The 115,343-nt window shown below is 37.6% G+C and carries 105 protein-coding genes and 4 pseudogenes (2 of these 109 running past the window's edge); 45 read left to right on the forward strand and 64 right to left on the reverse strand.

What is annotated here, in order from left to right; all coding sequences use genetic code 11:
* The 3 genes in view from nirD to RMA94_RS15525 are tightly spaced (at most 12 nt apart) and all read right to left on the reverse strand, a layout consistent with a single transcriptional unit that may run on beyond the window.
* Positions 1 to 970 carry the 5' portion of a nitrite reductase small subunit NirD gene (gene nirD, locus RMA94_RS15515; protein WP_005068836.1) on the reverse strand. 653 nt of this gene lie to the left of the window's left edge, so 970 of the gene's 1,623 nt are visible here — the first part of the coding sequence; its start codon is at positions 968 to 970; the stop codon falls past the left edge of the window.
* A gap of 12 nt (positions 971 to 982) precedes the next feature.
* On the reverse strand, positions 983 to 3,529 hold the full coding sequence (gene nirB, locus RMA94_RS15520; RefSeq protein ID WP_311083710.1) for a nitrite reductase large subunit NirB: 2,547 nt from the start codon (positions 3,527 to 3,529) through the stop codon (positions 983 to 985).
* An 11-nt stretch (positions 3,530 to 3,540) separates the two neighbouring features.
* Positions 3,541 to 3,810, reverse strand: coding sequence for a hypothetical protein (locus tag RMA94_RS15525; RefSeq protein ID WP_306308256.1), 270 nt, complete (start codon positions 3,808 to 3,810; stop codon positions 3,541 to 3,543).
* Positions 3,811 to 4,266: 456 nt separating this feature from the next.
* Between RMA94_RS15525 and RMA94_RS15530 the strand changes: the two genes are divergently transcribed.
* Both RMA94_RS15530 and RMA94_RS15535 read left to right on the forward strand, forming a co-directional pair.
* Entirely contained in the window at positions 4,267 to 4,857 is a 591-nt protein-coding gene (locus RMA94_RS15530; RefSeq protein ID WP_002115726.1) for an ANTAR domain-containing response regulator, read from the forward strand.
* Complete coding sequence (locus RMA94_RS15535; RefSeq protein ID WP_311083711.1) at positions 4,858 to 5,880, forward strand: ABC transporter substrate-binding protein; 1,023 nt, start codon at positions 4,858 to 4,860, stop codon at positions 5,878 to 5,880.
* 5 nt (positions 5,881 to 5,885) lie between these two features.
* Here RMA94_RS15535 and RMA94_RS15540 read toward each other — a convergent pair.
* Positions 5,886 to 6,001, reverse strand: a pseudogene (locus RMA94_RS15540) (hypothetical protein).
* 507 nt (positions 6,002 to 6,508) lie between these two features.
* Here RMA94_RS15540 and sbnA point away from each other — a divergent pair.
* From sbnA to accC, 11 genes are all read left to right on the forward strand, one after another.
* Complete coding sequence (gene sbnA / locus RMA94_RS15545) at positions 6,509 to 7,513, forward strand: 2,3-diaminopropionate biosynthesis protein SbnA (RefSeq protein ID WP_005068826.1); 1,005 nt, start codon at positions 6,509 to 6,511, stop codon at positions 7,511 to 7,513.
* Positions 7,514 to 7,534: 21 nt separating this feature from the next.
* On the forward strand, positions 7,535 to 8,548 hold the full coding sequence (gene sbnB, locus RMA94_RS15550) for a 2,3-diaminopropionate biosynthesis protein SbnB (protein WP_311083712.1): 1,014 nt from the start codon (positions 7,535 to 7,537) through the stop codon (positions 8,546 to 8,548).
* Positions 8,549 to 8,619: 71 nt separating this feature from the next.
* Entirely contained in the window at positions 8,620 to 10,260 is a 1,641-nt protein-coding gene (locus tag RMA94_RS15555) for an IucA/IucC family protein (protein WP_311084040.1), read from the forward strand.
* 3 nt (positions 10,261 to 10,263) lie between these two features.
* Entirely contained in the window at positions 10,264 to 11,469 is a 1,206-nt protein-coding gene (locus RMA94_RS15560) for an MFS transporter (protein WP_311083713.1), read from the forward strand.
* A complete protein-coding gene (locus RMA94_RS15565; protein ID WP_311083714.1) occupies positions 11,466 to 14,993 on the forward strand; it encodes an IucA/IucC family protein in 3,528 nt (1,175 codons plus the stop codon). The genes RMA94_RS15560 and RMA94_RS15565 overlap by 4 nt, the downstream gene beginning before the upstream one ends.
* On the forward strand, positions 14,986 to 15,759 hold the full coding sequence (locus tag RMA94_RS15570) for an aldolase/citrate lyase family protein (RefSeq protein WP_311083715.1): 774 nt from the start codon (positions 14,986 to 14,988) through the stop codon (positions 15,757 to 15,759). Before RMA94_RS15565 ends, RMA94_RS15570 begins: the two co-directional genes overlap by 8 nt.
* A 153-nt stretch (positions 15,760 to 15,912) precedes the next feature.
* Positions 15,913 to 18,162, forward strand: a complete 2,250-nt coding sequence (locus RMA94_RS15575; RefSeq protein WP_311083716.1) for a TonB-dependent receptor — start codon at positions 15,913 to 15,915, stop codon at positions 18,160 to 18,162.
* A gap of 266 nt (positions 18,163 to 18,428) precedes the next feature.
* Positions 18,429 to 19,754 carry a Y-family DNA polymerase gene (locus tag RMA94_RS15580; protein WP_311083717.1) on the forward strand — a complete coding sequence of 442 codons (1,326 nt, stop codon included), beginning with the start codon at positions 18,429 to 18,431 and terminating at the stop codon, positions 19,752 to 19,754.
* A gap of 235 nt (positions 19,755 to 19,989) precedes the next feature.
* Complete coding sequence (gene aroQ / locus RMA94_RS15585; RefSeq protein ID WP_078220979.1) at positions 19,990 to 20,445, forward strand: type II 3-dehydroquinate dehydratase; 456 nt, start codon at positions 19,990 to 19,992, stop codon at positions 20,443 to 20,445.
* Positions 20,446 to 20,462: 17 nt separating this feature from the next.
* The gene (gene accB, locus RMA94_RS15590) at positions 20,463 to 20,882 is read left to right on the forward strand and encodes an acetyl-CoA carboxylase biotin carboxyl carrier protein (protein ID WP_000354611.1); all 420 of its coding nucleotides are present in this window, start codon (positions 20,463 to 20,465) and stop codon (positions 20,880 to 20,882) included.
* 17 nt (positions 20,883 to 20,899) lie between these two features.
* The gene (accC, locus tag RMA94_RS15595; protein WP_002115704.1) at positions 20,900 to 22,267 is read left to right on the forward strand and encodes an acetyl-CoA carboxylase biotin carboxylase subunit; all 1,368 of its coding nucleotides are present in this window, start codon (positions 20,900 to 20,902) and stop codon (positions 22,265 to 22,267) included.
* 47 nt (positions 22,268 to 22,314) lie between these two features.
* Here accC and RMA94_RS15600 read toward each other — a convergent pair whose 3' ends face one another.
* From RMA94_RS15600 to RMA94_RS15625, 6 genes are all read right to left on the reverse strand, one after another.
* A complete protein-coding gene (locus tag RMA94_RS15600) occupies positions 22,315 to 22,818 on the reverse strand; it encodes a hypothetical protein (RefSeq protein ID WP_002115710.1) in 504 nt (167 codons plus the stop codon).
* Between the two features lie 155 nt (positions 22,819 to 22,973).
* Positions 22,974 to 24,140, reverse strand: coding sequence for an MFS transporter (locus tag RMA94_RS15605; protein ID WP_311083718.1), 1,167 nt, complete (start codon positions 24,138 to 24,140; stop codon positions 22,974 to 22,976).
* Positions 24,141 to 24,711: 571 nt separating this feature from the next.
* Entirely contained in the window at positions 24,712 to 25,740 is a 1,029-nt protein-coding gene (locus RMA94_RS15610; protein ID WP_311083719.1) for a spore coat U domain-containing protein, read from the reverse strand.
* A complete protein-coding gene (locus tag RMA94_RS15615; protein WP_311084041.1) occupies positions 25,731 to 28,139 on the reverse strand; it encodes a fimbria/pilus outer membrane usher protein in 2,409 nt (802 codons plus the stop codon). Before RMA94_RS15615 ends, RMA94_RS15610 begins: the two co-directional genes overlap by 10 nt.
* A gap of 40 nt (positions 28,140 to 28,179) precedes the next feature.
* The gene (locus RMA94_RS15620) at positions 28,180 to 28,887 is read right to left on the reverse strand and encodes a fimbria/pilus periplasmic chaperone (RefSeq protein WP_311083720.1); all 708 of its coding nucleotides are present in this window, start codon (positions 28,885 to 28,887) and stop codon (positions 28,180 to 28,182) included.
* An 82-nt stretch (positions 28,888 to 28,969) separates the two neighbouring features.
* Positions 28,970 to 29,500 carry a spore coat U domain-containing protein gene (locus RMA94_RS15625; protein WP_311083721.1) on the reverse strand — a complete coding sequence of 177 codons (531 nt, stop codon included), beginning with the start codon at positions 29,498 to 29,500 and terminating at the stop codon, positions 28,970 to 28,972.
* 683 nt (positions 29,501 to 30,183) lie between these two features.
* Here RMA94_RS15625 and RMA94_RS15630 point away from each other — a divergent pair.
* From RMA94_RS15630 to RMA94_RS15640, 3 genes are all read left to right on the forward strand, one after another.
* Positions 30,184 to 31,857 (forward strand): FMN-binding glutamate synthase family protein, encoded by a 1,674-nt coding sequence (locus RMA94_RS15630; RefSeq protein ID WP_311083722.1) that lies wholly within the window; start codon positions 30,184 to 30,186, stop codon positions 31,855 to 31,857.
* Positions 31,858 to 32,068: 211 nt separating this feature from the next.
* Complete coding sequence (locus tag RMA94_RS15635) at positions 32,069 to 33,124, forward strand: linear amide C-N hydrolase (RefSeq protein WP_017387349.1); 1,056 nt, start codon at positions 32,069 to 32,071, stop codon at positions 33,122 to 33,124.
* Positions 33,125 to 33,186: 62 nt separating this feature from the next.
* A complete protein-coding gene (locus tag RMA94_RS15640) occupies positions 33,187 to 33,681 on the forward strand; it encodes a hypothetical protein (RefSeq protein ID WP_017480925.1) in 495 nt (164 codons plus the stop codon).
* 56 nt (positions 33,682 to 33,737) lie between these two features.
* Here the strand turns inward: RMA94_RS15640 and RMA94_RS15645 are convergent, their stop codons facing one another.
* The 5 genes from RMA94_RS15645 to RMA94_RS15665 all read right to left on the reverse strand — a co-directional run bounded on the left by RMA94_RS15645 (position 33,738) and on the right by RMA94_RS15665 (position 37,937).
* On the reverse strand, positions 33,738 to 34,766 hold the full coding sequence (locus tag RMA94_RS15645) for an alpha/beta hydrolase (RefSeq protein ID WP_002115207.1): 1,029 nt from the start codon (positions 34,764 to 34,766) through the stop codon (positions 33,738 to 33,740).
* Complete coding sequence (locus tag RMA94_RS15650; RefSeq protein ID WP_002115205.1) at positions 34,766 to 35,890, reverse strand: YdcF family protein; 1,125 nt, start codon at positions 35,888 to 35,890, stop codon at positions 34,766 to 34,768. Before RMA94_RS15650 ends, RMA94_RS15645 begins: the two co-directional genes overlap by 1 nt.
* Before the next feature lie 4 nt (positions 35,891 to 35,894).
* Complete coding sequence (murB, locus tag RMA94_RS15655) at positions 35,895 to 36,929, reverse strand: UDP-N-acetylmuramate dehydrogenase (RefSeq protein ID WP_005073835.1); 1,035 nt, start codon at positions 36,927 to 36,929, stop codon at positions 35,895 to 35,897.
* Between the two features lie 19 nt (positions 36,930 to 36,948).
* Complete coding sequence (locus RMA94_RS15660; protein ID WP_002115216.1) at positions 36,949 to 37,452, reverse strand: low molecular weight protein-tyrosine-phosphatase; 504 nt, start codon at positions 37,450 to 37,452, stop codon at positions 36,949 to 36,951.
* Positions 37,453 to 37,709: 257 nt separating this feature from the next.
* Entirely contained in the window at positions 37,710 to 37,937 is a 228-nt protein-coding gene (locus tag RMA94_RS15665) for a 4-oxalocrotonate tautomerase family protein (RefSeq protein ID WP_005073831.1), read from the reverse strand.
* Between the two features lie 62 nt (positions 37,938 to 37,999).
* Here RMA94_RS15665 and RMA94_RS15670 point away from each other — a divergent pair, with 62 nt between their 5' ends.
* The gene (locus RMA94_RS15670; RefSeq protein WP_311083723.1) at positions 38,000 to 38,467 is read left to right on the forward strand and encodes a helix-turn-helix domain-containing protein; all 468 of its coding nucleotides are present in this window, start codon (positions 38,000 to 38,002) and stop codon (positions 38,465 to 38,467) included.
* Between the two features lie 181 nt (positions 38,468 to 38,648).
* On the opposite strand, the gene RMA94_RS15675 is transcribed toward RMA94_RS15670, so the two are convergent.
* Together RMA94_RS15675 and RMA94_RS15680 are read right to left on the reverse strand one after the other, a co-directional pair.
* Positions 38,649 to 38,879 (reverse strand): hypothetical protein, encoded by a 231-nt coding sequence (locus RMA94_RS15675; protein WP_005068773.1) that lies wholly within the window; start codon positions 38,877 to 38,879, stop codon positions 38,649 to 38,651.
* Between the two features lie 288 nt (positions 38,880 to 39,167).
* Positions 39,168 to 39,497: a YcgJ family protein gene (locus RMA94_RS15680; protein WP_311084042.1), complete on the reverse strand. Its 330-nt coding sequence runs from the start codon at positions 39,495 to 39,497 to the stop codon at positions 39,168 to 39,170.
* A 341-nt stretch (positions 39,498 to 39,838) separates the two neighbouring features.
* On the opposite strand from RMA94_RS15680, the gene RMA94_RS15685 reads away from it, so the two are divergent.
* Together RMA94_RS15685 and RMA94_RS15690 are read left to right on the forward strand one after the other, a co-directional pair.
* Entirely contained in the window at positions 39,839 to 40,996 is a 1,158-nt protein-coding gene (locus RMA94_RS15685) for an iron-containing alcohol dehydrogenase (protein ID WP_311083724.1), read from the forward strand.
* Complete coding sequence (locus RMA94_RS15690; protein WP_311083725.1) at positions 40,996 to 41,430, forward strand: thioesterase family protein; 435 nt, start codon at positions 40,996 to 40,998, stop codon at positions 41,428 to 41,430. Before RMA94_RS15685 ends, RMA94_RS15690 begins: the two co-directional genes overlap by 1 nt.
* A 49-nt stretch (positions 41,431 to 41,479) precedes the next feature.
* On the opposite strand, the gene RMA94_RS15695 is transcribed toward RMA94_RS15690, so the two are convergent.
* The 5 genes from RMA94_RS15695 to amvA all read right to left on the reverse strand — a co-directional run bounded on the left by RMA94_RS15695 (position 41,480) and on the right by amvA (position 50,428).
* The gene (locus tag RMA94_RS15695; RefSeq protein WP_311083726.1) at positions 41,480 to 43,708 is read right to left on the reverse strand and encodes a phosphocholine-specific phospholipase C; all 2,229 of its coding nucleotides are present in this window, start codon (positions 43,706 to 43,708) and stop codon (positions 41,480 to 41,482) included.
* A 324-nt stretch (positions 43,709 to 44,032) separates the two neighbouring features.
* Complete coding sequence (locus RMA94_RS15700) at positions 44,033 to 46,132, reverse strand: DNA polymerase III subunit gamma/tau (protein WP_311083727.1); 2,100 nt, start codon at positions 46,130 to 46,132, stop codon at positions 44,033 to 44,035.
* Between the two features lie 123 nt (positions 46,133 to 46,255).
* On the reverse strand, positions 46,256 to 46,888 hold the full coding sequence (gene cpaB, locus RMA94_RS15705; RefSeq protein ID WP_311083728.1) for a metalloprotease secretion chaperone CpaB: 633 nt from the start codon (positions 46,886 to 46,888) through the stop codon (positions 46,256 to 46,258).
* A gap of 21 nt (positions 46,889 to 46,909) precedes the next feature.
* Positions 46,910 to 48,691: a metalloendopeptidase CpaA gene (gene cpaA, locus RMA94_RS15710; RefSeq protein ID WP_311083729.1), complete on the reverse strand. Its 1,782-nt coding sequence runs from the start codon at positions 48,689 to 48,691 to the stop codon at positions 46,910 to 46,912.
* 258 nt (positions 48,692 to 48,949) lie between these two features.
* Positions 48,950 to 50,428 (reverse strand): multidrug efflux MFS transporter AmvA, encoded by a 1,479-nt coding sequence (amvA, locus tag RMA94_RS15715; protein WP_311083730.1) that lies wholly within the window; start codon positions 50,426 to 50,428, stop codon positions 48,950 to 48,952.
* 125 nt (positions 50,429 to 50,553) lie between these two features.
* On the opposite strand from amvA, the gene RMA94_RS15720 reads away from it, so the two are divergent.
* On the forward strand, positions 50,554 to 51,132 hold the full coding sequence (locus tag RMA94_RS15720) for a TetR family transcriptional regulator (protein ID WP_107880880.1): 579 nt from the start codon (positions 50,554 to 50,556) through the stop codon (positions 51,130 to 51,132).
* Positions 51,133 to 51,179: 47 nt separating this feature from the next.
* Here RMA94_RS15720 and RMA94_RS15725 read toward each other — a convergent pair whose 3' ends face one another.
* The 3 genes from RMA94_RS15725 to RMA94_RS15735 all read right to left on the reverse strand — a co-directional run bounded on the left by RMA94_RS15725 (position 51,180) and on the right by RMA94_RS15735 (position 54,831).
* Entirely contained in the window at positions 51,180 to 52,439 is a 1,260-nt protein-coding gene (locus RMA94_RS15725; RefSeq protein WP_311083731.1) for a serine hydrolase domain-containing protein, read from the reverse strand.
* A gap of 71 nt (positions 52,440 to 52,510) precedes the next feature.
* Positions 52,511 to 53,365, reverse strand: a complete 855-nt coding sequence (locus RMA94_RS15730; RefSeq protein WP_311083732.1) for a MaoC/PaaZ C-terminal domain-containing protein — start codon at positions 53,363 to 53,365, stop codon at positions 52,511 to 52,513.
* A gap of 74 nt (positions 53,366 to 53,439) precedes the next feature.
* On the reverse strand, positions 53,440 to 54,831 hold the full coding sequence (locus RMA94_RS15735) for a 3-oxoacyl-ACP reductase (RefSeq protein WP_311083733.1): 1,392 nt from the start codon (positions 54,829 to 54,831) through the stop codon (positions 53,440 to 53,442).
* A gap of 235 nt (positions 54,832 to 55,066) precedes the next feature.
* Between RMA94_RS15735 and RMA94_RS15740 the strand changes: the two genes are divergently transcribed.
* A complete protein-coding gene (locus RMA94_RS15740) occupies positions 55,067 to 56,635 on the forward strand; it encodes an acetyl-CoA C-acetyltransferase (RefSeq protein ID WP_311083734.1) in 1,569 nt (522 codons plus the stop codon).
* A gap of 67 nt (positions 56,636 to 56,702) precedes the next feature.
* On the opposite strand, the gene aceI is transcribed toward RMA94_RS15740, so the two are convergent.
* On the reverse strand, positions 56,703 to 57,137 hold the full coding sequence (gene aceI / locus RMA94_RS15745; RefSeq protein WP_311083735.1) for a chlorhexidine efflux PACE transporter AceI: 435 nt from the start codon (positions 57,135 to 57,137) through the stop codon (positions 56,703 to 56,705).
* A gap of 90 nt (positions 57,138 to 57,227) precedes the next feature.
* Here aceI and RMA94_RS15750 point away from each other — a divergent pair, with 90 nt between their 5' ends.
* The 3 genes from RMA94_RS15750 to leuE all read left to right on the forward strand — a co-directional run bounded on the left by RMA94_RS15750 (position 57,228) and on the right by leuE (position 59,965).
* Entirely contained in the window at positions 57,228 to 58,121 is an 894-nt protein-coding gene (locus tag RMA94_RS15750; protein ID WP_202744451.1) for a LysR family transcriptional regulator, read from the forward strand.
* Positions 58,122 to 58,251: 130 nt separating this feature from the next.
* Positions 58,252 to 59,241 (forward strand): transaldolase, encoded by a 990-nt coding sequence (gene tal, locus RMA94_RS15755; RefSeq protein WP_057077042.1) that lies wholly within the window; start codon positions 58,252 to 58,254, stop codon positions 59,239 to 59,241.
* A gap of 73 nt (positions 59,242 to 59,314) precedes the next feature.
* The gene (gene leuE, locus RMA94_RS15760) at positions 59,315 to 59,965 is read left to right on the forward strand and encodes a leucine efflux protein LeuE (RefSeq protein ID WP_016803130.1); all 651 of its coding nucleotides are present in this window, start codon (positions 59,315 to 59,317) and stop codon (positions 59,963 to 59,965) included.
* A 51-nt stretch (positions 59,966 to 60,016) separates the two neighbouring features.
* Here leuE and RMA94_RS15765 read toward each other — a convergent pair whose 3' ends face one another.
* Complete coding sequence (locus tag RMA94_RS15765; protein WP_002115169.1) at positions 60,017 to 60,490, reverse strand: Lrp/AsnC family transcriptional regulator; 474 nt, start codon at positions 60,488 to 60,490, stop codon at positions 60,017 to 60,019.
* A 186-nt stretch (positions 60,491 to 60,676) separates the two neighbouring features.
* Here RMA94_RS15765 and RMA94_RS15770 point away from each other — a divergent pair, with 186 nt between their 5' ends.
* Positions 60,677 to 61,852 (forward strand): benzoate/H(+) symporter BenE family transporter, encoded by a 1,176-nt coding sequence (locus RMA94_RS15770; RefSeq protein WP_311083736.1) that lies wholly within the window; start codon positions 60,677 to 60,679, stop codon positions 61,850 to 61,852.
* Between the two features lie 60 nt (positions 61,853 to 61,912).
* Here the strand turns inward: RMA94_RS15770 and RMA94_RS15775 are convergent, their stop codons facing one another.
* The 3 genes from RMA94_RS15775 to RMA94_RS15785 all read right to left on the reverse strand — a co-directional run bounded on the left by RMA94_RS15775 (position 61,913) and on the right by RMA94_RS15785 (position 63,199).
* On the reverse strand, positions 61,913 to 62,356 hold the full coding sequence (locus tag RMA94_RS15775; protein WP_119685977.1) for an RDD family protein: 444 nt from the start codon (positions 62,354 to 62,356) through the stop codon (positions 61,913 to 61,915).
* A 266-nt stretch (positions 62,357 to 62,622) separates the two neighbouring features.
* The gene (locus RMA94_RS15780; RefSeq protein ID WP_005068723.1) at positions 62,623 to 62,796 is read right to left on the reverse strand and encodes a hypothetical protein; all 174 of its coding nucleotides are present in this window, start codon (positions 62,794 to 62,796) and stop codon (positions 62,623 to 62,625) included.
* A gap of 175 nt (positions 62,797 to 62,971) precedes the next feature.
* Positions 62,972 to 63,199 carry a hypothetical protein gene (locus RMA94_RS15785; protein ID WP_002115208.1) on the reverse strand — a complete coding sequence of 76 codons (228 nt, stop codon included), beginning with the start codon at positions 63,197 to 63,199 and terminating at the stop codon, positions 62,972 to 62,974.
* Positions 63,200 to 63,489: 290 nt separating this feature from the next.
* Between RMA94_RS15785 and RMA94_RS15790 the strand changes: the two genes are divergently transcribed.
* On the forward strand, positions 63,490 to 63,933 hold the full coding sequence (locus RMA94_RS15790) for a universal stress protein (protein WP_002115225.1): 444 nt from the start codon (positions 63,490 to 63,492) through the stop codon (positions 63,931 to 63,933).
* A gap of 260 nt (positions 63,934 to 64,193) precedes the next feature.
* Positions 64,194 to 65,777, forward strand: coding sequence for an ATP-binding cassette domain-containing protein (locus RMA94_RS15795; RefSeq protein WP_311083737.1), 1,584 nt, complete (start codon positions 64,194 to 64,196; stop codon positions 65,775 to 65,777).
* Between the two features lie 68 nt (positions 65,778 to 65,845).
* On the opposite strand, the gene RMA94_RS15800 is transcribed toward RMA94_RS15795, so the two are convergent.
* Positions 65,846 to 66,274, reverse strand: coding sequence for a hypothetical protein (locus RMA94_RS15800; protein WP_057085748.1), 429 nt, complete (start codon positions 66,272 to 66,274; stop codon positions 65,846 to 65,848).
* 37 nt (positions 66,275 to 66,311) lie between these two features.
* Positions 66,312 to 66,428 (reverse strand): annotated as a pseudogene (locus RMA94_RS15805) (hypothetical protein).
* 54 nt (positions 66,429 to 66,482) lie between these two features.
* Between RMA94_RS15805 and RMA94_RS15810 the strand changes: the two are divergent.
* On the forward strand, positions 66,483 to 66,989 hold the full coding sequence (locus RMA94_RS15810; RefSeq protein ID WP_311083738.1) for an N-acetyltransferase: 507 nt from the start codon (positions 66,483 to 66,485) through the stop codon (positions 66,987 to 66,989).
* Between the two features lie 90 nt (positions 66,990 to 67,079).
* Here the strand turns inward: RMA94_RS15810 and RMA94_RS15815 are convergent, their stop codons facing one another.
* From RMA94_RS15815 to RMA94_RS15830, 4 genes are all read right to left on the reverse strand, one after another.
* Positions 67,080 to 67,442 (reverse strand): NirD/YgiW/YdeI family stress tolerance protein, encoded by a 363-nt coding sequence (locus RMA94_RS15815; RefSeq protein ID WP_057070421.1) that lies wholly within the window; start codon positions 67,440 to 67,442, stop codon positions 67,080 to 67,082.
* A 246-nt stretch (positions 67,443 to 67,688) separates the two neighbouring features.
* Positions 67,689 to 67,976, reverse strand: a complete 288-nt coding sequence (locus RMA94_RS15820; RefSeq protein WP_057070422.1) for a hypothetical protein — start codon at positions 67,974 to 67,976, stop codon at positions 67,689 to 67,691.
* 274 nt (positions 67,977 to 68,250) lie between these two features.
* On the reverse strand, positions 68,251 to 68,382 hold the full coding sequence (locus RMA94_RS15825; RefSeq protein ID WP_002114618.1) for a hypothetical protein: 132 nt from the start codon (positions 68,380 to 68,382) through the stop codon (positions 68,251 to 68,253).
* 190 nt (positions 68,383 to 68,572) lie between these two features.
* On the reverse strand, positions 68,573 to 69,442 hold the full coding sequence (locus RMA94_RS15830; protein ID WP_069036751.1) for a LysR family transcriptional regulator: 870 nt from the start codon (positions 69,440 to 69,442) through the stop codon (positions 68,573 to 68,575).
* Between the two features lie 223 nt (positions 69,443 to 69,665).
* Between RMA94_RS15830 and RMA94_RS15835 the strand changes: the two genes are divergently transcribed.
* A complete protein-coding gene (locus tag RMA94_RS15835; RefSeq protein WP_311083739.1) occupies positions 69,666 to 70,520 on the forward strand; it encodes a DMT family transporter in 855 nt (284 codons plus the stop codon).
* Between the two features lie 56 nt (positions 70,521 to 70,576).
* Here RMA94_RS15835 and RMA94_RS15840 read toward each other — a convergent pair whose 3' ends face one another.
* The 9 genes from RMA94_RS15840 to RMA94_RS15880 all read right to left on the reverse strand — a co-directional run bounded on the left by RMA94_RS15840 (position 70,577) and on the right by RMA94_RS15880 (position 76,299).
* Positions 70,577 to 70,840: a hypothetical protein gene (locus tag RMA94_RS15840; protein ID WP_311083740.1), complete on the reverse strand. Its 264-nt coding sequence runs from the start codon at positions 70,838 to 70,840 to the stop codon at positions 70,577 to 70,579.
* Between the two features lie 162 nt (positions 70,841 to 71,002).
* Positions 71,003 to 72,109, reverse strand: coding sequence for a minor capsid protein (locus RMA94_RS15845; protein WP_311083741.1), 1,107 nt, complete (start codon positions 72,107 to 72,109; stop codon positions 71,003 to 71,005).
* Between the two features lie 183 nt (positions 72,110 to 72,292).
* Complete coding sequence (locus RMA94_RS15850; RefSeq protein WP_311083742.1) at positions 72,293 to 72,535, reverse strand: hypothetical protein; 243 nt, start codon at positions 72,533 to 72,535, stop codon at positions 72,293 to 72,295.
* A gap of 570 nt (positions 72,536 to 73,105) precedes the next feature.
* The gene (locus RMA94_RS15855; RefSeq protein ID WP_202724235.1) at positions 73,106 to 73,678 is read right to left on the reverse strand and encodes a lysozyme; all 573 of its coding nucleotides are present in this window, start codon (positions 73,676 to 73,678) and stop codon (positions 73,106 to 73,108) included.
* A gap of 173 nt (positions 73,679 to 73,851) precedes the next feature.
* A complete protein-coding gene (locus tag RMA94_RS15860; RefSeq protein WP_311083743.1) occupies positions 73,852 to 74,052 on the reverse strand; it encodes a hypothetical protein in 201 nt (66 codons plus the stop codon).
* 186 nt (positions 74,053 to 74,238) lie between these two features.
* Positions 74,239 to 74,697 (reverse strand): hypothetical protein, encoded by a 459-nt coding sequence (locus RMA94_RS15865; protein WP_304594421.1) that lies wholly within the window; start codon positions 74,695 to 74,697, stop codon positions 74,239 to 74,241.
* A 307-nt stretch (positions 74,698 to 75,004) separates the two neighbouring features.
* Positions 75,005 to 75,274, reverse strand: coding sequence for a hypothetical protein (locus RMA94_RS15870; RefSeq protein WP_017386729.1), 270 nt, complete (start codon positions 75,272 to 75,274; stop codon positions 75,005 to 75,007).
* Between the two features lie 269 nt (positions 75,275 to 75,543).
* Positions 75,544 to 75,918, reverse strand: a complete 375-nt coding sequence (locus RMA94_RS15875; RefSeq protein ID WP_005068687.1) for a TonB C-terminal domain-containing protein — start codon at positions 75,916 to 75,918, stop codon at positions 75,544 to 75,546.
* Positions 75,919 to 76,068: 150 nt separating this feature from the next.
* Positions 76,069 to 76,299, reverse strand: coding sequence for a hypothetical protein (locus tag RMA94_RS15880; RefSeq protein WP_005068685.1), 231 nt, complete (start codon positions 76,297 to 76,299; stop codon positions 76,069 to 76,071).
* Positions 76,300 to 76,564: 265 nt separating this feature from the next.
* Here RMA94_RS15880 and RMA94_RS15885 point away from each other — a divergent pair.
* From RMA94_RS15885 to RMA94_RS15895, 3 genes and pseudogenes are all read left to right on the forward strand, one after another.
* A pseudogene (locus RMA94_RS15885) lies at positions 76,565 to 77,286 on the forward strand (type 1 glutamine amidotransferase).
* A 113-nt stretch (positions 77,287 to 77,399) separates the two neighbouring features.
* On the forward strand, positions 77,400 to 77,915 hold the full coding sequence (locus RMA94_RS15890; RefSeq protein ID WP_311083744.1) for a hypothetical protein: 516 nt from the start codon (positions 77,400 to 77,402) through the stop codon (positions 77,913 to 77,915).
* A 153-nt stretch (positions 77,916 to 78,068) separates the two neighbouring features.
* The gene (locus tag RMA94_RS15895; protein ID WP_311083745.1) at positions 78,069 to 80,258 is read left to right on the forward strand and encodes a TonB-dependent siderophore receptor; all 2,190 of its coding nucleotides are present in this window, start codon (positions 78,069 to 78,071) and stop codon (positions 80,256 to 80,258) included.
* A gap of 65 nt (positions 80,259 to 80,323) precedes the next feature.
* Here RMA94_RS15895 and RMA94_RS15900 read toward each other — a convergent pair.
* From RMA94_RS15900 to pepN, 10 genes and pseudogenes are all read right to left on the reverse strand, one after another.
* Positions 80,324 to 80,467: pseudogene (locus RMA94_RS15900) on the reverse strand (TetR family transcriptional regulator); the annotation flags it as partial.
* An 11-nt stretch (positions 80,468 to 80,478) separates the two neighbouring features.
* Positions 80,479 to 81,036 (reverse strand): chorismate mutase, encoded by a 558-nt coding sequence (locus RMA94_RS15905; RefSeq protein WP_311083746.1) that lies wholly within the window; start codon positions 81,034 to 81,036, stop codon positions 80,479 to 80,481.
* Between the two features lie 77 nt (positions 81,037 to 81,113).
* Positions 81,114 to 81,788, reverse strand: coding sequence for an SDR family NAD(P)-dependent oxidoreductase (locus RMA94_RS15910; RefSeq protein WP_311083747.1), 675 nt, complete (start codon positions 81,786 to 81,788; stop codon positions 81,114 to 81,116).
* A gap of 9 nt (positions 81,789 to 81,797) precedes the next feature.
* On the reverse strand, positions 81,798 to 82,559 hold the full coding sequence (locus RMA94_RS15915) for an SDR family NAD(P)-dependent oxidoreductase (protein ID WP_311083748.1): 762 nt from the start codon (positions 82,557 to 82,559) through the stop codon (positions 81,798 to 81,800).
* 7 nt (positions 82,560 to 82,566) lie between these two features.
* A complete protein-coding gene (locus tag RMA94_RS15920; RefSeq protein WP_032038219.1) occupies positions 82,567 to 83,253 on the reverse strand; it encodes a glutathione S-transferase family protein in 687 nt (228 codons plus the stop codon).
* 228 nt (positions 83,254 to 83,481) lie between these two features.
* Positions 83,482 to 84,501: a spore coat U domain-containing protein gene (locus tag RMA94_RS15925; RefSeq protein WP_017386760.1), complete on the reverse strand. Its 1,020-nt coding sequence runs from the start codon at positions 84,499 to 84,501 to the stop codon at positions 83,482 to 83,484.
* Complete coding sequence (locus RMA94_RS15930) at positions 84,492 to 86,951, reverse strand: fimbria/pilus outer membrane usher protein (protein WP_311083749.1); 2,460 nt, start codon at positions 86,949 to 86,951, stop codon at positions 84,492 to 84,494. Before RMA94_RS15930 ends, RMA94_RS15925 begins: the two co-directional genes overlap by 10 nt.
* Before the next feature lie 9 nt (positions 86,952 to 86,960).
* A complete protein-coding gene (locus RMA94_RS15935; RefSeq protein ID WP_311083750.1) occupies positions 86,961 to 87,665 on the reverse strand; it encodes a fimbria/pilus periplasmic chaperone in 705 nt (234 codons plus the stop codon).
* A gap of 73 nt (positions 87,666 to 87,738) precedes the next feature.
* A complete protein-coding gene (locus tag RMA94_RS15940) occupies positions 87,739 to 88,275 on the reverse strand; it encodes a spore coat U domain-containing protein (RefSeq protein ID WP_014207080.1) in 537 nt (178 codons plus the stop codon).
* A gap of 576 nt (positions 88,276 to 88,851) precedes the next feature.
* Positions 88,852 to 91,458 (reverse strand): aminopeptidase N, encoded by a 2,607-nt coding sequence (pepN, locus tag RMA94_RS15945; RefSeq protein WP_311083751.1) that lies wholly within the window; start codon positions 91,456 to 91,458, stop codon positions 88,852 to 88,854.
* A 318-nt stretch (positions 91,459 to 91,776) separates the two neighbouring features.
* Here pepN and RMA94_RS15950 point away from each other — a divergent pair, with 318 nt between their 5' ends.
* The 3 genes from RMA94_RS15950 (at position 91,777) to thiM (ending at position 94,206) form a co-directional block, all read left to right on the forward strand.
* On the forward strand, positions 91,777 to 92,034 hold the full coding sequence (locus tag RMA94_RS15950) for a hypothetical protein (protein WP_005068647.1): 258 nt from the start codon (positions 91,777 to 91,779) through the stop codon (positions 92,032 to 92,034).
* Between the two features lie 151 nt (positions 92,035 to 92,185).
* On the forward strand, positions 92,186 to 93,343 hold the full coding sequence (locus tag RMA94_RS15955) for a hypothetical protein (RefSeq protein ID WP_240281683.1): 1,158 nt from the start codon (positions 92,186 to 92,188) through the stop codon (positions 93,341 to 93,343).
* Positions 93,344 to 93,378: 35 nt separating this feature from the next.
* Positions 93,379 to 94,206 (forward strand): hydroxyethylthiazole kinase, encoded by an 828-nt coding sequence (gene thiM, locus RMA94_RS15960; protein WP_311083752.1) that lies wholly within the window; start codon positions 93,379 to 93,381, stop codon positions 94,204 to 94,206.
* A 121-nt stretch (positions 94,207 to 94,327) separates the two neighbouring features.
* On the opposite strand, the gene RMA94_RS15965 is transcribed toward thiM, so the two are convergent.
* Together RMA94_RS15965 and RMA94_RS15970 are read right to left on the reverse strand one after the other, a co-directional pair.
* Positions 94,328 to 94,687 (reverse strand): 5-carboxymethyl-2-hydroxymuconate Delta-isomerase, encoded by a 360-nt coding sequence (locus RMA94_RS15965; RefSeq protein ID WP_057062398.1) that lies wholly within the window; start codon positions 94,685 to 94,687, stop codon positions 94,328 to 94,330.
* A 43-nt stretch (positions 94,688 to 94,730) separates the two neighbouring features.
* On the reverse strand, positions 94,731 to 96,443 hold the full coding sequence (locus tag RMA94_RS15970; protein WP_005073697.1) for an AAA family ATPase: 1,713 nt from the start codon (positions 96,441 to 96,443) through the stop codon (positions 94,731 to 94,733).
* Positions 96,444 to 96,673: 230 nt separating this feature from the next.
* On the opposite strand from RMA94_RS15970, the gene RMA94_RS15975 reads away from it, so the two are divergent.
* Both RMA94_RS15975 and RMA94_RS15980 read left to right on the forward strand, forming a co-directional pair.
* Entirely contained in the window at positions 96,674 to 97,846 is a 1,173-nt protein-coding gene (locus tag RMA94_RS15975; protein ID WP_311083753.1) for an iron-containing alcohol dehydrogenase, read from the forward strand.
* Between the two features lie 196 nt (positions 97,847 to 98,042).
* Positions 98,043 to 99,011, forward strand: coding sequence for an alpha/beta hydrolase (locus tag RMA94_RS15980; protein ID WP_311083754.1), 969 nt, complete (start codon positions 98,043 to 98,045; stop codon positions 99,009 to 99,011).
* On the opposite strand, the gene RMA94_RS15985 is transcribed toward RMA94_RS15980, so the two are convergent.
* The gene (locus RMA94_RS15985) at positions 99,008 to 100,198 is read right to left on the reverse strand and encodes a helix-turn-helix domain-containing protein (RefSeq protein WP_002119349.1); all 1,191 of its coding nucleotides are present in this window, start codon (positions 100,196 to 100,198) and stop codon (positions 99,008 to 99,010) included. The two genes, RMA94_RS15980 and RMA94_RS15985, sit on opposite strands and share 4 nt — an antisense overlap.
* Positions 100,199 to 100,340: 142 nt before the next feature.
* On the opposite strand from RMA94_RS15985, the gene RMA94_RS15990 reads away from it, so the two are divergent.
* The 5 genes from RMA94_RS15990 (at position 100,341) to RMA94_RS16010 (ending at position 106,625) form a co-directional block, all read left to right on the forward strand.
* A complete protein-coding gene (locus RMA94_RS15990; RefSeq protein ID WP_017385402.1) occupies positions 100,341 to 101,852 on the forward strand; it encodes an aldehyde dehydrogenase family protein in 1,512 nt (503 codons plus the stop codon).
* A 221-nt stretch (positions 101,853 to 102,073) separates the two neighbouring features.
* The gene (eat, locus tag RMA94_RS15995) at positions 102,074 to 103,510 is read left to right on the forward strand and encodes an ethanolamine permease (RefSeq protein ID WP_262460900.1); all 1,437 of its coding nucleotides are present in this window, start codon (positions 102,074 to 102,076) and stop codon (positions 103,508 to 103,510) included.
* Between the two features lie 14 nt (positions 103,511 to 103,524).
* Positions 103,525 to 104,910, forward strand: a complete 1,386-nt coding sequence (locus RMA94_RS16000; protein ID WP_311083755.1) for an ethanolamine ammonia-lyase subunit EutB — start codon at positions 103,525 to 103,527, stop codon at positions 104,908 to 104,910.
* 10 nt (positions 104,911 to 104,920) lie between these two features.
* Positions 104,921 to 105,736 (forward strand): ethanolamine ammonia-lyase subunit EutC, encoded by an 816-nt coding sequence (gene eutC / locus RMA94_RS16005; protein WP_311083756.1) that lies wholly within the window; start codon positions 104,921 to 104,923, stop codon positions 105,734 to 105,736.
* A 166-nt stretch (positions 105,737 to 105,902) separates the two neighbouring features.
* Positions 105,903 to 106,625 (forward strand): glutamine amidotransferase, encoded by a 723-nt coding sequence (locus RMA94_RS16010; RefSeq protein ID WP_270906470.1) that lies wholly within the window; start codon positions 105,903 to 105,905, stop codon positions 106,623 to 106,625.
* A gap of 489 nt (positions 106,626 to 107,114) precedes the next feature.
* Here the strand turns inward: RMA94_RS16010 and RMA94_RS16015 are convergent, their stop codons facing one another.
* The gene (locus RMA94_RS16015; RefSeq protein WP_311083757.1) at positions 107,115 to 108,842 is read right to left on the reverse strand and encodes a glutamine--tRNA ligase/YqeY domain fusion protein; all 1,728 of its coding nucleotides are present in this window, start codon (positions 108,840 to 108,842) and stop codon (positions 107,115 to 107,117) included.
* A gap of 167 nt (positions 108,843 to 109,009) precedes the next feature.
* On the opposite strand from RMA94_RS16015, the gene RMA94_RS16020 reads away from it, so the two are divergent.
* Together RMA94_RS16020 and RMA94_RS16025 are read left to right on the forward strand one after the other, a co-directional pair.
* On the forward strand, positions 109,010 to 109,519 hold the full coding sequence (locus RMA94_RS16020; RefSeq protein WP_002122280.1) for a peptidylprolyl isomerase: 510 nt from the start codon (positions 109,010 to 109,012) through the stop codon (positions 109,517 to 109,519).
* 15 nt (positions 109,520 to 109,534) lie between these two features.
* Positions 109,535 to 110,254, forward strand: a complete 720-nt coding sequence (locus RMA94_RS16025) for a UDP-2,3-diacylglucosamine diphosphatase (RefSeq protein ID WP_068562737.1) — start codon at positions 109,535 to 109,537, stop codon at positions 110,252 to 110,254.
* A gap of 7 nt (positions 110,255 to 110,261) precedes the next feature.
* On the opposite strand, the gene RMA94_RS16030 is transcribed toward RMA94_RS16025, so the two are convergent.
* Positions 110,262 to 110,492: a hypothetical protein gene (locus RMA94_RS16030; RefSeq protein ID WP_311083758.1), complete on the reverse strand. Its 231-nt coding sequence runs from the start codon at positions 110,490 to 110,492 to the stop codon at positions 110,262 to 110,264.
* A gap of 137 nt (positions 110,493 to 110,629) precedes the next feature.
* Between RMA94_RS16030 and nfsB the strand changes: the two genes are divergently transcribed.
* Entirely contained in the window at positions 110,630 to 111,283 is a 654-nt protein-coding gene (gene nfsB, locus RMA94_RS16035; protein ID WP_311083759.1) for an oxygen-insensitive NAD(P)H nitroreductase, read from the forward strand.
* Between the two features lie 39 nt (positions 111,284 to 111,322).
* Here the strand turns inward: nfsB and RMA94_RS16040 are convergent, their stop codons facing one another.
* The 4 genes from RMA94_RS16040 to mutL form a co-directional block, all read right to left on the reverse strand.
* Entirely contained in the window at positions 111,323 to 112,180 is an 858-nt protein-coding gene (locus RMA94_RS16040) for a DMT family transporter (RefSeq protein ID WP_311083760.1), read from the reverse strand.
* A gap of 142 nt (positions 112,181 to 112,322) precedes the next feature.
* The gene (gene hfq / locus RMA94_RS16045; RefSeq protein WP_002122267.1) at positions 112,323 to 112,835 is read right to left on the reverse strand and encodes an RNA chaperone Hfq; all 513 of its coding nucleotides are present in this window, start codon (positions 112,833 to 112,835) and stop codon (positions 112,323 to 112,325) included.
* A gap of 93 nt (positions 112,836 to 112,928) precedes the next feature.
* Positions 112,929 to 113,873 carry a tRNA (adenosine(37)-N6)-dimethylallyltransferase MiaA gene (gene miaA / locus RMA94_RS16050; RefSeq protein WP_311083761.1) on the reverse strand — a complete coding sequence of 315 codons (945 nt, stop codon included), beginning with the start codon at positions 113,871 to 113,873 and terminating at the stop codon, positions 112,929 to 112,931.
* Positions 113,874 to 113,879: 6 nt separating this feature from the next.
* A protein-coding gene (gene mutL, locus RMA94_RS16055; protein WP_311083762.1) for a DNA mismatch repair endonuclease MutL crosses the window boundary here: on the reverse strand, positions 113,880 to 115,343 show its 3' portion. It continues 486 nt past the right edge of the window; only the last 1,464 of its 1,950 coding nucleotides appear in the window; its start codon lies off the right edge, out of view; it ends in the stop codon at positions 113,880 to 113,882.

Raw genomic sequence — 115,343 nt, forward strand, 5'->3', positions numbered from 1 at the left:
ACTGACTTGCACGCCCATCAAGTTGACGTTCCATAATACGGTCCATCAAATGCAAGACTGTGACATTCATACCGCGTTGTTTTAAACCATACGCCGCTTCTAAACCGAGTAAACCGCCACCAATCACCACTGCATTGGTTTTTGAACCGCAGTATTCAATCATGGTGTTGACATCATAAATATCGCGGAAAGTTAACACACCCTTTAAGTCGACACCCTGAACTGGTGGAATAAATGGTGCCGAGCCTGTTGCCAGAATCAAACGATCATAATCAACTGTCTGACCTTTTTCGGTGTAAACCACTTTACGCGGACGATCAATTTTTACGGCTTTATCACCGGCAATAAATTTTATACCTTTATCGTCGTACCACTTCGGTGGATGCAACATAATGTCTTCAATGGTTTTTTCACCCGATAAAACCGGAGACAACATAATACGGTTATAGTTCCCCCATGGTTCTTCACCAATCACCGTAACTTCATAACGATCTGGCGCCATATCAAGTAAATCTTCCAGACAACGCATCCCTGCCAAACCATTCCCGATCAGCACCAGTTTAAGTTTGTCTTGTGATACACCTGTATTGGTAATATAAGTTTTTTGCGGCACCGCGTTGACCCAGACACGGCCATCAACAATTTTGCTCGGATAAACTGCCAATTTTTGGTCTTTATCTTCTAAACAACGGCCCGTAGCTAAACTGAAATGTTGTTTATAGATTGGAGATGCAACGACGCGTTCGCCTTGTAAATCACCAATAATCCCACGGCTCATCACATTCGCTTGGCTAAACGGATCTTTATTACTCAGCACGTAAACACGTTTTTCATGCCCTACACGGAAGATTGCAACCGCTTGACCGCCCACTAGCGCTCCTGCACCAGTGTTTGGGGTTAAATCATCGAGTGCACAAACGTCAATCCATTGATCATCAGGAAGCATATTTTTGTCTTGTACAATATTCATATAAGTTCTCCTTTATGCTTCAACCATTGGAATGCGGTCTTCTGAACGTTCAGCTTCGGTTAATGGACGGATTTGACCACGTTCAGTTGTAAATTGAATGTGTGGATCGGCCTGTTCATTTGCTCCTGCATTGATATACGTTTGGAAGCGTTTACGAACTTCAGGATTTTCCACCGCAGTACGCCATTCGTCTTGATATGTGCCAATGATGTGTTCCATACGGCGTTCAAGCTCGGCAGCCAAACCAAGTGAATCATCCACAACTACAGATTTAAGGTAATCTAGGCCACCTTCCATGTTGTCGCGCCATACACTGGTACGTTGTAAACGGTCTGCTGTTTGGATGTAGAACATATAGAAACGGTCGATGTAACGGATGAGCGTTGCTTTATCAAGGTCAGATGCAAGTAATTCAGCATGACGTGGTTTCATACCACCGTTACCACAGACATAAAGGTTCCACCCTTTTTCGGTCGCGATAATACCAACGTCTTTACCTTGTGCTTCTGCGCACTCACGAGTACAGCCAGACACTGCCATTTTTAATTTATGCGGTGAACGTAAACCTTTGTAGCGGTTTTCAAGTTCAATCGCTAAACCAACGGAGTTGTCTACCCCGTAACGGCACCATGTACTACCCACACAAGATTTCACGGTACGCAATGATTTACCGTAAGCATGACCAGACTCGAAACCAGCAGCATTTAACTCTTCCCAAATGAATGGAAGCTCGTGAACTTGCGCACCGAACATGTCAACACGTTGACCGCCAGTAATTTTGGTGTACAAGTTATATTTCTTCGCAATTTGACCAATCGCGATTAAACCATCTGGAGTCACTTCACCACCAGCCATACGCGGTACAACCGAGTAAGAACCGTCTTTTTGGATGTTACCCAAATAGTAGTCATTACTGTCTTGTAAGCCTGCATGACTTGGCTCAAGTACGAAATCGTTCCAGCAAGATGCCAAAATATTTGCGGCAGCAGGTTTACAGATATCGCACCCTAGACCATGACCATGTTGATGAATCAAATCATCGAATGTCTTAATTTCATTGACACGAACCAAGTGATACAACTCTTGACGCGAGTACGGGAAGTGTTCGCAAATGTGGTTATTTACAGTCACACCTTGACGTTGCAACTCTGACTTCAACACTTGTGTCACTAATGGTGCACAGCCACCACATGCTGTTGCTGCTTTGGTGCATTTCTTTAATGCACCTAAAGAGGTCGAACCATCGCTAATTGCTTGGCAGATGTCTGCTTTTGAGACGTTGTTACACGAACAAATGGTCGCGCTGTCTGGAAGCAAATCTACACCGCTACCACCAGACTTACCTGCTGATTGTTCAAAGCCCGGCATAATCAAGCTTTCAGGTACTTCCGGTAAAGCCAGACCGTTTAACATCATTTGTAAAAGGTCGTTGTACTCTTTCGCATCGCCCACCAAAACCGCGCCCAGCAATTTGGTTTTATCTGCATTTACAACAATCTTTTTATAAACCAGTGCATGCTCATCTGCATAGAAATAGCTTAATGCACCCGGAGTCATGGCATGTGCATCACCTACAGAGGCAACGTCCACACCCATCAACTTCAACTTGGTGCTCATGTCTGCACCGGCGAAGCAATGACACTCTTCATCTAAAATGTGTTTTGCTGCAATACGTGCCATGTCATAGCCCGGTGCAACCAAACCGTAAATCTTGTTTTGCCAAAGCGCACATTCACCAATGGCATAAATGTTTTGATCTGAAGTTTGGCAGTAATCATTAATCACAATACCGCCACGCTCACCAATCGCGAGTCCACTATTACGTGCAAGCTCATCACGCGGACGAATCCCCGCAGAGAATAAAATGACATCGGCTTCAAGCTCGCTACCATCTGCAAATTTCATTACATGTGTAGTGCTGTTGCCACATTCGATAGATTGTGTCGCTTTTTGTGTATGAACTTTTACACCAAGGTCTTCAATTTTACGGCGTAAAACTTTACCGCCCAAGTCATCAATTTGAACTGCCATTAAACGTGGTGCAAATTCAACAACATGTGTTTCTAAATCTAAATCACGTAAAGCTTTTGCAGCTTCAAGTCCAAGTAAACCACCACCAATGACTACGCCTGTTTTTGCCTTAAGACTCGCTGCACGAATCGCGTCTAAGTCTTCAATCGTACGGTAAACAAAGCAGTTTTCACGGTCATTACCCGGAATTGGTGGAACGAATGCATACGAACCAGTTGCCAACACCAATTTGTCATAGCTGATGACATCACCATGATTGGTTGTGACTGTTTGTGCAGCTGTATCAATTGCAGTTGCTTTTGTATTTAGGCGTAAGTCAATGCCATGAGCATCAGCAAAGTCAAAACGTGCTAAAGATAAATCTTTTGCTGATTTCCCAGAGAAATATTCTGTCAAATGTACACGGTCATAGGCGATACGAGGTTCTTCCGCGAGAATCGTGATTTCCAGTTCATCATCTGCTTTTTCTAAAATGGCTTCGATGAATTTGTGGCCCACCATACCATGACCAATCATTACCAATTTCATAGTGTTTCTCCTCAAATCACGTTGCTTTTAAGCTGCGTTATTGCGTTCTCAAATAGACGTTGTTTTTTTGCCTTGTGTTCTACCGAGAAGCGAATCAATCTCACAAAGCATGTAGCTGCTTGGAATCCATTTTTCCCACTCGTTAATGACACCCAGTGCACAGCAAAGTCATAAAAAGAAATAAAAAAAGCGAGCCCCCTCATAGAGAAGGCTCGCATCGCTGGAACTGAAAAATTAGATAATTCAGATGTAACTTTTTTATGCAATAAAAATAAAGACATGGCCTTCACTCCGACTGAACGTAAATTCTTTGTGTGCACAGTTGCACTCACAAATTCGATCAGAACGGACATCGTTGGCCGTCTTTAAAACTTATGGTCGTCTTCGACCTGTAATTAAGTAAGCATTTTGCATGCCAATTCTTATATAAATTTAATTTAAAAATTTTTTATTTTTAATTTCAAATAGATATAATTTCGCCAGCTATCTTATAAAAATAATGTCTTATTCTATTTGCCCCATCGCTGTACACTTAAATAGTTGAAATAAAAATATGTCTTGCCACAAAATGAATCGTATTTTTGCACCAAGACTGACCACATTCATTCTTTAGCTTGCTGAAATGCCACTTAAACTGGATTTTTTGTTTAGTTTTGGATGGCACTAATCTTGCTTAAAACCTGATAACAAAAAACGCGTCGAATTGGCGCATTTTCTTAGCCTGATTTTCTGAACTTATGCCAAAACTCAAAATAGCCCTTATTGATGATGATCATGCGCGAGCAGACTATATAAGAAAAAGTCTGCTTGAAAATGATTTTGAAGTGGTCGCTTGCCTTACTTTGGACCATTTAAATATTTTTCGTCTCGAGCATTTACAAGCCGATGTGATCTTGCTCGATATGGATCATCCTCATCGTGACATTATTGAAAGTTGTGTGAGTAGCTATGACCTACCGACTGTCTTGTTCACTAAAAATTCAGATAAAGACACCATCAAACAAGCCATTGATGCAGGAGTAACGGCTTATATCGTAGATGGCATAGACCCTGCCCGTTTACATACCATTTTAGAAATCTCGATTGAGCAATATAAAAAGCACAAAAAACTCGAAGGTGATTTAAAAGAGGCTCAAACCAAACTGGCTGACCGTAAAGATGTTGAAAAGGCCAAAGTGTTACTCATGCAACTCCACGGGCTGCCTGAAGATACAGCTTTCCAACTTCTCAGAAAAAATGCCATGAGTCACCGTATAACGATTGGAGAAATGGCACGGCGGTTACTTGATGCCCAAAAATTACTCAACAATCAACTAAAGGATGAATAAATGAGCACATTAGAAAAGACTCAATTACAACTCGGCTATATTCCTTTGCTTGATTGTCTTGCATTGCTTTGGGCAAAACAAAGAGGCTTCTTTGAAGAGGTGGGTTTAGATGTCACTTTAGTTAAAGAAGCATCTTGGGCAAGTCTTCGAGACCGTCTTGCTTTTGGTCTATTAGATGCAGCGCATTGCTTATCTGCAATGTTACCTGCAGCGGCTGTAGGCACAGATCAAATTGGCACGCCACTGCAAACATCACTCGTTTTAAGTGAAAACCGTGCTTTCATTAGCTTAAGCCAAAAACTTACTCATCAACTTACAATTCAAAAAAATGATACGGCCCAAGTAACAGCCCAAAAAGTGGCAGATTATCTCGAACAAGGTCACTCCATTTCTTTAGCGCATGTATTTAAGCATTCTATTCACCATTATTGTTTAAGAGAGTGGCTCGCTTTAGCAAACCCTGAACTTGCTCAATCTATCCAGCTCAAAACATTACCGCCACCTTATATGGTTGAAGCATTAGACAAACATGTGATTGATGGTTTTTGCGTCGGAGAACCTTGGAATACTCAAGGCGAACTTCTGGGATTAAGTAAAATGATTTGCTCAAGTCAAAACATTATTTCACCTGTGGCTGACAAGGTTCTAGCCGTAACTCAAGAATGGGCTGAACAGCATCCACAAACACTGGTTGCACTCACCACGGCAATTATGAAAGCCCAACAAGAATTGAGTGAGTTAGACGATTTTGCTCCAATTTTAAAATTATTAGTCGAGTTTGGAATTGTGCGCTTCCATTGTTCAGAAGAAGTACATGTCGACAAATACTATATGATTCAGGATATTGTCCGTCATTTAGTAAAAGAAAGTGCACTTCCAAAAGTTGAAGACTTTTATTGGCTGCTCGAGCAAATGCAAAAATGGGATGAACTTCAACTCGACCAAGCACAAATCACAAGCTTGGGTGCTCAATGCATTAATCTCGAGGCTTATGAACAAGCTAAACAACGCTATCGTTCATAACTTTTCTACTCATCAAATCGCCATAAAAAAAGCTGTCTTTTATGACAAAGACAGCTTGAAAGACCCATAAGACAAAATGCGAAACACGCATTACTATATTTTCTAGGCTCAACTGATCCATTGAAAATATAACGCTTATGGAAATGATCATATCTATCTAAACGTATCATTTTCAGACATTTTCATATCAATAACTGCCACTTGATCAATTTCAGTTCATTATTCAAAGCATCTTAAGTCAGTCTTTAAACACCTCTCTCTTTTTCAAGCCTTAAATTTACCCATACTCACTACAGAATAGTGATGCATCAATTACGCGGGTGAGGTCATAAATTTCATTTTATTTCTTCAAAATAATTTCTCGCATCTGTCTTAATTAAATTAATTTTTTTAGCTCTAAAGTAATTTATTGCCTATGTCATTATATTTAAAAAGATTTATTTATTAATCCTTTTGTAAAACTTAAATATTACGATTCAAATAATTAGATAAAAAAAATTAGTGAAAAATCCTCTAAGTCCATCCTGTTTTCAGTTACAAACCGCAACAATCATGGCACAAATGGTAATAATAATTAAATTAATAATCATTATCATTCACACCACATAAAAACCTGAGAAGATCTACCATGATCCATGAAAATATTCTCGACTGCATAGGTAAAACGCCACTACTACAATTATCAAGGCTATTCACGCATCAATCGATCTCAGTGATTGCGAAAATGGAATTGTTAAACCCAGGAGGAAGTATTAAAGACCGTCCGGCATTATTCATGCTACAGGAAGGCCTGAAATCTGGAGTGATTAATAAAGATAGTCACATTGTTGAAAGCTCATCAGGGAACTTAGCGATTGCGCTTGCAATGGCTTGCAAAATATATGGATTAAAATTTACTGCCGTTATTGACCCGAAAATAGCCTCAGCAAACTTACAAATGTTGAAGCTCTACAAGGCCAATATCGAAATGGTCTCTGAAAAAGATCAAAACGGCGGTTATTTAAAAACCAGAATCGACACTGTAAAACGACTCTGCCAACAGCTTCCAAATGCTGTTTGGATTAATCAGTATGCCAACCCAAATAACTGGAAAAGCCATTATTTTGGAGAAGCAGAAGAAATCCTAAATCAAATTGATCGCAAGATTGATTACCTCGTGATTGGGGCAAGTACCTCTGGCACGATTATGGGCGTATCTCGTCGCCTTAAAGAAAGATTTCCAGAATTAAAAGTGATCGCAGTCGATATCGTCGGCTCTGTGTTGTTCGGTGGTACATCTGGTCCACGTGAAATTCCTGGGATTGGTGCAAGTACTGTCCCACCGCTACTCTCCCCCGATGAAATTGATGATGTCATTTATGTAGATGACTATGAGTCGGCACTCGGTTGCCGAGAACTTCTTGAGCATGAAGGAATCTTTGCTGGCGGTTCAAGTGGCTCATCAATTTCAGCCATCAAAAAACTGATTCCAACCATTCCTGATGGATCGTGCGTCTTAACACTGTTGCCCGATCGTGGCGATCGTTATCTCGATCTGGTTTATGAAGATGAATGGTTCGAAATGATCAAAAAGCGTCACTTCAATCGAAACTTACGACGCCAAGAAAACCTTACTTTACAAAATGTTGTTTAACCTTCTCCTTAGGAAATATTCATGAGCAATTTGGCTACCCTTCGCTATTTAAGTCAATCAGATTTATTAAATCTTGGCGCAAATCATAGTAATTCATTTATTGAAGCAATTACTGAAGGTTTAACCCTGCATGCAAATAAACAGTTTGTTCAACCTTTAAAACCTTATCTTCGCTGGCAAGGTGCAGACCATATTGCCGACCGTATTATCGCAATGCCTTGTTATTTAGGCGGCAACGACCCGATTGCTGGAATCAAATGGATTGGTTCAAGACAACATAACCCTAAAAAATTCAATATTCCGCGTGCCAGCGCACTGATTGTTTTAAATGACTCAGAAACAAATTATCCAGTTGCGGTGATGGAAGGCAGTCTCATCAGTACCATGCGAACTGCGGCAATTACTGGTGTTTCGATTAAATATCTAGCGAAAAAAGACTTTTCAGACATTACCGTGATTGGCTGCGGACCAATTGCTCAAATGCAGATTAAAACTGTGCTTGAACAATATGCTCAAGTGAAAAAAATCCATTTATTTGATGTAAACCCTGAAGCAGCTGAAAAACTCAAAGCGTTGTTCTTATCGGAATATCCACATCTAGAAATTGAAATTCATGACAGCGCTAAGTCTGCGATTCAACAAGCCGATGTCCTCATTACCTGCACAGTTTCAGATAAACCTTACATTCCATTTGAATGGCTTAAAAAAGGCTGCTTTGTTTCAAATATTTCAATTATGGATATCGAGCCTGAAGTCTTCTTAAAAGTCGACAAAGTGATTGTAGATGACTGGGACCAATCAAACCGAGAAAAGAAAGTCATCAATGTACTGGTTGAAGATGGCTTATTCAGCCGTGAAAAACTACATGCTGAACTTGGCGACATCATTATTGGTCATAAAAACGGCCGCGAACACGAAGATGAAATCATTTTGCTCAACCCAATGGGCATGGCGATTGACGATATTGTCTGCGCTAAATGGTTCTTCAATGCTGCACAAGAACAAAACGTTGGCACGGTTCTACCGCTTTTATAAGAATAGGAATAACTAAAATGTTAGATCGGATTTACACAGCACAACTACAAAAAACGATAGACGCACTCTACATGGAGAATTATGGAGATTTTAAAGATCATATTTCCTATAAAAAGCCTTATCTGGCAATTACTCTCAATGATGAGTTGGAACTCTATTTCAGCTGTTTAAAAGTAGATGGTGTAAATCCTTTCTATGTTACCCAACCCGAAGTTTTTCTTCATAACGTGTTGAGCAATACAACTTCTAAAATTTCTATTTCTGAAGTTTTTAACTATTTAACCCAAGCAACTTGGTGGCCATCTCCACACCATCAAAAAGCGATTAATTATTGGCTAGATAACTTAGTAACGGCTGAAAGAATTCCTCAAATTTTGCAGTCAGCACTTTCATTTTCTTCGCCTTTGATTACTAGTGAATTGCTATCGTTGGTAGCTGATCGTCCATTTCATCCGTTCGCTCACTCAAAAGGTGAACTTGCACCACTCACAACTCAAAAAGAAATTGAGGTGCACTGGTGGGCATTTAAGAAAGATGACGTGATTAATAATATGAAGTCGATTCCTCACAAAGAGCTTCTGTTATCAGAAGTTGAGGAAAGTCTTATTGCTGACAAAATGGCTCAGCTTTCAGATGATTACTTAGCCCTGCCTTTGTTAGAGACGCAACATCGCTATTTAAAGTTTGAAGAAAATAAGTACGACGGTATTGACCTAAACCATTTCACCACAATTGGTTTACCGACTTCTTCTTTAAGAACTCTTATTCACAACACAAACCCGACTCTGCATTTAAAACTTTCAACCAATGCCAAAACATTAGGTGCAATCCGCTCTATGCCAGGCCGTTATTTAATGAATGGTCATACGGCTTATGATTTTTTAAATGACGTCATTAATGAAACTGCTTTATTAAAAAAACGTCTCTTTTTGAGTAATGAAACACATTGGTGGGTACTAGGTAAACAAGAGCCGATTATAAAAAACTTAGGTGTAATTGGTTGCCAAGTCCGACATTTACCGGACTTTTGCCAAGACAAAAACGTCACGCCAATCACTATGTCAGCTTTAAGCTGTACCTACGTTGACCCTTGGGAAACTTTAGGTATTGAAGGTGACAAATGGTCATTACTAAAAGACTTAAGTGTTCATTTTATTCAAACATTCTTAACCCTTTGGGCAAAAGGCATCATGCCTGAATGTCACGGGCAAAACACCATGGTGTGTTATGAAAATAATAAGTTGAAATGCTTTATTTTGCGTGACCACGATACCTTAAGAATATGTACCACAGCCATTGAAGAAAGTGGTTTTACACCTCCGGTTTATACCATTGACACGAGTACACCGAACAATCTTATCTTTACTAAAAATGAAGACTTATTTAATTACTTCATTACCTTAGGGATTCAAATTAATCTCTACCCGATTGCTTTAGCTACCTTGAAATATACGGATCGTACAGAAAGCGATTTTTGGGAGATGGTTCAAGACATTATTCAAGATTTTGTAGAAACCCAACCCATTTCAGAACGAACAAAATCTCAAATTCAAACCTATCTTTTTGACAATAAGACTTGGCCATTCAAACAGCTACTTACGCCTTTACTTGCGCAAGAAAGCGACTCAACAGGTATGCCAAGTAAGATCGGAACTACGCCAAATCCTTATCAGAGCTTATCTGTTTCTAGCTATGAGACCATGGATATCTAAATCATGCGCTCATCTCGCCTAGATCATTTCATTATTTTGCTCTGTCAGTTTTTTTCTACTTTCGGGCTCATGGTGCTTATTCCGATCATGCCGCTCTATATGGAAAAACTGACGGCGCATATGAGTGCTCCCACTATCTGGGCAGGTTTGGCACTCGCGGCTCCAGCCATTGGCAGCTTATTTACAGCACCGATTGTGGGTCACCTATCCGACACATTCGGCCATAAAAAAGCCTTGTTACTTTCTCTGGCTGGTTTCTGTATTTCAATACTACTCATGGCGAGCGCCCAGCATTTATACCTGTTTATTTTCGCGCGAATTTTACTCGGTTTTTGCAGTCTTTCCGTGATTTTAAATGCTTACGTTTCATATCTTTCTAATGAACAACAACGTGGTGCCGCTTTTGGGCAACTACAAAGTAGTGTTGCGCTAGCTTGCCTATGTGGTCCCGTGCTCGGCGGGATATTTATGGATCAATGGCGGGTTGAAGTATTACTCAACACGACAGCATTTGTTGTGATGACACTCATTGTGATTGCGTCATTTGTATTAACCAATCCCGTTAAAATCGAAACCACAAAAACCAAAGAGAAATCTAAGCTTCCAGCTTTCTTTGATAGAACGATTTTTTCATGGTTAAGCGCCGGCATTTTGGTTCAAGCGGGCGGCTTTGGTTTGGTGTCATGCTTTGTTTTATACATTAGTGAAATAAGCCAAAGCACTCACTCATCGTTATCTGCTGCGAGTTTAACGGGAACAATTCATGCGCTTTCATGGGGAGCAGCATTTATTGCTGCAACCTATTGGGGAAAAAGAAATGATGATAAAGGAGATTCTTTTAATAACTTCATTTACGCATCTTTAATTTGCGGCATCACGATTTTCGCATTGATCTGGGTTTCTAATCTCTGGCTGATTCTTGTATTACGACTCATACAAGGCTTCTGCTTTGCAGCCCTTATTCCTTCGATCTTGCACACAATTTCTCTAAAAGCCGGCGCTCAAAGCCAAGGAAAAGTGATTGGTATTTCTAACAGTGCCTTTGTCTTAGGACAACTTATTGGCCCAATCACGATCACGCTCACCTACTCATTTTTCAATATTACTGCTGCATTAATCTGCACCTCACTATTTTTTATCGGTGCGGGATTAGTGGTGATTTTGAACAGATTCTTAATGGATACAATTTTAGAAGAGGCACAAGAATGAACTCAATTATTACAACCGATGCATGGTCTTATAAACTTTTCGAACAGTACCTGAATACTTTCTTTCGTGAACTCAAAGTAAATCTTGAAAAGCATATTATCCCAGCTCAAGATTCTCCTTTATTCACACTGTATGCAGAGTGCCCAGACACCCTGTATTTTGCTTATACTTTTAATGCATCTAACACGATTGTTTATGGTGCAGTTCAGCATCTATCCACCACTGGTTATCATAGATATCAACGTGGTTTTATTCTGCAAAATTTAAACGACAATACATTTGACTCGCTCACCGACCCAAAAAAATTAGTGAAGCTGATTACAGATGAGTTGAATAGTTTATTTAAAGATAAAAACCAAAATAAGAACCTGTACTCCGATATTGCCAATAGTATCGAAAATACAAAATTCTTTTTAGAAAATAGGCCTTCCCAAACAGTAACTAAAGCGTTAAGTGGTTTTCAGGCAACCGAACAAGGCATGTTATATGGTCACCCTTTTCATGTAACCTCTAAAGCCAATTTAGGTTTCTCTAAAGAAGACATGAAAAAGTATAGCCCTGAGTTAGGCGCAAGTTTCCAACTTCATTACTTTGCAATTCATTCTTCTTTAATCCAAAAGCTTGTAAGTGAAGAACAGTCTTCTCACCGTATTGAAGATGTAGTTTTAGAAGCTGCAAAAGATCGTTTGCAAGAAAACTTAGCAAATTACGAGCTAATGCCAACCCATCCTTGGCAAGCTAATTTCTTACTTCAACATCCATCTTTAAAGAAACATTTAGACAGCCAAGACGTGATCTATCTGGGAGTTTTAGGTCAAACCGTATGGCCGACCTCATCCGTTCGTACAGTATGGTTGCCTCAATCGAATCTGTTCTTAAAACTCTCAATTGATGTTCGAATTACCAGTTTCATTCGTAATAACCCAATGGACGAAATGGAACGCGCGATTGATGCGAGCAAAATTATTATTAATCACAAGATTAATGAGCAATATCCAGACCTTATGATTCTGCCGGAGTTAGAGGCAAAAACAGTCAAAATTCCAGAGCTTGAAAGTTCATTTGGCATCCTTTATAGAGCTGGGCTCACGCCAGAGGTATTAGAAAATACCAGAATGCTAGGTGGCTTGGTTGAAGAAAATGAAAACCATGAAATCCCGCTTTTAAGCATTATTCAGCAAGCGGCACCCAACCAAAACCTACAATCAAAAGACGCGAAAGACTTCATTACTTTCTGGTGGAAACAGTACGTTAAAGTTTCACTCATTCCATTAATTGAGTTGTTTGCAAACAAAGGCATTAGTGTAGAAGCGCACATGCAAAACAGTTTAATGGAATTTAAAAACGGCTATCCACATCGCCTTATTCTTCGAGATATGGAAGGCATTAGCATTGTTCCAGAAATGATAGAAGACGACTCATCTATTTCTGAAGATAGTACCGTTTGGTTCTCTCAGAAAGATGCGTGGACCTTTTTAAAATATTACCTTGTGATCAATCACATTGCTCATCTCATCAGTGCAATTGCACGAGTTACCGTGATTGAAGAATCTGAACTTTGGCAAGCCACACGCCTTACGCTCACGCAAGAAAATTTTAGCGCCAAAGGCGAGCAATACCGCGACTTATTAATTAATTCACTCACATTACCAATCAAGGCAAATATGTTAAATACGCTCTACCACAGTGGTGGCAACCCAATCTGGATTGAAGTTGAAAACCCTATTTATAAATATCGCGGCGCAGAAGTGCTTTGCCCTCTTCAACCAACACAACAAACCAATTATAAAACCCTCGCGGAAAATCGCGTGATGGGCCAATTATTAGAAGCACTCATTTTTGAAAATACTTTTAAATACGAGTTTTCTAAAGGTCAGATCAAGTTTTATATTTCCGATACCGTTTTTTATACTTGCGCGGCCAAACGACATTTTAGTTTTAAACGAATTAAGTTAGATCCTTCAAGCTTAGTCCGTTCTGATATTACTTTAGGCACTGAAACTCGCCCTAACTTAAAAACATTACTTGCCGATCTAAAAAATATTATTGAAGCTGACCCAGTTAAATGGCAAAACTTTAATGATGAACTCAATTTAACTTACGTTAAGCATGCGCAAACTTTAGGCCAAGTACCTGCTCAACCTTTAAGAACCTTGCCTTACCTAGAACAAGAAGCACGCATCACCAACGCACATTTATATCACCCAAGTTTTAAATCTCGTATCGGCTTCGATTTAAAAGAAAATCAAAAATATGCACCAGAGCTTTCTCAAGGTTTTACGGTTCAATGGGTGGCAACTCATAACAGTTTATGCAAACTGGTTTTAAGCGAAACCATTAACTTAGAGCAGCTTTATAAACAGCATTTTTCAGAAAAAGATCTACACGCCATTAACGATCAACTGAAAGAGCAAAATGTAGATTTTAAAGATTATATCCTCACCCCAATTCACCCATGGCAGTGGGATAAAATTGTTGAATTATATTATCAAGATGCAATCAGCAACCAACTGATCATTCCGTTAGATATTGAAGGCCCAACGTATTTACCACAGCAGTCGATTCGAACCTTATCAAATATTAGTGATATCTCAGCACTTTCTCTTAAATTAGCAATGAACTTGGTTAATACCTCTACATCTCGTGTATTGGCACCACATACCGTTCAAAATGCGGCAAAAATGAGTGACTGGCTTTATAACATTGTTGAGCAAGATCATATTTTAGAAAAACAGCGCAAGCCTGTTATTTTAAGAGAGATTGGCGGTCTTTCAGTTAACCAGCCGATAGCCCTTCCTGTTCAATACGGCGCACTAGCTTGCATTTGGCGCGAAAGTATTTACAGCTACTTAAAAGAAGGCGAATCAGCAACGCCTGTAACGGGTCTAATGCAAGTTGATACGGACCAAAAACCACTAATCGATGAGTGGATCCAAGAGTATGGTATTGAGTTCTGGTTAGCAAAATTACTTACCAATGCTTATTTACCAATCATGCATATTTTATGGTGCCACGGCCTCGCTTTAGAATCACATGCACAAAATATGGTACTAATTCATAAAAATGGTTTACCCGTTAAAGCGGCTTTGAAAGATTTCCACGATGGAATTCGTTTTAGTCGTCATCTTTTACGTGAGCCGAACCTTTTACCCAACTTACAAGATGCGCCAAAAGAGCACGCCAAGATTAACCCGAACTCGTTCTTGGAAACCCACTCTCCAAATGAGTTAAGAGACTTTACTCAAGATGCGCTTTGGTTTGTAAATCTAGCTGAGTTAGCGATTTTCTTAAATGAACATTATGACTTCGATGAAATCAAATTCTGGACTATGTTAAGAACTATCATCAATCAACACAAAGAAGCTCACCCAGAGTTTGCCGAGCGCTATGAATTGTTTAACTTTACAGATGACACCATTGATATTGAACAACTCGCAAGCCGCCGTTTCCTTCCAGAAATTCGCTTAAGAGTACAAAACACGCCAAACCCGCTCAGCCTGATTAAGGAAATTGAATATGAATAAGTATTCGATTTCTTTTAAGAAACGAATAGCAAATGGCGAGACGCTCTACGGAATCTTTTGTTCCGTAGCTTCTCCAATTAATGTCGAGCAAATGGCACTTGCGGGCTACAACTTTATTATTATCGACTTGGAACATACTTTATTTAGTACGTCTCAAGTCGAGACCATGATTTTAGCCGCTAGAGCCATGAGTCTTGATGTCTTTGTCAGGGTGCCGTTAAACGCCAACCATTTAGTTCTACCTCTGCTCGATGCAGGGGTAACGGGTATTGTTTTTCCGCGTATAGAAAATGCTCAGCAAGCACAAGAAGCCGTGAACTATTGTCACTATATGCCTCTTGGGCAAAGAGGTCTCAACTCGACAAGGTTAAATCGATATGGCATAGATGATTTAGCTAGTTTTGTTCAACACGCAGCAAACGAAACGGTTGTCGTTGCCATGATTGAAAGCTTAGAAGGACTAGAACAACTAGATGAAATATTAAAAGTTGAAGGTATTGATATTATTCTAGAAGGTGCTGCCGACCTTTCCCAATCAATGGGAATGCCATGGCAATCTAGCCATCCAAAAGTGAAAGAAAAAGTTCAAGAGATGTATATAAAGACTAAAAATAGTCAAAAGCATTTCTGTGCTATTCCACGCCAACCTGAAGATATTGCAGCGTGGAAACAACAATCCGTTCAGCTTTTTGTACTCGGTGATGACCGCAGCATTATTCGCCGTGCCCATCAAAATCATTTGAATTCTTATAAAGAAATCTCATAAATTTTCAGTTGTGTAGAGCGATGGGTGCACCTTCCTCTACACAACAATTAATAAAAATAAATTTTATTATTTTTTGTCCAACAACGATATTGTGAATTACAATCATTCTCACTTATAATTCGACAAATTTAAAATCACTCTCAGGGCGAGACAATGGGAAATAAGATAAAAAGTCACAAACTTTTTACGAGGAAGTCTGAAGTAAAAAATATCATTCCACTCCTTTCACTTGGTGGGGCCATTATTCTTTCCAATTCAGCTTTTGCTGCTTCACCTGCTGAAACTACAGAAACAGAAAAGAAACCCGAAGCTCTCCCGACAATTACAATTACTGCTTCACGCGCAGATGAACTTTCTACCTCTGCCAAACAAGTCACCAAGCTAGATGAAAAACAAATTGAACTTTTAAGAAATGGTTCATCTGGAAGTATTGCAACCGTTTTAGCAAAAGCCGTACCGGGCCTGTCAGATTCAAGCCGAACCATTACCGATTACGGTCAAACTTTACGTGGTCGTAATGCTCTCATCTTGGTCGATGGCGTTCCAATGAACCTCACACGTGACACATCACGCGGACTTTCAGCAATTGACCCTGAAAGCATTGCCAACATTGAAGTGATTCGAGGCAGCAACGCAATTTATGGTGGCGGTGCTTCTGGCGGTATTATTTCAATTACCACAAAAGCTGCGGGTGGCGAACCTACAGCAAAAACAGTCGTTGGGCTTCAAACACCTTTAACAAATTTCCGTTCTAATGCTTTAAGTGGCGATATTCATCAATATTTCACAGGCAGCTTTAACGCTTTTGACTATGCACTCGACTTTGGTTACCAACGTATTGGTAGCCCGTACGATGCAAGTGGTGACCGTGTTGCACCTGAACCTAGTCAGGGCGATTTATATGATGCCGATGCTTACAGCGTAGGTGGTAAACTTGGTTATCATATTGATGACAATCAATACTTACAATTTGCTGCAAACTACTATAATGCCGAGCAAGACTCAGATTATGCATCTGACACAAGTGTTAAGAATACCCCTGCCGGAACTGTACCAGCCAAAGCCATTAAAGGCTTAAAGCTTAAAGACCAGACTAAAAACGAAAACCAAATCTACAATTTAACCTATAACCATAAAGACTTTTTTGGCAATAAAGTTGATGCTCAAATTTATTACCGTGACTTCTTTACCCGTTTTTCACCATTTGACGCACGTGTTGCTCCAGGTAAAGTCAGCCCACGTGGTGGACAAGTGGATCAGGTTTATCAAGAAAATAACGTACTCGGTAGCCGCTTAACTGTGACCACACCGCTTGAGTTTTTAGGTGATACATCCCTAGTTTGGGGTGGTGACTTTAGCCGCGAAAAAAGCGAAATGCCTTTAGATATTTTCGATCCTGATATTTATGATCAATCTGGTGGCTTAGAGTTTGTAAAAATTGGCAAACTTATTTATTTACCTGAACTTACCACGCAAAGTTTGGGTGGCTTTGTACAGTTAAAACACCGCTTTAATGACCAATGGTCAGCAGAAGCTGGTACGCGTTATGAAGACAGCTATGCCCAAATTGATAGCTTTGTTCCATTATCACAATTAGGTAAGCCTAACCCTTACACCGTTGAGGGCGGAAAAGTAAAAGCTGATGCATGGTTATACAATGCTAATGTGACTTTCTCTCCAAATGATCAACACTCGATTTATGCATCATTCAACCAAGGTTTCCAGTTGCCTGATGTCGGTGTAGTCATTCGCAATGCCAGCACAGGTTTTAACCTTGGTTCGTCATTCTTAGAACCTGTAAAAGTTGATAACTATGAGTTAGGCTGGAAAGGAAACTTCAATAACTTCTCTTCAAGTTTAGCTGTATTCCACTCTACTTCTGACCTTGGCGCTGTGCAACCAGTAAGTAATAGTTTGGATATGACTAGAACGAAAGAGAAAGTCACTGGTGTTGAAGCAACTTTTGACTATCTTGACGATTCCAATGTTTGGGGAACTGGTGGTAGCGTTACTTGGATGAAAGGCCGTGAAAAACCGCAAAACGGTACAGAACAAGACATGACAGGCTTCCGTATTCCACCATTAAAACTCACAGCTTACGTTTCTTATAGTCCAACTGAAACTTGGACGAATCGTCTACAAGCTACTTACTTCGGTTCAGAAGACTACCGCTTAAACGGTGTAAATAGTTTTGGCCGCTATGATGTAAAAACTTATACAACAGCAGATTTAATCAGTAGCTTTGCGCTTAACAAAAAAGACACTGTGACGATTGGTTTAGAGAACATGTTTAACCGCAAGTACTACCCTCTCTATAGCCAATTATTAAGATCTGGTAATAACACTAGCCATTTAGTAGCAAATGGTGCAACGCTGAAAGTTTCTTATAGCCATAAATGGTAATCAAAAACTGACATTGAATGTGTCACAAAAAGGAGATCAATGCGATCTCCTTTTTTATTAAAAATATTAATTCCTTATCTATTTTTTCCATTATTAACCTGAGGCAAACCCACAGAACCACCCTAGTATTCTGCTAAAAATTTTGTTAACTTGATTTTGTTACATATTCAAGATGCAACTTTTTCATCCAACACTTCCTCTCACTGTGTTTATGAAAACAAGATCAATATGTAGTTTTACCAATATTTTTAATGGGGCAAATCATAATGGAAATCTCACACCGCGAAATTTACGCGCTCGTAGACATTAATAATTGTTATGTGAGTTGTGAGCGACTATTTAATCCCAAACTTATTGGCCTACCAGTTGTAGTACTTTCTAATAACGACGGATGTGTTGTATCACGTAGTGAAGAAGCAAAAAATATGGGTATCAAAATGGGTATTCCATGGTATCAAATCGAACAAGAAGCTCTTCAAGCAGGTGTACACGTCTATTCAAGCAACTACACTTTGTATGCTGAAATGTCACGTCGCTTTTTTTCAGTTCTTGGTGAGTTTTTCTCGCCCGATGATTTAGAAGCTTATTCTATAGATGAATGTTTTATTCGCCTTACCCCTTACCTTCAATCTCTAGATATTCATTCTTATTGTGTCAAAGTCGTAGAAACCTTAGAAGAATGGTTAAGCTTGCCCTGTTGTATTGGCATCGGATATTCAAAAACTCAAGCAAAATTAGCCAATCACTATGCTAAAAAAATTAGAAGCTTTAATAGAATTTGTAATTTCACCACTTTAGATCCTCTGCTTCTTGAAGACCTCATGCAACACACTTCAGTCAAAGAAGTCTGGGGAATTGGCTATCAATTAGTCAAACAATTACGGAGTTATGAGATTTATTCATGCTTAGACTTAACTTTTGCCAATGAGCATCATCTAGCAAAAGCTTTTTCTGTGGTTATGGCACGTACCATTCGTGAGCTAAAAGGCCAATCCTGTATTCAACTTGACGATCCTGCCATCGTCACAAAACGAATTTTAGCTTCACGTAGTTTTGCTCAAGCTTTATCCAGCATTGAGATTATTAAACAAGCACTTATTTTCCATCTCAACCGTGCTCATCGCCGTTTAATGAAACAAGAGCAACTATGTGCCTGCATTCAAGTCATGCTTTATGAAAAAATAGATAAACCACCTTATAAAAAAGCATCTTCTCAAGCGATAGGCTTAAATTATGCAACAGATGATTTATGCATATTAACAAAAGCAGCCATGCAGCAAATAGATGTTTTATATAAAGAAAATAAAAAATATATAAAGATTGGAGTTTTATTTTGTGGTTTGCATCCTCGTCAACATCATATTGATGATTTATGGCAACCTCTTGAGTTGATTCAGCAAAGACAACAATTAATGCAAACACTCAGCACAGTTCGTAACCGATTCGGTAGTCACTATTTACAAGTCGGTTATCATTCCCGTAATCCATCTTGGCACATGAAACAATGCCACCGTTCAAAAAATTATCTAACTCGATGGAATGAGCTATTAGTGATTGGAGAGAACTCTATAGCCGTTACACAAAATACATGAACTGTTTTTGTCAATTCAGTTTAAAATAAGCTTCATTAAATTACTTGAAATTTTGTCATTTTTTAACATTGCTAAATCATCGCAAAATTTACAATATATAAGCCGAATTTGGTATACCCTTTCTGCGACGATGAAAACAAATTATAAAAAAATTGTAGAAACATATGCCATAATAAGCAAACTTTGCAGACATCTTGCAAAGAATATTTGCAACTTTAGAGCTGGAGCAATCTGAATGAGTTCGACCATTTTGGTGATTCATGGACCGAATTTGAATTTGCTGGGAAAACGCGAACCAGAAGTATATGGTCATCTTACCTTAGATGATATTAACCAACAACTTATTAGCCAAGCTCAACAAGCTTCACTCACATTAGATACTTTTCAAAGCAACTGGGAAGGTGCCATTGTTGATCGTATTCATCAGGCACAAACTGAAGGCGTAAAACTTATTATTATTAACCCTGCTGCCCTCACCCACACTTCAGTTGCTCTACGTGATGCCCTACTTGGCGTTGCGATTCCATTCATTGAAGTTCATTTGTCTAATGTCCATGCAAGAGAGACATTCAGACATCATTCTTATTTATCTGATAAAGCAATTGGCGTGATTTGTGGTCTAGGTGCAAAAGGCTATCGTTTTGCGCTCGATTACGCTATTGAAAAAATTCAACCATCTAACCCAAACTAGTTTAGGAATAGTCGCCCATGGATATCCGCAAAATTAAGAAACTCATCGATTTAATGATTGAGTCTGACTTGCAAGCGATCGAAGTTAAAGAAGGTGATCAATCAATCGCTTTAACTCGTCGCAATCCTGTCGTTGCTGCGGCTGGTGTAGCACTTCCGGCTGCTCCTGTTGCAGAAGCACCAGTTGCAAAAACACCGCGTGGAGCAGTTGAAACTTCTCCAATGGTTGGCGTGTTCTACGCTGCTCCAAGCCCAGGTGAAGCACCATTTGTTAAAGTAGGCCAAACAGTATCTGCTGGTGAAACTTTGGGTATTATTGAAGCAATGAAAATCATGAACCCAATTGAAGCAACTCAAAGTGGCGTGATTGAAGAAATTTTAGTGAAAAATGGTGAAGTTATCCAATTCGGTCAACCTTTATTCCGTTATCGCGCGTAATTACCCCGGGGACGTCTATGTTGCAAAAAGTTTTAATTGCAAACCGTGGTGAAATCGCTTTACGTATTACCCGGGCTTGTAAAACATTAGGAATCAAGACTGTTGGTATCTATTCAGATGCCGACAAGGATTTGATGCATTTACGTTTTGTTGATGAAGCAGTATGTATTGGTCCGGGCGCAAGTAGTGATAGCTATTTAAATATCCCGGCAATTATTACTGCTGCAGAAATTACCGGTGCTGATGCTATTCACCCGGGTTATGGTTTCCTTTCAGAAAATGCTGAGTTTGCTGAAATTGTAGAAAGCTCAGGCTTTACTTTTATTGGTCCACGTCCAGAACATATCCGCCTTATGGGGAATAAAGTTTCTGCGATTGTTGCCATGAAAAAAGCTGGCGTACCTACTGTACCAGGTTGCGACCATGCAGTAACCATCCACAATGCCTTGGCAGAAGCGAAAGAAATCGGCTTCCCGCTTATTGTTAAAGCGGCTTCTGGTGGTGGTGGTCGTGGTATGCGTATTGTTGAGCGTGTAGATACACTACTTGAATCAGTTCAAGCAGCGCAGCGCGATGCAGAAATGTGGTTCGGTGATGATACCGTTTACATGGAACGCTTCTTACAAAAACCTCGCCATGTCGAAGTTCAAGTTCTTGGTGATGGTAATGGTCATGCAATTCATTTATATGACCGCGACTGTTCATTACAACGTCGCCATCAAAAAGTACTAGAAGAAGCACCTGCACCAAACCTACCAGAGCAAGCTCGAGCTGATATTTTAGAAGCTTGTGTTCATGCATGTCAGTTGATGCAGTATCGTGGTGCTGGTACGTTTGAATTCTTATTTGAAGACGGTGAATTCTTCTTTATTGAAATGAATACTCGTGTTCAGGTTGAGCACCCTGTAACTGAAATGGTTACCGGTGTCGATATTATTGAACAACAGTTACGTATTGCTGGTGGCCTAGGACTAGAGCTTCAACAAGAAGATATCAAAGTTCAAGGACATGCAATTGAATGCCGTATCAATGCAGAAGATCCTACAACCTTCTTACCTTCACCAGGTAAAATTGAAAGTTTCTATGCGCCAGGCGGCGCTGGTATTCGTTTAGATTCTCATATCTACCCAGAATACAGCATTCCACCTTACTATGACTCTATGATTGCTAAATTGATTTCTCATGGTAAAGACCGTGAAACTTCAATTGCTCGTATGCGTCAAGCACTAGATGAAATGATCCTTACGGGAATTAAAACAAATATTCCTCTGCATAAAGATCTTATTTTGCAAGATAAGAGCTTCTGCTCTCAAGCAATGGATATCCATTACCTTGAAAAACACTTGTTAAAGCAAGTCGAAGAAAAGAAAGCTGAAACTGCATAATAAAAAAAGCCTCTTATTTTTAAGAGGCTTTTTTTATATCTATAATTTTATGGTAATACCCGACGTAAAGTCGCAAAGCACTGCTCACCTTTAGCTGTTGAACAGAAATTGATTGTATGGTCGTTTTTCCACTGTACAAAATATTGTGAGACATCACCTGTTTGGTCTTGTTTCTGACCAGAGCAATCTACTTTATTATTATCAAATTTAATTTGCATTACTAAAGCGGCTAGCTGCTCTTTAGGGTCATCAGATGGTTGATATTCATAAATACCATAAGACCATTCCTGACCGCTTTTGATCACTACATCATTACTACTACGAAAGTTATAATATTCCACACATTTCTTATTATTTGGAATTTCCATTCCCCATAATCCCATAATTTCAGGGCGCGTAACAATACGTATAGCATTAGGATTACTTGCGGTCCGAACGGGTTGTTCAGCTGGCTGTTGAGTAGCCGTTTCTGCCACAGCTAAACCAGAACAAGCCCACAATAATCCAATAATATAAATATTTTTCATAGATTTATTAATCATTAAACGCATGAAGTTAAGTTAGCATATTTTTTGACAAAATCACTGCTCCATAACCATATAAAAACAATATTTTTCAACTGTAACGTGTCACAACAAGTCATCAAACAATTTTATATTTACTTGCTTTTTTAAATATAAATTCTTTGTTTTGAATGATCTCAAGCTTAGGTAGTAGAAGAATCGACTTGTTTCGGAAGCCACTTTACAAAGCACCAACCTAAGAGCACAACCACACTGGCACACATAAAGATGAGTTCACCAGAAAGAGTTTTCCAGAAATGCCCAGCCAGAACACTACCAAAAGCTACACCTAGCCCCCACATGGTGCTATAAAGTGCTTGTCCACGCCCTTGCTGTCCAGCAGAGAAGTTTTGAAAAATAACTCTCATTGCAATCAAGTGAAATAAACCAAAACTAAAGGCATGTAAACACTGCGCAAAAAGTTGACCAATAAAATAATGTGAAAATACTGCAACTAGCATCCAACGTATACTCGTCATCAGCAAACACGCAACGACTAAACTGCGCCACGAAAAGCGTTGAAAGATCTTTGAGGCAATTGAAAACATAAAAATTTCAGCAAAAACCCCCATGGCCCATAAAAATCCAATTTCAGTCGTACTGAAATTCAAAGATTTCAGAAAATTACTATAAAAACTATAAAAAGGCGCATGTGAAAAAAGTAAAATAAATTCAATTGCAAAAAATGCAGCCACTGTTGGGCGCTTAAGAACAGGAAGTAAAGGTTCTAAATATTTTTGGGAAGTAGGCGCGCTATCAGGTTCGCGGATTGTGAAAGACCAAATAAACGCTAGAGACGCGATAATTAATAGTAAAATTGGGAGCATTGAAATATGCACTATTTCTAAAATAGCCCCAATAGTGAATACCCCAACAATAAACCCAACCGATCCCCACTTACGAATTTTGCCGTAAAGTTTAGCTTTTTGATCACCCAACCAAAATAAAGTCACTCCCTCAAATTGAGCTAAAATCGCATTTTGAAAGAAACTAAAAATAAGCATAAGCAAAGCAACTGATTGAAAAGTATTTGGCACTATAAAAATAGCAAACCATATACAAGATTCCATCCAAGTTGCTATCCGAACAAGCAACATCCGCCTACCAGATTTATCAGCAATCCAACCCCAAACTAAAGGCGCAAAAAAGCGAGTTACAATCGCAATTGATGATAAAACACCAATTTCTTGATAATTAAATCCCTGATCTTGAAGATATAAATTCCAATAAGGCATGAATGTGCCCACGATGGAATAGTAAAAGAAGTAGAATCCACCAAGTCGAGTTTGGATAGTAAGTGGTTGAAACAATTTATAAACCTTTGTATTTTCATGAGGTTAAAATTTGGGATAGCTGTCACGCATGTAGCCATTTGTCTTTAGTACTACTAAGCATCCACAAATTTCGATTCGTAGATTCACCGAATAAAATACAATTAAACATATCAGAGCATCTCAGCCTTTCAATTTTAACACTTTGTTTTCCAATACAAATCATTAAATGATTGATAAGACAAAATAAAGAAAGAAAAGAGAACTGTAATTTAATTTGTACAATATGTTAACTTGTGTAAAAATACATTTAATATTCACAAGGTATATATTTATCAGATGTTTTTTCTTATTTTTTTAATTTGTCTTTTTCTGTTTTTACTCATCCTGAAACAACATTATCGCTAACCACTTATCATCCCTACTTTTTTAAACTTATCTGCTTCTTTTAAATTAGAACAATTAAACATCAAATTCTATAAGTAAGGCCCCTTTTAAACTACACCTTTAAGTCGAGCCTAGCTTAAATATCAATTTTAAAAACTAATTATTATTCATCTCCGCCAATCAAAACATTGGCAAAATATCCAATCTTAGAATCAAAAAATTCTTAATAAGTTACTGTAACAACGATCGTATCTGAGTAATTACCCGGAGCTGTTGCAATAGTAGTACCTTGCGGAATTTTTCCATAGACATTTGTACCCTGAGAACTGCCCGAACCTGTTTTAGAAACACCTCCAGAACCTCCAACTGCGCTTACACCACCAGTAGTATCCCATACCGTAATATAATTCGAGTTCTGATATAACTGATACTGAATGTACTGACCACTACCATTTGCCATTTGCCTAAAGCCACCGGCAATACGGTTATTTCCATCCCCCAAATAAATACTATATGGCAGTCCATTATTACAGGTCGTATTCACCACTCCTTGAGCTGTATAATCACGAGTAGTCTTACCAATATCATTAATATTTCCAAAATCGACATTTGATGTTGAATCTATTTGACACAAACTTGGCACAACATAATTAGCAGTTATGGTGGTATTACCCGAGTCCCAACCTCCACCACTATCCCCCTCACACACAGTGCTAGAGCTTGCTTGCATGTCCCAAAATAGCTGAACCGTACCCGTATAGGTTCCTTTAGGATATGCCATGAGCGAACCCGTACGAGCTGGTACTTTTATATTTATTGAGTAACTTATAACATTCTTTGAAGAGACGGTTTTCACAGGCCCATACCAGACATTCGAATTTTGATTAGTGGTAGAAGAGCCAGCCCCACCGACACTTGCAGTTACCGTATAGGGTAATGAAACATTATTATTACTACTCGTGGTTCCAGTAAAAACGGTTTTCATACACATATAACCTGAAATTTCTGGTGTTGAACGTGCTCCATAACAACGTATTGTCCCAGTGTATGTCAGTACTGCATCATTATTAATTGTTGCAGCAGTGTATGTATATGTGCCAGAATTTGGCGCTGTAGCTGTGCAATCTGCATGGGCGGAATTAAAAAATGTAAAGATCAGGCATAGCAAACCCGTTCCCAAAAAATATTTCAGGATAAATGAAAGTGCTCTAAATGTTGTCGGTTGGTTAAAGCTAGCAATATTTATCGACATACATAAGGCCCCAATTTTTTAGCACTGTATTGCTTATTTTCATACGCAAAAACAACTTGGCATGAACCATGATCCAGAAGATCAACTTCAAGTTTGTTTTGCTTCAATAGGTTTGGAATAAATACTTCGCCGTCGTAACCAACTATTCCATCTTGCTGACTATTAATTTGAACGGCATAACCCGGCATTAACGGTGAGTTGTTTTGATCAACCAGTTTCACTAACCCTGAAATGACCTGATGAGCACCGAAGTCAACCAAGGTTCCTTGGCGGTAACCTACAAACGCTGTCTGATTCGTAGAGCTAACTTCCCACTCTAAAGGTAAATATGATGGGTCTAGGTAGATATGATGAGACATGTAGGGTCTTAAATTCGCAATTAAGAATCGGCCAGACTTATCGGTCGCACCTAAATTAACACCACCATTTAGAATTTGGCTTTGCGGCCCTGCATTGGTTACGACCGCATAGCCCTCTCCAATTTCATTGGCCGCAAATATACGTCCCGCTGCCGCAACCAGTGAACCTGTTGCTGAAAGTGCAACCTGATCGTTATCTCCAAATCGGTTATAGCGTCCTGTCAGGTAAGCTGCTCGGGCACGGTAAGAGGCATAAACCGAGGCATTGTTTTCATTTGCATCCTGATCACGTTCAACATAACCGCCCCAGCCAAACGAACCAATTTGTGGATCAGTAAATCCATTGATTTCTTGTCTATAGGTTGCTTTACCACTATCACTAGAAACACTCGTGATCGCATTCACTTTACTGGACGGTGTATATCGCAGCGCAAAGTAAACTCCATAGTCCTTGTGGTTTTCATAATCTTTATAAGCTGATGCATAAAAACCCCAGTTCTTGTCCAGACTTCCACTTAAACTGGTAGACAGTAATTTATAGGAGTTATCGCTATATTTAATCTGGTTATAACCCAGATAAACCCCGTAACCTGCATAAAAGTTATAATTAATCCCTGCCCTAAAAATCTCATCTGCCAGTGCGCTGTAGTTCAGGTAGTTCTGCGGCTCAGAAGTCATCTGGTTATCTTTTAAATATCTCACTTGAGATACACGGGCAAGGTCAAAGTAGTTATCGAATACTTTGCGGTAACTGGTGTTAAATGAAATGTTCTTACTGATGCGCCCTTCTAAACCCAGCAAGGTAGAGTAACCGTTTTCATCTTTATATTGGCTCGCGGCAATGTCAGCATTGATCACGCCAATACCCAAAACATTCTTGGCAAATCCTGTGCCTAGGTTCGACAGACCATCTGTTGAAGCCTCTGCTCCACCGCTTAAGGTCAGTGAGTTGCTGTAGCCGTATCGAATCGCACCTGAGGCAAAAGTGGCATCGTCATAATCGTTTGAATAGAGTCCATAGTTATAACGTGGAACCCCCACATCTACTGAAAATTCATTTATGCCTTTTGCCAGAATCTTGGATGAAAAATAGTAAGGCTTTTTGGTAATGCTCTGCTGTCCCGTTGCATCGGTAGTCACCAGTGTGACTTCATTTTCTGAAATAAACGGAAGCTGTTTAATATCAAATGGACCAGATGGGACTAGCCCTGAATAAATCTTTTGCTGGTTGACGTATAAATCTAGTGTTGAAGGCAGTGCTGCCGAGCCGGAGAATTGCGGGAGTGCCGAAGTGACAATATCCCCGCGTTGACTGTAAGCACTCGACCACTGAAAACCGGCAAGACGGACACTGCTTCCCCAATCAGGGCTATTGGAAATAAAGTCCCCTAGGGTATATATCCTGATCTTTTCAGGGTCAACATATTGCCACTTACTTTCTAGGCGCGCCCACTTTTCATGACTATAACTATTTTCATTACTACCGTTATATAAAACGCCTGAAGAAAAGTTACCGATTGCGCTATTAAAGATCCCTTCTGCCGTACCTGAGAAAACATTCTCATCATTGGTTATGGTGTTATACAGACTGTAGTTCAGAATAGCCGCATTTAAAGGTTTCATTTTCAGTAACTGAGGACTAGTGATCTGCTGGCCACTTAAGTCGACTGAGTAACCCGTTAACATGTTCGACGGAACTTTTAGGTTTAAAGACTGCTCATTTTCGAGATATTTAAACTGGATTCCGTTTAGATCGTTGATACATACCCACTGGTTATCTGGGATATGTTCATCCATTTTTAATCTTAAAGTTTTTAAATCACGTGAGCGGATATATAGCTTTCTATCTTGATCCTGCCGTACCGATATTAAATCTTTAGAAATATTTGAGTTAATCGAAATATTTAAAAATAGCTGGATATATCCCTGATCAGAACCAAATGCCTGATGAGCAGAATTCGGAACTTCCGGAATACTTGGTAAGACAGCATTGGTACTATCTTGTAATGATTCAGCAGCGGCATGAATCGGCAAGTACATAACACATAAGGCACTTACGATATATTTCATATGTGCCTCTTTAAAGAGATGTTTGCTTACCGTTAATATTTAATGAAATATTATATTTATGATCTGCTTGAAATTTAAAATCAGGACTGATATTAAAGTTTCTCGATTTCCCGGCAAGAATATAACCATTCACGGTGTTTACTTTAATGGGATAGCTTTTATTTGCTGTTGTATCCACAAGTATTAAGTTATTTAAAAGCGCATGTCGATTACCAACATTACTTATGGTGAGATAAGCGTTATTTTGTTCTTGTTGTATTGACCAATTCAGTTTAGTAATCGCATCTTTATTGACGACAAATACAGGTAATGACGAACGTAGTAGTACGTTAACCCCTTGATCAGCTTTACGACTATCAATCGGTTTTGGTAACTCATCAATAATAATACGATAAGTTTTTTCACCAGAAATAAGTTCTGGGTTAATTCTAACTACACGTAAGTTATAAGAGTCACTAGGTTGTAGTTTTAAAAATGGTGGACTAATTACAATCTCATCCGTAGGGATTAATTGATCTTGTCCAGCATTTTGTCTCCATTCAAATACACGCACCTGCAAATCAGCGCTTTCATTTGACTGGTTATATAAACTAATGGAAGATGCAGTCTGATCACTCAATATTTCAACACTAACAGGTGAAAGGCGAATTGATGCTGCATTTAGCATACTAGGCAAAAATAACAATAAACTTGTCACAACAAAGATATTTTTTTTCATGATTTGCCCAGAACTACTTTTCTCAGATTGAGCTAGCTCCTTTAAAAAGAGCTAGCGATGACGCAATAAAACTTATTAAAAATTAATAAGTCACTGTTACAGTCACAGTGTCAACATAGCTACCTGCACTTGGTAAAGTTGAGCCAGCAGGAATACGACCATAGACGTTAACTGTTTGTGCTGCACCAGTACCAGTACCGCTATATGCAGTTGTTGCAATACCAATTGCTGTTGCACGGTTAGTATCTGAGAAAAGGTTGTAAGGAATGTATTCGCTGCTAGCCGCCCCACCAATCATACGACGTTGTGTCGATTGAGCATTTTTCCCTGCGTCAAAAGCCAAAGTCCATGGCACAGTGTTGTTACATAACACTTTAATTGCAGTACCACCTGTTGTTGTGGTGTCTGCATCTACATTGCTTGCAAGCGAACTTAACGTACCAAAGTCTAAAATTGCATTTGACGTAGTACCTGTTGCAGAAGTGTTGAGAACACAACTGTTTGTAATCGTTGCTTTAACAGTTAGTGTACCGGTTGCGTTAGCTGCATTTGCAACATTGATAGACGTTAAACCCATAGCAATTGCTGATAAACAAATGAGAGACTTATTCATGGTTAAAAACCTTTTTACATTACGCCAATAAAATTAATAGATGTAAAAATTAGCCTTCCCCATCACAATCACTAGTTCTTCTGACTGTTTTTTCAAAGCGTTATTTTTTTACTCTACTAATTGCGCATAATACAAAAAAACAACAAAAACACTAATGTTTGTTTCATTCCAAATATCAATTAATAATCAAAATTTTGATTGATTTCTCAATTATAAAAATTTTTATGGTTAGCCCCACTGTTTTTATTAATTTTCGATAATTTCATTTACATTTTTATTAGTTTTTCTAAAAAATTTAAATTTTTCATTAGTTAAAATTTACCATAACCAATCATATTTTATAATTTTTTAAAGTTTGGTCAAAAAAATAAGAACAAAAAGTAAACACCTGATTATTCTATATATTTTAAATGAATAAGAAAATAATACTTTATGAATAAGAAATCTAAGTGTTTTATCACATCTTTAGAATTTTTTTAGATATTTCAATGGCTAATGGCAGGTCTTTACTACTAAAAAGCATGTATTGCTAGCTCAACTATTTCTAAAAATTAAATGAAAAATCAAACCTAATAATCTTTGGATTTTGTTATACCGTCCTTAAGCTAACAATTCCATACTTGTGGTTTTAATTCCTTCTTGGCAAGGTATGTATCAGTAAAACATTAGGAATTTGTTCCAATATGGCGAGTCCAGCACAAATCATTCGACATAAATTTCTCAATACATTTTTTTCACGTCATTCTCTCTGGTTTTTATGTATTTTTACTGCGCTCAGCATCACATGGTTTCGAACCGTCTATACCCCTCATAGTATCTATTATTTTATTTCTGATACTCTCCTTAATGGTTTATGGGTAGTTACAGGCGCCTTAAGCCTATTAGGCCTCTATGATGTTTTACAAAATCAACATTCTATTTTAAGAAATTACCCAATTATGGGACATTTTCGTTTTTTGTTTGAAGATATACGCCCCGAAATTCGTCAATACTTTATTGAAGCGGATCAAGATGCTCTACCTTTTTCTCGCATGCAACGAAGCTTAGTTTATCAACGTGCTAAAAACGAAAATGCAGATAAACCTTTTGGCTCAATTATTGATGTCTATCAAGAGAATTACCGCTTTATTGTCCACTCAATAAACCCTTGCCCACCAGCTGATCCAAAAAGCTTCCGCATTCAGGTGGGTAATGCGCAATGCCTTCAACCCTATAGTGCATCCATTATGAATATCTCTGCCATGAGCTTTGGTAGTTTAAGTGCCAATGCAATTCGAGCACTCAATAAAGGAGCGCAATTAGGTGGGTTTTATCACGATACTGGTGAAGGTAGCTTAAGCCCTTATCATCTCGAAAATGGTGGAGATATTGTTTGGCAAATTGCCAGTGGTTATTTTGGTTGCCGTACCCTAGATGGAAAATTTGACGAGCAAAAATTTGCTAAACAATCTCAATTGCCACAGATCAAAATGATCGAATTAAAGCTTTCACAAGGTGCAAAACCGGGCCATGGCGGTATCTTACCTAAGCATAAAATTACCGAAGAAATTGCCCAAATCCGTGGCGTTTCACGCGATCATGATTGTATTTCTCCTGCTAAGCATTCTAGTTTTTCTACCCCAATTGAAATGATGCATTTCTTACAGAAGCTGCGAACATTATCTGGCGGCAAGCCAGTTGGTTTTAAACTGTGTATTGGCCAACCTTGGCAATTTATGAGTATTGTTAAAGCAATGCTTGAAACAAAAATTGTTCCCGACTTTATTGTTGTGGATGGTTCTGAAGGTGGTACTGGTGCAGCACCAATTGAGTTTAGTGACAATATTGGTACCCCATTACGAGAGGGCTTACGCTTTGTCCATAACACTCTTGTGGGTGCAGGGCTAAGAGATCAAGTTAAAATTGGTGCTAGTGGTAAAATCATTAGTGCATTTGATATCGCCAGCACTTTTGCACTCGGTGCAGACTGGGTTAATTCAGCACGTGGTTTCATGTTTGCAGTTGGGTGTATTCAGGCACAAAGCTGCCACACCAACCAATGCCCTGTGGGTGTAGCGACTCAAGACAAAGATCGTCAAAAAGCAATTGATGTACCAACCAAAGCAGAACGAGTATTTAATTTTCATAAAAATACCTTGCATGCATTATCAGAAATGATTGCTGCAGCAGGTTTACGTCATCCTTCTGATATTAAAGCTCATCATTTGGCTCAGCGAGTAAATGACCGTGAAATTAAGAACTATGCTCAGTTGCATTTTTTCTTGAAAGAAGGTGAACTTTTACAATCTGAACTTAATAATGACGATGATAATTTCTACTATCGAATGTGGAATATGGCTGATGCCAATCATTTTTAATTTATATTAATTTTTATAAGTTAAGCATCACCTTTATAGTGTGATGCTCTTCCATATTTAAACCTAATATGTGATTTTTGCTTAAATTCCACTCCCCTTTTAATTTGTATTTAATAGATTTTTCACCTAATATAAAAGTATAAATAACGTACACATTTTAATTTTATTTAATAAAAATTTTTTAATGCTTATAACAAGAAGGTACCTCGTCATGTTGAAAAAAACATTCATCTCTTCTTTTGTTGCAATCGCTGTAGGCTTAAGTAGCTATGCTGTCGCTTGTACACGTGCCGTATATTTAGGTAATAACCAACATATTATTACTGCTCGCTCAATGGATTGGAAGGTTGATACAGGTACCAACTTATGGATTATGCCAAGCGGGGTTAGCCGTGACGGTAGCGCTGGTCCCAACTCAATAAAATGGACGTCGAAATATGGAAGTGTAATTGCTACAGGTTATGAAGTTTCCACAACAGATGGAATGAATGAAGCAGGTTTGGTTGCTAATATTTTATGGTTAGTAGAGTCTGAATACCCAGATGCAAAAAAGACAGATAAGCCTTTATTAAGTATTGCAGCATGGGCTCAATATGTACTTGATAATTTTGCAACTGTAGATGAAGCCGTTAAGGCCTTAGAAAAAGAACCCTATACTATTATTACAGACAATGTTCCCGGTGAAACACGGCTCACCACCTTACATTTATCTATTTCTGATAAAACAGGTGATAGCGCAATTATTGAATATATTGGTGGAAAACAAGTGATTCACCATAGCCGAAGCTATCAAGTCATGACCAATTCACCTACTTTCGATAAACAACTTGCACTTGTTGAATATTGGAAGCAAATTGGCGGAACGATTATGCTTCCCGGTACTAACAGAGCATCTGATCGCTTTGCACGTGCATCATTTTACATTAATGCTATTCCTAAAAATGATAATACAAAACAAGCACAAGCTTCTGTATTTAGTGTGATTCGGAATGCATCTGTTCCCTATGGGCTAAATACTCAAGAAGAACCTAATATCTCTTCGACTCGCTGGCGAACTGTTGCCGACCACAAACAGATGCTCTACTTTTTTGAATCCGCTCTCTCACCAAATGTATTTTGGGTTGACTTAAAAAAGATTAACTTTAAAGATGGTAAAACACGTAGACTTGATTTAGGGCCTGATCAAAGCCATATCTATGCAGGTGATGCTACCTCTTCCTTTAAAATTGCAAAACCATTTGTATTTTTAGGTCCAACTACGCGTTAATTTATGTCAAAATTTATTACTCTTAACATAAATAATATTAAACATACGATCTTGGAATTTATATGATGAAGAAATCTCTACTTTTATTGGGTTCATGCCTACTTACTGCGGCTTGTAGCACCACACAGGTTAGTACACCAGCTCCTAAAGAGGTAAAGACAGCTGGTCAACTAAACTGCTCACCAACTGAACTATGCCCAAGCTTATTGGTTAAATGGAACGAAAATCAAAAAAATCAGCTTCGTGTAGATGTTCATTTAAGTAGTAGTTATAACTTTTATGATATTAACGCTTTGACCTTTGATATTGATGGTAAACGATTCAGTTACGAACCAGCTCAAGCCACTGAAAAGACAAATGTGAGCCGATTAGTACCTAAACATTCAACCACTTACTTTGTTATTCCAAGTCAATTTCTACAAGAATTTAAAAATGCTCAAAATGTGAATGTTTTAATCAAAACAGATAAAGGAACAATCGAGCGCAATATGTATAGTCCACAAAAGCAGTCTTCGGTTTATAAAAACTTTATGCAGCTTTATCAGAATTCAAAATAAACTACAAAGATTAAATAATGCATCTATCTAGAATTTTGGATAGATGCATTATTTTTTTAATAATAAAAATGTTTTGGCTTTGCATGCAAAAAGGCAGGAATCAATCCTGTTAATGCCGCACGTATATCCGCACGTTCATTAATTAATTGATGAGAGCCTTCTTCAAGCATTAACAACGTTTGGAGCCTAAATTTACGACGAATAAATTCAATGTTGTAACGCCAATCAACCGTCTGATCGAGAGCACCTTGTGCAAGCCAGACTGGGATACGGCAAGCAGGTCGCTCTTCCATTTCTTGCATCCATTTTGACATGGCCAAAATCCAGTCCATGCCCATCATTCGGGGTTGCAAAGGATCCTTTAAACGAATAAAACGCAAAAATTCAGGATTATGATTATTACGTCTAAAGTGTCTTGGTACCTGACGCTTAATACGGCGAATAATGCCTAACCCAACAGGGTTATGCCACCACGCGGTTTTTGCAGGGCGAATTAACGGAGAAAGTAAAAGTACTCGATCTACAATCGGATCTTGGCGTTTTTCAGCATATTCTAATAAGTGATGCATCCAAATTGCTCCACCCGTACTTTGACCAATACCGACCCATGGTTTAGGTAACTGATCTGCATGTTTCACATATTGATAAACAGCCATCAAAACTTGCTGGTAATGATCAAAGTTTTTAATGCTGGCTGGTGAACCATCACTTAATCCATGCCCCGGCAAATCATAAGTAATAATACTAAAGCCCTGCTCAAGAATTTCACGAATAATTGGCTGGTAAATACCGCTATGCTCAAGATAGCCATGCAATAGACAAACTGTACCTTGTATTTTTTCTACTTTGGGTTTGAAAACTTGCACATGCAAACGGAATAAAGGCATTTGGACATAGCCTTGCCAATGGTCACATTCAAGTAAATGTAAACCATACAATTTGCGATAGGCCAGCAAATCACGAGAAGGTTCTTCTAATGTGTTTAAATTAAGTGGACTCAAAACTTGCGGCGTAAGATCACGATTAGGAACCGGTAAATCTAATTGTTTTAATACGGCAGGATTGAGAAATGGAATATCTGACATTAAGGAACCTCTCGACAATCACTTGAGCCAAACAACATGTCACGAATTGTCGCAAGTAATTCATAATTTGCACGGCGGCTATGATCGTAATTTTGCACACTTGGTTGCCAACGTGTCAGTGGAGTTGGCATTGGAGCTACAACAGGAATAGTTTCTATACCATTTAAAGCAAACAGTCGGCGTGTACGTGGCATATGGTATTCATCTGTAACCAACATGACTGTTGGTGCCCCGCCTTTTTTCTGAAGCAATAAAGAGCTAAAACGAGTATTTTCACATGTATTCATACTGCGCTTTTCTAATAGCTTTGCATCAACGCCGCGTTCTTTTAACCAAGCTTGCATATAAGGCGCTTCTACACCGCTAAGCACAATAGGTAAATGATTTTGTTTTTCAACTTCTAAAGTTTTTTCTAATCGCAAACGCGTATAGCCATTAACAACAATATCCTTACCATTTTTATCTAAAGTTAATCCGCCACCCAACACAACAATTGCATAAGGTTCTGATAACTTTTTAGGTTGTACTGGTAATGGATTTTTACGCACATACTCGACTTTTTGTTCAGGTTCACTGACAGCTTTTTGATGCTCTGGTACCACAGGTTTTCTTGCTAAAAACTCTGTATATTGCTCAGTAAGCGCTTTATTTTCAGAACTATTAATAAAAAGTGCTTCGTCAACAGGACTACTCGCCTCATCTGCGGCATCAATTTCTGAGTTTTTAGCGACTAAAGGAACCGTTACAGATGCGGCTTGTTCTTCTGAATCCTGTTCCTTTTCTTCTAAAAGAATAATTTGCTGCAAGGCTTTATAATTCTCTTGAATATAGGTCAGATCAGATGTTCTTTTTTCACGTAACGCTTGCTCTGTCAGTTTTAAATAGGCCTGACGAGCGATCCATAAATTTGAACCCGGCTCTAAATTATCATGCTCACTTAATGCAGCCTGTCTTTGGCTCTCAGCAGCGACTTGATTAACATCAACAGGTACAAAATAGTTAAGCCCAGCTACAATAAGTTTTGAATAAAATGGCGAATATAAAAAAACCACGAAACAGCCTAATAGTACAAATAGCACGGTGACTACTTGTACTAAACGTACCATTAAGTGTACTTTTGGCATAAAACTATTCCGTATGATTTTCAATTAAACCTAAACTGTTATAAAGCACAGGTTCTGGTTCTAACATAATATGGAAAAGCTGATCAACATCATGTTGTACAGCCTGATAAGTTTTCCTTACATCAGCTAGAGATGCATTGGCATAATTCACCAGAACTAATGCCTGTTTATGGAACATCCCTACCATATCGAGTTGCTTCCCTTTCCAACCCGCCTGATCAATTAACCATCCTGCTGCAATTTTAACGTTTCCATTCGCTTGAGGATAATGTGGAATTGTTGAGAATTGTGTGACTAAGCGTTCAAACTCTTGAGGTTTAACAATCGGATTTTTAAAAAAACTCCCGACATTTGGATACTCTTTTGGATCAGGAAGTTTACTTTGACGAATATGGATGACCTGATTTTGTAAATTTTCGGCAGTCTGATTGTCTCCAACTGCTTGTTTCAAGTCGCCGTAGTTAAGTTTCAAATGCGGCTGTTTAAGCAATTTAAAAGTAACATGCGTGATAATGTAACGGTTTGGATCATCTTTAAAAATACTATGGCGGTAGGCGAAATGGCAGTCGGCCGCTAAAATTGTCTGAGTTTGCTTCAATTTACGGTCATACACTTGTACTGACTCAATAAACTCACCTACCTCTACCCCATATGCACCAATGTTTTGTACGGGTGAAGCACCGACTAATCCTGGAATAAGGGCTAAATTTTGCAAACCAAACCAGTTCTGTTCAGTGCTGTATAAAACAAAATCATGCCAGACTTGGCCTGCGCCTACTTTAACCCGCACAAAATCATCATCGTTTGATAAAACTTCAATTCCCTGAATATCAAGATGAATCACTAAAGCATTGATCTGCTGCGGTAATAACATATTACTACCGCCCGATAATACAAGTACATTTAACTGATGCTGCTCAGCAAACTCTAAAGCTGCTTCAATATCTTGAATATTGCCAACTTTAGTATAGTGAGAAACAGTTGCATCTAAACTTAAAGTATTGAATGGCTTAAGCTGTACTTGATTCTGAATTTGCATTGTGTTGAAAAACCTATTCTTAAACATTCAATTGTTTTTTTAAAATATTAACCCATGCCAAACTACTGGACTCACATTGATTGAGTACACGTTCAAAACCATCAGCACCGCCATAATAAGGATCAGGCAACGCTTGTTGTGGGTATTCAGGATCATGCTCACTCATTAAAGCTACTTTTGCACGAATTTGGTGTGCGCCAAATTGAGAAACGGCTCTTTGCAACACGTCATGAATATCTTCAAAATTTTGATGATCCATTGCCAAAATCAAATCAAACTCTAAAAAGTCTTGGGTTGAAAGTTGTCTTGCACGTAAAGATGATAAGTCATAGCCCCTTTTCTTGGCATGCAACTGACTACGCTGATCAGGTGATTTATTTGGATGATAATTACTCGTTCCAGCTGAATCGACAATGACATTGAGTTGATGCGCGTCACAATAATGTCTGAAAACCACCTCAGCCGTGGGAGAACGGCAAATATTTCCTAAACAGACACATAACACCTTATATTGTGTTTCCATTAGAAATTACTTCCAAACATTTGAATTACATAAAAATAAACAGGATCATGCACAATCTTAACAGACTATAAGTTTGTGAGAACCGAATTGACCATTGTGACTTGTTGCATTTTGTCAAAACTCACTTGGGTTGAAAAGGAAAATAATGTTTATCAATAGATTAAAAGTTGATAAATCAGGCGATAAATTAGCTAATCTTGTATTTTTTGTAGTAATTAAATAAAAATAAAGCCCTAATTTATAGGGCTTTACAAACATCACTTTGATGCAGTGATTAATTCAATCATTTCTTTCGTAGGCCTGAAGCTGCCTAATTGCCAATGTTCAGGAGGATGCTCATCAATTCTTATCCAAACATGTTCTCGAAAAGCAGGATTTCCCTTTCCTTCTATTTCCACAAATAAATCCGTTATTCGCTTGAAAAGCTCAGCCTTACTATCTTTATCTAGTAAACCTTCTATAGTTTGTATATTTATAAATGGCATAATGCTACCTGAATCAAAGCTAGGTCTAAATTATAGACTCATACTAATTGGAGCTCCCACTGATGTCAAATCAAATTATTCCACATCATAAATTTCCAGTAGATGTATGTGGGATCTTCAAAATTACAGAAATATTGAATGACAGATGGACGATCCTCTTGTTAAGAGAAGCCTTCTATGGGGTAACAAAATTTAATGATTTTTTAGAAAATACAGGCATATCAAAGCAAATTTTATCTAATCGTCTAAAGCACCTCATCCAATTAGAAATATTTGAACTGTCAATTTATAAAGAAGTTGGTGTGAGAGAGCGTAAAGAATACTTACTTACTAAAAAAGGCAAAAGTCTAAATATTGTTTTACTCGCCATGCTTGAATCTGGCGGTAATTTTATTGAAGCTGGTAAAGATGTGGTGAAAGTTTTTAATAAGAGTACTGATGATGAACTTAAATTAAAACTTGTTGATTCTTCTAATCAAGTTATAGATTTTAAGAATTTGGAACTTAAGCTCATTCATTGCAAAAAATAAATTTTTATAACTTAGCTACACAGATCATAAAGTCCTCAGCATGCTTTTATAGATAAATAAAAAAAGCCTACTCTTTCAAGTAGGCTTTCCCCTTATGACTTTTGCGCTGATCATTAAGGTTTATTGTTGTTTAAAGCAACGGAAGGATCTTACAGAAATACTTAAGAATAAAAAAGCTTATTTACTTAACTGAATGTAAGTACTCATAGGCTCCTTTTTCGTTACTCTCCAGTTTAATGACTGCATCTGTTTCATCATTTAGTGTCAGGTTAAATACTTTTTCACCATCATATGAAATTTGATGGCCCATACGAAACTCTGAATCAAGTGACTCAAGAATAATAAAATTTCCTTCATTGTTCGAAGCAATATAGTAAGTGTTGTTCCGATGAACATATCTAATTGTGTACATCACTATTTAAATTCCACCTAAAAATTATGTTTTTTCTTAATAATAAAAAGATCCTTTTTCCCTTCCCAATCAGAAAAGATCCTACCGAAAACTAAACCCTTCCTTATTAATTACTACCCCTGATCATTTAGTATTTTTCACCCTATACTATTAAATTGATATTACAGAAATACTTAATAATAAAAAACCCCGCCATTAGTCGATAGTTAGCGGGGTCTTTTGCGATTTAATTTTACTTTTATAAACTCATCTATCAGGGATATTTACTTCATTTCTGCAATAGAAAAATTATTTATTTTTGAAAAGCTTATCTGTCATAGTTCTATCAATTTTACTGCGATGCCCATTCTCAAAGTATCGATCAACATGGCATAGTTTTGTTTTAGTATCACAGAACACACCGTTTGAGAGCGTAAACGCTGAAGTATCAAAATCACCTTGAGAGAAGGCTTTATTCGCTTTATAAGTGCCTAAATATTTAGCTGTAAGCTTTTTAGAAACACCTTTTTTGTCAGCACAAATATATTTGTCACAAATTACACCTTTTGTAGGCGAATATACACTAGAACTGGTTTTCGCGATTGCTGCCGAGCTAAGCATCAAACACATACATCCCATAATACTGAGTAAAGTTTTAGAAATTTTCACTTTTTAGAACCGATAAAATTATAAATTGTTAAGGCATTATATAAATTAGAAGCTTGCCAGAAAATCTACAGAACCCTATAAATAACAAAAAGCCCACTTTTCGACGAGGGTTTAAATATTTTGGTAATCCTCACTTACATGTCGGACCCAACATTGCAAAAAAGTATTTATCTATGGGTGGCACAAGGCTTAAGAAAAGTCTAGTCACGTCAGAACTACTTTATTTTAAAGTTTCTTATGCTAACTTATTTAGAGATTGAATCTTATAGAGCCATTCAACAATAATGTTCAAAAATAAGGAAATAATGTATATGAGCCATTTTCAATTTCAAACTGTTCCAAATATCATCTCTGGCTTAGGCTCTATACAAGAATTACAAAATGTTTTGTCGTCAAAAGCTTACCGTAAGTTATTGCTAGTCACCGATGCAGGCATGGTTAAAAATCAATTACACCATCCCATCCTGCAAATTTTAGATACGCTCAATATTGAATATGTCATCTATGCCGATGTGCAAGCTGATCCCCCTGAACAAGTAGTACTAGATGCAGCCAATTACGCTAAACAGCAAAATGTTGATGCCATTATTGGTTTTGGTGGTGGTAGTTCTCTAGATGTTGCAAAAGTTATTGCTTTACTCGCCCACCCTAATCAGACCCAAAGTTTGCAAGAGATGTACGGCGTGAATCAGGTCACTACAGCTCGTCTTCCGCTTATTTTGATTCCTACTACAGCCGGTACAGGCTCAGAAGTAACGCCAATTTCAATTGTCACCACAGGTGAGACGACAAAGATGGGGATTGTCTCTCCAGTACTATACGCCGACACTGCGATTCTTGATGCTACTTTCACTCAAAATCTTCCAGCACATATTACTGCTGCAACAGGTATTGATGCGATGGTACATGCTATTGAGGCATATACCTCTAAACATAAAAAAAATATTTATACGGATATTTTAGCCAAGCATGCTTTGAAGTTGTTAAATCATAACCTACCAAAAGTTCTTAAAGATGGTAATGATTTAGAAGCACGTCAAAACATGCTGTTCGGTTCAATGCTCGCGGGTCAAGCCTTTGCAAACTCGCCCGTTGCTGCGGTACATGCTTTAGCTTATCCACTGGGTGGACATTTTCATTTGTCGCATGGTCATACCAACGCCCTAGTACTGGTTGAAGTATTAAAGTTTAATGCACCAAATGCAAAAAAATACTATGCAGAGCTTATGCAATGGCTTGATCCATATAGTAATGGCAGCACTGATGGCTTGTGTGATTTATTTATTGACCATATGCAGAACCATTTAGACCGTAGTGGTTTGACTTTAAGACTTAGTGATTTGGGTATTGATGAGTCCAGTTTACCTCGACTTGCTCAAGATGCCATGTTGCAAACCCGCTTACTACAAAATAACCCACGTGACATGACAGAAGCCGCTGCTTTGGCAATTTATCAGGCGATTCATTAATGACTAAACCAGTTTTTAAAACCCGTGATCAATTTAAGTTCTTTTTAGACATTCAAACGCGTTGGGCAGATAACGACATCTATGGTCATGTAAATAATGTGACTTACTATAGTTATTTTGATACAGCAGCCAATGCTTTATTGATTCAAAAAACAGGTTTTGATATTCATGAAGCAAAAGCAATTGGGTTAGTGGTCGATTCAGCTTGTAGTTTTCTTCAGGAATTGTCATTTCCAGAAATTATTCAAGTAGGTGTTGCGATTGGTAAAATCGGCACGACTTCATTGCGCTATGAATTAGCAATCTTTAAACAAGGTCAGAACCAAGCCTCAGCTCAAGGACATTTTGTGCATGTGTTTGTTGATCGAGAAACGCGTAAGACTGTGCCAATTTCCGAGACAGTTCGTGAGGTTTTAGAGAGTTATTTATTATAAAAAAATGAGGCAAAAAGAAAATACGTAGCTCTTTTTGCCTCGTCTTAACTTACATCATTGCAGGATCACTAAAGGAATCTTCACCCGTTTCGACTCGACCAGCAAAACGTCGGTAATAATATGGATCACTCTGACTGGTGATTTCAAAATCATACCAATGCCCTACATCAGCTAAAGCCCAATGTTGCTTAACAACCTGTCCCGCTTTTACGGTAAGTTGTAATGGCGCATCTTGTCGATATGCACAAGGTTTTACCGTCAATATCGCATCCTTAGTACCATCATTCATGAGTTCTACGTATACATCGCCATTGGCAATGTCATAGCACACTCGAATTTCAGGTTTAACGCCACTATCTGTAATACGTTGAGTATCCCCTTTGAAATGACGATGGTAGCCATTTGGGCCAAGTACCCATAGGTCATAACGGCCCAAGTTATCTTTTAAAGCGTCCCATTCATCATCTAAAGTTTTATTCGGCTCGACAATATAACGCTTAGGAATTCGGTCTAAGTTGAGCTTGTCATAAACATGGAAAACCGCTGCTTGCGTACCCGTATTAGAGAAAATCAATTGCACTTTGCCATCAGTATTACAGCGTGCGCTGGTGTGCAGTTCGTAAGGTAGTGCACGTGAAAGACGTATACCACTTTGCTGAATCGGTAACTTCGTATCCGTGGGTACAGGCACAGCTGGTAAAGCTTCTTGATTTTCTCTTAACTCATCTGCTTGCACACGTGTTTGTTTACCATTCAGCTGCGGTAAAATATCTGCATTTGGTGTTTTAAAGTTAAATGCACTAGTTAAATCACCACACACTGCACGGCGATATGGACTAATATTCGGCTCTTTCACACCGAAACGTTTTTCTAAAAACATGAGCACGGAAGTATGGTCAAACACTTGTGAGTTCACCCAACCACCACGACTCCATGGAGAAATCACATATAAAGGAACACGAGGACCCGGACCATAAACGCGTCCATCAGGTGTAGGCTGAGAATGGCTTCCTTCAGGTGCAGCATGATCGAAATATTCCTCCTGCATATCGGCACTACTTAATGTCGATTTACCCGCGTACTGGCCGTTTTTTAGTCGAGATGGCGCTGATGGTGATGGTACATGATCAAAGTAACCATCATTTTCATCGAAGTTGATAAGTAGCGCGGTTTTACTCCAAACCTCTGGCACGGCAGTTAAAGCATCAATAATTTCTTGAATAAACCATGCCCCTTGAACTGGGCTTGAAGGATCTGGATGTTCACAATAAATTGATGGTGCATTAATCCAAGAGACTTGAGGTAATTTACCTTCCCGAATGTCTCGTTTAAAAGCATCAAGATATTCTTCTGGTTTATTGCCCGGCAATGTATTTGCAATGCCCTTATAAAGTGGATTTTTGGCATTATCGGTCGCAGCATCATAGGCTTTATACGGTAGTTTTTGACCCGTATCCGCATACGGTTTGTTTGGTTCACCACCGCTTGCAACAGGATAGCCAGATGCAATATTAGCCTTTCTAAACGAACGAAATGCACCCAACATATTATCGCCCCATTCATCTGGCATATTTTGATAACAAATCCAACTTACTCCTGCTTCTTCTAAGCGCTCAGCGTAAGTCTTCCATGTATAACCACGGTCTGCCGTCGCTGGGTTACCATCAATCCAGTCCCACTCATTGTTTACAAATGAACGCTTGGTCGGTGTTGCACCATTTGTACCCGTTAAATGAAAAGAGCGGTTAGCATCTGTTCCAGTGTGCATAGAGCAATGGTAGGCATCACAAATCGTAAAAGCATTTGCAAGCGCAAACTGATATGGAATTTCTTTTTCTTTAAAATAACCCATGGATATATCAGTTTTATGAGCTGGCCAATTCGCCATACGCCCATTGTCCCAAGCCAGCTGACTGTCATCCCATGTGTGAGGCGTACCATCTGCACGCTGTGCATTATTGGCTGTACCATCTAAGTGAAAAGGCGTTAGAACTTGCCCATTACTTCTAAGCTGCTCCCAAACACGGCGGCCACTTGGCAGAGGAATTGTAAAACGATCAGCAAAACCTCGAACACCTTTTAACGTTCCAAAGTAGTGATCAAAAGATCGATTTTCCTGCATTAAAATAATAACGTGTTCGACATCCTGAATGGTGCCAGTTTTATTGTTTGCAGGAATTGCTAAAGCTTTTTGAATACTAGATGGGAAAGCTGCCAATGCCGCAGCACCAAAACCCATATTTAAAGAATAATTTAAAAATTTACGACGTGTAATCATGATCAGGTTCTTTTTATTATTTAAGTTTATGGAGCACAGCGCATTACAGGCTTTTTACCTGTTTCTGGTGTATTTGAATTATCATTTGATGAGTCGTTACAACCACTCAGCAGAATCGCGCCGATTAATAAAAAATATGAATATTTAAAACAATTTATTCCAGTGCATTGCCTTTTCATTGCTATGTACAATCCATTTAAAATCTAAAATGGCTAACATAGAAAAGTACAATGACAGTGACATGACCTAAATATTTCAATCCAGTGAAAAATATGAAAATTCTATTATTTTCATATTCTGCACCAGATCAAAACTCAGTTAAATTTAAGGCTTTAATTGAATATTTTGTAATTCGCCATCAAAAGTTTCTATGAGGCTCTTAATGACAGGTTGTTGCTGTAACAGCTCGGCTGCTCGGTGAAAGGCTTTTTCTTTACGCGCACTTTGAATGGTATATGGTGTAGATGTATTCAAAGCACCATATTCAACTGTAAATTGAGTATTCGGCCATTGCTCATTTAATGCATCAATAAGGCCTTGCTGTAACTGGGTCAGCATATTTTCATATTCTTGGGGAATATGGAAAATAGTATTGCCGCCAATTTCACCGGTCATTACACCATGTTGCGCAAGTTCTTGGACGGCTGGTGAAAGCTGGCTGTTTCTAAACCAGTATTCCCATTTTTCAAGTGTCCACTCACCTTCTAAAACTTGAGGAGCCAGCTTCAAGATATCTTGAGGCATCAACTGACCGTTATCAGTTGCACTAGGCTCTTTTACAACGGCAACTTTTTCTGTTTGAACCATTACTTCGGCTTGTACAAATGACTGTTGTTCAATAACAGTTTCAGAAGACAAATCAGGAGTTATAGGCGCATCTTGATCAAGGGAAAATTCAGCGCTAGATGTCTCAAACAAACCTTGAGGCTCAGCAGAAAAAGCTGGTTCTGGTTCAATTTGTTTTGCTTGGGTTTCTGCCTGAACTTGTACTAACTTTTGTTCTGGTACAGGAATGAAATCTTCTTCCAGAACACTAACAGTCTCTTGAACAACTGCTGACTCAAGCCCAATCAGCTCATGATGATTTGGATCAAATACCATTAAATCCTGATTAGACTGAGGTTCAGGTTCAGGTTCAGGTTCAGGTTCAGGTTCAGGTTCAGGTTCAGGTTCAGGTTCAGGTTCAGGTTCAGGTTCAACCATAGCGGGTTGACTAATAACTTCAACAGGCTGAACAGCACTTACAGGAGCAATATCTTGAACTTGTTGCTGTACTTGGTGATTCACCACTGCTTGTCCATTTTGTTGAACAGGCTCTGATACTAAAATTTCATTAGGCGCTAAAGGACGGAATGCCAATAAGCGTAAAACGCACATTTCAAAACCTTGCTCTTGCGTCACGGCAAGTTGCAAGTCTGAACGACCTTTACAAGCGATTTGGTAATAAAGCTGCAAATCTTGAGCAGAAATCAGCTTAGATAGTTGCATGATTTTGCGATTGATTTCATCGCTATATTTCAAACTCAAATCAGGTAGATATTGTAAAATTGCCAATTCATGCAATGTCGAAATCAACTGATCAAGCACAAGTGAAACATCTAACGCTTGATGTCTAAATTGCAATAAAAGCTGACTAACTTTCTCACGTTGGTTCTGATGAATCGCTAAAATCAAATCATAAATAATCGTACGGTCAATCAAGCCAAGCATTTCTTTAACATCTTGATGATGTACAGAACCTTGACCATAAGCAATCGCTTGGTCAGTTAAAGATAATGCATCACGTAATGAACCTTGAGCAGATTCAGCAATTTGCCAAATTGCATCCTGATCGGCATTAATTTGCTCTTTTTCAAGAATAGCACCAAGGTGCTTGGTAATTTCATCGACGGCTAAAGGTCGTAGCGTAAATTGCAAACAACGTGAAATAACCGTAATCGGTAGCTTTTGTGGGTCAGTCGTAGCAAACAGAAACTTAACGTGTTCTGGTGGTTCTTCTAGTGTTTTTAATAACGCATTAAAAGAATGCGTAGAAAGCATATGTACTTCGTCAATCAGGTAAACTTTAAAACGACCTTGCGTTGGCGCATAAGGAACGTTGTCTAAAAGTTCACGTGTATCTTCTACTTTTGTTCTTGAAGCAGCATCGATTTCAATCAGGTCAATAAAACGGCCTTCATTTACCGCTTTACACGTTGCACAGACTTCACATGGTGTAGAAGTCACACCCGTTTCGCAGTTCAAACACTTGGCTAAAATACGTGCAATTGTAGTTTTACCTACACCACGCGTTCCTGTAAATAAATAAGCATGGTGAAGACGACCGCGTTCCAATGCACTACTTAATGCACGAGAAACATGGTTTTGCCCCACTAACTCATTGAAATTACGTGGACGGTATTTTCTAGCAAGTACTTGATACATGTATGCTCCTTTTTACAGGCATAAGCATACTTTGTTTTTAAAAGAGTGTGAACGCATAAAGCTCATATCCGTACAGATAAACTGCGAACTGACTTCTTTTCTCTACCAGAACCATTTATTTGTCTAAGGATGATCATGATGAAGCTCTTGATCAGTTACACCTTCATCCATGGTTTGGACCAGCCCTACACCATCCTTAATTTCAGCCGAATAATTTCCTTTCTCGGTAAAAATCTGCATGATCGTATAATGGTCTTTTTGACTTTGAGTAATAGTAAAGAAATTCTGATTTGGATCGCCCTGATCAAATTTTCCAGTCCACCGAACAATATCTTGGTCAATAGGTTCGATCTCTACAATTTTCCCTGTGCGATTAATGCCATATTCCAACATTTGGAACTTAACAGTGTCGCCCACTTTTTTAAGTTCGATCACATTTGGATCATATTTAATGACCATACCTTTCGCATTTTTAAGTAGCGGAAAATTAATATTAGAAGGAAGCTGATCTTTTTCTATTTCATTAAAAACAACTTGTTGCCTAGACAACTTTTCCTTTTCTGATGAACTCAAATTCAGCATATTTTGACGAGAAAATTCACTCTGACTATCTGCCACTTTTGTCCCAGACTCTTGCTGACTTTCTAAAGGCGACGTTAAAGCAGAAGAGCTTTGCTGTGAAAACGCAAACCCGATTAAAACTGCTAACGCCACACAAGCGATAGCAGTTCCTATTAACAATTTATTTTTCTTCATTATTTACAGCTAAAATAGAGATTAGTTATATAGAGAAATTTTCTGCGCATTCAGGTTAATGACACTGACAGCATCAATCTTCCCTTCTTCACCTAAACGTACACCATATTTAGGGTTATACAGATACGGGCTAGAGTAAAAATTAATATTATTGCCACCCATTGTGGTGCTTCCTAACGGATGAGCAAAGCCTGAGCCAATATTGGTTGAACCATTATGGTACAGACCAAGATTGTGCCCGACTTCATGGCGCATAGCGGCAAAAGAACAACCTGCAATATCATTTGCACCAATCATATTATATGCAGAAGCATTGATCCAAGCCCAACCACAGCCACCGTCACCAGGTTCATTACCTTGATAATAAACACCGTCTGCCAATACACGTTTTCGCTCATTTTGTACCGTCGTGTCATCTCGTCCAGTCGAAATTGCTTCTTTTAAAGTAGTAGCAGGGATTTTATAAGTTAAATAGCCCACATCTCTTAAGTAAAAACGTGCATTCGAATTTTCAGCAGTTAAATTTGTTAAATTTACGCCTTCAATCATTCTAAGTTTTGCAGCGCTCTCACCTAAAATTGTATTTACTTCTGGACTAGAAACTAACAACATATCAATTGTATAACTATCTACTGTCCAGCCTTGAGCGGTGTAAATAAAACGGCGATTTTCACCATTTTTAATTGCAGTAGATAAGCCATTAGCGGCATTAATATAGGTGTCTGCCGACGCATTGGACACAATAACCACCTTATCCCCGACTTGAGCTTTAGCGGGTAGCTGCAAGGTTGGCTGCCAATTTGATGTAGACAGTTTCACCTTTAAAGTGGGCTGAGTCATATTCGGTAAAGTTGCAGGGATTGTTGCCGATGAATCAATCACCTTTGTTGGTGAAGAGATCAGCTGCCAATATCCTTTGTCGCTTACATACATAAACTCATATTGATCGCCTGTTTTAAGCGTTAAAGTCGCTTGGCTATTAATATTGGTATTATTAATTTTTGCAGACCAAGTCGCTGTAGACTTGATAATAATTCTATCTCGATCACTTGCGGTAGCAGGTAAAGTGAAATTGGAAACCCAATTTCCATCTCCAAATGAAACTTCGGTAAGTGGACTATTTACTGCTGCTAAAGATGTTCCGATTTGCTGAACATTTAGCTTCTGAGGTTTTATATATTCAGGAACCCATTTTCCTAAAGCAGAATAATATTTAAACCAATATTCAGAGCCATTTTTTAATGAGAAACTGCTTGGGAATAGTAAGTTTGTTTTATCAATGTCCGAACTTGCACTTGCTGTAGAAACAACTTGTACGGTTGTTCCATCACGTACATCACTCGGTAATGCTATGGTTTGTGCCCATTTGTCATTTTGAATAAGTACTTTTTGCATTGATGCAGTTGTTAATGGAACGACTTCATAGGTCGCACCATTAGTAGGACTCACTGTCGCTAACTGAGCGATCCATTTATTTTGACTACTATTAAAGATGAATTGGTAAACATCTCCACTATTTATCTTTAATACTTCTAACGGAATATTGGTATTAGAAGTATCTAAATAGCTACTATAGGCAGCACTAGAAAGAATTGTAATTTTGTCCAAATTATTAGCGCTTGTTGGTAAAGTAAGGTTTTTGACCCAATTCCCATTTGCTAGATTAAATTCTAAATCTGAATAACCGGATGGAATTGATCCACTATTATTATTCTGATTTGGTGAAAGTACAGTTGCGGCATATACAAGTGAAGACGCAACAATTGCTCCAATAATGAGTGATGTTTTTAATTTAAAATTCACAGCAGCCTCTTTTATTTGTTTTTAGATTTTTCGAATAGCAGGTTAGCAAACCATTTTTACGCAGTCAATTTCACAACAATTCATTTTTTATTAAATTTCAATTACATGACCACCGAATCATTTTGAAATAAAAATATGAACCTTTTTAAAGAATAGTTTGTTTATGAGAATTAAATAACCAATTTTTAATATGTAGAAAATATTAAAAAGATATTTAAGGATAAAAAGAAAGGTAGTCTCTCTTTTTATCCTTTAGTTTTAATTTACTTTCTTTGGAAAGCTAAACCAGACAAATACAGTTAAAAGGAAGAAACAAATGGCAGAGATTGTAAGCACCCAACTATGCGCATAGCTAAAAGCTTGCTGAGCAACTGCAATCAATTGCCCTCCCAAAGGGCTTTCAAGGTTAGAAGCTAATTGCATGGTTTCACCAATCGAGATACTCGCTTTTTCAATTAAGTTCGACGGAAGCTCTGCTGGTAAAATAATTGAGCGGCTATAAAACCAAGATAACATTAACCCGAAAATAGCGACGCCTAAACCAGCTCCAAGCTCATAGGCCATACCTTCAATCGCACCTGCTGCACTTGCCTTTTGAGGTGGGACGGATGACATAATGGCAGCAGTTGAAGCCAGTAAGGCAATCTCAATGCTAAAGCCTAAAAAGACCATACACGTCCACGCTAAAAAGTGATCAGTCGAAAAGTTAAGCTGGGCAAGCCCCCATAGACTAAATCCACTTATTAAAATACCAACAGTAGATACAAGTCTAAGTCCCCACTTATTCAAGCAAATACCAGCTAATGGACCACCTAAACTAATTGCAATCATGAATGGAATAATAAACATGGCTGCCTGTAAGGGAGAAAACCCATGCACAAACTGCAACTCTTGAGACAAGAGTAATTCGAACCCAACCAAAGCAATCATGGAAACCACCGCCATAACAATGCTGGTAGAAATGACTGGATGTTTAAATAACTCCAGATCAATCATTGGCGTGGTCGTTCTTTTTTGGCTTCGAATGAAATGTATTAATGTACTTATACCCACCACAAACATCACAACCGTGAGCACCGAAAAGTTATACATCGCCGATTTGATTGAATAGATGAGGCTTAAAATTGCCACGACTAAAATTAAAGCTTGCCCTAAGTTAATTGGCTGATCAGTTTTCTCTTGCTGTTTAGGAATGATCATCACGATCATAACCAGAACCACTAAAATAATCGGGATATTGATGAGGAATACAGCTCCCCAATGGAAATGTTCTAGTACAAAACCACCAACTAATGGGCCAAAAGCTGCTCCGCCACCACCCACTGTAGACCAAAGACCAAGTGCAAAATTTCTCTGCTTCTCTTCGGTAAAAGCATTACGAATGCCTGATAAAGTGGCAGGAATAAGCATCGCTGCCCCTAGACCTAAAACAGCACGCGAAGCAATTAAGGCATAAGCTGTTGGAGAAAAAGCCGCAGCTAAGGAACCGACTCCAAAAATTGCAGTTCCAATAAATAATAATTTTTTAAAGCCAATACGATCACCAAGTGCACCCATCGGCAAAATCAAACCCGCCATAATCAGTGAATAAATATCAATGACCCATAAAAGCTGATTGGCAGTTAAATTCAATGCTGCACTTAAAGATGGTGTTGCAACATGCATCACTGTTGCATCAATCGTAACTGGTAAATATATAAGGACGATAATTGTCAGGATTAACCATTTTTTTTGCATAACGCTCTTCAATATCCAAAACTTGGACATGTGTTCAAATCATGGTTATTATATACACAATTGGACACTTGTCCAACTTTTAGTTTTAATGTAATTTGTGTCGAATTCAGTCAGGTGAAAGAAACATGGCCTATCTTAATCGCGATCAACGCAGAGAAATGATTCTGCAAGCAGCCATGCAAGTTGCTTTGGCTGAAGGTTTTACAGCCATGACTGTACGCCGAATCGCAACAGAAGCACAAACCTCTACAGGACAAGTTCACCACCACTTTTCTTCGGCATCTCATTTAAAAGCTGAAGCTTTTTTAAAGCTCATGGAACAGCTTGATGAAATTGAACAAACTCTAAAAACCACTAGCCAGTTTCAAAGACTCTTCATTTTGTTAGGCGCAGAAAATATAGATAGACTTCAGCCCTACTTACGCTTATGGAATGAAGCTGAACTCTTGATTGAACAAGATGTTGAAATACGCAAGGCTTATAACCTTGCCATGCAGAATTGGCATCAAACAATTGTGCAAGCGATTGAATCTGGTAAAAAAGAAGGTGAATTTAAAAATATATCTAATTCAACAGACATAGCTTGGCGGCTCATTGCCTTTGTATGCGGATTAGAAGGTATTTATCAACTTGGTTTACACGGTTTAGCTGAAGAAGACTTTAAGCGCCATACCGAAGCAATTATTCGCCTAGAATTATTATAAATATAGAAGCTGACATTAATTAAAATACCAGCTTTACAACACTAAAATTAGAACCAGCCTTTACGGCCTTTTAAAATTTGGTCAGTGCAACGTAAGGCTTCTTGAGTCAGTCCCCACAAACGGTAATCACCCGTGATTGAACCAATTTGAAAATTATGAGTATAGGCAAAACTCAGGTCGCGCTCAGGATCGCACCACGCTCCTGAACCATTGTAACCAATATGTCCAAAGCCATTTTTAGCGCGTTTACCCATTGTAATAATGCGGTGATATCCTAAGCGCCAATTCATCGGAATTGGCATGACACGATCACGTGCATAACTTTGAATAGTACTGAGCTCTTTAAATATTTCTGGGCGAATAAGTTGCTGTCGATCCCATTCACCGTGATTTGCCAGCATCGCATAAATTTTAGCAAGACTATTTGCAGTAAACGTGCCGTTCGCCGCTGGAATGACTGCTTGCAACCCCTCGTCACTAAAGAAACTAAGATGTTTCATTCCTTTTGGAATCATGGCATCTTGAAAGTCTTGAGGGTCTTGTCCAGTCCAAGTAATCATTTTTTCAGAGAGTGAACTCTTGCGCGTCTGTGGCTTTTTAGGTTTTTCAACTTGAGTAGATGCTGGTTTTTCTGGTTTTGGTTGAATAATTAAACGTGCTACACGATCCAACTCATTTGCAGGCGTCCCAAAATAAGCGCCGTCTAACTGCAACGGTTCAACAAGATATTTTTGCATGAGCTGATCTAAAGATTGACCAGTTGCTTTTTCAAGTACACCACCGACAAGCCAACCAAATGTTAAAGCTTGATAAGCATTACCCTCTCCTGCAAGGAACCTTGGCTTAGTCGCTGCAACCACATCTAACATATGTGACCAGTCGAGCATTTCTCTCGCACTTTCGATAATATTTCGCACATCAAACATGCCACTTTGATGGCTTAGCACATGACGCAATGTCATTTGCTCTTTTCTATTTTGAGCAAACTCAGGCCAATAAGTCGCAATCGGTTTGTCGTATTCTAAAAAACATTCACTTACTAAAATATGCGCTAAAGTTGCAAGTATGCCCTTACCTGTAGAATAGCAAACTGCCAATGTGTCAGGTTGCCAAGCTTCGGTTTGTGATTTTAGACCAGTGTAGATATCTACAACTTTCTGGCCTCTAAAATAAACCGCTAATGCAGCTCCACCTTGTCCTGTTCTAGCATCTTGAAGACGGCTAAATTGGTGGGCTAAATCAATAAAACTTTCATCTAAAATACCGTGATAGTTATGGGTATCGGCCAGTAAAATTTCTTTAATCACATGAAGTTCCTTGCATTTTTTGTTATTTTGCTCAAAAACAGCCCAAACCTCTGTTCAGGCTGCTGATATTTTTATAATGCTTTTACTGTTCCTGCAACATGCGGTTTTTGAGATTTCGCATTACGAATCAAGAAATCAGTCTTTTTATCTGCATTGGCAGTTAAAAACTCAACTTTCGACGGTAAGAACATTGGTAGCTTAAACCATACATCTGCTTCATAAGCATTTGGTAATTCGAGGTTCGCTAGTGCTTTAGCTTTACTCCACATGCCATGTGCAATTGCTTGCTTAAAGCCAAATGCTTTTGCAGTAATGGCATGAATATGAATTAAGTTAAAATCACCAGACACTTTCGCATAACGGCGGCCTGTGTTTTCTAAAATATCCCACTCTGCCTTTGGAACATAAGCTGGTGCTTGTTCTTCTTTGGCTTTATCACCTACTCTTTTCTCGACTTTTTGACGAGATAAATAAGTCGTTAAGCCTTCCATCACTACTTCATTACCAACTTTTGCTGTGGTAATAAAGTCAAACTGAACACCTTTATCATGCGGTTTTAGTTCCCCAAATTTACATGACAAAGTTAATTTTTCAGTCACAGCAATTGGTCTGGTCTGTTTAATCTGGTTACGAATATGGACTAAACCTAAAATTGGAAATGGAAAGGCTTCTGCTGTCATCATGTGCATTTGCAAACTTTGAGAAAGCACAGCCAAATAAATTGCTGGTACAAAGCCATTATTTTGAAAGCCACATACTTCGTTATAAGCTTTAAGATGGCTTTGATCAATTTCTAAAGTATCTACCACATATTCAACTTGCGGTAATATTTTTGGACCTTTCGGCTTTTTAAAAATTAAACCTTGCACAACTTTTGGATAAGCCAATGCCGCTTTTGGTAGCTGGCTAAAATGACGAGTATTCATACCTAACCTTTTATAATTTATAGATTCTTGAATAAAAAAGGGATGCATAAGCACCCCTATTTCGCTAAAAGTGCTTAAGCGCCCAACAAGCTTTGACCGCACACGCGTACAACGTTGCCATTTACGCCTGTAGAAGCAGTTGATGCAAACCATGCAATCGTTTCTGCTACATCAACAGGTAAACCACCTTGTTGCATTGAGTTCATACGGCGACCAGCTTCACGAATTGCAAATGGAATCGCAGCAGTCATTTGAGTTTCGATAAAGCCAGGTGCTACTGCGTTAATGGTAATACCATTTTTTAAGATAGGCGCAGTAAATTTAACTAGACCAATTACACCAGCTTTTGAAGCAGCATAGTTGGTTTGACCAAGGTTACCAGCAATACCGCTAATTGATGATACACAAACAATACGGCCATTTGCATTTAGACCATCGTTTTCTAACAAGTAGTTATTTACGCGTTCAGCAGCAGACAAGTTAATATTAATGACCAAGTCCCAAAGCTCTGGCTTCATGTTTGCCAAAGTTTTGTCACGTGTAATACCTGCGTTATGAACAATAATATCTAAACCGCCTTGTTTTGCAGCAGCAGTTTTAATTTTTTCGCCCGCATCAGCAGCTGTAATGTCAATTGCCAATGTAGAACCGCCAATGTCAGCTGCTACACGGTCAAGGTCAGCTTGTTGTTGTGGTACGTCTAAACAAATAACATGCGCGCCGTCTCGAGCCAATACATGTGCAATTGCCTCACCAATACCACGGCTTGCACCAGTTACTAATGCAGTTTTTCCAGCAAGTGGTTTTGCCCAATCAACATCAACCACATCTGCTTTAGATACACGAATCACTTGACCAGATACATAAGCTGAACGTGGAGAAAGTAAGAAACGTAATGTTGATTCAAGGTTTGCAGCAGCACCTTCATCAACATAGACAACTTGAGCAGTAATACCCTTTTTAAATTCTTTACCTACAGATTTGATAAAGCCTTCAAGTGCACGCTGAGCGATTGCTTGTTTTACAGTTTTTGCAGTTTCAGGAGTTGTACCAATCACAATCACTCGACCAGAAGTCGCAACTTGACGTGCAATCGGGTTAAAGAATTTATAAAGTTCATTTAACTGTTCTGAGTTTTGAATACCAGATGCATCAAATACAACTGCTTTGAATTTTGATTCTTTATCGCCTGCATTGAATGGACGTAAATTTAAACCAACTTTTGCAGCTTCTTGTTGTAATGCAACATTATTGCCTACATAGCTGTCAGCATGAACATTGCTAAGTACTTGTGCAATCGCACCAGATAATACACTTGACGGCGCTGCGCCAACCAATACTGCACCATTCACTACTGGCTGAGCACTTTCAAAACGCTCTAATACAACTGGCGATGGTAAACCCAGATTTTTAACAACGAATTTACCAATAGGAGATTGTGTAAATGCTTGGTATTGATCAGTCATGATTATTATCTCTCAAAGAAATGAATTTTCTACGACAGGCTTCATTATGTTATGAGATGAATAGCAACAATATGAAAGCAGTCGTTCATTAGAGTTACTCCAAATCATACTTGACTTCATCTTTGGATGTCTTGACCTGAATGCTATCTACAATGTCATTCTAGTCAATACAGGTCTATTTGAATTGTGTTAAGGTAGCTTACAAGAATATCGTTATTATGCTTGGAAAAGCCTTATGAGCAAAACAACTCAAGAAAATCCAGCAGTCGAGAATTCTGCTCAGGAAAAAGTGTCAAATACATCAAAGTCGGCTTCTAACACGGCTAAGCGTAACAGCACTACTCCTAAAGCAGCAACTAATACATCAAAAACGACACGTACTCGTTCAACGACTGCACCTGCACGTAGCCCTCGCACCAAGAGCGCGGCTACAGCAACTACTTCTACATCTTCAAATGTAGCTGCAGCACCAAAAGCAACAAAAACCAAAACTTCTGTTCAACAGGATAAAACCATGAGCCAAAACACTGTTCGCCGCGTTGCAATTATTGGTGGCAACCGTATTCCATTTGCACGTTCAAATACTGCTTATTTCAAAGCGTCAAATTCTGACATGCTGACAGCAGCATTGAATGGTTTGGTTGAACGCTTTAACTTACAAGGTAAGCGTATTGGTGAAGTCGTTGCTGGTGCTGTTTTAAAACACAGCCGTGACTTTAATATGACTCGTGAAGTTGTATTAAGCACAGATCTTGCTCCTGAAACCCCTGCTTATGACATTCAAATTGCTTGTGGTACAGGTTTACAAGCAGCTTTTGTTGTTGCAAACAAAATTGCACTTGGTCAAATCGATGTAGGTATTGCTGGTGGCGTAGACACCACTTCTGACGCGCCGATTGCTGTAGGTGATGGCTTACGTAAAGTTTTACTTGAACTCAATGTAGCTAAAACGGGTAAAGACCGTCTTAAAGCTTTAACAAAAATTGATTTTAAAAAGCTTCTTGATGCACCAAGCAATGGTGAACCACGTACTGGCCTTTCAATGGGTGAGCACCAAGCCATCACTGCTTTAGAATGGGGTATCACTCGCGAAGCACAAGATGAGTTAGCTGCTAGCAGCCATCAAAAACTTGCTGCTGCTTATGAACGTGGTTTCTTTGATGACTTAATGACTCCATTCTTAGGTCTTAACCGTGACAACAACTTACGCGCAGACAGCACAGTTGAAAAACTTGCTAAATTGAAGCCAGTTTTCGGTAAAGGCGAAACTGCGACAATGACAGCAGGTAACTCAACTCCGTTGACTGATGGCGCTTCTGTGGTATTGCTTGCTTCTGAAGAATGGGCAAAAGAAAACGGTCATGAAGTTTTAGCTTACCTTTCTTTCTCTGAGACAGCAGCTGTTGACTTTATTGGTAAGAACGGTCCTAAAGAAGGTTTGTTAATGGCCCCTGCTTATGCGGTGCCTCGCATGCTTAAGCGTGCAAACCTTAAACTTCAAGACTTCGATTTCTACGAAATTCATGAAGCATTTGCATCTCAAGTGTTGTCTACTTTGAAAGCTTGGGAAGATGAAAAATTCTGTAAAGAACGTCTTGATTTAGATGCACCTTTAGGTTCAATTGACCGTTCTAAACTGAACGTAAATGGTTCATCTTTAGGTGCAGGCCATCCATTTGCTGCAACTGGTGGTCGTATCTTAGCAACTGCTGCTAAATTGATTAATCAAAAAGGTTCAGGCCGCGCTTTAATCTCGATCTGTACAGCAGGTGGTGAAGGTGTGGTTGCGATTGTAGAAAAATAATTTCTATTTATCGACCTAATAAAATAAGCACCCATTTGGGTGCTTATTTTCATTTCAGTATATTGGCTTAATGAAGTGATGCAGCTTTTGCATCTGGGAAAAATTTATCTTCAATATGGTCATAGCACCACTGGAAAATAAAGGTATAAACCAAAATACATAAGGTTAAGCCAATATCTAAAATAAATGCATCAATAACAGTCATCTGCATCATATAGGCAATCATCGGTACAGTTGCAATCAGCAAACCACCTTCAAAACCAATCGCATGTAAAATCCGTACAGGGATCGTTCTTTCCCAATTATATTTATGCTCTACTTTTTCAAAATAGTGGTTAAAAATCATATTCCAAAAAACTGAAACCACTGCCATAAACACACCGAGTGTACCGGTTACATCCATTGGCATATCAAAAATAAAACTTAATGCAATCGCAATGATGACCAATAAAATTCCTTCATAACTGATTGCATGAATGAGTCTTCTCTTGGAAATCAACATTTTTAAATACTCAATAATAACTTGGATAATGTGCATTTTATTTTTATAATATTGATTAATCCAATCATGTTCTTTCAGTTTTTTTGACAGATGAATATTAATCAAGAACAACTACTCATGTTTCAAGCCGTGATTGAAACCGGCTCTTTTTCTGCAGCAGCGCGTAAACTTGGCAAAGTTCCTTCGGCTGTAAGCATGTCTATTGCCAACTTAGAAATTGATCTGGACTTAACTTTATTTGATCGTAAAGGCCGTGAACCCATCCCTACTGACGAAGCACGGGTGTTATACGAAAAAACATCTCAGCTTTTAATTGAGATGAATCAATGGAAACAACATGCTCACGCGTTAAGTACAGGTTTGGAAGCCAATTTAACTCTTGTGATTGTCTCTGAACTTTTACACACCAATTGGACCGACTATATTTGTCTTTTAGAAAGTCGTTTTCCAGACTTACAAATTAATATTGTGTCTGCTCCTCAAGAAGATGCACTTCAAATGTTATTAGATGGCTCTGCCCAACTTGCACTGATGTTTGAACGCGAACACCTAGATAACAGAGAACAATTTGTAGAACTTAAACGTGAGGCTTTAATTCCGGTTATTTCAAATAGCCATCCCCTCGCAAGCCAAAATCAAGTTTCTTATGAACAAATTCTTACTACACGACAAATTGTAGTTGCAAGCCGAGATGAAACTTTAAAACCTGAATTGCTATTTTCGAAACATTATTGGCGTACAGACAACCACCACTCTGCTTGTTTAATGATTTTACGCAATCTAGGTTGGGGTGTTCTTCCTCAAGAAATGTTCAAAGAAAACCCTGAATTAAAAAATAAACTTAAAGTATTGGATTTATTAGATTTCACTCCCCGATTTGAATATTATGTCGACTTGGTATGGAGTCGAGAAAGTGAACTCGGTGCGGCTGCTAGATTTTTGATTGAACATATCCGTAAGCAACGAATGCAACCACTGCCTTAAAAATATTTCAAATTAGATGCAGAACCTAAACGTTTTTCTTTGAAATATAACAATTGATATATCGACAGCATGAATAGACTTTGTGCTATAAAGAAAACATAAGATTTATTACTGAAGATGTTGAATATCAATGACTCATACAGCACTTGACCAATTAAAAACATTAACGACCGTTGTTGCCGACAGTAGTGACCTTGATGCAATTCGTAAATTCCGTCCATTAGACGCGACGACTAATCCTTCATTGATTACGGCAGCAGCAGAACAACCAGAAAGTAAAGAGCTCATTGAAGATGCTTATTATCAAGCCAAAGAAGAAGGCTATAGCAACGATGAGTTAATCGAAAGAACCATTGATATTTTAACCGTAAAATTTGGCGTAGAAATTTTAAAACTGATTGAAGGTCGTGTTTCGACAGAAGTTGATGCTGCACTTTCATATGACACTGAAGCGACCATTAAAAAAGCGCATGAATTATGTGAACTTTACAAAGGTTACGGTATTGATCAGTCACGTATTCTTATTAAAATTGCATCGACTTGGGAAGGTATTCAAGCTGCCAAAGTGCTCGAAGCTGAAGGAATTGCTTGTAACCTCACTCTCCTTTTCGGTTTACATCAAGCCCAAGCGTGTGCAGATGCAAAAGTGACTTTAATCTCACCGTTTGTAGGCCGTATTTTAGATTGGTACAAAAAAGCTGAAGGTGTAGACGCTTACCCAATCGAAAAAGATCCAGGTGTCGTTTCAGTTAAGAAAATCTACACTTACTACAAGCAGCAAAATATTCCAACTCAAGTGATGGGTGCGAGCTTCCGTAGTATTGATCAAGTGCTTGGGCTAGCTGGATGTGATTTGCTAACCATCTCGCCAAGCTTACTTACCCAGCTTGAGCAAGATACTCGTACAGTCGATGCAGCACTTGATGCAACTCAAGCAAAACAAGCAGAAGCGATTGTTAGACCAGCTCAAGATGAACAAAGTTTTAAAGATGAACTTAACCATGACTTAATGGCATTCCAGCTTTTACAAGGTGGTGTTGATGGCTTTATTAAAGCACGTGACCAATTAAGCCTTTTGTTACGTCAGTCTTTTGGAATTGATGCGGAAATAAAATCTTAAAAAACTGCACTTTTCATACAAAATTGCCGATTTTTGTTATCATGATAAAAATCGGTTTTTTATTGGGTTTCTCGTGTTCGGCATAACAGATTTAACAACATATATTATTGGTACATTCCTAATTGTGTTATTGCCAGGACCCAATTCTCTTTATGTGATGTCAATCGCTTCGCGCTACGGGATTAAAACCGGATATATGGGTGCATTCGGTATTTTCACCGGTGACCTTATTTTAATGCTATGTACAGTACTCGGAGCTGCTTCTCTACTTAAGGCATTCCCATGGGTATTTGTCATTCTTAAATTAACAGGTGCACTTTATTTATCTTATTTAGGCTTTAAACTGTTACAAGGCAGTATTCAACGCTGGAAACAACGCAATCAAACTCAACCAGAAATGGCTGATTTACCTGCTTTAGATAAAGTTCATCCTTATAAAACAGCACTCAGTATTAGTTTACTCAACCCTAAAGCGATTTTATTTTTCCTCTCTTTCTTTGTTCAATTTGTTGAACCAGATTATGCTTATCCTGCTCTGAGCTTTTTAATTTTAGCAATTATTTTACAGATCATTAGCTTTAGTTATTTAACTGCATTAATCTTCTCTGGAATTAAGCTCTCGGCATTTTTTAAAGAGAACCATAAAATTGCAGCAAGCGGAATCTTTTTAGTCGGAATTCTATTTTTTGGATTTGGTTTAAAACTAGCAACCTCTACGATTTAATTATTTTAAACTAATAACTTTTGTATTAGAAAGTTAAAACATCATGAACTGCTAAAAGTCCAGCATGCCATCTGTTTTAACTTCATTAAGTACAAAAAAAGTTCTGACTTGTCTTACTCCGGGTAAGGCAATAATCTTTTCACTATGAAATCGGTTAAACGCTGCTAAATCTTTAACACGAATTTTTAGAAAATAATCGACTTCTCCCGCCACCAGATAACACTCTAAAACATTTTCCAAATCACCCGAGGCTTGTTCAAATGCTTGAAAGCTGTCAGGGGTTGAACGGTCCAAAACTACACCAACTAACACCACTGTACCACGTTGAACCGTATTAGGATTGATCCGAGCACGGACATCCAAGATTGCTCCAATCTTAAAAAGACGCTGAGTATGATTCCAACAAGATGATGTACTAATACCTACAAGTTTTGCCAATTCAGCATTACTTAAACGCCCATTTTCCTGTAAGGCACGCATAATTTTCAGTTCTAGTGGTGTTAAATTTTCAGCTTTCTCGTCCATAAAATAATATTCTTTATTCATTGTTATTTATGGAACGAATGATAGCATTATTTAAGAATTTAAAAATATTATTTATTTTTTAACCCAAAAATAGAAAGCACCTTCTTAAAAAAAATTGTTAAATTCACCCCAACTAGAAGCAATGGCAGAAGCCTATTAATTTTTCTTGGATTTAGAACACATATCATGCAAAAAATTCTTCAAGATTTTTCAATTCCAGCAGTATTTGCTGGTTTTATTACCTTTCTCATTGGTATTAGTGTTTCGGCCGTTTTAGTGATTCAGGCGGCTCAAGCTTTAGGTGCTTCACCTGAACAAATCACTTCATGGTTTTGGGCTTTGGGTTTGGGTATTGGCTTATCAGGACTCATTCTTTCTTGGAAATTTAAATATCCTGTAGCGACGGCGTGGTCAACCGCTGGTCTTGCTTTAATTATGGCAACAGGTAGTGGATATAGTTTAAATGAAGCGATTGGTGCTTTCTTAGTTGGTGGTTTATTAACAGCTATTTTAGGCTTTTCAGGTATTTTTCAAAAAGCGCTGTCATACATTCCTCAAAGTTTAACAAGTGCCATGCTGGCAGGCGTCCTACTCAAATTTGGTATTTCACTTTTCGCAAGTTTACAAAATGATTGGGCATTCGTTTTATCGTTACTTAGCATTTATGTCATTACAAAAAGATTATGGCCGCGTTATAGCATTGTATTTACCGTAATTGCAGGTATTGCCCTGTGTCCTGTCTTTTTAGAATTTCATATACCTACAATTCAGTGGTCTTTAGCAAAACCTGTTTGGATTAGTCCTGACTTTAGCTGGTCAGCACTTTTGGGCTTAGCACTGCCACTGTTTGTGATTAGTATGGCTTCTCAATATTTACCGGGTATTGCCATGATCAAAAGTTATGGCTACAAACCACACGTGAATCAACTCATTGGCTGGACAGGTTTAACCCAAGTTGTGCTTGCACCATTTGGCTGTTATAGCGTCAATATTGCTGCGATTAGTGCTGCCGTAAGCTTAGACGACCAAGTTCATCCTGACCCAAGCAAACGCTATATTGCAGGTATAAGCTGTGGTTTTTTCTACATCTTAATGGGTTTGTTTGCTGCAACACTCACAAGTTTATTGATGTCTTTCCCCCATATTTTTATTGTCGCTTTGGCTGGTATTGCATTACTTGGTACGATCAGCCACAACATTGCGATTGCTTTTGCTCAAATTGAAGAACGTGAAGCTGCATTATTTACCTTTTTATGTAGCGCTTCGGGTATTCAATTCTTCGGGATCGGCTCAGCATTTTGGGGATTGGTGGTCGGAATTATTGTATTTGTTGTGCTCAAATTTAAAGCCCAAAAAAGCTAATAAAAAAAACGTTCATAGCTCTCTATTTTCAATGCTATGAACGCTTTTTAGTATGTTTTCTTATAACTCTCTTACTACGACTGATTTTGCCATTTTGTCGTGCCAGCCTTGTTTTTTAGCGTCAAATGCCACCCAAAAAAGACCAATACCAAATACTAAAATTGATGGAATATAGCCAATATATCGAATAATACTTTGCATGACTGTGAGCTTATTACCTGTTTTTTCATCTAAAACTTTTAAGCGCATCAAACGTTTGCCGGGCGTACCTGCAAAATACAACCAACATAAAACTGAATATAAAAAAGGAAATCCGTAGTTCACAATCAGGTCAAACCAATAGTTTTGTGGCTGACTACTTAAGCCTGTAGCAAATACTAAGTCGTAATCTCCCCGATAAAAAATCCATGCGGCTGGAATAATTGCCAAACAAAGAATAAGACTATCAATAATCATTGCGCCAAATCTTAACCAGAACCCTGCATACTCATACTTATAAGTCATGCTCACCTCACTTTGTTATTGTTTAATAGCTAAAATGGTCTTACTACTTTACTTTTATCCTAAATGAAACCTTTTTATTTTTAAATACTTAAATAAATTTTAAATTTCTTACTTTTATATTTTATTGTAATTATTTTGATCAAAAATATCATTAACCACATATCTATACAAAAACTTAATTTAATCTTTTAAAAACTGACATTTTTTTATGTCAGTTATATCAAAATATGTTTATAAATAAATTAAATTACAAATAAATATTATATTTATTGCCAAAATAAAATATCTATTTTAAATTCTTTTTTTAATAAAAGTGCTGCAAATAATAGAGCCAATCCGATTGTAATTAAAAAAACACTTAAACTGATTAATCCATAAACAATTGTTATACCGCCTAATATAGCTAAAATATAAAAAATAATTACACTGATTGTTGGCATTTCAATTTATTCCACTACTTAAAATAAAAGCAATTTATTCTATCGAGTTTATAAACGATTGCTGTTTTCAAATGTTGATTACACTATTATTTTGTATCATCATACATTAATAATGTTATTAAACTTATTTAATGTTAATTTAGTTTAATAGAAAGTGATGAAGTTCACATAAGTTTTATTTAATTTCAAAATAATGTTTTTCAGTCACAAGTTTAATTTTTAAGTTTTTATATAAGCGTTCTTTTGAGTCTTCTAGTGAAGGAACAACTTTTTCTGCAAATTTATCTTCAGTCATCAGTCTTGCATAAGTTTTGTAGCCAATGATTAACTTTTGAGGTTCTTTACCCGTTTGACTAAACTCTTCAATGAGTTTATTGACTTTCTTTGCTGTTAAATCTGCCATCTTTCTTAGCCCCCCTTTAATTTACTATTTTGTTATACGGCTTCTTTGTGACAGAAATATGAACCGTAATTTTTTGTAATTTTCATGTAAATATTAACAATTATTGGTCTACAGCATACTTATCAGTTCAAAACCAGCAAAGCAATCAATTCAACTATTTGATTTATATTTATTTTATTTAATTTCAATTACTTTTAATTGAATAGATGTCTCCATAGAATGAAATATGTTAATCTTTAATTAATAAAAGCTTCATACATATAACAACTGTAAATAAGAGGAATAACATCATGAATTACCAACATATTATTGTACCAGTAGATGGTTCTGAGATTTCTTTAGCAGCAGCTCGACAAGCAGCTCACATTGCAAAAGCATTTGGTAGTAAATTGACCGCCATTAGTTTGGTTGCGGTAGATCCTTTTAGTGGCGTAGATTTTTATTACATCTCACCTGTTGTAAAAGATTATTTTGTTGAAGCACGCGCCAACGCAGAAAAAACTCTCGCAAAAGTTAAAGCTTTATGTGCTGAAGAAGGTATTGATGCAGAGACTCAAATCATCCAAGGTGAAATTTCTTCAGATGGTATTTTGAAAGCCGTAGAAGACTTAGGTTCTGATTTAATTGTGATTGGTTCGCACGGCCGTAAAGGTTTCCAAAAACTAATTTTGGGAAGCTTTGCTCAAGATGTTTTAAATAGCACAAAGATTCAAGTTTTAGTCGTAAAAGAGTAAAATACTTGAAAGATAAAAGCCCAATCCTATGATTGGGCTTTTTAATAAAATAACTTATAGAAATTTTACACCCACTAAAAAACCGTATAGAATAGTTCACTATTCCATCAATTTCGTGAGTCACGCCAATGAAGTAAGTCTTTTTTCTCATCAATTTTTTCTTTTTTTGATGTGCAAAATAGACTATTTTTGTGATTTACCGTCTCTATTAAAAATTATCATTCTCCTATTTTGTACATCCTGTATTTATGAGGTTTTTTATGACTCAGCAGGCATGTGTAATATCGCAACTTACCTTAGAGTTCCCTTCAAAGGTAATGTTTAAGCGTCTAAATTTTAGTCTTGAATCGAATCAGGTATCTGCCCTAATTGGTCGTAATGGCCAAGGCAAATCTTTGCTTATGCAATTGTTAAATGAGACGCTTACATTAGATTCAGTTGTTACATCAGGGCAAATATCCTGGCATTTAAAACATGCGTATTTACATCAATTGCATCGTTTGACAGCACTGACGATTGCTGAAGCCTTAGATATCTTAGATATTTACGACGCTTTTAAAAGAGTTGAACAAGGTAATTCCGACTTCGATGATTATGATTTATTGGAAGGTAAATGGGACTTGCCCACTTTATGGAACAACCTTTTAGAATCTGCTGGTCTACCAACAGATTTAGATTTCCCAGTTAAAAATTTAAGTGAAGGTCAAAAAACCAAATTGGCTCTAAGCTGTTTATTTTTAAAATCAGACCACTATCTATTACTTGATGAGCCTAGTAATCATCTAGATCAGGAATCTAGACAATGGTTAATCGATCATTTAAAAAAACACCCAGCAGGTAGTCTTATCATTAGCCATGATCGGACTTTATTAAATGAAGTCGACCATATTTATCATTTAAATGAACATGGTCTACATCACACCACCGGAAATTATGAAAAATTTTATGGGCAGTATCAAACCAATATTGCAGCTCTAGAGCAATCTATTCAACAGAGCCAACGTGAAGTTAAGCACATGAAGCAAAAGCAACATGATGTATTAATGAAAGCTCAAAAACGAGAGCGTGCTGGCAATAAATTAAGAGAATCAAATTCTAAAGCCAAGATTTTGCTCGACTTTAAAAAGGAACAAGCAGGTCAAAGCATAGCTGCTATACAGTCTCAACATCAGCGACAAATTTCAAACAGTCAAAATGATTTAAAAGATAAGAAATTGTTTCTCGAAACGGTTAAACCTCAACAGTTTGTCTTCCCGTCTTTTCATAAGAAATCTGGTGAAATTCTGCGGATTAAAAAATTGAAACTGAAACATGGTACTCAAAAACCCATTGATCTAGCTGTACAAGCAGCTCAAAAAATTCGCATAGCAGGAGAAAATGGTATTGGAAAATCAACTTTACTTAAGGCAATTCATGCACAGAACAATCAACCCTGTGACAGCATTCACTTATCTGTAGAGTGTTTCTATCTCGACCAGAACTTTAGCTTTTTGTGTGATGAAATCACTGTTATTGAAAATTTATCTCACATGAATAATGAACTTTCAGAACTCGAATGGAGAAATTTGCTAGGTCAACTTCGAATTCGTGGGGATAAAGGTACCCAACTATTGTCTCAGTTAAGTGGTGGTGAAAAATTAAAAGTAGCTTTATTGGCTCTTAGCCAGTTAAACCCTGCACCTGAACTTCTGTTATTAGATGAACCAGAAAATCACTTGGATATTGAATCTAGAGAACTACTTGCTAATGCTATTGAGAGTTATGAAGGTGCGGTATTGCTCGTTTCACACGATCAACTGTTTGTTGAAAGCTCGGGCATTCATGAGTCATTTTCCTTAACGTAATAGTTAGTAATATACCAATTTTCAAATTTACTAGTTCTCATTTGAGAGCTAGTAAATTCCATCAGTTATTATTTTTTTACGTTATTTAATAATTCAAGATCTAGATTATATTTGACAGTTTTATTTTTACGAGCACTATTACGTATTTGATAAACTTGAATAATATAATCGCCGTCAACTGGTAAAGTAAGCTCTCCATTAAAACCTATAGTTGAGCCAATTAATAATGCGTTATCTTTACCTGGCTTCTTACCAGGTGCAAAAATATTAATGTAGGCTAAATTCCCCAGACTATTGATATCAAATTTTAATATTTGGCCTTTTTTTGCATAAATTCTATACCTTACATCATCGTAGCCCTGAAATTTTCCAGTTAAAGTGGTATGTGGTGAACTTTGTAAAAAATTAACTTTTTGCTCATTATTTTTGGCATAGATAGTGAGCGAAGTAGCTGAAATAAGCGTAGATAGTAATAATGTTTTAATGATTTTCCTCAATTTATTGACCCTCGAAATTATTTTTACAATGATTATATTAAAAATGATTTTTATAAAATTTTACTTTATGTATGAGTTTGATGAGTAGTAGTTGCTTTTTATAACCAGTAACAAATAAAGTATCTTAGAAATCTAAATTATCTTTCTTTTCAATAATTATTTAAAAGTTAAAGTATATGAATAATCTATAAGTCTGGAAGAATTTTTAATGAATATTATTATTCGTGATGAGCAAGCCGAAGATATTGAAGCCATTGAAGAATTGACAAAAGCAGCTTTTCAAAATGCTGAGCACACAAGTCATACCGAGCATTTTATTGTTAATAGTCTAAGAGATCACGGACAACTTACTATTTCTCTAGTTGCAATTGAAGATGAGTCTATTATTGGACATATTGCTATTTCTCCGGTTGAGATTAGCTCAGGCGAAATAGGTTGGTATGGTTTAGGTCCTATCTCTGTTCATCCAAATAAACAAGGATGCGGTGTTGGCTCGCTTCTCATCAATAAATCACTAGAAAAGTTAAAACAACTTGGCGCTCAAGGATGTGTTTTATTAGGTGATCCAAATTATTACAGCCGATTTGGTTTTAAAAATTATCCTGAGCTAATTTTTCCTGATGTACCGAGTGAATATTTTCAGGCTCTAACTTTTTCGGGCAATATTCCAAAAGCGAATGTCACATACCATGAGGCTTTTAATGCGACGCAATAATAAAAACTTACTATCTTCAAAAGAAAACTCCTAAAAATAGGAGTTTTCTTTTTCATTGGTTTTGAACAAAATTTACTTAAATATCAGCTTTTATTTAACACGCTCAATTTGGAAAACTTCAATATCGGTAGGCTTAACTCTATGCTTATCTACCTCACCAACAACACGTACTTTATCACCTGCTTTTAGTTCAAGAGGTTTCCATAAGTCATCATCGATATCAATTATGATTGAACCAGTTGCGTCTTTTAACTCAAAATGATCCCCAGCAATATGCTTTACGATCGTACCAGTTAAAGTTACTCCAGATTCATCAGCCAACGTTTTTACTTTGGACACTGTAACTACATTTTTTGTTGCCTCTTTTAATAAAGCAGCATCTGGTTTAGCTATCACCGCACTACTTCCTAATAAAGCAAATCCAGCCAATGCTGTTAAAAGTATTTTTTTCATGACAATTACCTACTTTTTAATATTCTTAGTTATATAAACAAATTCTTTTAAAGTTATAGATTTAGCTTTTGTGGCTTTTTGTATCTTATTAGGGTCTTTGTTTAATGAGAATAAATAGTAACATTAAAAAATTCTTTAAGTTCTCTTTTCCCACAACTATTTTATGGCCTTTATTTTTTCGTGAATTTACTTAAGAAAGCTTTTTCTTAAGTAAATTAAACTCAGCATTTAAATATCACTTCATTGTTAAGCAACAAGTTGTCCTAAATTCAATAAAATATTTATGGCTTCTGTCTCGTCCTCGGTTTGCATAACAATCATTCTGTCATAAGAAATTCCACCAACCTCAATATAAATTTTTGGATGGGGAAGCTGAGGAATATAGACTTTTAGTGGTTGATAAAGAGCAAGAAGATAACCGAATGAATCATAAGGATAATGATCATCTTTTAATGTCTTCTTTATGATGACATAGTTGTTCAATATATTTAAAATAAAACCGTATTCATTTTCAGAATGAAATTTAGCGTCCATACCTACCTCCTTGATTAGTTAATATTTTTATAATCAAACTTAAAGGTTAAATTTCTGATCTGAGGATATTTGAACCAATTTATTTTAAATATAGAGTTCTATTTAAAATAATTAGTGTCGAATTTAAATATATTTAAAACCAAGTGTATTAGTCAACATATTTTGAACAGTGCCATTAAAAATAAATCTTTTGAGTTACAAATCACAATTTAAGACAACAATAAAAAGATATAAAAAAACCCATCTTACGATGGGCTTTGGGCATTCAACTAGATTATGAATCTTTATCCATTGAATGAGGAGTTGTGGTTTTATCTTGCTGTTTTGTGTCGTTTTCACCTTGGCAAGCACTCACACTCAAAGAAATAAAGGCGGCTAAACCCAAGGTCGCTATAATTTTTGTCATGTTTCACCTCATGAATTGTTCAGATTAATGAGTTAATAAATACTTTTTATTAGTTTTACGATCAGCATAAGTTTCTAGGCTTTTTTGTAGATTTAGCGCAAAAATGTAAAGCTATTTAGTTTTAATTTTAAGTGCCCATTTAAAATTTAACTCACCAAGTTCAGAGCCCAGTACCTAAAATAAACTGAGATTAAATATTAACTGAATGCCTGAGCGTTTTGAGGAGTAAGTCATATAAGTGATCTACAGCTTTAGACTCCAAAGATGCCCGGCTTCGGTAAACAGCGACCTCCATAGGTTCTAAAGGTCCTAGGCCATGATCAGCACTTAAAATAGTTAAATGCTCAGGTGCACTACACTGTGTAAACACTGCAATTGCTAGACCACTTTCCACTGCTGCAATTTGGCCAGCTAAACTTGAACTGTTGTATACCACCCGATAACGGCGTCCCTGTAAAGCCAAAGAATTAATAGCACTCTTTTTGGCTTGACTAGTACTTTCATAAACTGCAATTGGGAGTGGATCTTCTCGCCAGAGTTCAAATTGTGGAGAGCCTACCCAAACCATTGGTTCATGAAATAAAAGTGTTCCTTGACGAGCGTTATCTCTCGAAATTAATGCTAAATCTATATCCCCAGTTTCTACCCGTGGTATTAACGAAGTAGACTGCTCACAAATTAATTCAATTTCAACACCTCCATAACGTGGAGCAAAACGCTTAAGTACAGGCGTTAAATATTTTGCAGCATAATCATCGGGCACCCCAAGGCGTATACGCCCCTTCAGCTCATCTCCGTGAAATGCCATTTGGGCTTCTGCATGTAAGTCAAGAATACGGCGCGCATAACCTAAAAGTAGCTGTCCTTGAGACGTTAATTCAATTTGTCGGTGCGTTCGTATTAAAAGTTGGCAATGTAAAGCTTCTTCAAGTTTTTTTATTTGCATGCTAACAGCTGACTGTGACCGATATAACTCCGGTGCTGCGTTTGATAACGAGCCTGTATCTACTACGGTGACAAAACACTTTAGCCAATCAATCTGTAAATTTTTTAAAGTCATTAGAATTTATCTATTCGATTTTCAAATAGTATATAAAAGAATTATGCGCTTTTCTTTATTTATTGCTTCTCTCATACTGAACTTATAAAAAGTTAAAACAGTTCATTTTTAAACGCCCCTAACGATGAATTGATTAACAACTGAATAACTCGTTAATCACTGTCCTTAATAACCATTTTATCACTTCGTATTTCTTAGGTATTACGCACTAGGAGGAGGTATTATGCGCCTAAATAAACAGTTGCTTGCGTCACAAAGTGCGACATCCACTTTCGTTTTACTGTGGGGAAGTGCTGCGATTTTTACTCGATGGGGGCTCGACAGTGCCTCACCTATAGCATTATTAATTCTGCGTTTTGCCACAGGTTTGTTTGTTTTGTTGTTAATTGCTATTTTTAGAAAAAGACTTTTACCTAAGCATGGAACTCGAAAGCAAGTTTTATTAACTGGACTACTGATTATTGCAGGTTATTCAATTTGTTATTTTAAAGCCATGGCTCACGGAGTCACCCCTGGTTTAATGGCCACAATCATGGGAATACAGCCAATCTTGACGCTTTGTCTTTTAGAAAAGAATTTACAAAAAGAGAAATTATTAGGTCTATTGATTGCTTTAGCCGGACTCATCCTTTTAGTGTGGAAAAGCTTAACTATGTCTTTTATCGCTCCAATCGGAATATTCTTTGCCTTAGCAGCACTGATCTGTATAACTTTTGGTGCCATCATGCAAAAAAACATTCAACAAGCCCCAACAGATGTCTTACCGCTCCAGTATGTAGTTAGCCTTGTAGTTTGTTTATTTATAGTTCCATTTGAACATTTTGAAATAACGTGGAATTCACAACTCATTATTTCGGTCTTATTCCTTGGAATTTTAATTTCTGTAGTTGCTCAACTTTTACTTTACCGACTTCTAAATCAGGGCAATCTTGTAAATGTGACCAGCCTATTCTATTTAGTCCCTGTTGTTACTGCACTTTTAGATTTTTTAATTTTAAGAAATAAGTTGCCCCTTGCAGGCTTAATAGGAATGATTGCAATTTTAATAGGCTTAACACTTGTATTTAAAAAGAAATAACTCATTTAAAGTACATTATAAAACCCTCGACTGAGGGCTTTATGCTGAGTTAAAGACTAGTCTAAATTTTTCCAATCTTTACCAATTTGAGCTAATGCTGGCAGTTCATCACTGTTAAAAACATTCGAGTTACGATCAATAGCAAATCGATAGATGGGCACAGAATCAGCTTCAGTTTTTTTATAGAAGCTGAAATTTTCAGTAATATGGTAATTGCTGGCTTCTGTGGATTTTACAGCTGCTCCTGAGGGAATATGAATATAACTTTCACATTCCACTTCAATATTATTTCCAGCAAGATCTTGGTAGGAAAATTTCATGTTTTGATCCTTTCTAAATTTTTATGATTGAGAAAAACTTAACATGCTATCTGGCTAGATTATTGAAACTTTTTTCAACTAATTGTTTAAGTGTGTGTATTTAGTTAAAACTAAAAAAGTTGTTCAAGATAAAAATCCTATTTCTAATACTTCTACTCTCTCTCACAATCCCAATACTTTAAAAGCTCGCTCATCAAGTTCTTTAAGCTCCTCAAGTGTATACAACCGTCCTTCTGGATCAAAAAACTTATCAAAGTCAAATTCTCCTTCTTTATATAGTTGATATCTTTTAGGCCCTAACCACTCTTTTTGAAAAAAATCATCTGTTAGTTTAAAAAACTCTTTAAATGACATATTTGCATCTAATTGGCCAATTAATTGTTCACGTTCATTTTTAGGAATATCCCTAAATTTTCTCTCATCCATAATGAAGGCTCGGTTGCCGACTAGCTGACCATCTTCATGAGTTGGAACTAGAATACTGCGACAATGAGGATGCAAAGGCGGAACTTTTTTTGTAGGATCATTGATATTCCACACACTACTATCAAGGGCTGCGCATACTTTTGAGGTTCTACCATCAAGAACACTTACAAATCTGACATATTCAAACTTTAACTGTTTATAGCTGTTTAAATAGGCCTGATTGGATATATGACTTCGAATCGTACGCACAGTTCGTTCAATATCAATCTTAGAACTATTTAATAGTCCATCTTCATATTTAAGGCGTTTAGTCCCTCGAATCCTTTGAATAATTTGTTGATTCGTTGCTCCAGTATTGAGGCCATCCCGAATTGCATACTCAACTCTTTGACGGGCTACCTCGGCAATTGTAGAAAGTAACTCATCCACCAATGCTCCACCCGCTAAAGGAACACGTTTAGCAGCTCTATAGAGCTGTTCACCTTTTAATTCTTTATGTTTGCCACTAAAAACTTTTGACATATATTTGGCTTCATAGACAGCCAATGCCACAGCAGAGATGGTAAAAGTATCCATGAGCAGATCGTTAGTGGTATTAAACCACTGAGAAATCAGTGCACGTATCTCTTTTAATGTGGCTGTTGAGTAAAGCCCGCCTGCTAGCGCTGTTTTTTCCTTTTCATTTAGTCCATCTAACAAATTACTTAACTTGGTAAGCATGTTAACTGTTTCGGAATTAAATAAATTAAGTAGTTCATTGACCGATCTTGAAGATGCTCGATATAGATAAGCTTGATGTTGAGTCAGAACATCAAAAAGTGATTTCTGATGAAGATTAACCATAAAAATTACCTCTACAGAATTGCCCTTTTTATTATTTTCTATTTGTTTGTCTTACCTTATGTAATTTGCTTATTATTAATATCTCTAGAATAAGTTATGACTAACAAGTGTACCTACGTAAAGTTATTTAGCTAAAAGCTTATCCTTGTAATTTATATCCTTATAAACTTGTCTCGTGTCTAACTACACCATCTCTTTAATGCTGAGTAAAACAGCATTACTCGGAATATTTTTAAGTATTTTCTTTTGTTGTTTTCGCCATTCTTTATGAAATTTTTTATCAGATTGTTCGGAAAAACTATCTCTATGCTTCTGACAAACAGTATCTTCTAAATTTGCTGATTGTATACATGGCCAATTGTTTAATTGAGGTGTTAAAACCGCATTACTCATCAATGATAGTTCTTCTAATCTAATTAAATTCATATTTACTTCCTTGCTTACATCCAGCTCCTGATGTCTTTAATATGTTCAAAACTTTATATTGAACCTTTAAAAGATAGCTATTGTTTTATTTCCTAAGCCAATCAGAGCCTACACAAATAGCACATCCATAAAAATGCAAAGTGCAAGTTTTGTGTATTGATTTACCAATGATGTAACTTGCTATACGCTCAAATAAATTAAGTTTAAATAGAATGAAAAAGGTATTTATAAGGTTTTCTTCTCAGTTGCTCCAATTTCAGATATACTGACCTTAGTATGAGATGAGCCTTATATAGTTCATTGGTAGATCAATGAATGACTAAGCCCTTTGCTTTCGAGCAAGGGCTTTTTTAATGCGTGTAATTTGGAAAAACTACTTTTATCTGACTCAGCAATTCAAGCCTCGGTTTGCCTTTACTGAACAGGTCTGTTAGATTGGTCTTGTTCATCAACTCCTATTGTCGATGAATACTGAAGCCTGATTCGTAGCATCAGGCTTTTTTTATGCCTAGATTTTATTAAAGATCGGAACGGCTTTTCTGATAAAAGCCTATAAAAATTAAAAAGACTCTACGATCCTAAAAACAATTTCTTTTCAATAGCGCGGCGTCTAACCAATCCAGCCAAACGCTTACCGCCTGCGTTTACCCATATATCAAATTGGTTTGCGGCCCCTTTGTAATCACCTGAATTTAATTTTTTTAATAAGGTCGATTTTTTAAAGGCTCCTGCCCCGATGTTATAACTTAGTGAGACTAATGCGTCGAATTGATTTTGCTTTAAAGGAACTTTTACAGCGCCATTGACTGCACGCTCAAATATTTTCAAATCATGCTGCATATATGCTTTGGCCTGCTCAAGAGTACATGTGTCACCTTTTTGAACGCTCAAACCGTTTGGGTATCTGGTTGTGCCATAACCAATGCTCCAGACACCTACGCCATCATCATAAGCACTGAGTCTTAATCCTTCAAAATTACAAATATGATTTATCCCTTCCTGACCCAGAGACATCTCATCTACCGCAAAACCAATTTCCTCATCGCCATTGTCTGTTGCGGTAGCAATCGGACTATTTGTAGCGGCACGTGACCGAGACTTGTTAGTAAAAAGCTTGCAAAGATAATCCAATATTTTTTGCATCTAATCCTCTGTTATCTTACTTGTTCTAGAAACATACAACCTCATATCTCTAAACTTCTTGCCTAGCTCTCATTTTTTAAGTCATTAATGATAATTTTTGAATAATATCTAGGATTTGTTGTTCCCAAAATACGCTAGAAATTAAAATGCCCAATATAAAATTGGGCTATAGATTATTCTTCGACTTCTATAGGATCGCCATCTTCAGGTCGAATATGTCGCTCACCATCATCTGCCGGATCGACACTAGAGCCATCTTTGGTAATACTGTTATACAACTCATCCTCTTTTTTATCATCGATAAATTCTTCATCTGCAAAATCAAGAGGCTCTTCATCACCATCAAAATTTAAGGGTTTTTCTTCATCTATCATGAGATTTATCCTTTACTTCACTTGTCTCATACCATGCTCAAATAATTAACAGATACATTCAACATGAAACAATCATCATTTATGTAACAGACACTTTAAGATACATATAACAAAGAAAACCGCCCTCGAGGGCGGTTACTAAGCTCTAAATTGTTAGAGATAATTGGCTTATAACTTTTATATATTTTAAGAAGGTAGTTTATTATTTTTAATATAATCATCTGATTTAAAATAATTAACAATCATTTCTGCATTTTCTTCTTTTACAGGTAAAGTAGTTACTGGAATATTTTCATTTCCCATACTAAAGCCTTGAGGGACCAATTGAGAAATAGGAGGAAATTTGGCTTTACCTCCCTCAGTGATTCTTTCAATAAATCCTGCAAGCCATAAAATAAACTCACCTTCATTATCAAACTTAGGCATAAGACTAAAATCAATTTTTACCGAGCCTTGCTCGATGGGCTTGGTTAAGCAGTCTTCAAAATTAATAAAATTATACTTTAATTTGAATTCAGTACCTTTTATCGCATTACGAATAAGCCCAACCAAACAATTTAAATTTTCTATTACATCATCAGAAAACAAGTTGTCATTTTTAATTTTTTTATAAACCTTATCTGCTATTGCTAGATATTTGGGCATCTTAAGCTCCTATCTTCTCATGCGTATATTTATATACTTCTTTAAACTATTATTTTTTTATGTAAGATAGGGTAAAACTCATCAACTAAATGTAAGAAATACAAGGTTTTTGAAAGTTAATGGCAAGGCATTTATCAAAAACATTTAAAAATGTGAAATATGCAACATAAAATACCAAAATAAAAGAAGATTTTGAAAAATTTTCTTTCAATTTATTTTTATAGATGAGCAATACTTCCAATACTAACTTACCATCCATTTTAGATGAAATATACTTATACAAGATATTAATTTACTAAGATATTTTTTAATTTTTATTGTTTTCAAGGTGATTCAAAATACTACTAATTTTTAAAAACAAATACCCGAAAAGTAGTCCATTAAATATAATAAAAAGACCAACAGTAACCATTTCTTTAGACCACACTTGGATAATATCTAAATTATCATTTCGAGTTTCAACTTGCCCGTATGACAAAATAAAAGCCAAGCCTAAGACAATTCCAAACAAAATCACAACCCATGCTACAACTGATGTAGTCTTACTTTCTTTAAAAGATTTCTTCACTTCACTCATAATTTTTCTTGATAAACTTCTAGATTTACATATTCTTTTATATTAATTCGCTATGTATTTAAAGTTTTATTTCTTTAACTTTTTGATAAAAATGTTATTAATTTTTATATTTTGTTTATCAAAAAATATTAATTAGTATATTTAATATTTCTGTAACCTCAAAATTTTAAAGTAAATAGTATTAAAGATATTTATAACAAAGGGGCGAATTTAATATAAATAAATGAAAATCCTTTAAATCCGCTCCTCATGTTTAGTAAGATCTTATTTTATTTTACCTGAAATTTAATATTGAATTTTCTTGCTTGTTTTCTTACTTCCGGATTAGATGGTAAAACAAATGGACTTGAACGCCAGATAGCTTTTTCAATACTTGTTTTAAATTTTTGCTCTTCTTTATCTAAAAAGATAATTTGCTCAATTTCACCAGTATCCGTTAAAAAGACTTTAACGCTTGCACTCATACCTGTAGAAGACTTGGGAATATCCCATGTTTTATAAATTTTCTTTTGATATTGTTTTTTATATTTTTCAGCCTCTGAAATAATTTTATTATCAGCCACTGGCGCAGGAGTGACTTGTTTGTGACCTGTGGCACACCCAACTAACAAAAATAAAGAAGCAACAATAGTGAAGTTTTTCATTTAAAACACCTTATTTTCAATAACTAAAATTTAACAGTTTAGAATTTAAAAAACCACCCAAAAGGTTGTATTAATCATTGATTATTATGAGTTAGCAAAGGTGGCATAACACCTTTGCTCCGTCCTTTTTAGTTAATATTTTATTTTTCTTTAAAAAGGAACTTCATAACGAAAATTTAGATTCGAATTTTCTGATATATTTATATTATAGACATCTCGATCAGTAAAAATCCCGTGTTCAGGTGTTTTAAAACTATTAAAAGCTTTATTCTCTGGAACTATTGGAGGTTTATTCAAATAATTTTCTTGAGAATTATATGGAGATGAAGCACAACCAATCAGCCCAAAACCCAATAAAGATATAACTAAAAATGTCTTCATAAATTTTGTCCACTTTGATAAAAGCTACACAATTTAACAAATTGAACTGCTATTGTCACACCAGAATAATTTAGTTTAACTTAACAATAAATATATCGAATGTATTTTAAAAACAAATAATTAATTTCAACTTCGATAAAAAAAATAAAGCTGGCACATATAAGTTTTCAAAACTGGATGTATTAAAGACCCTATTCTAATTTTAATATTTCCTTGATTTTTAACCAATGATCTACCTATTAATGTTTAGATTTTAAGGATTGTTATGCGGTTACATTTTATTGTTCATGAAGATTTTGAAGCGCCTGCGCATATGAAATTTGGGGCAAAATGAATAACTTCAAAATTACCTATTCAAGAGTGTATTTAAATGAAGTTTTGCCAACTTCTGTTGAAGATATTGACTTTCTTATTGTAATGGGTGGTCCACAAAGTCCTGATACTACATTAGATATGTGCCCTCACTTTAATTCAATAGCAGAACAAGCAATCATTAAAAAAGCAATTGAAGCAAATAAAGTGGTTATTGGGGTATGCCTAGGATCTCAATTGATCGGTGAAGCTTTAGGTGCCAAGTTTGAACACAGCCCTGAGCGAGAAATTGGTAAGTTTCCAATTATGCTTACAGAATATGGAATAACACATTCTAAGTTTTCTCACTTAGGAAAAATGGCCGAAGCTGGCCATTGGCATAACGACATGCCAGGCTTAACTCCCAACGCAAAAATTATTGCTTTTAGCGCAGGCTGTCCAAGACAGATTATTGAATATTCCAAATTAGTTTATGGCCTACAATGTCATATGGAATTAACTTCAGAAGTAGTTGAATTATTGATTCAACATTCAGAAGTCGAGTTAAATGATGCTCACAATTATAAATTTGTGAATACTCGTGAAGAATTACGGAAGCATGACTATCAAGAAATGAATCAAAACCTCTTTATTTTTCTGGATAAATTGAAAGAAGAATATTCAAAAGGATCTTAAAAAAATGAGTGTAAAAAGCCTTTTTAAATTGGCTTTTACACTCCGCTACAGATCTTATTATTTACCAGTTGATCAAGCATACTTGAAGTCAAACCTTCAAAAATTAAATTTTAATGTTACAATACAGTGATTTACCCAATTTCAATTGGACTCCCAAAGAAATGAATAGATTTTTATTAACTTTTTTATCTTTAAATATTGGGCTTTTTTCTTCTTCCATCTTTGCTGAAACAAACACATTTCAAACGAAACAAGAATATAACCGCCCTAGATTTAACCAGCATAAAAGTATGCTTGAAGTAAATGCTAACACTCAGAACCATCAGCTGACTGAACAGCAAAATTCATTTAATTCTCCTCATTCCCAAAACGTAGATTTTTTTGAAATTGCAAAACAATATCAAGAAAATGAAGCAAAGCCTTCTTCGTTTACTGATGAAACCGTGAATATGAGTGATCATGAGCGTAGTCTTTACTACATTAGACATCATGATAATGTGGGTATTCAAAGAGAAATTCGTGGCCAACAGTTTAAATCGCTAAAACAACAGCGAGATAAAGGTGTTATTTCTAATGATGTATATAAAGAAAAGGTCTACAAAATCTTAAATCAACCTAACTTTAAATAAATTTGAAGCCCTCTTCGGAGGGCTGTTCTATGAAAATGATTAGATAAAATCTATGTTTAGTTTTTCTAAAAAAAATTAAATTACATTTATAAAATTTTGTTACTTTTTCGCTATAATGATTATAATTATCGTTTAGGATTTCGATACATCAACATGGACCGCTCAACCCCTCTTTCACTCCCAAATTTCAAGTTCAAAGTTTCTACGCTGAGCTATGCAATCGGACTGGCTTGTACTTATTTAGCACTTCCTGCACATGCCGAAGATACAACGACCAGTGCATTACCGACCATCACCATTAAGGCACAAGGTAACTGGTTAGAAGAAGCAAATGCTGAAACTGTTCACAAACATGCTGGCGCTCGAACTATAGTTGACCGTAAGCGTTTAGATGAAACAGCGGCAACCTCAATTCGAGAAGCTCTAAAACAAGTTCCCGGAGTTCAGGCGCAAGACAGTAGTGGAACGGGTGGTAGTGATGTGTCTCTCAATATTGGGGTTCGTGGTTTAGCATCTCGCCTATCACCTCGCTCAACTGTTCTTGTTGATGGTGTTCCGCTTTCATTTGCACCTTATGGCCAGCCACAATTATCTTTAGCACCTGTTTCAATTGGTAATATTGAGTCAGTTGACGTAGTGCGTGGTGCAGGATCTGTCCGTTTTGGGCCTCAAAACGTAGGCGGAATTATTAACTTTGCGACCCGATCAATTCCTCAAGATTTTAGTGGAACTGTTAGCCTAACTTCAGAATACGCATCTGGCACTGACCAAGTAAAGTTCAGCCCTAATCTATTTATAGGGGGAACTTTAGACAATGGATTAGGCCTTGCTCTCTTGTATTCAGGGACTAAAGGAAATAATTATCGAGAAGCAAATAACAAGATTGATATCGATGATGTAATGTTAAAGTCTGCTTATCAATTTAATGATAAAGATTCAGTTGCTTTAAATCTGCATCATTATGAAGGTCGAGGCGAAATGCCAGAGGGTTTAACTCAAGCCCAATACGCAGAAAATCCGTATCAATCTTCTGGTGAAAAAAACTATTTTGCAGGTCGACGTACTGATGTCTCTTTACGTTATAACCATAAAGATGAAAAAAATAACTTCGAAGTTCTAAGCTACTACATCGACTCTTTCCGCACTAGTAATCTTGAGACCGTGTTAGCGAGTGGTGACAAGCGCCTCGACTCTGCTCCACGTGATTATAAAGTCTATGCAATTGAACCGCGTTACTCTCGTATTTATCAACTAGGTAATACTCAAAACGAAGTAACGGTAGGCTATCGCTACTTAAAAGAAGAAAGTTCTGAGTTTGCTGGACGTACTGCATCTTATGCAGCAGATTCATCAGCTCCAGATTTTGCCCCACGTAGCAGCAGCGAAGGTGGTACAAAAGCGCATGCGGTATATATCGACAACCGTATGGAACTGGGCCGTTGGACCATCACACCGGGCGTTCGATTCGAATCAATTGAAACCTATAATAACTTCACAGGTTATAACAAAGGACAACCTAATACTGTTTATCCAAAAATTGATTCAGACGAATTTTTGCCAAGTTTATCTGTGATGTACTCGGCAAATGAAAATTGGAATATATTTGCAAACGCTGGTGTATCTTTTGGTCCACAGCAATACAGCCAATTAGCACGTCTTGAAGGAACAACCGCAACGGCTACAACCGAAGGCTTACATCCTGAAAAATCGAATAACTATGAAATCGGAACCAAATATCTAGGCAATGGTTTAAATGCTGAATTTACAGTGTTCTATCTAGACTTTGATAAAGAGCTTTCTCTAGTACGTGATGCTGGTAATAACGGGATCTGGACAGACTTAGGGGCAACCAGCCATAAAGGTATCGAAACGGGTATTAGCTATGATTTCGGTCAATTAACAGATGCATTAGAAGGCTTAAAAGTATATGGCAACTATACTTTCACCAAAGCAGTAGCTGAAGCTGGTCAGTTTAAAGATAAAGACCTACCATTTTACTCACGTCATGTCGGTAATGTTGGGTTAGGTTATACCGTGGATAAATGGTCTTTAAATGCTGACATGTTTGCGCAGTCTAAGCAGCATTCACCAGATCTTCCTGATAGTAATGTCTATCAAACAGAAGAAACTGCTGATGGTAAATATGGAGATATTCCGGGTTATACCACTTTTGCGCTACGTACCTCTTATGACTTAAGTTCACAAGTTAAAGGTTTAAAAATTGCTGGCGGAATCAAAAACGTCTTTGATAAGCAATATTTTACGCGCTCAACGGACTCTACTGGCGGTAAATATGTAGGATTGCCACGTACTTTCTATCTACAAACCTCTTTTGACTTTTAAAGCCTAATTAAATAAAAAGCCCTCTCTTGAGGGCTTTTTATTTAAGCATTAAAGTCTTCGACAATTTAAGTAAGCATCGACATAAAATATTCTAATAACTTATCTCTTTCATCGATCTTATTCGCACTTAAAAGCTGAACCATTGCCCCATCAATCACAAATAAAAACATGTAGGCGTCTTCAACTGTAGCGGTAACTTTTACGGTTATAATTATTGTTTTCAGTCTTTTAACTTAATTTTATTTAATGTCTCACATAAAGCTTTTTTGTCAGCGTCTTTAAGTTGAGAATGCTGAACAGGCCACATATAACTACAGCCATGAGGTGCTTTGTTATGATTTTTCTTAAGTTCAACGGCAATATTTTTTAGAAGCTCAGTGTTCAAAGAACTAATTTTTAAACGTACTTCTGCTAAATCCTGTGGCTTCCAATTGCTTTCTGGACTCGACAACCAATCAGCCCTATAACGGTATTGAATGGCCTTGGCAACATTCATCTGCGTCATAATAAATGGCTTTACCGTTTCGCTATTTAAACCAAAAGATTCGGCTTCCGAAAGTGATTGATCCAGAACTTTCTTTTCTTGAGTTAAATCTTCAATAGGTAAATGCTGCTCTGCTTTATAACCTGCTACATCTTTCATATAGGATAAACGCTCGTTAACTAAACGAGCAGTTTGATCATATTGATATGCTTGGGCGAGTGAAGAAATACACATGAAAGCTGCCAAGGTCGACACTACTTGAACAGCTCGCTGAAAACTCTTTATATTCACCATTTAAAACCTACCGAAGTTATTGTTCTGTCGTCATTCCAGCTCCGTACTGTATTTCAAGAACATGTGAAAGTAAAACTTCAAGATAGGCTGAGTTCTTGGCTCCATGCAGAATCAGGTTGCTGATAGATGTGTTGGCACACTTGCTTAAGAGATGAGGTAAAGTGCGGATTTTGCCCCTCCCATTTTTCAATCATGCAATAACTAACATGAATGCCTTTAGGTTGAAACTCTCTGGCTAATGACTGTGCTAAAGCACGGATGCTTGCAAACATGCTTTGGCTTAACACATCGTAATGGGTCGAGTGATTAGAGGGTGCGCCAAGAAAAATAACTGTGCCCCGCTGTTGTTTAAGCATAGGTTTAATCACAGCTTGAGCGACACTTACTGCACTTAAACCTGTGGTCTGCCAACTGTGTTCAATCTCTTCTAAAGATAAAGCTTCAATATTGGGCGAAGATGAGAAACTCGGCTGAAATACAGAGAGTTCAATGGTATGCCCGTGTTTTGAAATATAACGCAATAAGCATTTTAAGTGATCTGCATTCACTAAATTTAAATGTACTGCTATCACGCCATCATTTATAGAATGTATTTTCATCTTTTGCGCGGTTGAATCATGCACAACTTGATAAAGATGTAATGGAAAATGTGCGTTTTTATCTAGAATTACAAAATCACGCTCAATCAGTTGAAGGTCATGACCAGCCACTACAACACAGCCCTGCTTTTTTTGAAATATTTTTTTTAGCATTTTAGTCTCTCAAAATTTTTCTTGATAAGGGCGTAAATCCAACTCATGTGTCCAGAGCTGAGGTGTTTGTTGGTAAAGCATCCAATAGTTTTCTGCTATTGCATCAATATTGAGTCCACCAGTTCCACGGGTAAGACGGGCTAACCGCCCTAAACCGAATAATGCTTTATTCACTCTATCGCCATTGACCATTCCATCAATAATCACATGAGCAATATGTATGCCTTGTGTCTTATAGATTTGAGCTAGATTTAATGCATAGGTTCTTAAAGCAGATTTCCCCATCGTAAAAGCAGCGAAAAAAGGTTTACCACGTAGAGATGCACTTGCTCCAGTAAAAATAAGCGTACCGTGATTTTGATCTTTAAAGATTTTTAGACAGCTTTGAGAAACTAAATAGGCCGATAAAAAAGTGGATTGCCACATTTGAGTAAAAAACGACAATGGGCTGCGTAAAAAGATAGAAGGAATATTCCCTCCCACGTTATGAATAACAACACTAATACGCTCATTTTGACTCGTGATTGTGTCAAATAAGGCCTGTACTTGATGTATATCTTCTGCATCTAAACGGAACGCGAAAGCTTCCCCTGCATTTGCATGGATTTCGGCAGCGACTGCTTCAATTTTCTGGAATGTACGTCCAGCGACATAGACTTTTAAGCCTTCTTTTGCAAAAAGACGGCTCACGGCTGCACCAATACCTTGTGATGCCCCGACGCCAATAACAACTGCACAATCTCGCTTTTTATCTAATATTGCTGATGTCATAGACGTTTCATCCTGTTTGTTTTTTATACCATACTGCAATAAAGGGGCGATCCAAAATTTCTTTACCAAATTTTTTACTTGTGCGAATCACTTCACCGAGTTGAGCAACTACGGCAATATCTGCAATAGTTTGACTGTCTCCAATTAACCATTCACTTTTTGATAAAACTTGCTCAATACGGTCCAGGTGTCTTATAAACTCTTCTTCAACATTTTCAGCTTTAATTCGTCCTAAGCCTTGAAAGAAAAGCTGCGTTTTTAATTCAGCCAAAATAAAACCTTTTACCAATGGTTTTTCATAAGCTGGACGACCAATGCTACTAATGCGAATCGCTTCTTTTAAAGCTTTTGAGTCATTTACGCGTAAATAGATTTCGTAAAAGTAAAGAGATTCATCCGCCCAGTCTTCCCACAGCTCTGCAAGTGCTTTTTGATTTGGATCTTCAGGGTAAAGCCGAGGTGTGTCTGGAAAAGCTTCATCTAAATAGCGTGCAATCCGAGTGCTGTCTTGAATTCGCTGACCATTATGGTCAATGACAGGTACTTTACCCACCTTACTTAGCAGAGGAACTTTCGCTCCAAGAATGCCGTTATAGTTAACTGTGTCAAATGGAATTCCCTTAAATCTCAAAGCCCTTGAAATTTTTTGACAAAATGGAGAAATTTCCCATTGATGTAAAATAATATTCGACATTTATTCACCTTTATTTTTAATTGCCTTTTATCTAGTTCTCTTTTAGAACTAATCAATAAATATACAGAATGTTTTTTTAAGTCAAACTATTTTTGATGACGAATAAGTTCCGAAAGCTAAGAATTATTTGATTTTTAATACTTATTTCAGAACATTTTTCAAGCGATATAATTTGAATTATAGGAAGCTCTGCCTTAAAAAGAACTTCCTATATAATAGATTAGAAAATTAATAAGTCACTGTAACAACAACACTATCAGAATAGACGCCAGGTCTACTTGCAATGGCGGTACCTTGCGGAATCTTTCCATAAACTGTAGTCGTTTGAGCGCTTCCTGTACCTGTTTTTGAGACTCCCCCTGTTCCCCCAACATTGGTTACGCCTCCCGTGGCATCCCATACCGTACTATAGTTAGAATCTTTATATAGCTGATAGGGAATAAATTCATTATTACTATTGATCATACGCCTAAAGCCCCCAGCTATACGGTTATTACCATCCCCTAAATAAATACTATATGGCGTTCCAAAATTACAGGTCGTATTCACTGCTCCTTGCGCTGTGTAATCACGACTCGTTGTACTAATATCATTGATATTTCCAAAATCAACAGTTGAGGTTGAGTTTAATTGGCACAGACTTGGGACCACAAAGTTTGCTGTTAGCAATGTATCGCCTGAATCCCAGCCACCAAGTAAATCACCACATGACAAACCCAAAAGATCCATATCCCAATACAACCGAACCGAAGCCGTATATGTTCCTTGAGGGTATGCAATGAGAGACCCCGTTCGAGCTGGTACTTTTATATTTACCGAGTAACTCACAATATTATTTGATGCGACTGTTGGTACTGGGCCATACCACACATTGGAGGTTTGGTTTGTGGTAGAAGACCCAGCTCCACCTACAGTTGCAGTAACCGTATACGGTAATGAAACACTGTTAATTGCATTTGTGGTTCCCGTAAATACGGTTTTCATACACATGAAATTAGAAATCTGGGGAAGTCCTAAATTCGTACAAGTAATTGTTCCTGAAAGGTTTACGGTTGCATCACTATTAATATTTGCTGCTGTGTAGGTAAAAGTGTTATTTGTGGTCCCACTTACCGTACAAGCTGCATGTGCCGGACTAAAAAATGCATAAACGAGATAAAATAAGCAAATGCCTACAAAATATTTTAAAGACAATGGAAAAAACTTATAGCTCTCTATTTGAGCCTTATTCATAATATTTAATGACATACATAAGGTCCCAATTTTTTAGTTGAGTACTGATTACTGTTATAAGTGAAGTCAACTTGGCAGGAGCCATGATCTAGAAGATCGACTTCAAGTTTGTTTTGCTTCAATAGGTTTGGAATAAACACTTCACCGTCATACCCAACCATCCCATCTTGCTGACCATTAATTCGAACGGCATAACCCGGCATTAACGGTGAGTTATTTTGATCAACCAGTTTCACTAATCCTGAAATGACCTGATGAGCACCAAAATCAACCAAAGTTCCTTGACGGTAACCCACGACTGTTTTTTGATCTGTAGATTTAACATTCCAATTCAGAGGAAGATACGATGGATCTAAATAAATATGGTTCACTTGATATGGCATGAGACTAGGAATCAGAAACCTTCCAGACTTGTCAGTTTCTCCCAGATTAACACCGCCATTTATAATTTGACTTTGTGGCCCAGCATTAGTGACAACAGCAAAGCCCTCTCCTATTTCATTGGCCACAAAGATACGTCCCACCGCCGCAACCAATGATCCTGTCGCTGAAAGTGCAACCTGATCGTTGTCTCCAAATCGGTTATAGCGTCCCGTCAGGTAAGCTGCCCGTGCTCGGTAAGATGCATAGACCGATGCATTGTTTTCATTCGCATCCTCATCTCGCTCAACATACCCCCCCCAGCCAAATGAACCAATTTGGGGTGCTGATAATCCAAATAATTCTTGGCGATACCGTAGGCTACCGCTGTCACTAGATACACTCGTGATCGCATTAACTTTACTGGACGGGGTATATCGCAGCGCAAAGTAAATTCCATAGTCCTTATGGTTTTCATAATCTTTATACGCTGATGCATAAAAACCCCAGTTCTTGTCCAAACTTCCACTTAAATTGGTAGACAGTAACTTATAAGAGTTATCGCTATATTTGATCTGGTTATAGCCCAGATAAACTCCATAGCCTGCATAAAAGTTATAATTAATCCCTGCCCTAAAAATCTCATCTGCCAATGCACTGTAGTTCAGATAGTTCTGTGACTCGGCATTGATCTGGTTATCTTTTAAATATCTCACTTGAGACACACGGGCTAGGTCAAAATAGTTATCAAATACTTTACGGTAACTGGTGTTAAATGAAATGTTCTTACTGATGCGCCCTTCTAAACCCAGCAAGGTAGAGTAACCGTTTTCATCTTTATACTGGCTCGCTGCAATGTCAGCATTGATCACCCCAATCCCTAAAATATTCTTGGCAAATCCTGTACCGAGGTTCGACAGGCCATCTGTTGAAGCTTCTGCACCACCACTTAAAGTCAGTGAGTTACTGTAGCCGTATCTGATCGCACCTGAGGCAAAGGTGGCATCATCATAATCGTTTGAATAGAGTCCATAGTTGTAGCGTGGAACCCCCACATCTACTGAAAACTCATTAATGCCTTTTGCCAGAATTTTGGATGAAAAATAGTACGGCTTTTTGGTAATGCTCTGCTTTCCGGTTGCATCGGTAGTCACAAGGGTGACTTCATTTCCTGAAATAAATGGGAGCTGTTTAATATCAAAGGGACCTGATGGGACAAGCCCAGAATAAATCTTTTGCTGGTTAACGTATAAATCTAGAGTCGAAGGAAGTGCCGCCGAGCCTGAAAATTGCGGTAGTGCCGAGGTAACAAGATCACCTCGTTGAGTATAAGCACTCGACCACTGGAAACCTGCCAGACGGACACTGCTTCCCCAATCCGGGCTGTTGGAAATAAAGTCCCCTAGGGTATATATCCTGATCTTTTCAGGGTCTACATACTGCCACTTACTTTCCAGTCGTACCCATTTTTCATGACTATAACTACTTTCATTACTACCGTTATATAAAACCCCTGATGAGAAGTTACCGATTGAGCTATTAAAGATCCCCTCAGCCGTACCTGAGAAAACGTTCTCGTCATTGGTTATGGTGTTATACAGACTGTAGTTCAAAATAGCCGCGTTTAAGGGTTTCATCTTTAGCAAATTGGGGCTAGTAATCTGCTGGCCACTTAAGTCGACTGAGTAACCCGTTAACATGTTCGATGGAACTTTTAAGTTTAAAGACTGCTCATTCTCGAGATATTTAAACTGAATTCCGTTTAGATCATTGATACATACCCACTGGTTATCTGGGATATGTTCATCTATTTTTAGTCTTAAAGTTCTTAAGGCACTAGAACGAATATATAGTTTTCCATCCTTAGATTGCTTTACAGCAACCAAATCTTCAGAAGCATTTGAGTTAATCGAAATATTTAAAAATAGATGAATGAAATTAAGATCTTGCTCATGCTCATTCGTTCCTACTTGTGTATATTCACTATTGCTACCTACAGATTTAGGAACACTGGGCACTGCAGTATTCGTATGATCTAGTAACTGTTCGGCAAAAGAATATGCAGGAAAATACGCAACACATAAGACACCTATAATGTATTTCATATAAGCCTCTTAAAGTGTGGTTTTCTTACCATTAACTGTTAGAGATACGCTGTATTTATGATTTGGTTGATAGGTAAAGTTACTAATCGAGTAACTTTTCGACTTCTCCGCAAGAATATAACCATTCACAGTATTTACTTTAATCGGATAACTTTTATTCGCTGTTGTATCAACAAGCATTAAATTATTTAAAAGCGCATGTCGGTTACCTATATTGCTAATATTTAAAGAAGGATTGTTCTGGTTAACATCAATTTTCCAACTCAGTTTGGTAATTGCATCTTTATTCACTACAAATACAGGTAATGACGAGCGAAGTAATACATTTACTCCCTGAGCTGCTTTACGGCTATCAACAGGTTTTGGTAACTCATCAATAATAATACGATAAGTTTTTTCACCAGAAATAGGTTCTGGATTAATCCTAACTACACGCAAGTTATAAGAATCATTAGGTTGTAGTTTTAAAAATGGTGGACTAATGACAATCTCATCCGTAGGGACTAATTGATCTTGTCCAGCATTTTGCCTCCACTCAAATACACGCACCTGCAAATCAGCACTTTCATTTGACTGGTTATATAAACTAATTGAAGCAGCATTTTGATTACTTAATATTTCTACATTTACAGGTGAAAGACGGATTGTTGCGGCATTAATAGAGCTAGATAAAGATAAGAATAATCCCGTAATAATAAAAATATTTTTTTTCATGATTTGCTCAAATATAACTTTTTTAATGTATTAGCCCTTTCAAAAGGGCTAACGTAATTCTAATTTATGCAAATTAATAAGTTACCGTTACAGTCACACTGTCAACATAGCTACCTGCACTTGGTAAAGTTGTTCCTGCAGGAATACGACCATATACATTTACAGTTTGAACATTACCCGTTCCGGTTCCACTGTAGGCAGTCGTTGCAATACCAATTGCTGTGGCACGTCCTGTGTCAGAGAAAAGGTTGTAAGGAATATATTCATTGCTAGTCGCCCCACCGATCATGCGACGTTGGGTTGATAAAACATTCTGACCACCATCAAATGACAAAGTCCATGGCACAGTATTATTACAAAGGACTTTAATTGAGGTACCCCCAGTCGTTGTGGTATCTGCATCAACATTGCCAGCAAGTGAACTTAATGTACCAAAATCTAAAACAGCATTTGTTGTCGTGCCAGTTGCAGAGGTATTCAATACACAACTATTCGTTACTGTTGCTCTAACAGTTAATGTACCTGTTGCTGTAGCTGCATTTGCCGCATTGAGAGAAAATACTCCTGCAACAACTGCTGATAAATAAATAAAAGTCTTTTTCATGGCCAAAACCTTTTAAACTAAATTGTCGAATTAATAGATATAAAAAATTTAACCCTTATTCTTACAATCATTTTTATTTGACTGCTCTTTTAAAGCTTATTTTTTTATCCTACTTTCCAACATAATACATAAAAATAAATAAAATGCATGTTCACGTTATTATTTTAATTTCTAATCAATAAAACAAATTTACCTAAACCTATCTTACGGATACAAAAAACAATATTTACAAAATATAAATATTTGATTTAAATAATTTTAATAAAAACACTAGAAAAAATATTAAGATAAATTTAAATAAATATTTCAAAATTTAGCTAACTTTAAAAAATTAGATAATTTTCTACAGCTAATTTATTTTTTATATTATTTATCTCTTTAATTTTCATTTTATATTATTTCTTAAAAGTGCATCTTCAAAAAACTATTAAAGATTATAATTTATATAAAAATAAAATGATAAAACTTGATCTATAGATGAACTATGACAAAGATAGTTTTGTTTATTTTAAATATTGAATAGCTATGAGATATAAAAAATAAAGGCCTCTTTAGAGACCTTTATTTAGTAATTTTAAATAATTAAACGCTCAGCATGCTATTTAAAGTTTCAGAAACATTTTTCGATTTCACTTTAGGCTGCAATGCTTGTAAAGCTTGTTGCACTTGAGTACGCTGAGGCTCTGCAAGCGTATACCAGCGAGATAGCACCTGTAATAGGCGTGAACCTAAAATTGGGTTTTTCTCGTCAAGATATTCTGCAAGGTTAATAAAGTGAGCGACACCAAAGCCCCAAGTATTTTCTGGATTATTTGACAAGCCACCACTTACCGCACGAATACGGTTCGGCGTTGTTAAATCATAGTCTGGATGTTGAGTTAAGTACTCAATTGTTTCTGTAGTGGCATTTGGGTTTGCAGCTTGAATCATAAACCACTGATCTAAAGACAAGGCTTCATCTTTAAAGCGGTCATAGAAATCAGCAAGTGCCTCTTGAGCTTGAGGTGCATTTTGCCAAACTAATACACGTAACGCACCTAAACGTTCAGACATATTGCCTGTGTTTTGATATTGGACATGTGCTAATTCAAATGCAGTTTGGTCGCCCTGACGAGCCATCATCATCAACATGATATTTTTTAATGCACGAACGCCCATGGCTAAAGAGAATTCTTTTTGCAAGTCTGGGTCAAGTGTAAGGTAAGTATCTTTCCAGAATGAACCCAATTCTTGTGCTAAACGATTAAGCAAGGCTTCACGTTTTACATGAATATCTGCTGGTACATAGTTCTGATCAATACGACTACCCAAATAACCTTCACTTGGTACATCAAACAAACGTGATGCTAAAAGCGGGTCACGACCAACCAAATCAGGCAAAGTGCTCTGAATAGCTTGAATGTACGCATCTGCAGAATGGTCTTCTAGCAAAATACGCTCAAGCAAGGTTTGCGTTGCTTGCCATTGGTTAAAGCCGTTGGTTTCGTGTTGAATTAAGAACGCTAATTCAGCATCGGTATAGTCAAATACAAGATTTACAGGCGCAGAGAAATTACGTAGTAGGGAAACAACAGGTTGCTCAGTTACCCCTGTAAACTCAATAGTTGCCTCATCTTGGTCAAACAAGTACACGCCATCTTTAACATCATTTACGAATAGGCTTTCACTACGCAATGTATATTGCTCCCCTGTTTTAGCGTTAAAAAGCGCTAAAGCAACAGGAATTGGAACAGCTTTTAAATTCGGATATTTAGGATGCGCTTTTAGGCTTTGTTTAAAGCTTAAACGGTAAGTTTGTGCTGTTGCATCGTACTCACCTTTTGCTTCAAGCTTTGGCGTACCAGGTTGGTTATACCAAGTTAAGAATGCAGATAAATCAACACCTGAACCCGCAGATAATGCAGCAACCCAGTCTTCTACAGTTACGGCTTGTCCATCATGACGGTGGAAGTATTCATCGGTTCCCTTACGGTATTTTTCTTTACCGAGTAAGGTCGACATCATGCGGTTAATTTCCGCACCTTTTTCATAGACTGTCGCTGTATAGAAGTTATTAATTTCTACAAAGTGATCTGGGCGTGGTGGATGCGATAATGGACCAGCATCTTCCGGGAATTGATGCGATTTAAGTACAGCGACATCATCAATACGTTGAACTGCAGCAGATTGTAAATCTTCAGAGAAAGACTGGTCACGGAAAACCGTTAAACCTTCTTTTAAGCACAGCTGGAACCAGTCACGGCAAGTAATACGGTTCCCTGTCCAGTTATGGAAATATTCATGGGCAATCACAGACTGCACACGCATAATTGCAGCGTCCGTTGTGTATTCTTCATCGGCAAGTACGCATGAAGTATTAAAGATGTTTAAACCTTTATTTTCCATTGCACCCATGTTGAACTGACTAACAGCAACAATCATATAGTTGTCGAGGTCATACGCACGGCCGTAGTGTTCTTCATCCCAACGCATAGAATGCTTTAATGCTTCCATCGCGATATGGCATTTTGGAATGTCTTTCTCAATAGCATAGATTTCTAAAGCAACATCACGTCCTTCAGACGTCGTATAGCGGTCTTTAAGAACAGCTAAATCACCAATAACACAAGCAAACAAATAGCTTGGTTTTTTAGTCGGGTCTTGCCAGATCGCAAAGTGGCGATTTTCACCTACCTCACCTGTTTCAAGCAAATTACCATTGGCAAGTAACACTGGATATTTTTTGTCTGCTTCTACACGTGTCGTAAAGACTGAAAGTACATCTGGACGGTCTGGATAGAACGTGATTTTACGGAAACCTTCAGGTTCATTCTGAGTTACAAACAACTCATCTGCTTTATATAAGCCTTCAAGCTGAGTGTTGGTTTCAGGATGAATAATCACTTGAGTTTGTAAAATGACTTCATCTGGTGCATCAGTGATCACCAGTTGTTCACTGTCGAGTGAATATTGTGCAGGAGTAATATCTTGACCATTGAGCTGAATAGATTGCAACTCAAGATCACGACCTAATAACACCAAGTCCCCAGCTGTTTGACGCTTCATGACTAATGTTGAATCAACAATTGTTTTGTCATCATATACTTGAATATCAAGATTAATGGATTCAACCAAGAATGAAGGTTTTTGATAATCTTTTAAATAAACTGTTTGATCTGCCTGAACTGGAGGCTGCGCCGCAATATTCATCTTTATTCCTTATATACTTTCCGGAAACCGTAGTACGAATTTTATGAACTTGATCATATACATTCATACATACCGTGTTTGTTTACCTTTATAAAATTAATGGGACTTCATTTATACATTTCAAATTAGAATCGTCTTTTATTAGCACAGATTAGACCAAATTTACGATAATCGTTGGTTATATAATCAATCTATACAATAAAAATAAAACAACTTCAGCTTTTAACATTTTTTAGAGTCAGCTTACATTTTGGGCATGGTTATTGCCTTCATTAATACACCAATATAAATATTTCAATCAGAACAAGAGGTGTCAGTATGGAATTAAAAGCACATTTTCATCGTTTAGAAAATATTAAAGCGATTCATGATCTAGATGCAGCAGGACTCGATCACCATGTGATTGCGGTGTTTTTATCTGCGGAAGGTATTTCTATTACAGCTCAGGAGGTGACCTCTATCGTTAATACTTATGATGCTTTAGGTAAAGTAAAATTACCAAGTAAAAAAGTGCAGGCACTTATCAATGCCAAAAAGCTTGGACAGAATGATGAGAGCTTGCCGTGCCCTGTTTAATTTTAAATTTTAACCCCTTATGAAAACCTAAAGTTAAAACAAAGACTTTAGGTTTTCTATTTTTGCACCAAACAAAAAGACAATCTCAGCTATCGGCAATGCGGCTGTGTATAATAAGTCAGTCATGATAGTTTTAAATGTTCGGAGCAAAATGGTCTTACAAATTCTACAGAAACAGCTAGATGAAAGTAGCCATTGTCCTCTCTGCCAAGCTTCAATGTACTGGGTAGATGCCGAGCAATTTGAGCAAGACATTCAGTTTCATGAATGCAGTCATTGTCAGCACCGTGTTTTTAAAGACATGAAAATGACTTGCCATTGTGAAACATGCACAAAACAACGAAAAAAGCTTTTACAGCAAACACGCCTACAAGAACAACGCCAGTTTAAGTCAAAAGAGCAACCTCAACGTAGTCTGGAACAGCTCAGTTTTTTGCATAAACTTTTTTTACTTAGCCTGCTCGACGACTATGCACGAGACGATATTGCTCATGACGAATACATTCACTGGGACAAAATTAAATATCAGTCCATTACACCAAACTGGATTTTTCAAAACTATCTGATTAAGCAACTCCATAAAGATGGAATTTTAAACGCCCAAGATCAAGCTGATGAACCTCAGTGCTTTTATTTAAACATTCGCTTGGACGGTTATAGTGACCCAAGTTTATTTAGTGTTGCCCAGCAATTACGCTACTGGTTTTATGAAAATTTAAGTCTTGGTATTCCGTTTCGTAGTGCTGATGAAGTAAAAGACGTACTTTTTCAGGTGCTCTATCAAGAGATTATTCAGTTTATGCAGTTCTATTGCCGAACTTGGGGCATTCAAATTGCAGGAAGCTCTAATTTTCAAACTTTTTGCTATCGTTTAATGGATTCATTGGCAATTGGTCAGATTTATTATTTAATTCAAACCGCACTTGAGTATCTTTATAAACAGAAAGCCCTACAGCCGCGTAATGAAAAATTTATTAACACCAATTTGTTAAAGAAAACCTTAGAGCAATATCGCGAGAGAGCCTTAGCTGAAAAGTGGGAAACCTCAGTGTTGCCTCGCCCTCACAATATTCCCTACAGTAAAATGAGTTATATTTTACTTAACCGCTTCTTAGGTTACGACGAACAGATCTTTGTACAACCTGTCTGGAAAGCATGGCGGAAAATTGAACCTCGATTAAACTTTTATTCAGTTAAACGCTGTATGCATTGTGGTTCAAATGATTTAAGTGTTGATTATGATGCAGCAGATTATGTTTCTTTGATTTGTCAAAGATGTAAGCATCAAGATCATTATTTTACTCATTAAATCTACAATCACTTTGGCTTAATAAGGATAATAACATGACATCAGCATCGACTTTGATTGAGCAGGTAATTGACGCTTGGCAAAACATGCAGGCAAAAACACCTCTTGTGCAATGCATTACTAATAGCGTTGCAGCCAACTATACAGCCAATGTCTTACTTGCTTCTGGTGCTTCACCTGCCATGATTGATAATCCTTATGAAGCAGAAAGTTTTACCAAAATTTCATCGGCTTTGAGCATTAACTTGGGTACGCCAACCTCAGAGCAAATGCAAGCTATGCAAATCTCTGCCAAGACTGCACAGCTCAATGGCATTCCATGGGTGCTTGATCCAGTCGGCTATGGACCAATTTTAGCTTGGCGTAGTCAAATGACAGACGAGCTTTTACAGTTCAAGCCAAGCGTTATTCGTGGTAATGCCTCAGAAATTAGTACGCTTGCTGGCAACCAAGTTCAATCTAAAGGTGTCGATAGTACTTTAAGCAGTGATCAAGCCTATCAACAGGCTTATACACTATTAGCACATGCGGACTGTATCGCTATTTCAGGTGAGTCAGATTATATTTTGTCTAAAGAATTAGACATTGTGATTCAAGTAAACGGCGGAAGTCCTTTACAGCCCAAAATCACAGCAACTGGTTGTGCTTTGGGTGCTCTAATCGCAGCATATAGCGCTGTGACGACGCCAACAATTGCTGCTCTTTCAGCTCATGTTCATTTTGCGATTGCAGGTAAACTTGCTGCAAATCAAGCTCAAACCATGGGAAGTTTTAGCACCCTCTTTATGGATTACATCCACATGCTAGATGACAACTTGATTGAGCAATATGCAGATATTAAGCTTTTAGAGATACAGGCATAATCTAGGTTATACCTGTATCACGCTAGACTCACTTTAAAAGTAAGTAGATGTCTGTTCATTCGATAGCACTACTTTACATAGTGCGAATCTCTATTCTTAATTGAAATTGCGCTTTTTAATGTTATACAACTTGCTTGAAATAATCTTCTCTTGGCATATCGACAAGCTCAACGCACAATTGAATTTCTTTATTAAACTCTTGTTGTAGATATTTTTTATTACTAAGCGCCGCTAATAACTGCTCACCCATAAGCTGTTTTTGTTCAGCCGTTCTTCCCGACAAAATATAGACCTTTGCATGAATATAAGCCTGCTCCGCTCCCAAACCTATGAGGAAAACATCATCTTTACGCGCACGGCTTTTAATGTCTTCTGGACTAAATAGCTCTGTTTCAATCAGTGTGGTATTAATTTCTTCAAGTAATTGTTTTGCGTTTAATCCAGTTAAATTTTCTGAATAATCAACTACAACGTGCGGCATAGCCACCTCAATTTATATAATAAGTCATTAAGCGAATTAAACTTTATTCAATAAATAATAAAGCTAATCGGACCTGATCATATCCCATTCGAGGGCTGGTTGCTTCAACAATTGGTCTTAGTTTGATCGAACCATCATCAGAAAAATGATCTGGATTTTGACGCTTTTTCAGCTTCTTATAAATTTTACGAATTTCTTCGACCACCTCTTCACCCGGATGGGCAACTGAAATATCCAGCTTTTGCTCTTTATGCAGTCGAGCCAAATGATTAATAATCGTCGCTGGGGTTAAACCACGTTCATGCGCGATGTCTTCAATCTCATAGCCTTCTTCAAACAGCACACGTGTCTCATCTAAAGTTGCCGTAGCATAATTTTGCTTTCCACCTTTTGCGAGTTTCTTCTCATTACGAGAGATCTCGGTTTCATTCAAGGTGCCGCCACAGTGACGAATAAATGCTTTATGTTGAGCCGTTAAATCTACATCTGCAAAGTTATCTTCGGCTTCTTTTGAAAGCTCTTGGAAACGGCGATCGGCTTTGACAGCTAAACTATCTAACTCTAAAGCTTGCTCGTTAATCCCTAATAGCTTTAACCCAGTTAAAGATTTTAAGCGCGACAATGCAACATAACCCTGACCTTTTTCAAAGGTGTTCATGAGGTTAATTTCAGCGGCTTCTAAAGTCATCCCTTGGCTTTTATGAATAGTAATCGCCCACGCTAAACGAAGCGGAATTTGCTGAAAACTTGCAATCACTTTGCCTGCTTCATTTTCAACGGACCAAGTTTCAGGAGCAACCAGCAAAGTCGTGCCATCAGTCAGTTTTACTTTCGGCAGTAAGCCATTTTCATCATCTTCTTCAAAGCCGATGACTTCACCCAAACTTCCGTTGATATAGCCCATATCAAAGTTATTTTTTACAAACATGACTTTGGCATGCTTTTTAAGTGTGAGTTCTTCTGGCGCACGCACTGAAGATTTTAAAGTTTCTAATAACTTTTCATTACCATCTAAAACAGCATTGAATTGATGCCCTTCATTATCAATTTCGTTTAAGTGCTGATAGTTGATGTTATCGACATCCATATTGTGTGTATAAAGACGAGTAAAGGTCTCACCAATATCATGTGCTCGTGATTGACGCAGTGCTTGCAAATGATCTGCTTGAATATTTTGCGCGCGAATAGCGTTTAAAATCTGATTCAGAATTTCATCATCTTGACGGTGTTGTTCTGTTAAATAACATACGCGGAATTTGGCTTCGACCCATGCATCTGACATAAAGCAGAACTTGTCACGATTGGCTTCACCATTACGTCCTACAGGCGGCAACTGGAAGAAATCTCCAGCCACAATGACTTGAATACCACCGAATGCTTCGTCGCTTTCTTTAAAATATTTTAGAACTTGATTGACCAGATTAAGCTGTTTCGCGTGTAACATTGAGATTTCATCAATCACAAGAACTTGCGCATTTTCAAGATGTTCCTTGAGATATTTACGCTCTTTCATGCGTTTTAGATCGTCGTCAGTTAACAGATCTTTAATGCCAATGCCAGCCCATGTATGAATGGTCATACCGTTCATATGTGTTGCTGCAATACCTGTAGACGCCGTAATTGCCACAGGCACTTTACGTGCTTTGAGGTATTGGATGTACTGATTAAGTGTATAGGTTTTCCCTGCACCAGCCGAACCGGTTAAAAAGACATTTTCACCTGCTTTAAGCAGTTTAAGCGCAGTTTCCTGTTTCATAATCTCATATGTACATCTTCAACAGCCCATAGCTTAACGATTTTCCCGAAAAAATTAAATGAATGTGCCAAACTTTCTAAAAAGTACTTATAAATCAAAAATTAAAAGCAAAATAACATTTGGTAGGTTTTTGGTAGGTAGGAAAATAAACTTCACATCACAATACTAAGGCCATGGTGAGGCTCACCTGTAATAACAAACAATGGATTTATGGAAGAAGGAATCACTCCATGGCTTTTAAAAATATTGCAGATCAAACAAACGGTTTTTATATTCCATGCGTATCACTCTTTGGACCAGGATGTGCTAAAGAAATTGGTACAAAGGCACAAAACCTCGGCGCAAAAAAAGCATTAATTGTGACCGATGAAGGCTTATTTAAATTTGGTGTTGCAGATCTTATCGCGAACTATTTAACTGAAGCAGGCGTTGCAAGCCATATATTCCCAGGCGCAGAACCTAACCCAACCGATATTAATGTTCATAATGGCGTAAATGCCTATAACGAAAATGGCTGTGACTTTATTGTCTCTCTAGGTGGCGGTTCATCTCACGACTGTGCAAAAGGGATTGGTTTAGTCACTGCGGGTGGTGGTCATATTCGCGACTACGAAGGTATTGATAAAAGTAAAGTCCCGATGACGCCATTGATTGCAGTGAATACAACGGCTGGTACGGCATCTGAAATGACTCGTTTCTGTATTATCACCAATACCGATACTCACGTGAAAATGGCGATTGTTGACTGGCGTTGTACCCCACTCATTGCGATCGATGACCCGAAACTCATGATTGCAAAACCGTCTGGTTTAACCGCTGCAACAGGTATGGATGCATTAACCCATGCAGTTGAGGCATATGTTTCTACGGCGGCAAACCCAATTACTGATGCGTGTGCAGAAAAAGCAATTACGATGATTAGTCAATGGTTACAACCTGCTGTCGCAAATGGTGAAAACATCGAAGCGCGTGATGCAATGAGCTATGCACAATATTTGGCTGGCATGGCATTTAACAACGCATCTTTAGGTTATGTTCACGCAATGGCGCACCAGTTGGGCGGTTTCTACAACCTACCTCACGGCGTATGTAATGCAATCTTGTTACCACACGTCTGTGAATTTAACTTAATTGCTTGCCCAGATCGCTACGCAAAAATCGCAGAGTTAATGGGTGTAAATACTCACGGACTCACCGTAACAGAAGCTGGCTATGCCGCAATTGATGCCATTCGCAAACTTTCTTCATCAATTGGTATTCCATCTGGTTTAACCGAGCTTGGTGTAAAAACTGAAGACCTTGCAGTGATGGCAGATAATGCTCAAAAAGATGCATGCATGCTCACCAACCCTCGTAAAGCAAATCATGCACAAGTTGTAGAGATTTTCAAAGCAGCACTTTAATACTGATGTAATGGCATATCCCTCTAGTAAGTCAAATCCCTCCGACCGTTGACTTACTTTTTTGGGGAATATTTAGCTCCAGCGGTATTCCCTTTTTTTTAGAACCTATACTCCAACCTTCTCTAAACCTGATTGACAATTCGCCCATTTCATTGAAGGATACTCAGCATGTCTTAATTACAATAGCTCGATAAAAATGAATACATCTTCAGCTAATCAAACTTATGTTCCAGATATTTTAGGCACGGGCTACGAACAGCTCACACTTAGTTTTCCTGATGATTATGAAGGGAAAGTTGTAGCCACCTTAGTGCGTAAAAAAGCTGCTCAATCTACTCAAAAAGCCGTGCTGTATATTCATGGTTTTTTAGATTATTTCTTTCAAACCGAAATGGCTGAGCAATTCAATGCTCATGGTTATGACTTCTATGCACTTGATTTAAGAAAATATGGCCGCTCAAAGCTGCCTCATCAAATTTTCTATAACGTGCTTGATTTAAATGAATACAACGCCGAAATTACTCAAGCATTACAGATTATTGGCGAAGAGCAACACACTCATGTTTTACTCGCAGGCCATTCAACTGGTGGTTTGACAGCAACGCTTTATGCTGCTCATCATCCAGATCATCCTCTTATTAAAGCGCTATGGGCAAATAGTCCGTTTTACGACTTTAATTTAAGTCTAGTCGAAAAGAAGTTTGGTATTCCAATGCTAAGTCGAGTAGGAAAATATCTACCAAAAGTTAAATTCCCAAGCCAATTAAACAAATGGTACACCACCAGCCTTCATAAGCAGCTCAAAGGTGAATGGGACTTTAATCTTGACTGGAAACCAACCTCTGCCCCTACAGTTCAACTCAGCTTTGTACATGCGATTCATACGGCACAAAAAGAGATTCACCGCGGGGTTAAACTAAACGTTCCCGCACTGATTATGCATTCGCATCAAACTAAAAACCCAAAAAAATGGGGACCAGATGCAACTCAAAGCGATGTAATTTTAGACGTTAAAGACATTGAAAAACATGGTAAAAAAATTAAAGGTGATGTCTCGGTTGTCTCTATTCACAATGGATTGCATGACTTAGTCCTTTCGGCCCAGCCAGTACGAGAACAAGTCTATCAACAATTGTTCCAGTGGCTGGATCAAAAAATTACTTAACTAAGCTTAGGTGAGTCAAGGTATTTCACCAGCAGTTGATGCGCAGGATGTTCACTTGGTAAAAGCTCCATAAGGCGTTCTACCGCATCAATTGCTTCAGGGAAATGAGCTAAATGCTTAAGTAATAAATCTGTTTCTTGTGTTTTAAAAATTGCATCACTCAAGCGTGACTCAAGGCAATCGCGCCATGCGCATAAAAATGGACTTTCAGTTTTTGCCAGAAATACACCTGTGTAAAGCTGCAAAGCCGAGGCTGCATATCCCGCATCGAGCGCTTGTTCAGCTTGTAAAAAATCGGCTTCAACATGCACCAGCAAACGATATGGACGTGAACCAAGTAAACCACCCAAAATATCTCGTAGTTGAGACATTTCAGCTTTAAGCGTACCCATACTGACTTTACGTTCGCCATAGAGCGCCTGATAAAGATGCTCTAAAGTTAAACCATGCGGACATAGTGCCAATATGGTTAAAATTTCAATTTGACGCGGCGTTAATAATAAACTTTTGCCGTTAAATTTAACTTGCGGCGTCGAAAATGCACGGATATGTAATTGCTGGCGCTGCTGCTCTAGCAAAGCAGATTGAATAATGGATGCACAACGTTCAGCAGCCAGAATTCCTAAACTATTATGGTTCTTCCACGTGGTTGATAAATCAACAACACCAAGGGTTTGTTTTGAATATGGATCGATAATCGGCGCGGCATAACACACCCAATCATGAATCGACTCCATGTAATGTTCGTTTGAAAAAACACAGCTTGATTGTTGAGTTTTTAAAGATAAAGCCAAGGCATTGGTGCCCACAAATTCTTCACGCCACTGACCACCTTGTACAAAATGTACACGCTCAGCAGCACTTTGCATTTGAGCACTTGGTGCCGTCCAGATAATCGTACTGCCGATATCACCGACAGCAATCACCATTGAAGATTGCTCTGCAATATGACGTAAGTCGTCGGCACATTGGCTTAAAGCCATATCTAAAGCATTTTGTGAAGCAGATTTTTTTTCGACTAACGGAGCCGCAAAACGCTCTTTAGGAATCGCAGCAGAGGCTGATCGTTCCCACGAGCTTGCAATACTTTGGCCGAGTTTGGCAGCGTTCTGAGGAGAGAGACTATTTTGGGTGCGCAGTTGATCAATCAACGTCCGTTGCTGCAATAAATCCTTTTTTGTGAACATTTGTAAATTCCTTATATATCCACATTTCTATTCCAACCTTTCTCCAACCTTCTTATTTATATCCTAATTATACAAAGTACGAAAGTACCTACTGACAGGGTTCTTGTTAGTCTTTAGTCCTAAAAAGCAAAGGAATATTTATATGCGCTATATCGATCCAAATCAACCAGGCTCAAAAGTTCAATTTAAATCACAATACGAAAATTTTATTGGCGGTGAATGGGTGGCACCTTTAAAGGGTGCATATTTTGACAATGTATCTCCTGTTGATGGAAAAGCTTTCACACGTATTCCACGCTCTAGTGCCGAAGATATTGAGCTCGCTCTAGATGCAGCACACAAAGCGAAAGCAACATGGAATAAAGCATCACCAACAGTACGCTCAAATATACTTTTAAAAATCGCCGATCGTTTAGAAGCAAATCTTGAAATGCTTGCGGTTGCCGAAACTTGGGATAATGGTAAAGCGGTACGTGAAACTTTAGCAGCTGACCTTCCGCTTGCGATTGACCATTTCCGTTATTTCGCTGGATGTATACGTGCTCAAGAAGGCGGAATCTCTGAAATTGATGAAGATACCATTGCTTATCATTTCCACGAACCGCTAGGTGTAGTTGGTCAAATCATTCCATGGAACTTCCCGATTTTAATGGCAGCATGGAAACTTGCACCTGCTTTAGCAGCAGGTAACTGTGTCGTAATTAAACCGGCTGAGCAAACTCCAGTGGGTATTTTGTTGGTGGCTGAACTCATCCAAGACATTTTACCACCGGGTGTCCTTAATATTGTCAATGGTTTCGGTTCAGAAGTCGGCCGCCCATTAGCAACAAATCCACGTATTGCCAAAATCGCTTTTACCGGTTCAACTCAAACTGGACAAATGGTGATGCAATATGCGACCGAAAATATTATTCCAGTCACCTTAGAACTTGGCGGTAAGTCACCAAACCTTTTCTTCGAAGATATCATGGATAAAGAAGATGACTTCTTAGAAAAAACACTTGAAGGTTTTGCGATGTTTGCTTTAAACCAAGGTGAAGTATGTACTTGCCCTTCTCGTGCTTTAGTACAAGAAAGCATTGCTGATCAGTTCTTAGAAATGGCTGTCGAGCGCGTAAAACGTATTAAAACTGGTCATCCTCTTGATACTGAAACCATGATTGGTGCTCAAGCATCTCTACAACAACAAGAAAAAATCTTACGTTGTATTAACACTGGTCGTGAAGAAGGTGCAGAACTCTTACTTGGCGGTAGCGGCCGTAAAGAAGTAGGCGATGGTTACTATGTTGATCCGACTATTTTTAAAGGTCACAATGGCATGCAAGTTTTCCAAGAAGAAATTTTTGGACCTGTACTTGCTGTGACAACGTTCAAAGACTTTGATGATGCAATCAAAATTGCCAATGACACCATGTATGGTTTAGGTGCAGGTGTTTGGTCACGTTCAGCTCACATTTCTTATCGTGCTGGTCGTGCTATTGAGGCGGGTCGTGTCTGGACAAACTGCTACAACATCTACCCTGCACATGCTGCATTTGGTGGCTACAAGAAGTCTGGTATCGGCCGTGAAAACCATAAAATGATGCTAGATCACTACCAACAAACCAAAAACTTGTTGGTGAGTTATTCAACTAAACCAATGGGCTTCTTCTAAATTTCGCACCAAGTTGATACAAAAACATCAACACTAGAAATAAGTAAAGTCATCCACTATACAAAAAGCCAGTAATTTAGATTGCTGGCTTCTTTATTTTGTTCTGTTAGTTCTCAAGTTTTTACTATCTGGAATAAAAAAACGTCACCTAATATTTAAAGCAATTTATTTAGGCATTGCTTTTGCATTGATTCATACAAACCCACTCGCAGGAGTATTGTATGAATCAACCAGAAACAGCTTCCGTTATTTCCTCAAAGACAGAAGTCTCGTCAGCAGAATATTTTGCTCAGCGCCAACTTAAACAAGGTACCGTTGGTTGGTTACTCCTGATTGGTTTAGGCGTAGCGTATGTGATATCAGGTGATTTTGCTGGCTGGAACTTCGGCATAGCCCAAGGCGGCTGGGGTGGTATGTTTATTGCCACTGCCCTTGCTGCAATCATGTATCTGTGCCTGTGTCTTTCTATGTCAGAAATGTCCACAATGATGCCGACAGCAGGTGGCGGTTATAGTTTTGCACGTGCTGCTTTTGGCCCTTTTGGCGGCTATTTAACAGGAACTGCCATTTTAATTGAATACGCAATTGCACCAGCGGCGATTGCCGTATTTATTGGTGGTTATTGCGAATCTTTATTTGGCATAAATGGTTGGATGATTTACCTCGCCTGCTACGCCATTTTTATGGGTATACACCTCAAAGGTGCCGGCGAAGCTTTAAAAATCATGTTCGCAATTACACTTGTCGCAGCAGTTGCCCTTGTTGTGTTTATTGTGGCAATGATTCCACACTTTAATGCACAAAATTTATTTGATATTCCTGTTGGCACAGGTGTTGGCGCAAGTCTTTTTTTACCTCATGGCTATTTGGGCATCTGGGCTGCAGTTCCTTTTGCTATCTGGTTTTTTCTTGCAGTTGAAGGTGTACCATTAGCAGCCGAAGAAGCGAAAGATCCAGCCAAATCTCTGCCACGCGGTTTAATCGGAGCAATGCTCATCTTAACAGCCTTTGCCATGCTCATTTTATTCTTAGGTGCAGGTGCAGCGGGTGCAAGTACTTTACAAAACTCTGGCGCTCCCCTCGTCGATGCTCTGGTTAAAGTGTATGGCACCAATACTTGGCTTGCGACTTTTGTTAACTTTGTTGGTTTAGCAGGTTTAATCGCGAGTTTCTTTTCAATTATCTATGCCTATTCGCGTCAAATTTTTGCACTCTCTCGTGCTGGTTACTTACCTACTTCACTCTCTTTAACCAATAAAAATAAAGCCCCTTATCTCGCAATTATTATTCCGGGCATTATTGGGTTCTTGCTTTCACTCACCAAAGAAGGTGATTCACTCATTTTAATCGCTGTTTTTGGTGCCACCATTTCCTATGTATTGATTCTTTTATCTCACATCAAACTACGCCTATCTAAACCCGACATGCCTCGTCCTTATAAAACTCCTGGAGGAATCTTCACTTCAAGCATTGCACTGATTTTAGCAGTCGCTGCTGTGGTCGCAGGCTTTGTTGTTAATCCGAAAGTTTGGTTTATTGCTGCCGCTATTTATATCGTATTTATTGCTTACTTTTTATTCTATAGCCGTTATCATTTAGTGAAAGGTACACCAGAAGAAGAGTTTGCAAATATTAAAGCCGCAGAACAAGAACTATAAAAAAGGATGCAACTATGAGTTATCGCAATATTGTCGTCAATCAACAGTATCACTTTGCTGACTTGAAGACCTTGATGGCAAAAGCTACACCGTTACGTTCAGGCGATGAGTTAGCAGGTGTAGCTGCCAGAGATGCAACCGAACATGTTGCGGCACAAATGACTTTGGCCGATGTACCGCTTAAAACTTTTTTAAATGACGTTGTGGTCGATTATGAAACTGATGAGATTACCCGTTTAATTATTGATGAACATGATCTGGCAGCCTTTGCCCCTATTTCACACTTTACAGTAGGCGATTTTCGAAATTGGTTACTTGGTGAAGAAGCCACTGCTCAAAGCTTAAAAGCTTTAGCATCAGGTTTAACTCCAGAAATGGTGGCTGCAGTCAGCAAAATTATGCGCAATCAAGATTTGATTTATGTCGCCAGCAAATGCGAAGTGGTCACCCAATTTCGCAACACAATTGGTTTAAAAGGTCATCTTTCTACCCGTTTACAACCCAATCACCCGACCGATGATGTGCTCGGTATTTCTGCCAGTATTTTAGATGGTTTGATGTATGGCAATGGTGATGCCGTAATTGGGATTAATCCAGCGACAGATAACTTACATAATTTATCAGAGCTACTAAAATTGCTTGATCATGTCATTCAGGAATATCAAATTCCGACACAATCTTGTGTACTCACCCATATCAGCTCAGGTATTCAACTGGCTGAAAAAAATGTGCCGATTGATTTAATGTTTCAATCAATCGCTGGTACCCAGCTAGCAAACGAAGGATTTGGAATTTCACTCGATTTACTACAAGAAGGATATGAAGCCACACTTGCACTCAAGCGCGGAACCATTGGACAAAACGTCATGTACTTTGAAACGGGTCAAGGCAGTGCGTTATCCAGCAATGCACATCACGGAGTGGACCAACAAACATTAGAAACTCGCGCTTATGCAGTAGCCCGTAAATATAATCCGCTTTTAGTGAATACAGTCGTTGGCTTTATTGGTCCTGAATACCTTTTTAACGGTAAACAAATTATACGTGCGGGACTAGAAGATCACTTCTGCGGTAAGTTGCTTGGCGTGCCAATGGGCTGCGACATTTGTTATACCAACCATGCCGATGCCGACCAAAATGATATGGATGTTCTTCTTACTCTATTTGGCGCCGCGGGTATTAACTTTATTATGGGGATTCCAGGTTCAGACGATGTCATGCTCAACTATCAAACCACTTCATTCCATGATGCCCTCTATTTAAGACAACTCCTCGGTTTAAAACCCGCTCCTGAGTTTTCAGCATGGCTTGAACAGCAAGGTATTTTTAAACAACAAAACTCTCAAATCTGTTGGGCGGACCACATGCCTGACCAATTCTCTCGTCTGCTCATGAACTAGGGAGAACACCATGAAACTGAACCCTGATATTCAATATCCATCTTCTACCCATCAAGATCAGTGGGAAAAACTTAAACAGTTTACCGATGCCCGTATTGCTCTGGGCCGTGCGGGTTGTAGTATCCCAACACGAGCCTTACTTGAATTTCAGTTGTCGCATGCACAAGCAAAAGATGCGGTTTATCAAGACATGAATGTTTCATATTTATCTGAGCAATTAACGCAAAAACAGCTGCAAAGTCTTCATGTCCAAAGTAATGCACCTAATAAAGAAATTTATCTTAAACGTCCAGATTTAGGTCGTCAGCTTTCAAACCTATCAAAAGAAGTCTTAATTAAGAAGTATGCAGAAAACACGCAACAGTATGATGTTTGTATTGTAGTTGGTGATGGCCTCTCTGCAAGAGCGATTGAAGCGAATGCTATCTCATTCATTACAATGCTGAATGAACAAATTCAGCAAGAAAACTGGAGCCTTGCACCAATTGCAATTGCGACAGGCAGTCGGGTTGCTCTTGGTGATGAGGTTGCTGAAATCTTTAAGGCACCCATGCTTGTGATGCTCATTGGTGAGCGTCCGGGTTTAAGCTCTCCTGATAGTATGGGAATTTACTACACGTTTAATGCATATTCAGGCTGCCTCGATGCTAAACGTAATTGTATTTCTAATGTTCGCTCAGCAGGTTTAAGTATTCCAGTTGCAGTACAACGTTTAATCGCTTTAATGAAAAAATCCAAACAACTTGGTTTCTCAGGAGTTAATCTAAAAGATGAACATCAACTTTCAAATATAGATTTTGAAGAAACTCAAAAGCTATTATTTTAAGCAATGGAATATGCAAAGAGATTTATTGGAAAATAGATAATCCTTTGCATAACAATATTATCTTAACGAAAAATATCAATTTTCAGGTATTGACGATTTATACAGATATTTTCTTCTTTATATTTATCGCTATACTCCACCTATTGATCTTCTATGAATCATTTGTATGAACACAACAAACGCCTTCCCTAAAACTATTTATGCCATTCAGCATCTTGCTTTCGAAGACTTAGGTTCATTAGAAGATGTCTTTTATCAACTCGGATTTCGCGTCCGTTATTTTGAAGCAGGTGTAGATGATTTAACTGCTGCTTTTGCACACGATGGATTAACTATTATTTTAGGTGGTCCAATCGGGGTTTATGAAACTGAAGATTATCCATTTTTAAAAGATGAAATTGCTTTACTCAAACAACGTTTAGCAGCAGATAAACCTACACTTGGTATTTGTTTGGGTGCACAGCTTATTGCTCATGCGCTTGGTGCAAAAGTATATGCAGGACATCAAAAAGAAATTGGCTGGGGTCCATTGAGCTTAAGTTTACGTCCTAATCAGGTATTATCTGCTTTGCTTAATAATGTCCATGTTCTACATTGGCATGGTGACACTTTCGACCTCCCTGAAAACGCGGTGTTATTAGCTAGTTCAGAGATTTATACCAATCAAGCATTTGAAGTTGGAAATAATATTCTCGCGTTGCAGTTTCATATTGAAACAACAGAAGAAAATTTTGAGAAATGGTTAATTGGCCATACATGCGAACTTCGTAATGCCAATATTTCGATTCAGACACTTCGTGAAGAAAATAAAAAATATGCTCAAAACCTCGAACATGCTGCTTTTGAAGTAATTCAAAAATACTTAAAAAGAATTGGTTATAGTACCTAAATGAAGTGGTTTCTAATGTTTCATGATTATTATTTTTTAACACTTGGTATTTTATGATTATTTTTTAAACAAAAAAACTTTATATTTTATTTTTAGAAACATTTCAGAAAAATTTCAGTGTATTATTAATTTGTAACATAAAATATACGCTGATTTACTATGGATATCTGGAAGTTTATTAAGAGCTTTAATACGGTTAATACTTATTTAATGCTTTCAACTATGCTTCTTCTATTATTAGTTCTTTATTTTTATGTGATTAGTCCTACCTAAGCTTGTTTGCCAAGGAAGCGAAATCATAAAGAAAAAGAATATTATGATGAGAAGACCTCCGAAAAAAAGCCCAACCTTATAGTTGGGCTTTTTTAATATTTTCTATTTACTCACAACGTGTTGCTCGTCTTGAGAAAAAGTAAGAGATAATCAATCTCGGCTGTTTACTCACAACATGTTGTTCGTCTTGCGAAAAAGTAAGAGATAATCAATCTCTTACTTTTTCTCAGGCTTGAAACTATCTTTCAAATCAAGAATACGGTTGAAAACTGGTTTCTCTGGTGAATGATCATGTTGATCAGCAACAAAATAGCCTTCACGCTCAAATTGGAAACGATCTTCAGGATTCGCTTGTGCCAAAGCTGGCTCAATGACAGCTTGTACCACTTTTAATGATTCAGGATTAAGATTTGCCAAGAAGTCATCATCTGCATCAGGTGCGGCTTCAGTAAACAAACGATCGTAAATCCGCACTTCAGCAGGAATCCCTTTAGTTGCAGATACCCAGTGAATCACGCCTTTAACTTTACGGCCTTCCGGATTCTTTCCTAGAGTTTCAGGGTCAATTGAACATTTCAATTCAATCACTTCACCATTTGCATCTTTAATAACTTCATCACATTTAATCACGTAAGCATGGCGTAAACGCACTTCACCGTCAGGAATTAAACGTTTAAAGCCTTTTGGCGGTACTTCTTCAAAATCTTTACGATCAATATAGATTTCCTTGGTTAAAGGAATCACACGATCACCCATATCAACATTAGGATGGCGAGCATGCGTAAGATCCATATCTTCAGGTAAATTAGTTAAAGTCACTTTAAGTGGACTTAAAACAGCCATACCACGCGCAGCAGTATTTTCTAAAGATTGACGAATACAGAACTCAAGCATTGCAACATCAACAATACCGTCAGTTTTTGAAACGCCTACACGCTTACAAAAATCACGTAAGCCTTCAGGAGTAAAACCACGACGGCGCATACCGACTACGGTTGGCATACGTGGGTCATCCCAACCATTTACATATGCACCTTCCACCAATTTACGTAATTTACGTTTTGACGTAATAGTGTAATCCACGTTTAAACGTGAAGATTCGTACTGATGCGGAACAGCTTTAGATTTTACTTTTTCAACAATCCAGTCATAAAACGGACGGTGATCTTGGAACTCTAATGTACAAAGCGAATGAGTAATCCCTTCAATCGCATCAGACAATGGATGAGCATAGTCATACATTGGATAGATTTTCCATTTATCGCCAGTTTGGTGATGCTCTGAATGCAATACGCGATATAAAATCGGATCACGCATATGTACATTTGTACTTGCCATATCAATCTTGGCACGTAAAACCGCTTCACCCTCTTTAAACTCACCGCTACGCATTTTTTCAAAGCGAGCAAGATTCTCTTCAATAGATGCATCACGGTATGGAGAGTTTTTACCTGGCTCAACAAAGCTACCGCGGTTTAACTTAATTTCTTCTGGAGATTGTAAATCTACATATGCATCGCCTTGTTCAATAAGTTGAACTGCCCATGCATATAATTGATCAAAATAACCCGATGCATAACGTGGTTCACCATTCCAGTTAAAACCAAGCCATTTCACATCATTCGCAATACCGTCAACATACTCTTGTTCTTCAGCATCAGGGTTTGTATCGTCAAAACGCAAATTACACAAACCATCAAACTCTTCAGCCACACCAAAGTTCAAGCAAATCGCTTTTACATGGCCAATATGTAAATAACCATTTGGTTCTGGTGGAAAACGCGTTACGATCTGCTTTGCACGTCCCGTAGCCAAATCATCAGTAATGACTTGGCGAACAAAATCTAAGCCAGCCTGTTGTTCTTGCTGCGCAGAATCGACAGAGGCATGAGTATTCGGTGTCGGGTTATTAGGCAGGCTCGAGACAACATCATTAGGCTTCATAGTGTATCAATCACTTCTTTGTAGATAAATTTCGAAAAATTTAAACGCTATCTTCATTTTTCACAAAGATTTTAACGTTTTTTACTTGCCTTGTAGTTTACAGTTTGCTTATGCTTCTCTCAACCAAAAACCCATGGTCATAAGCCCATGTTTAGGAGATTAATGTAATGAGTTTTCCTCAAGTCGAATTAAACACCAATAAAGGTCGTATTGTTCTTGAACTAAATACTGAAAAAGCACCAAAAACAGTAGCAAACTTTTTAGAATATGTACGTGACGGTTTTTATGACGGCGTTATTTTCCACCGTGTCATTGATGGTTTCATGATCCAAGGTGGCGGGATGGATGAAAACTTCAAAGAAAAAGCAACTCGTGATTCTATCGAAAACGAAGCTGACAACGGTTTAAGCAATGATGTTGGTACGATTGCTATGGCACGTACTCAAGCACCTCACTCTGCTTCTGCACAGTTCTTCATTAACGTAAAAAACAACTCTTTCTTAAACCATACCTCTAAAACTGCTCAAGGTTGGGGTTATGCTGTATTTGGTAAAGTTGTTGAAGGTATGGATGTTGTTGAAGCGATCAAAGGTGTTCGCACTGGCAACCGTGGTTACCACGCTGACGTTCCTTTAGAAAATGTTGTAATCGAATCTGCTAAAATTATTTCTGAATAATTTTAGGAATAAGCTGTGACTTATCTGTTTATCTCTGATTTACACTTGTCACCTGAACACCCTCGACTTGTTCGAGGGTTTTTAGATTTATTGGTGCATTATCAAAATAAACAAACACAGCTTTATATTTTAGGTGACTGGTTTAACGCTTGGATTGGCGATGATTACTCAGCACCATGGCTCGATGAAATTGTTGAGGCATTAAAAGACTTTAACAAAAAAGGAAATCGGGTTTACTTCCAAGTAGGTAATCGTGATTTTGCCTTAAATCAGGTTTTCCTTAATAAATTTAACGGTGTACTACTACCCGACATTTATTATCTTAATATTGCTGGACATCAGTACCGTCTAGAACACGGTGATGCCCTATGTACAGATGACGTTTCCTATCAAAGATTTAGAAAAATTATTCGAAATCCGCTCTTAGTTGCTCTTTTACGCCGTACACCACTGAGTTTTCGTACCAAACTGGTTAATGGCTTTCGTAAAAGAAGCTCCGCTGATAAACAGCAAAAAAGCTATGAAATTATGGATGTGAATGAACAAGCTGTTATTTCTGCTTTAAAAGATGCAGATATACTGATTCATGGGCATACCCATCGCCCTTCACTTCATAAGGTAGAAGCTAAACAACGAATTGTTCTTGGCGATTGGCGTGAAGATCAAGCTTATATTTTGGAAATTGATCCATCTTCAAATACGCAACAGCTTGAATTGATTATCTGGAATTATTAACTAAAAATTAGTCACTTTTTATTTGAACTTTCAATTCTTTAATTTTGTTATTTAAATCAAAATTGTAAATCGCACACATACTGGCAATAAATAAAAATTTCCAGCTTATATGTGCATGATTGTGATACTCAATGTATAAAATCAAAAGACTCAAAATAAATGCAAAAATGATAAAGGCTTTAACGATTCTAAATTCTCGCAGCTTACTCTTTGCATCTGTTGGCATTAAATCAATCATTTTCAATAGATTACTAAAACTTTATATGAAATTATATTTCTTTATCAAACTACACAGGAAATGTTTTTGAATAAAATAGCGTATGATTGCAAAGATTAAATTCTCTCAATTGCTATAAAACTGATATGGAGTAAAGTATGGATTTATTAAATACGGTTAAAAGTCGCTATACAACAAAAGCGTATGATTCTGAAAAGAAAATTCCTCAAGAAAAAATTAAAAAATTATTAGAAATTTTACGTTTTACCCCATCTTCAGTAAATATTCAGCCTTGGCACTTTGTAGTTGCAGATAATCTTGCAGCTAAAGAACGAATCGCAAAAGCATTAACAGGAAAGTATGCTTACAATGCTCCTAAAGTGCTAGAGTCATCACATACACTTGTATTCTGTACAAAAACGGATATTACATCTGAGTACTTAAATCAACTACTTGAGCAAGATGATTTAAGTGGCCGTTTTAAAGATGAAAAAGCAAAATTAGGCCAAAAAGATACTCGCCATGGCTACGTCGAGTTCTACCGAAATGAACAGAAGAATTTATTCGGGTGGATGGAAAATCAAACATTCATTGCTTTAGGACAGCTACTCTTTGCTGCTGGCTTAGAAGGCATTGATGCGACTCCAATGGGTGGCTTTGATGAAAAAGTTCTAAATACTGAGCTCGGGTTAACTGAAAAAGGCTTACGAAGCTCTGTGATTGTTTCTCTAGGCTATCGTAGTGAAAATGACTTTAATGCTAAGCTTCCTAAATCACGTCTGCCAGATGAAGTGATTTTCACATATTTATAAAAATCTCTATAGTTCAAGAGATTCTTTTCTCTTGAACTATCAAGCCATTGCGCTAGCTAAACAAACTACCCCACTTATTCCTAGAAGAATCCCCAAAATAGTAGGCCATTTTAATTTTTCTTTATATAAAATCAGTCCGCTTAAAATTCCCAGTAACACGACAAGAATATTCATGCTTGCAAAAACAATAGCAGGAGAATCTTTTAAAAGAATATGAGCTTTTACATATAAAGCAATATTTGAAAAATTGAGTATTCCTAATATTAACCCAGCTATCGTACTTTTAAACTGCCACTTTTGAGTATTCTGTAGCAATAAATATGAAATCGATAATATAAAAGCAATAATAAAAATAAGATTTAAAGTAAGTGTAAACTGCAGACCTAAACTACTTGTATATTTCAAGAGAATATCTACTGCTGCATAACCACACCATACACTTAAAAGAGCAAAGATCGCCTTTCGAGATTGGTGATTTGCTGAAGAATTGATTTGCCCAAATAATACGAGTAAGACTGCAAAAATTCCTAGACCTATACCCCACAGTTTTAATGCATTAAATTGTTCATGAAAAAAGAAATATGCCGCAAGTAATGAAAGAACAACTGAAAGACGCTGTGCAAGTTCGGTTCTCACAATTCCTGCATACTCTAATGATTTAGCAAGACATAAAAAAATACTAGGTAAAATTATTCCTAAAGCAAAGATTAACCACCAAGGAGTATGTTGTATTGAAACATGTTGAATATCAGGCTGAAACCACCAAAAACAAAGAAGACTTGCGCTTGCATAGTTCCACGCAATCATTTGTAGTGGTTGATAACCTTTTCTCTTTAAATTTTTTAATAGGATAGATACCAAGACGCTGCTAAAAGCAGCAGCTAATATTAATAGCATTCATTAAAGCCCTATTTATTTAAATAAAATTAGTCAGCATGGCAAATCATTCTCCATGACCAGTTAAATATTCTGAATCAACTTTTAAATACACATAAAAAAACCAGTCATTGTCTGACTGGTTTCTTTTTTAAGATTTCAATTAACGATTATTTTCGTCGTCTTGACCATCTTCAAATTTAGAATCGTTGTCAAAACCACCTTGATGACCACCGAAACCACCTTGACCACCGAAACCGCCTTGACCACCGAAGCCACCTTGACCACCGAAGCCGCCTTGACCACCGAAGCCGCCTTGACCACCGAAGCCACCTTGAGCGCCACCGAAGCCGCCTTGAGCGCCACCGAAGCCACCGCCTTGACCGCCGCCAAAGCCGCTACCTTGACCACCAAAACCGCCTTGAGTGCCGCCTTGTGCTGGGAAGCCTGTACCTTGAGCGCCTGCTGGACGAGGGTTACGTGCTGGAACAACAGTTGAAATCGCGTGTTTGTAAACCATTTGACTTACAGTATTTTTTAATAAAACAACATATTGGTCAAAAGATTCAATATGACCCTGTAATTTAATACCGTTCACAAGGAAAATAGAAACAGGGATACGTTCTTTACGGAGAGAATTTAAGAACGGATCTTGTAAAGTTTGACCTTTAGACATTTTTAACTCCAAAAAAAATTTTTAAATCAGCGCAAAAAAACTATCTTTATTTTTCAACTAAAAATTATAAAAAGACAGTGTGCAAATTTTGCTTTATCCATAAGAGTTTCGCAAGTCTTCTTTCGCCTGCTTTATCGTCAAGTAAGTTTTAAAATCGTGTATTTCTTGCAAAGAACGTAACCACGTATATTGACGTTTGGCAAGTTGTCGTGTTGCAAATAAAGCTTTATCCTCCATTTCACGTTTACTTTTGAGACTTAGATCACTTTTTAATAGAAATTCTAGTGCTTGTCGATAACCCACCGAACGCATTGAGGGTAAATTTTCATCTAAATCGTATTTTTCAATTAGAGCTTCAACTTCACTCAAAAAACCGATATCCCACATTTTGCTTAATCTTTGCTCAATGCGTTGATGTAATTCTACCCGATCCGGAAGTAAAGCGTAGTTATGAAATATGTATCGATATGGTACGTTTTTTGGTTGTTCTGCCTGCAATTTAGTAATTGGTTCACCAGTAATTTTATAAACTTCCAGAGCCCGAATAATTCTTTGCTTATCAGTTACATTAAACTTTATAGCAGCAGCAGGGTCTACAGAAACCAACTCATCATAAACTGCCTGCCATCCTTCATTTAGAGCTTTTTCTTCAATTGCAGCTCGAACTTCAGCATTAGCACTTGGTAAATTACCAGATAACCCTTCTAACAATGCCTTGAAATATAACATTGTCCCTCCTACTAAAATAGGAGTTTTGCCACGTGAATGCATTTCATCAATCAATTTACATGCATCTTCAACAAACTGAGCAGCTGAATAGACTTCCAGAGGAGTAATAATATCAATCAAATAATGAGGATAGAGTTCTTGCTCTTCACGAGTTGGTTTAGCCGTGCCGATATCCATATCTTTATATACGAGAGCGGAATCAACAGAAATTAGCTCAAAATTTCCACGCTCGTATAATTCACATGCCAAAGCGGTTTTCCCGCTCGCAGTTGGTCCCATTAAATTGATGACGGGCAATTGATTTGACATGTAAAACTACTCTCCTCGAGCAAATAATTTATCTAATTGAGATAATGGGAATGCACGCCAAGTTGGCCGCCCATGGTTACATTGGCTCGCAAATTCGGTTTGTTCCATTTGACGAAGTAAAGCATTCATTTCTGAAAGACTAAGTTGTCGATGTGCACGTACGGCTCCATGACATGCCATTCCAGCTAACAACTCATCTCTTTTTTGAAGTAATCCTTGTGCTTCATCATTTGGATCTAAATCATTTAAAAGCTCTGGAATAAGATGTTCAAAATCAGCTTTTTGTAATATGGCTGGCACACCGCGAACAATAACTTGCTCATCACCATATAAATCAATTTCCAGACCTAAGCGCTCGAGCTGAGGTTTTAACTCCTCTACCCTAACGGCTTGCATACGGCTAATGGAAATCACCTTAGGTATAAGCAACTGCTGAGATGTCCAAAATTCAGGTTTATCCCAAGCATTTTTCATTTGCTGTAATAAAATACGTTCATGTGCCGCATGCATATCAACAATAATAAGCCCTTCGGTATTCTGCGCTAAAATATAAATTCCATGCAGTTGAGCAATTGCGATACCTAAAGGAAACTCATCTACTTTAGCAACTGGCCCAACATCCTCATTTACCGAAAAACTAGTAGGTTGGTCGCGAAGTGGGGCTAAATAAGTTTTTAGAGCATTATTTAATTGAGCAGAACCATTATATTTTGGTGTTTGATCTGCATAGTGAACAGATTGGGGACGACTAGCGTTAAAATCAGTTAATAATTCTGTCGGTGCAGGCTGAGTTCGTGCTTCACTGTCTGAATTTAAAGTTTCATTTGCACGGTGCAATGAAAATTGTTCTTGATATTTGGGCTGAGGTTGTACTGAATAATCTGAGCTTTCATCCGCTTTCATCGCTTGAGCTAGATCAGCACTCGCTGTCTGAAATTGTGCGAGAGTTTCTTTTGCATAATGTCTTACAAACTCATGCACTTCTCTTTGATTTAAAAATCGAATCTCATGTTTAGTCGGATGAACATTGACATCAATATTTTCAGGGTCAACTTCTAAAAAAAGTAAATAAGATGAATGTTGATGACCATGTAAAATACCGTCATAGGCCATGCGTAGCGCATGCGAAATCGTTTTATCTTTGACAATACGACCATTTACATAGACATATTGCATATCAGCCTGTGCACGTGCATCTGAAGGATGACCAAGCCAACCTGATAAACGCATACTAATACTTTCAGCATCAATCCAATATGCATTTTGAACAAATTGTGAGCCTAATAATTGCTGAACTCGCTGAAAACGTAGCTCTCCGCTATCCGCTATAGGTAAATTAATTCTTATATTATCATTATGCTCAAGCACAAAACGTATATCGAAATGTGTTAGGGCCAGACGGCGAACAATCTCTTCGATATGCCCAAATTCAGTGGTTGGTTTTTTTAAGAATTTACGGCGCGCAGGAAC

The sequence above is a fragment of the Acinetobacter sp. V115_6 genome (assembly GCF_031799025.1).
Lineage (GTDB): Bacteria > Pseudomonadota > Gammaproteobacteria > Pseudomonadales > Moraxellaceae > Acinetobacter > Acinetobacter pittii.

Excerpts from the sequence above, each read along its gene's own strand:
- RMA94_RS15635 (WP_017387349.1), top strand. The coding sequence starts at position 32,069 with ATGTTGAAAAAAACATTCATCTCTTCTTTTGTTGCAATCGCTGTAGGC.
- RMA94_RS15740 (WP_311083734.1), top strand. The coding sequence starts at position 55,067 with ATGAGCAAAACAACTCAAGAAAATCCAGCAGTCGAGAATTCTGCTCAG.
- RMA94_RS15770 (WP_311083736.1), top strand. The coding sequence starts at position 60,677 with ATGCAAAAAATTCTTCAAGATTTTTCAATTCCAGCAGTATTTGCTGGT.
- RMA94_RS15695 (WP_311083726.1), bottom strand. The coding sequence starts at position 43,708 with ATGATTACACGTCGTAAATTTTTAAATTATTCTTTAAATATGGGTTTT.
- RMA94_RS16015 (WP_311083757.1), bottom strand. The coding sequence starts at position 108,842 with ATGAAGCCTAATGATGTTGTCTCGAGCCTGCCTAATAACCCGACACCG.
- RMA94_RS15825 (WP_002114618.1), bottom strand. The coding sequence starts at position 68,382 with ATGACAAAAATTATAGCGACCTTGGGTTTAGCCGCCTTTATTTCTTTG.
- RMA94_RS15915 (WP_311083748.1), bottom strand. The coding sequence starts at position 82,559 with ATGACATCAGCAATATTAGATAAAAAGCGAGATTGTGCAGTTGTTATT.
- eat (WP_262460900.1), top strand. The coding sequence starts at position 102,074 with ATGAATCAACCAGAAACAGCTTCCGTTATTTCCTCAAAGACAGAAGTC.
- RMA94_RS15555 (WP_311084040.1), top strand. The coding sequence starts at position 8,620 with ATGGAGAATTATGGAGATTTTAAAGATCATATTTCCTATAAAAAGCCT.
- RMA94_RS15660 (WP_002115216.1), bottom strand. The coding sequence starts at position 37,452 with ATGGAAACACAATATAAGGTGTTATGTGTCTGTTTAGGAAATATTTGC.
- RMA94_RS15830 (WP_069036751.1), bottom strand. The coding sequence starts at position 69,442 with ATGACTTTAAAAAATTTACAGATTGATTGGCTAAAGTGTTTTGTCACC.
- RMA94_RS15685 (WP_311083724.1), top strand. The coding sequence starts at position 39,839 with ATGAGCCATTTTCAATTTCAAACTGTTCCAAATATCATCTCTGGCTTA.
- RMA94_RS15640 (WP_017480925.1), top strand. The coding sequence starts at position 33,187 with ATGATGAAGAAATCTCTACTTTTATTGGGTTCATGCCTACTTACTGCG.
- RMA94_RS15620 (WP_311083720.1), bottom strand. The coding sequence starts at position 28,887 with ATGAAAAAAAATATCTTTGTTGTGACAAGTTTATTGTTATTTTTGCCT.
- RMA94_RS15865 (WP_304594421.1), bottom strand. The coding sequence starts at position 74,697 with ATGCCCAAATATCTAGCAATAGCAGATAAGGTTTATAAAAAAATTAAA.
- RMA94_RS15645 (WP_002115207.1), bottom strand. The coding sequence starts at position 34,766 with ATGTCAGATATTCCATTTCTCAATCCTGCCGTATTAAAACAATTAGAT.
- RMA94_RS15890 (WP_311083744.1), top strand. The coding sequence starts at position 77,400 with ATGTTACAATACAGTGATTTACCCAATTTCAATTGGACTCCCAAAGAA.
- RMA94_RS15920 (WP_032038219.1), bottom strand. The coding sequence starts at position 83,253 with ATGTCGAATATTATTTTACATCAATGGGAAATTTCTCCATTTTGTCAA.
- RMA94_RS15570 (WP_311083715.1), top strand. The coding sequence starts at position 14,986 with ATGAATAAGTATTCGATTTCTTTTAAGAAACGAATAGCAAATGGCGAG.
- murB (WP_005073835.1), bottom strand. The coding sequence starts at position 36,929 with ATGCAAATTCAGAATCAAGTACAGCTTAAGCCATTCAATACTTTAAGT.
- RMA94_RS15580 (WP_311083717.1), top strand. The coding sequence starts at position 18,429 with ATGGAAATCTCACACCGCGAAATTTACGCGCTCGTAGACATTAATAAT.
- aroQ (WP_078220979.1), top strand. The coding sequence starts at position 19,990 with ATGAGTTCGACCATTTTGGTGATTCATGGACCGAATTTGAATTTGCTG.
- RMA94_RS15665 (WP_005073831.1), bottom strand. The coding sequence starts at position 37,937 with ATGCCATTTATAAATATACAAACTATAGAAGGTTTACTAGATAAAGAT.
- RMA94_RS15835 (WP_311083739.1), top strand. The coding sequence starts at position 69,666 with ATGCGCCTAAATAAACAGTTGCTTGCGTCACAAAGTGCGACATCCACT.
- amvA (WP_311083730.1), bottom strand. The coding sequence starts at position 50,428 with ATGCAAAAAAAATGGTTAATCCTGACAATTATCGTCCTTATATATTTA.
- RMA94_RS15735 (WP_311083733.1), bottom strand. The coding sequence starts at position 54,831 with ATGACTGATCAATACCAAGCATTTACACAATCTCCTATTGGTAAATTC.
- RMA94_RS15680 (WP_311084042.1), bottom strand. The coding sequence starts at position 39,497 with ATGGGATGTATGTGTTTGATGCTTAGCTCGGCAGCAATCGCGAAAACC.
- RMA94_RS15630 (WP_311083722.1), top strand. The coding sequence starts at position 30,184 with ATGGCGAGTCCAGCACAAATCATTCGACATAAATTTCTCAATACATTT.
- RMA94_RS15990 (WP_017385402.1), top strand. The coding sequence starts at position 100,341 with ATGCGCTATATCGATCCAAATCAACCAGGCTCAAAAGTTCAATTTAAA.
- RMA94_RS15765 (WP_002115169.1), bottom strand. The coding sequence starts at position 60,490 with ATGGACGAGAAAGCTGAAAATTTAACACCACTAGAACTGAAAATTATG.
- tal (WP_057077042.1), top strand. The coding sequence starts at position 58,252 with ATGACTCATACAGCACTTGACCAATTAAAAACATTAACGACCGTTGTT.
- RMA94_RS15560 (WP_311083713.1), top strand. The coding sequence starts at position 10,264 with ATGCGCTCATCTCGCCTAGATCATTTCATTATTTTGCTCTGTCAGTTT.
- RMA94_RS15930 (WP_311083749.1), bottom strand. The coding sequence starts at position 86,951 with ATGAAATACATTATAGGTGTCTTATGTGTTGCGTATTTTCCTGCATAT.
- RMA94_RS15970 (WP_005073697.1), bottom strand. The coding sequence starts at position 96,443 with ATGAAACAGGAAACTGCGCTTAAACTGCTTAAAGCAGGTGAAAATGTC.
- RMA94_RS15530 (WP_002115726.1), top strand. The coding sequence starts at position 4,267 with ATGCCAAAACTCAAAATAGCCCTTATTGATGATGATCATGCGCGAGCA.
- miaA (WP_311083761.1), bottom strand. The coding sequence starts at position 113,873 with ATGTCAAATCAATTGCCCGTCATCAATTTAATGGGACCAACTGCGAGC.
- RMA94_RS15780 (WP_005068723.1), bottom strand. The coding sequence starts at position 62,796 with ATGCCAACAATCAGTGTAATTATTTTTTATATTTTAGCTATATTAGGC.
- aceI (WP_311083735.1), bottom strand. The coding sequence starts at position 57,137 with ATGTTGATTTCCAAGAGAAGACTCATTCATGCAATCAGTTATGAAGGA.
- RMA94_RS16000 (WP_311083755.1), top strand. The coding sequence starts at position 103,525 with ATGAGTTATCGCAATATTGTCGTCAATCAACAGTATCACTTTGCTGAC.
- RMA94_RS15795 (WP_311083737.1), top strand. The coding sequence starts at position 64,194 with ATGACTCAGCAGGCATGTGTAATATCGCAACTTACCTTAGAGTTCCCT.
- sbnB (WP_311083712.1), top strand. The coding sequence starts at position 7,535 with ATGAGCAATTTGGCTACCCTTCGCTATTTAAGTCAATCAGATTTATTA.
- RMA94_RS15815 (WP_057070421.1), bottom strand. The coding sequence starts at position 67,442 with ATGAAAAAAATACTTTTAACAGCATTGGCTGGATTTGCTTTATTAGGA.
- RMA94_RS15785 (WP_002115208.1), bottom strand. The coding sequence starts at position 63,199 with ATGGCAGATTTAACAGCAAAGAAAGTCAATAAACTCATTGAAGAGTTT.
- RMA94_RS15985 (WP_002119349.1), bottom strand. The coding sequence starts at position 100,198 with ATGTTCACAAAAAAGGATTTATTGCAGCAACGGACGTTGATTGATCAA.
- RMA94_RS15965 (WP_057062398.1), bottom strand. The coding sequence starts at position 94,687 with ATGCCGCACGTTGTAGTTGATTATTCAGAAAATTTAACTGGATTAAAC.
- RMA94_RS15875 (WP_005068687.1), bottom strand. The coding sequence starts at position 75,918 with ATGAAAAACTTCACTATTGTTGCTTCTTTATTTTTGTTAGTTGGGTGT.
- RMA94_RS15525 (WP_306308256.1), bottom strand. The coding sequence starts at position 3,810 with ATGTCTTTATTTTTATTGCATAAAAAAGTTACATCTGAATTATCTAAT.
- RMA94_RS15690 (WP_311083725.1), top strand. The coding sequence starts at position 40,996 with ATGACTAAACCAGTTTTTAAAACCCGTGATCAATTTAAGTTCTTTTTA.
- RMA94_RS15730 (WP_311083732.1), bottom strand. The coding sequence starts at position 53,365 with ATGAATACTCGTCATTTTAGCCAGCTACCAAAAGCGGCATTGGCTTAT.
- RMA94_RS15675 (WP_005068773.1), bottom strand. The coding sequence starts at position 38,879 with ATGTACACAATTAGATATGTTCATCGGAACAACACTTACTATATTGCT.
- RMA94_RS15860 (WP_311083743.1), bottom strand. The coding sequence starts at position 74,052 with ATGATAGATGAAGAAAAACCCTTAAATTTTGATGGTGATGAAGAGCCT.
- RMA94_RS15880 (WP_005068685.1), bottom strand. The coding sequence starts at position 76,299 with ATGAAGACATTTTTAGTTATATCTTTATTGGGTTTTGGGCTGATTGGT.
- RMA94_RS15720 (WP_107880880.1), top strand. The coding sequence starts at position 50,554 with ATGGCCTATCTTAATCGCGATCAACGCAGAGAAATGATTCTGCAAGCA.
- RMA94_RS15790 (WP_002115225.1), top strand. The coding sequence starts at position 63,490 with ATGAATTACCAACATATTATTGTACCAGTAGATGGTTCTGAGATTTCT.
- RMA94_RS15840 (WP_311083740.1), bottom strand. The coding sequence starts at position 70,840 with ATGAAATTTTCCTACCAAGATCTTGCTGGAAATAATATTGAAGTGGAA.
- RMA94_RS15975 (WP_311083753.1), top strand. The coding sequence starts at position 96,674 with ATGGCTTTTAAAAATATTGCAGATCAAACAAACGGTTTTTATATTCCA.
- RMA94_RS16010 (WP_270906470.1), top strand. The coding sequence starts at position 105,903 with ATGAACACAACAAACGCCTTCCCTAAAACTATTTATGCCATTCAGCAT.
- RMA94_RS15910 (WP_311083747.1), bottom strand. The coding sequence starts at position 81,788 with ATGCTAAAAAAAATATTTCAAAAAAAGCAGGGCTGTGTTGTAGTGGCT.
- hfq (WP_002122267.1), bottom strand. The coding sequence starts at position 112,835 with ATGTCTAAAGGTCAAACTTTACAAGATCCGTTCTTAAATTCTCTCCGT.
- RMA94_RS15820 (WP_057070422.1), bottom strand. The coding sequence starts at position 67,976 with ATGGACGCTAAATTTCATTCTGAAAATGAATACGGTTTTATTTTAAAT.
- RMA94_RS15670 (WP_311083723.1), top strand. The coding sequence starts at position 38,000 with ATGTCAAATCAAATTATTCCACATCATAAATTTCCAGTAGATGTATGT.
- nfsB (WP_311083759.1), top strand. The coding sequence starts at position 110,630 with ATGGATTTATTAAATACGGTTAAAAGTCGCTATACAACAAAAGCGTAT.
- RMA94_RS15870 (WP_017386729.1), bottom strand. The coding sequence starts at position 75,274 with ATGAGTGAAGTGAAGAAATCTTTTAAAGAAAGTAAGACTACATCAGTT.
- RMA94_RS15955 (WP_240281683.1), top strand. The coding sequence starts at position 92,186 with ATGGTCTTACAAATTCTACAGAAACAGCTAGATGAAAGTAGCCATTGT.
- RMA94_RS15925 (WP_017386760.1), bottom strand. The coding sequence starts at position 84,501 with ATGTCATTAAATATTATGAATAAGGCTCAAATAGAGAGCTATAAGTTT.
- RMA94_RS15845 (WP_311083741.1), bottom strand. The coding sequence starts at position 72,109 with ATGGTTAATCTTCATCAGAAATCACTTTTTGATGTTCTGACTCAACAT.
- RMA94_RS15810 (WP_311083738.1), top strand. The coding sequence starts at position 66,483 with ATGAATATTATTATTCGTGATGAGCAAGCCGAAGATATTGAAGCCATT.
- RMA94_RS15610 (WP_311083719.1), bottom strand. The coding sequence starts at position 25,740 with ATGTCGATAAATATTGCTAGCTTTAACCAACCGACAACATTTAGAGCA.
- accC (WP_002115704.1), top strand. The coding sequence starts at position 20,900 with ATGTTGCAAAAAGTTTTAATTGCAAACCGTGGTGAAATCGCTTTACGT.
- pepN (WP_311083751.1), bottom strand. The coding sequence starts at position 91,458 with ATGAATATTGCGGCGCAGCCTCCAGTTCAGGCAGATCAAACAGTTTAT.
- RMA94_RS15575 (WP_311083716.1), top strand. The coding sequence starts at position 15,913 with ATGGGAAATAAGATAAAAAGTCACAAACTTTTTACGAGGAAGTCTGAA.
- RMA94_RS15750 (WP_202744451.1), top strand. The coding sequence starts at position 57,228 with ATGAATATTAATCAAGAACAACTACTCATGTTTCAAGCCGTGATTGAA.
- RMA94_RS15775 (WP_119685977.1), bottom strand. The coding sequence starts at position 62,356 with ATGACTTATAAGTATGAGTATGCAGGGTTCTGGTTAAGATTTGGCGCA.
- RMA94_RS16040 (WP_311083760.1), bottom strand. The coding sequence starts at position 112,180 with ATGCTATTAATATTAGCTGCTGCTTTTAGCAGCGTCTTGGTATCTATC.
- RMA94_RS15855 (WP_202724235.1), bottom strand. The coding sequence starts at position 73,678 with ATGCAAAAAATATTGGATTATCTTTGCAAGCTTTTTACTAACAAGTCT.
- RMA94_RS15980 (WP_311083754.1), top strand. The coding sequence starts at position 98,043 with ATGAATACATCTTCAGCTAATCAAACTTATGTTCCAGATATTTTAGGC.
- RMA94_RS15615 (WP_311084041.1), bottom strand. The coding sequence starts at position 28,139 with ATGTACTTGCCGATTCATGCCGCTGCTGAATCATTACAAGATAGTACC.
- cpaB (WP_311083728.1), bottom strand. The coding sequence starts at position 46,888 with ATGAAGAAAAATAAATTGTTAATAGGAACTGCTATCGCTTGTGTGGCG.
- RMA94_RS15700 (WP_311083727.1), bottom strand. The coding sequence starts at position 46,132 with ATGTATCAAGTACTTGCTAGAAAATACCGTCCACGTAATTTCAATGAG.
- RMA94_RS15565 (WP_311083714.1), top strand. The coding sequence starts at position 11,466 with ATGAACTCAATTATTACAACCGATGCATGGTCTTATAAACTTTTCGAA.
- RMA94_RS15650 (WP_002115205.1), bottom strand. The coding sequence starts at position 35,890 with ATGCCAAAAGTACACTTAATGGTACGTTTAGTACAAGTAGTCACCGTG.
- RMA94_RS15905 (WP_311083746.1), bottom strand. The coding sequence starts at position 81,036 with ATGGTGAATATAAAGAGTTTTCAGCGAGCTGTTCAAGTAGTGTCGACC.
- RMA94_RS15850 (WP_311083742.1), bottom strand. The coding sequence starts at position 72,535 with ATGAATTTAATTAGATTAGAAGAACTATCATTGATGAGTAATGCGGTT.
- RMA94_RS16030 (WP_311083758.1), bottom strand. The coding sequence starts at position 110,492 with ATGATTGATTTAATGCCAACAGATGCAAAGAGTAAGCTGCGAGAATTT.
- accB (WP_000354611.1), top strand. The coding sequence starts at position 20,463 with ATGGATATCCGCAAAATTAAGAAACTCATCGATTTAATGATTGAGTCT.
- RMA94_RS15625 (WP_311083721.1), bottom strand. The coding sequence starts at position 29,500 with ATGAATAAGTCTCTCATTTGTTTATCAGCAATTGCTATGGGTTTAACG.
- RMA94_RS15600 (WP_002115710.1), bottom strand. The coding sequence starts at position 22,818 with ATGCGTTTAATGATTAATAAATCTATGAAAAATATTTATATTATTGGA.
- RMA94_RS15535 (WP_311083711.1), top strand. The coding sequence starts at position 4,858 with ATGAGCACATTAGAAAAGACTCAATTACAACTCGGCTATATTCCTTTG.
- RMA94_RS15950 (WP_005068647.1), top strand. The coding sequence starts at position 91,777 with ATGGAATTAAAAGCACATTTTCATCGTTTAGAAAATATTAAAGCGATT.
- RMA94_RS15895 (WP_311083745.1), top strand. The coding sequence starts at position 78,069 with ATGGACCGCTCAACCCCTCTTTCACTCCCAAATTTCAAGTTCAAAGTT.
- nirB (WP_311083710.1), bottom strand. The coding sequence starts at position 3,529 with ATGAAATTGGTAATGATTGGTCATGGTATGGTGGGCCACAAATTCATC.
- eutC (WP_311083756.1), top strand. The coding sequence starts at position 104,921 with ATGAAACTGAACCCTGATATTCAATATCCATCTTCTACCCATCAAGAT.
- sbnA (WP_005068826.1), top strand. The coding sequence starts at position 6,509 with ATGATCCATGAAAATATTCTCGACTGCATAGGTAAAACGCCACTACTA.
- thiM (WP_311083752.1), top strand. The coding sequence starts at position 93,379 with ATGACATCAGCATCGACTTTGATTGAGCAGGTAATTGACGCTTGGCAA.
- RMA94_RS16020 (WP_002122280.1), top strand. The coding sequence starts at position 109,010 with ATGAGTTTTCCTCAAGTCGAATTAAACACCAATAAAGGTCGTATTGTT.
- RMA94_RS15935 (WP_311083750.1), bottom strand. The coding sequence starts at position 87,665 with ATGAAAAAAAATATTTTTATTATTACGGGATTATTCTTATCTTTATCT.